Source organism: Streptomyces sp. NPDC019531, from assembly GCF_044903305.1.
Classification (GTDB): Bacteria; Actinomycetota; Actinomycetes; order Streptomycetales; family Streptomycetaceae; genus Streptomyces.
This window is the reverse complement of the sequence record NZ_JBJDQL010000030.1, coordinates 1-110,475: the sequence shown is the minus strand read 5'-3', so window position 1 is coordinate 110,475 and position 110,475 is coordinate 1. Positions and strand designations below refer to the sequence as shown.

Here is a 110,475-nt window from a genome sequence, read left to right as displayed (position 1 = left end):
AGCGCCCCAGACGCTCCGTTACTGGGACGGGGCGCAGTGGACCCAGCACGTCAACAGCCAGCAGGGGGCGGCCGCTCAGGCGACGCAGGCTCCCCAGGCACCCCAGATGCCGCAGCAGGCGGCCGGTCCCGACCAGCGTGTGCAGCGTCAGGTGCAGCAGCAGGCCGGGGTCACCGCGGGCGGTGCGGGTGGCGGCACCCTGTTCACCGAGCCGGTGCTCGTGGTGAACCAGAAGGCCAAGCTGATCGAGGTGACCAACGAGTACAAGGTCATGGATCAGAACGGCAACCAGCTCGGCTCCGTCACCCAGGTCGGGCAGAGCGCGTTGAAGAAGGTGCTGCGCTTCGTCTCCAGCCTCGACCAGTACATGACCCACAAGCTGGAGATCCGGGATGCCCACGGTCAGCCGGTGCTGCTGCTGACGCGGCCGGCGAAGTTCCTCAAGTCACGGGTGATCGTGGAGCGGCCGGACGGGTCGCAGGTCGGTGAGATCGTTCAGCAGAACATGATCGGGAAGATCAACTTCGCGATGAACGTGAACGGCCAGCAGGTCGGGGCGATCAAGGCGGAGAACTGGCGGGCCTGGAACTTCGCGATCGTCGACCACACGGACAACGAGGTCGCCCGGATCACGAAGACGTGGGAGGGGCTTGCCAAGACGATGTTCACCACCGCGGACAACTATGTGCTGCAGATCCACTATCAGCTGCCCGAACCGCTGTTGAGTCTTGTCGTCGCGACTGCGTTGACTGTGGACACGGCTTTGAAGCAGGACGCTCGCGGGTTTGGGTGATCATCGGTCGGTGCGGCGCCGTTGTGGTTGCTCGCGCGGTTCCCCGCGCCCCTAAAGGGGCGCTGTGAGGTGCCCTGGCTCAGTGGGCCGGGGCACTTTCACGTCTCGCAACGACGGTTCCAGGGCCAGTACCGCTGCCACCGGGTGGTCCCTCGACGGGACTCGGCTCAGCAGGACCACACCCCAGGCCGCAAGCCCCGCTCCCGCCAGTGCCAGCAGTACGCCCGCCGCTCCGCCCCGCAGGCCCTCGCCCAGCAGGGAGAGGCCGATCACCGCGGCGGCCACCGGGTTGGCCAGGGTCACCACGGCCAACGGAGCGCCGAGGCCGTCCCGGTATGCCGTCTGTGACAGGAGCAGGCCGCCCGCCGCGAAGGCCGCGACGAGGAGCGCCACTCCGATCACCTGGACGCTGAGGAGCGACTCGGAACGGTCCGTCGCGGCGACGGTCACGGTCTGGGTGAGGGCGGAGGCCACACCGGAGGCGATCCCGGACGCCGACGCATGCCGCAGCCCGGGCCGTGAACCGGGGCGCGCCAGCAGCCCGATCAGCGCCGCCGTCACCGCCGTCACCGTCACCGCCTCGGACGTGCTCAGCACCTGCTCGGGCGCCGACCCCGACGCCACGACGAGGATCGCGGCGAGGCCCGCCAGGGTGTAGGCGGTGCCGCGCCACTCCGTCGCGCTGACCCGGCGCCCCGCGATCCGCGCGCCCAGCGGTACCGCGGCGACCAGGGTGAGGGCGCCGAGAGGCTGGACCACGGTCAGCGGGCCGTACTTGAGGGCGACGACGTGCAGCAGCGCGGCCGACGCGTTGAGGCCGACGGATCCCCACCAGGCGCCCGAGCCCAGCATCCACAGTACGCCGGAGCCGGGGTTGCGGGAGGCGAGGCGCTCCTGGGCTACCGCGGCGGCCGCGTAGGCGACGGAGGAGAGCAGGGACAGGGCTATGGCGATCAGGGTGGCGTTCATCGGCCCGCTCCGACCAGGACGTTCTTCTTCTCGGGCTCGGCCGGTACGAGCTTTTCCTGCGCCCGGCCGGCTGTCGTGACCGTCCGGTGCGGCACGCGGATCACCGCGAGCGCGATGCCGAGCAGGGCCGCCGCCACGATCGCGTCCATCCAGTAGTGGTTCGCCGTGCCGACGATGACGACCAGGGTCACCAGCGGGTGCAGCAGCCACAGCCGGCGCCAGCGGGACCGGGTCGCGACGATCAGGCCGATCGCCACCATCAGGGCCCAGCCGAAGTGCAGCGAGGGCATCGCCGCGAACTGGTTGGAGAGGGTGTCGGTCTGCGGCGGGCCGTAGACCGAGGGGCCGTAGACCTTCGCGGTGTCGACCAGGCCGGCCGCCGCGAGCATCCGCGGCGGGGCCAGCGGGAAGACGAGGTGCAGCACCAGGGCGGCGCCGGTCAGGGAGGCGAGGACGCGGCGGGCCCAGACGTAGTGCGCGGGACGCTTCAGGTAGAGCCACACCAGGAAGGCGACCGTGGCCGGGAAGTGGACGGTCGCGTAGTAGGTGTTGGCGAGGTGCGCGAGGGTGTCGCCGTGCAGCAGCAGCGACTGCACCGATCCCTCGCCCGGCAGGTGCAGGGTCCGTTCCCGGTCCCACACGCGGTCGGCGTTGCGCAGGGCCTCCGCCGTGTGGCCCGTGACCAACTGTCGGCCGAACTTGTAGACGAGGAAGAGTCCTATGACGAGCAGGAGCTCACGGACGAGCGGCGGCCGCGCTGTTGCGACCGGCTCCGCTTCTGAAGGCTCGGTGCGGGCATTCATCCCCCGGCCCTTTCGCTGACGGTGGTGCAGGTGCTTGGAACTGGACATGCCTATGACTGACCCAGCCCCCACAACTCATCGATACGGGACCGTACCGATACGCCAGTGTACCGATACGGTCGGGTACCGGTACACTCGCGTATCGATAGACATAGGACACACTGGATTCCGGGAATGAATGAGAGGAAGGGCGGATGACGTCGTCGCAGGCCGCGGACGGACCGGAGACGGCCGTCGCCCCGCGCCGCTCCAAGATCACGCCCGAGCGTGAGCAGGAGTTCTTCGACGCCGTGCTCGAACAGGTCCGCGAGTGCGGATACGAAGCCGTGACCATGGAGGGCGTCGCCGCCAGCACCCGCTGCAGCAAGTCCACCCTCTACCGGCAGTGGAAGACCAAGCCCCAGTTCGTGGTGGCCGCCCTGCGCTCCCGCCGCAGGTCGAAGTTCGACGGGATCGACACCGGATCGCTCGCCGAGGATCTGCGCGAGGTCGCACGGGCCGCGGGCCGGTGGTCGATGCACGACACCAAGTTGCTCCAGGCGCTCGGCCACGCCGTCACCCAGGACGCGGAGCTCGCGCAGGCCCTGCGTGAGGCGCTGGTCGACCCGGAGATCGCCGCACTGAGGCACATTCTCCAGCGGGGGGTCGACCGGGGTGAGATCGCCACCGGACACCCGGCCCTTGAGTACATCCCGGCCCAGTTGTTCGGCGTCATCCGCGCCCGCCCCGTCGTGGACGGGGAGTACGCCGACCCGGACTACCTGGTCCGCTTCGTGGAGGCCGCCGTACTGCCGACACTCGGCCTGAGCTGAGACCCGGGCCGCCGTCCACGGGATGACTGGACGGTGACCCGATCGCGCCGCACCGTGGGGACGGGGGCGGCGCGCACCCCTCCGGCCGGGTGGAGTTCCTCTTGAGCGGAGAGGCGCCCCACCCGGCCGACCGGAGTCCGGGGGACCGGCGTCAGACGTCGGTGCCGCTGCCGCCGCCCGTCGACACCTTGATCCCCTTGGTGATGTCGTCGATCACGGACTGGCCCTCGTCGACGTCCACACCGAAGCGCACCACGACGATCTGCTGCGCGTTCGCCGGGGAGGGGAAGGCGAGCGACTCGACATAGCCGTCGGAGCCCTTGCTGGTCACCGCCTTCCAGCGGACCAGGTAGCCCTTCTGCCCGGCCACCGTCACCGCCTTGGACGCGAGCACGTCGTGCGAGGTGATCGAGCCGTAGGTCTTGCCGCCGTAGGACTGCTCCGCGTTCGCCGAGATGTCGGCCTTGGCGACCTGCTCGGCCGTGCTGCCCGAGGTGCCCAGCGCCAAAGCGGGCGCCGAGTAGGCACCGCCCTTCGTGCACTTCTCGGAGGTGTCGCCGGGGCAGCTGTAGGAGTCGTTCGAGGTGACCGAAGCGCCGACCGAGATCTCCTGGCCGTACCAGTCGTCCGGGATGGGCAGGCTGATCCCGGCGATCGAGTCGGTCACCGAACCGCTCTCGATCTTCGGCGCCTCGGAACCCTGGGGAGAGGGCGAGGCGCCGCCGGAACCGCCCGAGCCGCCGGAACCTCCGTTGCCGCCGAAGGGGCCGCCCTGGCCGTTCTGCCCGCCGGTGCCGCCCGGTCCTTCCTGGCCGCCGGGTCCGCCCTGGCCGCCCGGACCCTGTGAGCTCGTGTTGCCGTTTCCGTCGCCGCTGTCGGCCAGGGCGTACACGCCCACACCTATGCTCGCGAGGACCACGACCGCCACGGCCACGGCTATGCCCGTACGGCCGCGCCGCGAACCGGCCGGCGGCTGCGCGGGATACGCCGGGTAGGCCGGGAACTCCCCGGGGCTCGCGACCTGTTCCGGGGGACCCCATGCGGCGGCCGATCCGGCGGGCCGGGTCCGCTCCGTCCACGCCTTGCCGTCCCACCAGCGCTCGCTCGCGGGACCGTCACTTGTCTGCCCGGGATCGGCGTACCACCCGGGGGGAGTCTCCTGCGTCATGCCCCCACCGTATGAGTCCTCGGTGAAAGAGGGATGAGAGGGGCGTCGGCCGATTGCGGCGGCTTCGACACACAGGCCGCTGCGACGATCACTCCCATACGAACCGCACGGGCCGTTCCCGCGTCGGCGGCGGCAGCCGCAGCCCCTCCCGACCCGGTGTGATCGACCCCAGCACGCGTGCGTGCCGAGCGCACGTGCTCGTCGGCTCGGTGCCCGGCAGCCCGTGCGCGGTCAGGAAAATCCAGCGCCTCGGCCTCGTTCCCGCCCTCCGGCGTGAAGAACCGCGCCGCGATGATCGTCGCGAAGCAGCCGTAGACCCCCGCTGCCTCCCGGCTGCTCCGGCCCGACAACTGACTGTTCGTCAGATTTGTCGATGGCTGGTCACGGGCAAGGCGCGTCGCCTGCACGTACCCGAGGTCACCCGTCGAGGCAACAGCTACCCCGACCGGCCTCCGCTTCCGCACTCGGACGGCTACGCTCGAGATCTGTACGTCGTTCAGGCGACTTGGGGAGGTAGCGGGATGACGGAGGTACGGCCCACTGCGGCCGCCCCGACCTCGCTGTGGGAGCGCGAAGAGGAAGTCACGGCCGTCGAGAGGGCGGTCGACTCCCTGTGCGCGGACCGCGCGTCCTTGGGCAGCGTGCTGGTGATCCGGGGCGAGGCGGGCTTCGGCAAGACCGCCCTGCTGGCCGAGACCCGCCGTATCGCCGAGGCCCGCGGCTGCACGGTCTGGTCCGCGCGGGGCGGCGAGACCCTCAGGTCCGTCCCCTTCAACGTCGTACGACAACTGCTGCAGCCCGCCCTTCTGTCCCTGATGCCCGAGGAGGCCCGCGAATACCTCGGCGACTGGTACGACATCGCCGGCCCCGCCCTCGGTATCGCGGACCTGGGGGAGCGGCAGGCCGACCCGCAGGGCGTGTGCGACGGCCTGGTCGCCGCGGTGCGCCGGCTGGCCCGCCGGGACTGGCCGCTCGTGCTGCTGGTCGACGACGCCCACTGGGCTGACCAGGAGACCCTGCGCTGGCTCGCCGCGTTCGCGGAGCGGCTGGACGACCTGTCCGTCCTGGTCGTGGTCGCCCGCCGCCCCGGCGAAGCCTCCGGCGAGCGGGCCCGCCTCCTGGAGGCGGTGGCCTCCACCGCGGGCCACCCCCTCACCAACCTGAGCGCCCTCAGCCCCGAGGCCACGGCCGGCCTCACCCGCGCCACCCTCGGCGAGCACGCCGACGGCCCGTTCTGCCGCGAGGTGTGGGCCGTCACCGACGGCAACCCGTACGAGACCGTCGAACTCCTCGCCAAGGTCCAGGACAGCGAGATGGAGCCGAGCGAGGGCTCGGCGTGCGAACTGCGCGAACTGAACCGCTCGGCCCGCGGCGGCGGTCTCGTCGCCCGCCTGGAGGAACTCGGCGTCGACGCCACCAAGTTCGCCTGGGCCGCCGCGATCCTCGGCAAGGACATCACCGTCTCCCTGGTGGCCAAGCTCTCCACGCTGAAGTCCGAGGAAGCGGCTCGCTGTGCCGTCCTCCTCAGGGACGCCCGTATCCTCACCGAACGGAACCCCACCAACCACCGGGCCGAGGACGGCGAGCTGGAGTTCGTCCACCCGCTGATCGCCTCCGCCGTCTACAACTCCATCCCCGACGCCCTGCGGCGCGCCTGGCACGGCGTCGCCGCCCAGGTCGTCACCGACTCCGGGCTCGGTGCCGCGGCCGCCTCCCGGCATCTTCTCCAGGTCCACCCGGACGACGACGAGGAACTCGTCGAGCAGTTGCGCGAGGCCGCCCGTGAACACCTCCTCGTCGGCGCCCCCGACGCGGCCCGCCGCTGCCTGGAGCGCGCCTTGCTGGAACCCCCGGTCCCCGAGGTCCACGCGCGTGTGCTCTTCGAACTCGGCTGCGCCACCCTTCTGACCGCCCCCGCCACGACCATCGGCCACCTCCGGACCGCGCTCGCCATGCCCGGCCTCGAAGGCACCGAGCGGGTCGACGCCGTCTTCCGCCTGTCCCAGGCCCTCCTGCACAACAACCAGCTGGAGGAGGCCGTCCGCACCGTCGAGGCGGAGGCCGACCGGCACGAGGGCCCGGCCCGGCTCCGGCTGCAGGCCGTGCAGTACATGTGGGAGGGCCTCTACGCGAGCGAGGCCGGCGCGGCGGGCCGCTCCGAGCGCCTCGCCGAACTCGCCCGTATCTGCACCGGCCGGGACAACTCCGAGCGGGCCCTGCTCATGCTGCGCGGCTTCGACGCGATGGCCCGGGGCGAGAGCGCCGAGGAGGTCGTCGAACTGTGCGACCGCTCCCTGGTGAACGGCCGACTGGCCCCGGGTCTCGGCTGGACCGACACCGAGTGGGGCCTCGAACTGCCCCTGATGCTGGCCAGCGCGTACGCCTACACCGACCGGCTCGACCGCGCGGAGGCGCTGTACAACGAGGCACTGCGCACCTACGAGTCGGCCGGCTGGAGCGGTGGGCATCTCGCCCTGGCCCACGCCTACGTCGGCCTCGGCCACCGTCGCCGCGGGCGCCTTCGGGAGGCCGAGACCTCGCTGCGCGAATCGCTGCGGATCGCCGAGCGGGTGGGGCGGGGGCTGCCGCTGCACTGGTCGGCGACCTGCAACCTCGTCGACACGCTGCTCGCGCGAGGGCATGTCCAGGAGGCGTGGTCCATCGCCGAGCAGTACGGGTTCGCACCACCGTATCCGTCCACGATCGTGTTGCCGGATCCGCGGTCCGTGCGGGGGCGGTTGCTGCTGGCCGTGGGTCGGACGAAGGACGGCGTCAACGAACTGGACGCCGCGGAGAAGGCGGCGGCGGTTCGGGGGCACCACAATCCGGTGCTGGTGCCGTGGGCCGTCGATCTGGCGCGGGCTCTGGCTGGTGAGGATCCGGTGCGGGCCGCCCAGTTGGCCACGGATGTTCGTCGGCATGCCGAGCGGCTCGGTACGGACACGGCGATCGGTGAGGCGCTGCGGTGCGCTGCGGCGCTGGAGACGGGGCAGCGGGCGGTTCGTTTGGCTGAGCAGGCCGTCGCTCTTCTTGAGTCGTCGCCTTGCCAGTACGAGCATGCGGCGGCTCGGGTGGAGTACGGGATTCTGACGCGGTCGGTGGCTGAGCTCAACCGGGGCTTGGCGCTTGCGGAGTTCTGTGGGGCGGACGGGTTGGCGGCGCGGGCCAGGGGTGTGCTGGAGACGGGGTGAGCTGTCCCCGCCCCTTCAGGGTGCGATCAGCTGGTCGGTGATTGTCAGCAGGCGTTTCTGCACTTCCCTGTCGTACGTCTCCTCGTGCGCCCGTGCCGGATTCGTCCCGTCGAAGTACCGGCCCGTACCCAAGTCCTCCGTGGCCAAAGCAAGGACTCCCGGAGCTCCGTCGGCCACCGTCGACCACGGGGCCACCCCGCCCTCCCGGACCATCGCCGTGTCCATGAACGTCGCCGGGTGCAGGACGTTCACCGCGACCCCCGTGTCCGCCAACTCCTCGGCCAGGGTGAAGGTGTGGGCCGCCAGGGCGAATTTGGCTCGGCAGTACGCGGCGAAGCCCGCGTAGCCATGGGTGAACTCCGGGTCGTCGAAGTTCACCGGTTCCTGGCCGACCGAACCGACGTTGACGATCCGTGCGGGTGTGTTCGCGCGCAGCACAGGCAGCAAGGCCCGGCTCAGCGCCACCGGCGCCAAGTAGTTGACCGCCAGGCGGAGTTCGTGGCCGTCGGTGCTCACCTCGCGACCTGAGCCCGGTGAACCGGCGCCCACGCCCGCGTTGTTGATCAGGACGTCCAGGTCGGGGTGGGCCTCGGCGACCCTTGCGCCCAGCTCGCGCACCTGCGCCAGGGAGGCGAGGTCGGCGACGAAGCCCTCCGCCTCGCCCTGCGACCTCAGCTCCGCCACCAGACTCTCGGTGCGGCTCCGGTCGCGGCCATGGGCGAGGACGGTGTGCCCGGAGCGGACCAGTTCGAAGGCGACGTACCGGCCGAGTCCCGAGGTGGCCCCGGTGATCAGAATCGTGGACATGCCCCCACCGTAGGCACACCCCGCCGGCCCGTGCCTGTCCCTGCTGGGATCACCCTTCCGTCTCCTCCGCCAGCACCCGCTGAGCCGTCGCGAAGGCCGAGTTCGCCGCCGGCACCCCGCAGTACACGGCCGTCTGCAGCAGTACGGCCCCGATCTCCTCCGGCGTGAGCCCGTTGCGCCGCGCCGCCCGCACATGCATGGCCAGCTCGTCGTAGTGGCCGTGCGCGACCAGCGCGGTCAGTGTGATCATGCTGCGCTCGCGGCGGCTGAGCGTCGGGTCGGTCCAGATCTCGCCCCACGCGTAGCGCGAGATGAAGTCCTGGAATCGGGCGGTGAAGGGCGTCTGGCGGGCCTGCGCGCGGTCCACGTGCGGGTCGCCGAGCACCTCGCGTCGCACCTGCATGCCCCGCCTGGCGCCGCCGTCGAGGTGCGCCCGCAGGGTGGTGAGGATGGCCTCCGGGCACTGCGCGGGCGCCAGGTGCGAGGCCCCTGGGAGCTCGACGAGCGTGGCGCCCGGCACCGCGTCGGCGATCTCCCGCAGGTGCGGGGGCGGGGTCGCGGGGTCCTGGCGGCCGGCGACGAGCAGAGTGCGCGCGGAGATCTCGGTCAGCCGGTCGCGCAGGTCGAAGGCGGCCAGCGCGTCACAGCAGGCCGCGTATGCCTCCGGGTCGGCCTCGACATGGTCCCGTACGAGTTCCGGCACGGTGAAGTCGCCCGCGAACCAACGGGAGTTCGCGCTCTCCACCAGCCACCCCAGCCCCTCCCGCCGGACCCGCTCGGCCCGCTCCTCCCAGGGACCGCGACCGTTGAAGTGGGCCGAGGAGCAGATCACGGCCAGCGAGTCGACACGCTCCGGGTGATGCACGGCCAGATGCAGACCGACGGCACCGCCCAGCGACACCCCGGCATACGCGAACCGCTCGATGCCGAGCGAGTCGGCCAGTGCCAGCACCAGGTCGGCGAGGTCGGCGACGGTGGCGCCGGGGGCGATCAGTCCGGCCGCCGAACCACCGTGTCCGGGCAGGTCCCAGCGGACCACCCGGTGGGTGATGGACAGCTCGGGCGCCACCTTGTCCCACAGGGCGTGCGACGTCCCGAGCGAGGGCCCGAGCAGCAGCGGGGGTGCGGAAACGGGGCCCTCGGCACGGTGGTTGAGCAGTTTCTCGGTCAACGTCGCTCCAGAGCACGGTCGGTGAGGGTTCCTGCGGAGCCGGTGTATCGGGCCGGGTCGGTGAGCTCGTCGAGGTCGGCGTCCTTCAACTCGGGCTCCTGGGAGAGGAGTTCGGCAAGCGAGAGACCCTCGGTGTACGTCCTCTTGGCGAGGTCCGTGAGCAGGACCTTGGCGCGGGCCCGGCCCAGCACGGACGCCAGCTCGGCGGCGAGCCGTTCGGAGACGATCAACCCGTGGGTGAGGCCGAGGTGTTCGCGCATGACATCCGCGTGGACCCGTAGCCCCTCGGTCAGTTCGACGGCGTCCAGGGCCGCTCCGCCGACCAGCCGCAGCAGATCCCTCAGCGGCTCCCACTCGGCGTGCCAGGCTCCGGCGGGCCGTTCGTCCTCGGCGGTCATCGTCCCGTACAGGGTGGCCGCGAGGTGCGGTGCGCGCCGGGCGGCGGCGGCGATCAGCGTGGACCGTACGGGATTCGCCTTGTGCGGCATCGCCGACGAGCCGCCACCGCTGCCCTCCGCCACCTCGGCGATCTCGGTACGGCCGAGCACCAGTACGTCCGCGGCGATCTTGCCCAGGGCTCCGGCGGTGAAGGCCAGACATCCGGCGAGGTCGGCGATCGGGGTGCGCAGGGTGTGCCACGGGAGGAACGGTGCCTGGAGCCCGAGCTCGCGGGCGAAGGCTTCCGTGAGGGACCGGGTGTCCTCGGCGCCGTACACCGTGAAGGCCGCCAATGTCCCGGCGGCGCCGCCCAGTTGGGCGGGCAGGGAACCCCGTACGACGGCGACCCGGTCCCGCGCGTCCAGTACCAGCGAACGCCACCCGGCCGCCTTCAGCCCGAACGTCGTCGGTACGGCGTGCTGGGTCAGTGTCCGCCCCGGCATCGCGGTGTCGCGGTGGGCGGCGGCGAGCCGGGACAGGGTTCGCTGGACGCGGTCGAGGTCGGCCAGGAGGAGGCCAAGGGTGCGGGCCGCGACCAGCATCGTCGCCGTGTCCTGGATGTCCTGGCTGGTGGCGCCCCGGTGGACGTACGGGCCGTACTGCTCACCGACCGCCTTCGTGAGGTCGGCGACCAGGGGGATGACGGGGTTGCCGCCGCCGCGCGCACGGGCGGCGAGGGACCGTACGTCGAAACGGTCCGCGTCGGCCGCCTCGGTCACCGCGGTGGCCGCTTCCGCCGGGGCCAGGTCCAGCGCGGCCTGCGCCCGGGTCAGCGCCGCCTCCGCGTCCAGCAGTGCCTGGAGGTAGGCGCCGTCGGAGGTCGCGGAGGCGGCGGGGGAGCCTGCCCACCCGGGGGCGAGCAGGCCGGTGTCCGGATCGGGAGAAGTCACTGGAACTCCAGGAAGACCGTTTCGCCTTCGCCCTGAAGGCGGATGTCGAAACGGTATGTGCCGTCGGCCTGCTCCCGCGCGATCAGCGTGTCGCGTCGCTCGGCCGGCACCCGGGCCAGCAGCGGGTCGGAGGTGAGGGCCGCTTCGTCGCCCGGCAGGTAGATCCGGGTGTACAGATGTACCAGCAGACCGCGTGCGAAGACGCACACGCTGATGTACGGCGCGCTCTGCCCGCGTGCGCCCGGGCGCAGGGTCCGTGCGGTCCAGTGGCCGTTGGCGTCGGTCTGGATGCGGCCCCAGCCGGTGAACTCCACGCCGTTGCGGCCCAGAAAGCCGCCGCTCGCCGGGTCGCGCCGCATCGAGCCGTCGGCCTTCGGGACGTTGCCCTCCGGGTCGGCGCTCCACAGCTCCACGAAGGCGTCCGGCAGCGGGTTGCCCTCGCCGTCGGTGATGCGGCCCTGGAGGACGATCGTCTCGGGGTGGCCGATGGGCGCGATGTCGCCGCCGCCGGGGAACGGCAGGGCGTGGCCGTAGAAGGGCCCGACCGTGTGCGACGGGGTCGGCAGCACGGTCTCCGGGCGGCTTGTGTCGATCTTCGTCATGGCTGGTCAGCGCCCTTCTTCGAGCCAGGTTGCCTGCGGTCCGTCCAGCACGATGTCCCAGTGGTAGCCCATCGAGAACTCCGGTACGGACAGGCTGTGGTCGTAGGTGGCGACCAGCCGCTGACGGGCCGCGTCGTCGGTGACCGACTGGATGATCGGGTCGTAGGGGAACAGCGGGTCGCTCGGGAAGTACATCTGCGTCACGAGGCGCTGGGTGAACGCCGTGCCGAAGAGCGAGAAGTGGATGTGGGCGGGCCGCCAGGCGTTGACGTGCTGGCGCCAGGGGTACGGGCCCGGCTGGACGGTCGTGAAGCGGTAGCAGCCGCTGTCGTCGGTCAGTGTGCGGCCGACGCCGGTGAAGTTCGGGTCCAGCGGGGCGTCGTGCTGCTCACGCTGGTGGGCGTAACGCCCGGCTGAGTTCGCCTGCCAGATCTCGACCAGCTGCCCGCGGATCGGGCGGCCGTCGCGGTCGAGGAGCCTGCCCTCGACGGTGATCCGCTCCCCGATCGGCTCCCCGTTGTGCTGCCGGGTCAGGTCGTTGTCGATCTCGGTGATGTCCCGCTCCCCGAACGCGGGGGAGTGCAGCTCCACCAGCTCCGGGTCCTTGGACACGTCGATGCCGATCGGCGGCTGTTTCGGATACCGCAGCACCGAGGAACGGTAGGGCGCGTAGTCGCGGCGCGGCTGGTGCTCGACGGGAGCCCCGTCGGCGAGCCGCTTCTCGTAGGCGGCGTGCTCGGCGGCGATTTCCTGGTCGATGTCGTGCTGGGTGAGAGTCATGAGGATTCCTGCGTTTCGTCAGCGTTCGAGGACGAGGGCGAGCCCCTGGCCCACCCCGATGCACAGCGTGGCGACCCCGACGCCACTGCCCTTGCGCGCGAGTTGGTGGGCCACGGTTCCGGCGAGACGCGCCCCGGACGCACCCAGCGGATGCCCGAGCGCGATCGCACCGCCCTGCGGATTGAGGATCGCCGGGTCGAACTCGGGCCACTCGGCGACGCATCCGAGTACCTGGGCGGCGAACGCCTCGTTCAGCTCCAGCACTGACAGGTCGTCAAACCCCTTGCCCGCCTTGGCGAGCGCGCGGTTGACCGCCTCGACCGGGGCGAGCCCGAAGTAGTGCGGGTCGAGCGCGTTGACCCCGGTGGCGGAAATCCGGGCCAGCGGCTCGCGACCGGTCGCGGCGAGACCCTCGTCGTCGACCAACAGCAGTGCCGCGGCACCGTCGTTGAGAGGCGACGCGTTGCCCGCCGTGACGGTCCCCTCGGAGGGCCGGAACGACGGCTTGAGCCGCGCCATCGCCTCCAGCGATGCGTCCGGCCGTACGCATTCGTCAGCGCCGAAGACGATCGGCTCACCCTTGCGCTGCGGGATGCTCACGGGCGCCAACTCGGCGTCGAAGAGACCCGCTTCCTGCGCCGCCGCCGCCTTCCGATGGCTGCGCAGTGCGAACTCGTCCTGCTGCTCACGCGTGATCTTGTGCTTGTCCGCGATCAGCTCCGCCGACTCACCCAGCGGAATCGTCCACTGCGGCTCCATCCTCGGATTGACCATGCGCCAGCCCAGCGTGGTCGAGTACAGCTCGGTGTGGGCGGCCGGGAACGGCTTGTCGGACTTGGGCAGCACGTACGGCGCCCGGGTCATGGACTCCACACCACCCGCCACGGCGATGGAGGCGTCCCCGGCGGCGATCGCGCGGGCCGCCTGGATCACCGCCTCCAGACCCGACGCGCACAGCCGGTTGACGGTCACGCCCGGCACGGACGTCGGAAGCCCCGCGAGCAGCGCGGCCATCCGGCCCACGTTGCGGTTCTCCTCACCGGCGCCGTTGGCGTTGCCGAAGTAGACGTCCTCGATCCGTGCGGGATCCAAGTCGGGTGTACGACCCAGGAGTTCACGGATCGCATGTGCGCCCAGGTCGTCCGGGCGGACGCCCGCGAGGCCTCCGTTGTAGCGGCCGATCGGCGTGCGGACCGCGTCGACGATGTAGACGTTCTTCACTGCAGGCCCTCCGCGACGGTCAGCTTGGCATCGGTCTTGGCGGTGATCTCCTCGACGCCCACGCCTGGTGCCGTCTCCACCAGCACCAGGCCGTCCTCGGTGACGTCCAGGACGCCGAGGTCGGTGATGATCCGGTTCACGCACGCCTTGCCGGTCAGCGGCAGCGCGCACTCGGTGAGGATCTTCGGGGAGCCGTCCTTGGCGGTGTGGGTCATCACCACGATGACCGTGCGGGCGCCGTGGACCAGATCCATCGCCCCGCCGATCCCGGTGATCATCTTGCCGGGGATGGCCCAGTTGGCCAGGTCGCCGTTCTCGGACACCTGCATGGCGCCCAGCACGGCGACGTCTATGTGTCCGCCCCGGATCATCCCGAAGGACAGCGCCGAGTCGAAGAAGGACGCTCCCGGCAGCACGGTGACGGTCTCCTTGCCCGCGTTGATCAGATCGGGGTCGACCTGGTCCTCGGTGGGGTAGGGGCCGGTGCCCAGGATGCCGTTCTCGGACTCCAGGATCACCTCGACGCCCTCGGGGAGGTAGTTCGGGATCAGCGTCGGCAGACCGATGCCCAGGTTGACGTACTGACCGTCCTGGAGCTCGCGCGCGGCCCGCGCGGCCATCTCTTCCCGCGTCCATGCCATCAGCTGCTCACCGTGCCCCGTGCCGGAGCCGCGGAGATCGTCCGCTGCTCGATCCGCTTGTCCGTGGCCTGCTCCGGGGTCAGTGCGACGACCCGCTGCACGAAGATCCCCGGCAGATGCACCGCGTCCGGATCGATCTCGCCGGGCTCCACCAGCTCCTCCACCTCGGCGATGGTGACCTTGCCGGCCATCGCGGCGAGGGGGTTGAAGTTCCGTGTGGACCTGTTGAAGACCAGGTTGCCGTGCCGGTCGCCCTTCGCCGCCCGGACCAGCGCGAAGTCCGTGCGGATCCCGTGCTCCAGAACGTACTCCGTGCCGTCGAACTCCCGCACCTCCTTCGGCGGTGAGGCGAGGGCGACGCCGCCCTGGCCGTCGTAGCGCCAGGGCAGTCCGCCGTCGGCGACCTGGGTGCCCACCCCGGCCGGCGTGAAGAACGCGGGGATGCCGGCGCCGCCCGCCCGCAGCCGCTCGGCGAGCGTGCCCTGCGGGATCATCTCGACCTCCAGCTCACCGGCCAGGTACTGGCGGGCGAACTCCTTGTTGGCGCCGATGTAGGAGCCGGTCACCCGGGCGATCCGTCCGGCCGCGAGCAGGATCGCGAGCCCGGACTCCATCGCCCCGCAGTTGTTGGAGACCACCGACAGTCCGTCGGTGCCCTGCTCGAAGAGGGCCTGGATGAGCACGTTCGGCACACCGCTCAGCCCGAAACCGCCCACCGCCAGCGACGAGCCCCGGGTCACGTCGGCCACCGCCTCCCGGGCTGTGGCGACCACCTTGTCCATCCGTGTAGCCCCATTCCAATTGCTCAGTACACTGAGTACTTCAGCGAGGTTCCTCTTAAGCTGCCACTGTGGCAGCCTGTCGTCAAGACTCACTACTCTTCAGTGCACCAACCAATACGACTCGGGAGCGCACATGGCCGCGGTGGACCTCACGACCCACCCCGGGCACCTCGCCCGGCGGCTCCAGCAGGCGCACTACCTGCTGTGGAACACGATGGTCTCCGAGGAGATCACCTCGCCGCAGTTCGCGGTCCTGAACGCGCTCGTCGCCGAGCCGGGGCTCGACCAGCGCACGGTGGGGGAGCGGGTGGGGCTCGACCGTTCCACCATCGCCGAGGTCATCAGCCGGCTCGGCCGGCGCGGGCTGCTCGACAAGGTGCGCGACCCGCAGGACGGCCGGCGCTTCCTGCTGCGCCTGACCGCCGACGGGGTGCGCACCCACCGCAAGCTGAGCGTGCGCACGGCCCGGATGAACCAGGTCTTCCTGGCCCCGCTCTCCGCCGACGAACAGAACCTGTTCTTCGAGCTGATCCGCAGGGTCTCGGACGCGGCCGAGGGGCTCCGCAATCCCGCGGAACCCCTCGTCACCCAGCGCTGATCAGGACGCCTTCGCGAACACGACCCACACCTGGCCCTTCGCGAAGTTCACCGGCTTGCCGTCCTTCGTGGTGAACTCCGTCCCGTCGGCGGCCTTCTCCCTCTTCCAGTTCACGTCGTAGGCGCGTCCGTCGCGCAGCACCTTCGCCCGGCCCGAGCCGACCGTCACCGTGTACGGCGTGTTGTTGCCGAGGAAGTCGTGGTAGGCGGACGGGCGCACCTTCACGTACTGCACGACGACCGTGGCCGGTGCCAGCCGCTTCCCGTTGCTCGTCGTGTCCGGTCTGCCGTCCATCGAGACCAGCCAGCGCCCCCGGCTCGCGGACCAGGTGAAGGTGAAGCGGGCGGCCGGGAACCGGACCGTCTCCGAGGTGTCCTCGGTACCGCCTGCGGGCGCGGGGCCGTAGCGGAAGCCGGTGGTCAGCGCGGCCGCGCCCGGCTCGGTGGGCATCAGGCGCTTCGGGCGCAGATAGAGGTTGTGCGGGGAGACCTTGTCGGGACCGCGGAAGTAGGCGCCGGCCGCCGTCTCGGGGGTCTTGGCGTCCAGCGGTGCCCGGTTGATCAGGGGCATCAGCTTGCCCTGGGCGCCGGAGAAGGCGAGCGTCGGGTCGTCGAACTGCCGCAGCAGCTCCAGGTCGGACTCGCGGGCGCTGCGGACCGGGCCGACGGCCTTCGGCAGTTTTGTCGCGAAGACCGCCATGAGGCGGCTGAGGCCGCCCTCGACCTGCTCGGCGTAGACGATGTCCGCGGAGTCGATTCCGGTCTGCGGCCGCGCCGCACGCACGTTGTCGATCTTCACGGCGAGCACGGAGGGCCGGTCGGACTCCTGGCTCGGTTCCGATGTGCCCGGTTCCGAGGTGCGCACCTCGCCGCGCCCGTCGTCGGCCGGGACACGGGGCGTGCCCTGCCCCGTGCAGCCCGCGGCGAAGATACCCGTGACGGCCAGCACCGCCGCCGCCGTACGGGCGCGTCGTGTGCGCGCCCCGCGTCCCATGCCCACCATGACCACCCGTCTCGTGCCATCGATTGTGCGCTTATAAGTTCATTGGTGGCCATACCCGTCCGATTCTGATTGGTCGCGTCCGGTAGGCCGATCGGCCCAGGAACGCGATTCGGCGGACACCTCCACGGGTACCCGGGGCGACCCCAGGACCGACACGCGGACGTGACGGAGGGAGTGCCGGGAGATGAAGGCTGTGACCTGGCAGGGCAAGCGGGACGTACGGGTGGAGGAGGTGCCCGATCCCCGGATCGAGGAACCCACGGACGCCGTCATCCGGATCACTTCAACCGGGCTGTGCGGCTCCGACCTGCACCTCTACGAGGTGCTCACCCCGTTCATGACACCGGGAGACATCCTCGGCCATGAACCCATGGGCATCGTCGAGGAGGTCGGCGCCGGTGTCCCGGACCTCGCGGCGGGCGACCGGGTCGTGGTGCCCTTCCAGATCGCCTGCGGCAACTGCTGGATGTGCATGACCGGACTGCCCACCCAGTGCGAGACCACCCAGGTCACCAGCGAGGGCATGGGAGCCGCTCTGTTCGGCTACACCCGCCTCTACGGTGCCGTACCGGGCGCGCAGGCCGAGTACCTGCGCGTCCCGCAGGCCCAGTACGGGCCCATCAAGGTGCCCGAGGGCGCGCCGGACGACCGTTTCGTCTACCTCTCCGACGTGCTGCCCACCGCCTGGCAGGCCGTCTCCTACGCGGACGTCCCCGAGGGCGGCAGCGTCGCCGTGCTCGGCCTCGGGCCCATCGGCGACATGGCCTGCCGGATCGCCCAGGTGCGCGGCGCCGGGCGCGTCTTCGGCGTGGACCTGGTGGCCGAGAGGCTGCGCCGGGCACGCGCGCGTGGCGTGGAGACGTACGACCTCAGGAGCTTCGACAGCGAGAAGAAACTGGTCCAGGCGATCCGCGACGAGACCGACGGCCGTGGCCCGGACGCCGTGATCGACGCGGTGGGCACCGAGGCACACGGCAGCGGGGCCGCCCGGCTGGCCCAGAACGCCTCGGCGCGACTGCCGCGCAGGCTGAGCGGGCCGTTCGCCGAGCGCTTCAGCGTCGACCGGCTCGCCGCCCTGCACACCGCCATCGAACTGGTGCGCCGCGGTGGCACGCTCTCCCTCACCGGCGTCTACGGCGGCATGGCCGACCCGCTGCCCATGCTCACCATGTTCGACAAGCAGATCCAGATCCGGATGGGCCAGGCCAACGTGCGCCGCTGGGCCGACGAGATCATGCCGTACCTGACGGACGAGGACCCGCTTGGCGTCGACGACTTCGCGACTCATCGTGTGCCGCTGTCGGACGCCCCGCACGCGTACGAGATGTTCCAGAAGAAGCAGGACGGCACGGTGAAGGTGCTGATGCGGCCGTAGGGCTCCGATTCAGCTCAGGATCTCGTCGAGGTCGTAGCGCACCGGCTCCTCCAGCTGTGCGTACGTACAGCTCTCGGGGGTGCGGTCGGGGCGCCAGCGGCGGAAGCGGGCGGTGTGGCGGAACCGTACGCCGTTCTCCATGTGGTCGTAGGCCACCTCCGCCACCCGCTCCGGCCTGAGCGGCACCCAGGACAGGTCCTTCTTGCCCGACCAGCGGCTCGGCGCTCCGGGCAGCCGGGCGCTCACGTGGGCGGCCTCCTCGGCCCAGGCCGCCCAGGGATGCCCGGACGCGTCCTCCATCCGCAGTGGTTCCAGCTCCTGGATCAGCTCGGCCCGCCGCTTCATCGGGAAGGCCGCTGACACGCCCACGTGCTGGAGCGCGCCCTTGTCGTCGTGGAGGCCGAGCAGTAGCGAGCCGACGACAGGGCCGCTCTTGTGGAAGCGGTAGCCGGCGACCACCACGTCGGCCGTGCGCTCGTGCTTGATCTTGAACATGGCGCGCTCGTCCTGGAGATAGCGCCCGGTGAGCGGCTTGGCGATGACACCGTCCAGACCCGCGCCCTCGTACTGCTCGAACCACTGCAGGGCCACGTCGATGTCGGTCGTCGCCGGCGCGAGGTGCACGGGTGCCGTGACCTCGGCCAGAGCCGTCGTCAGCAGCTTCCTGCGGCCGGTCAGCGGGACGTCCAGCAGCGACTCGTCCTGGAGCGCCAGCAGGTCGAAGGCGACGAAGGAGGCGGGTGTCCGCTCGGCCAGCGTCCTTACCCGGGAGGCCGCCGGATGGATCCGCTCGGTCAGCGCGTCGAAGTCCAACCGCCCGTCCCGCGCGATCACGATCTCCCCGTCCATCACGCACCGCTCGGGAAGACGCAGCGCGAGTGCCTCGACCAGCTCGGGAAAGTACCTGGTCAGCGGCTTGCCGGTACGACTGCCCAGCTCGACCTCGGCCTTGTCCCGGAAGACGATCGCCCGGAACCCGTCCCACTTCGCCTCGTAGTGCATGCCCGGCGGGATCTTCGCCACGGACTTGGCGAGCATCGGCTTCACGGGGGGCATCACCGGCAGATCCATGGTCCGATTCTGCCCTTGGGATTCCCGGAACGCCTGATATGCGAGGTATGGCCTGCGGGCCTACCGTGGCCGCATGGGTGACGCGGTGGAACTGGAGGCGGGCGGCCGGACCGTACGGCTGTCCAGCCCGGACAAGATCTTCTTCCCGGAGCGCGGCTTCACCAAGCTGGACCTCGCGCAGTACTACCGGGCCGTCGCCCCGGGCATCCTGCGCGCCCTGCGCGACCGTCCCACGACCCTGGAGCGCTACCCGGACGGCGTGACCGGCGAGAACTTCTTCCAGAAGCGGGCGCCCAAGAACATGCCCGACTGGATCCCGACCGCCCACATCACCTTCCCCAGCGGCCGCAGCGCCGACGAGATGTGCCCCACCGAGGAGGCCGCCGTCCTGTGGGCCGCCCAGTACGGCACCCTCACCTTCCACCCCTGGCCGGTCCGCCGCGACGACGTCGACCGCCCCGACGAACTCCGCATCGACCTCGACCCGCAACCGGGGACGGACTATGACGACGCCGTGCGCGCGGCTCATGAACTGCGGGCGGTCCTGGAGGAGTTCGGCGGTCTGCGCGGCTGGCCCAAGACCTCCGGCGGACGCGGCCTGCATGTCTTCGTGCCCATCGAACCGCGCTGGACCTTCACCCAGGTGCGCCGGGCCGCGATCGCGGTCGGGCGCGAGATGGAACGCCGGATGCCGGACCACGTGACCATCAAGTGGTGGAAGGAGGAGCGGGGCGAGCGCATCTTCGTCGACTACAACCAGACGGCCCGCGACCGCACGATCGCCTCCGCCTATTCCGTACGGCCCCGCCCGCACGCCCCCGTCTCCGCGCCCCTGCGCTGGGAGGAGGTCGGCGAGGCGCACCCCCAGGACTTCGACATCGCGTCCATGCCCGCGCGCTTCGCCCAACTCGGCGATGTACACGCGGACATGGACGATCACGCGTTCTCGCTGGAGGCCCTGCTGGAGCTGGCCCGCCGGGACGAGCACGACCACGGGCTCGGCGATCTGCCGTACCCGCCCGAGTATCCGAAGATGCCGGGGGAGCCCAAGCGGGTACAGCCGAGCCGGGACGCTTCCAGGAAGACGCCTCCTACAGCTCCTTGATCCGGATGTCCCGGTACGAGACCACGTCCGTCGTGCCGTGCACCTGGAGTCCGACATAACCGGAGGCGAACCGCCGCCCGTCCGTGCCCGGGTCGTCCGAGCGGGGCGGGTAGAAGTCCTGGCCGCCGATGTTGTCGAACTCGTTGATCAGCACGCCGTTGCGGTAGACCGAGTAGTGCTGGTCGACCACACGGATCTCGTAGTCGTTCCAGGTGCCCTTCTGGGTGACGCCGGCACCGGCGAGCCCCACCCGGTCGAAGCCGTAGACCGACCCGGTCTTGTACATGTCGCCGTCCGGCCGGTCGAGCACCTGCACCTCGTGGCCGTACTTGATGGCGACCCACTCGGGCCGGGACTCCTCCGGGTGGTCGTGGACCCACGGGAACCGCACGAACACACCGGAGTTGGCGTTCCCGGTGCCCGGGGCGTCGTCCCGCCACTGGAGCTTGAGCGAGAAGTCGCCGTACTTGCGCTCGGGGAACCAGAGCATGCCGAGCCCGTCCTTCGTGGTACCGGACGTGATCGACCCGTCGCCGTTCGGCGCGAACGAACCGCCGCCCACCTGCTGCCACTTGGCGAAGGACTCGGGGCTGCCGTCGAGGATCGTGCGGTAGCCCTCGGTCTGCCCCGGCCTGCCGATCCCGGACGCACGGGCCGCCGCGTCGATGGCGTCGTACTCGCGCGCGTCGATCACCCCGTCCCGGTAGAGCTTGTCCAGGACGGTCTTCACATGCTTGAGGAACAGCGCGTGGGACGTCCACTCCTTCTCGTCCTCGATCAACTCGTTGATCCGGCACCGGCTGTTGGTGATCCGGTTCGGCACGCCCGAGTCGACCGTGCCGACGATCACCGTCAACCGCTCGTCGAACTCCGGGCAGTTGGGCGCCGGAACCTGACTGGAGACCACCGTGAAGGTCAGCGTGCGGGCGGCCGAGGTGTTGCCCGCCTTGTCGGTCGCGCGGTACGCCAGGGTGTGCGTGCCCGCCCGGTCCACGACCACCGGGGCGGTGTACGCCAGATAGGGCCCGCCGTCGATCGAGTACTCGGCACCCGCGACCCCCGAACCGCCCTCGTCCGTGGCGCTCACGGTCACCTTTGCGTTGCCGACGTACGCCCCGTCGGAGTTGCGCGTGCCGTCCACGGTCACACCGGTCACCGGCGGAGTGGTGTCCTGCGGAGTCGCCGCCACGACCGTGAACCGGACGCTCTTCTCGGCGGCCACGTTGCCCGCCCTGTCGGTCGCCCGGTAGCGCACGGTGTGGGTGCCGAGCTGATGCACCATCACGGGCATGGTGTACGGCTGCCAACTCCCGTCGTTCACCGCGTACTCGATGGTGTTGACTCCGGACCCGGTGTCGGAGGCCGACACGGTCACCGTCGCCATGTCGATGTACGTGCCGTCCGGGTTCTGCTCGCCGCTCACCGTCGCCGAGGTGTCCGGCGGGGCGGTGTCGTCGGAGGGCGGCGGGACGACCGTGAAGTCGGCGCTCTTCTCGGCGGAGACGTTGCCCGCTTTGTCGACGGCCCGGTAGCGCACCTTGTGGTCGCCGACCTGGTCGACGACGACCGGGGCGGTGTACGGCTGCCACGCGCCCGTGTCCCCGATCGCGTACTCGATCCGGTCAACGCCGGAGCCGCCGGCCTCGTCGGTCGCCGTGACCGCCACGCTCGCCGAACCGACGTACTGGCCCTGCGCGTTCTGCGTGCCGGTCACCTGGGCCGCGGTTGAGGGCGCGGTGGTGTCCTCCCCGGTGCCCTCGGTCACCACGAGGATGCCCTGCATCTGGCCGTGGCCGGGGATCGTGCAGTGGTAGAAGTAGCGGCCCGGCGAGAGCGTGACCTCTGCGGTGTGGCGGCCGCCCATGTCGTCGTTCGGGTTGGCGAGGATGTTGAGTTCGACGTCGTTGTTGAACTCGGGGTCGCTGGTCACGAAGGTCAACGTGTGCGGCATGCCGGTGGTGTTGCCGGTGGCCGTGCTGTTCTCGAAGACGATCGTGGCGGTGCCAGCGACGGCAGTCGTCGGCGCGGAGTTGTATTTGGTGATGTCGTCGCCGGCGGTCCAGGTGAGGAGCTGTTCCGCTGCGCTTGTCTGCTCGGGTTGTGCCGGGGATGTCGACTTGAGGCCGAGCATCATCAGCAGGGCGGCCAATAGGACGGTCAGAGCTCTTCGGTGGTGCATCACTGCCCTCCCCTCACCAGCTGTCCGGCGGCCGGAGTGGGCCCGCCGCCCGTGTAAGTGACTCTCCACAGCGCCGACTTGGTGTCCGAGGTGAAGAAGCCGCGCCCGTAGTCGAGGACGTAGAGCGCGCCGTCCGGACCGAACTTCCAGTCCATGAGGTTCTTGATGCCGTCGTTGCCGATCGGCACGATCTTCTTCAACGACTCGGAGTGGACCGGGAGTCCGCCGTCGCCGTGGGTCTTCGGGTCGGTGATCACCGCGTTGCGTGGCTGGTCGGCGTCGTAGAAGTCGCCGACGAACCACTTGCCGTCCCAGTAGGAGGGCCACTTGACGGTGCTGGTGGCCGAGGCGGTGTCGTAGCGGTAGACGGGCCCGTTCATCGCGGCCTGGCCGCCGCCCTTGAGCCAGGGCAGCAGGTACTTGGCCTCCTCCTGCTTGTAGGACGGGATGCCGTTGGCGTCACGCGGGTAGTCCGGGGCACCGCCCTGCGGCGAGTACCAGATGTTGTTGCCGGTGACCGGCGGGAGGTTGACCAGACCGTCGTTGTTGGGTGACTCGTTCTTCGGGTGGTCGCAGTCGTACCAGCCGAGCGGCTGGTCGGGGTCCGGCAGGTTGCGGTCGCGGTAGGGCTGCTTGTTGCCCATGCAGTACGGCCAACCCCGGTTGCTCGCCTTGGTGATGACGGCGAACGTGTCGTACTTGGCCGGGCCCCAGGTGGTCGAGGGCGCGCTCGCGTCCGGTCCGACCCACCCCGCGTAGAGGATGTCGGTCTTCTTGTCGACGAAGATCCGGGCCGGGTTTCTGACCCCCATCACATAGATCTCGCCGCGCGTCTTGCCGCCGCCCTCGTCGGTCTCCTGGCCGGTGAAGAGGTTGCCCTCGGGGAGTGTGTACGTCCCGTCGGCCTCCGGATGGATGCGCAGGATCTTGCCGTTGAGGTTGTTGGTGTTGCCTGCGGTGCGGCGCGCGTCCGCGAAGGAGACGCCCTTGAAGTTCGGCTGCGGGTTGTTGCCGGAGTAACCGCCGCTGAAACCGCTGGAGTTGTTGTCACCGGTCGCGATGTACAGGTTGCCCTTGGAGTCCCAGGACATCCCGCCGCCCGCGTGACAGCAACTGTGCACCTGGACCGGCCACTTGAGCAGCACCTTCTCGCTGTTCAGATCCAGCTTGTTCGTCGCGCGGTCGAGCGTGAAGCGGGACACGCGTCGCTCCGCCATGCGGGTGTCGCGGTTGAGGCCCGAGTGCGGGGTGTAGTGCAGATACACCCACCCGTTCTCCTCGAACCGCGGATCGAGCTCGATCCCGAGCAGGCCCTCCTCGACCTTGACCAGCTCGTCGCCACCGCCCTTGTTGCCGAAGACGGTCAACTCGCCTGCCAGGGTGACTTTCTTGGTCGCCGGGTCGTAGACGTGGATCTGGCCCTTGCCCTTGCCGATGCCCGGGTTGTTCCAGTCGGTGACGACCGGCTGGGAGGAGTCGGCCCCGCCCCTGCCGATGTACAGGACCCGCCCGTCGGGCGCGGTGACCAGGCCGTGCGGTTCGCCGATCTGGTCGTTCTGCCCCGGCTGGTTGGGCTGGGTGAGGCGCTCCGCCTTGTAGTTGGCGTTGATCGTCGCCTTGCAGTCGGCCTGCACGAGCCGTGAGGTCCACAGCAGTGCGCCGCGCAGATGGGTACGGAAGTCGGTCTCGTCGTACGAGGAGACCGTGCCGCCCATGCCGGTGTAGAAGGACCGGCCGCCGTCGTAGTCCCGGCACCAACTCACCGGATGGTCCCATCCGTTGGCGCTCGCGCCCGGCTGGTAGGTCGACTCGCGTACCCGGGCCACGGTGTGTACGTCGCCGGACGGGTTCTTGGTCCAGTTGAACCACTGGTCGGGACGCTTCCACTGCACCGGCAGATCCCTGGTCGCCGGATGCTGCCGGTCGCCGACCTCAACGGTGGCGCGCTGTACGGCCGTTGGACTGGAGGCGTCGGGGCGGGCGCCGAGGAGGCCCGTGAACCAGTCGGAGTACGGCTCGGCGCGGGCCGCGTCATGGATGCCGACGAAACCGCCGCCCGCCTCCATGTACGCCTCCAGGCCGGCCTCCTGGTCCGGGTCGAGGACGTCCCCGCCGCCGGTCAGGAACACGATCGCGTTGTAACCGCCCAGCGCCTGCTCGTCGGTGAAGACCCTGGCGTCGTCCGTGGCCTCGGTCTCGAACCGCTGGTTCGCCGGTCCGGACAGCCCGATCCCCTCGATGGCGGCGATACCGGCGTTGACGACCGGCGACTCGTCCCCGGCGGCCGCCGACCCGTGGAAGACCAGCACCCGGACATCCCCGCCGCCCGGTGGCGACTTGACGGACATCGTTGTCGGAACGGGTTCGGAAACGGCCCCGGCGGTGGGACCGGACATCAGCCCGGCACCGACGGCCCCGGCGGCAACGCAGGCCGCCCAGGCCCGTCTTCTCCTCGCTCGTGTGCTTCTCGCGCTCAACCCTCGTAAGTGCATGGGCACCTCCTCGGTCACGGCAACAGCGCCATGGAAGCTAGACGGCTTTGCGTCACTCGCCAATACCTATGACCGGGATCGCACAAACTTTGTCCTGAGTGTGGATAAACGGCCTGGGGGCCGGTACCGTCTCACAGGTTCATCACAGGTACGTCTCCGCAATATCCGTATCGGGGTGGGGAGTTCCGCATGGGCGCACTGGACAGACGCGGGTTCAACCGACGCATCCTGCTCGGTGGCGTCGCCGTCGCGACATCGTTGTCGGTGGCTCCGGAGGCCATGAGCATCGACCGGTCGGCGACGGTGGCCCCACCCGGCGGCGAGGTCCGGCACATCAAGATGTACGCCGAGAAGCTCGCGGACGGGCAAATGGGCTACGGCTTCGAGAAGGGCAAGGCGACGATCCCCGGTCCGCTCATCGAGCTCAACGAGGGCGACACCCTGCACATCGAGTTCGAGAACACCATGGACGTCAGGGCGAGCCTGCACGTCCACGGGCTGGACTACGAAACCTCCAGCGACGGAACGCGGTTGAACCAGAGCGATGTCGAGCCGGGCGGCACCCGCACCTACACCTGGCGCACCCATGTGCCGAGCCGACGCAGCGACGGCACCTGGCGGGCGGGCAGCGCGGGCTACTGGCACTACCACGACCATGTCGTCGGCACGGAGCACGGGACAGGCGGCATTCGCAAGGGCCTCTACGGTCCGGTGATCGTCCGCCGCCAGGGCGACGTCCTCCCGGACGCGACCCACACGATCGTCTTCAACGACATGCTCATCAACAACAAGCCGGCACACTCCGGGCCCGACTTCGAGGCCACGGTGGGCGACCGGGTCGAGTTCGTGATGATCACGCACGGCGAGTACTACCACACCTTCCACCTGCACGGTCATCGCTGGGCCGACAACCGCACGGGCATGCTCACCGGCCCCGACGACCCGAGCCAGGTCATCGACAACAAGATCGTGGGCCCCGCGGACTCCTTCGGTTTCCAGGTGATCGCGGGGGAGGGCGTCGGAGCGGGCGCCTGGATGTACCACTGCCATGTGCAGAGCCACTCCGACATGGGGATGGTGGGACTGTTCCTGGTGAAGCGGACGGACGGGACGATCCCCGGGTACGAACCGCACGAGCACGCAAACCAGTTGGCCGAGCACGAGCACTGACCGATCATGGGCGCGTGACTCTTCTCCTCACTCGCGGTGATCTGGAAGCACTGCTGGAGCCGGAGGCCTGCGTCGACGCGCTGCGGGAGGGCTTCCGGGACGCGGAGGCCGTTCCGGTTGCGGGACAGCGGGTACGGACGGACCTCCCGTTCCCCGGCACGGCGACCGCGTTGCTCCCCGGCCTGCTGCCCGGTGTCCCGGCCTACACGGTGAAGGTCAACGCGAAGTTCCCGTCCGCACGGCCCGCGCTGCGCGGAGTGATCTGCCTGCACAGCGGCGCCGACGGAGAGTTGCTCGCCCTGCTGGACTCGGCGACCGTCACGGCGTGGCGGACGGGGTTTGCGGCGGCGTTGGGTACGCACCTGCTCGCCGGACCCGGGGAGGCGGTGGGCGTGATCGGGGCGGGCGCGCAGGCCGAGGTGATGGTGCGAGGACTGGTGGCGCTACGGCCACGCAGTGCCCTCTTCGTCCACGACACCTCTGCCGACCGCGCCGCGGAGTTCGCCGCGCGGCACGGCGGCGAGGTGCTGTCCTCCGTGGAGGAGGTGGCCGCGGCCGCCGACATCGTCCTGACGGCGACCTGGTCCCGGGAGCCGCTGTTGAGCCTGGCGGACACGAGGGCGGGACAGCACTTCACCAGTCTCGGCGTGGACGAGCCGGGGAAGGCGGAGCTGGCGGCCGACCTGCTGGACGCGGCGCTCCTCGTGGTCGACGATCGTGAACTCACGGCGAGTGTGGGCGTGTTGAGGGCACCTGACGCGACCCTCGGCGAGCTGGTGCGGTCCGAGCACCCCGGCCGCACGAGTGACTCGGACCGTACGGTCTACGCCCCCGTCGGTCTGCCCTGGCAGGACCTCGCGCTGGCCTGGACGGCGTACGGGCGGGCCGAGCGGGAGGGGATCGCGCGGCGGATGGATCTGCTGGCGTGAACCCGCTCACGATGTCCAGCACCCACCAGTCCAGGGCCGTTTCATCCTGGACGTAGAGGCACGGCCCTCGTGAGGCGATACGGCGGCGGCCGAGCGCCCTTTCGTCGACGGCGAGAGCGCTCTCACCGCCCCGTCCGCCGGAGCTATCCTGATCGGCACCCCGCCGACGAGGAGCTCCGAAGTGACCGACACAGCGCCGCGCCCCACTCTGGAGGCCGTGGCCGCGCGGGCCGGTGTGTCCCGGGCCACCGTGTCCCGGGTGGTGAACGGCGGGGACGGGGTCAGGGAGCCGCTCGTCGAGCGGGTGCGCAGGGCTGTCGAGGAACTCGGCTATGTGCCCAACCAGGCCGCCCGCAGTCTTGTCACCCGGCGCCACGACGCCATCGCCGTGGTCGTCGCCGAGCCGGAGACCCGGGTCTTCGCCGACCCGTTCTTCGCGCTGCAACTGCGCGGAATCAGCCAGGAGTTGACGGCCCACGACAACCAACTCGTGCTGCTGCTCACCGAGGGCCGCGACGACCACGCCCGCGTCGGGCGCTACCTCGCCGGAGGGCATGTCGACGGCGCGCTCGTCTTCTCCTTGCATCTCGACGACCCGCTGCCCGGACTGATCCAACGGGCCGGTGTTCCCACGGTGTTCGGCGGCAGGCCGGGTTGGAGCGACGGCGGCAGGGACGTCGTGTACGTCGACAGCGACAACCGGGGCGGCGCCCGCGAGGCCGTGAGCTATCTCGTCGGGCTCGGGCGCACCCGCGTCGCCCACATCACCGGCGCCCTCGACCAGACCTCCGCGGTGGACCGCCTGGAGGGCTACCGGGACGTCATGGGCGTCGCCGACCCGGAGCTCGTCGTACGGGGCGACTTCACCCCCGCCGGCGGAGAGCGGGCGATGCGGGAGCTCCTCGACCACCACCCCGACGTGGACGCGGTGTTCGCCGCCAACGACCTCACCGCGGCCGGCGCCCTGCGTGTGCTGCGCGAGAGCGGGCGCCGGGTGCCCGAGGACGTGGCGGTGATCGGCTTCGACGACATGCTGCCCGTCGCCGAGCAGACCGAGCCACCGCTCACGACGGTCCGTCAGGACATAGAGGAGATGGGCCGGTTGATGGCCCGCCTGCTGCTGCGCGACCTCGACCCCACGGGTGGAGGAACCGCACCGGCCGGTGTCGTACTGCCCACCACGCTGGTGCGGCGTGCCTCCGCGTGACCGCTGTCGCCCCTAAGGCGTCTGCTGCGGCACGCTCTTGATCACCGCGAAGCGGGCGCCGTAGGGATCGGCCAGCTTGGCGACCCGGCCGACACCCGGCACGTCGGTGGCGGGCAGCCGGACGCTGCCGCCGAGCTCCCGCGCCTTCGAGACCGCCTCGTCCGTGTCGGCGACCTCGAAGTAGGGCAGCCAGTACGCTCCGGCCTCCGCCTCCATCGGGTCGTCGGCCAGCGGGACGATGCCGCCGAACATGGCGTCCTCGCTCTGCCCGTCCGGCAGGACCGTCGTATAGGTGCCGCCGGGGAAGTCGACGCCGTACGTCTCCAGACCGAGAGCCGCCCGGTAGAAGTACGCGGCCATCGGCAGGTCGGCCGTGTACAGCTCGACCCAGCAGAGCGAGCCCGGCTCCTGGGTGACGTCGAGCCCCTTGTTCCGCCCGGGCTGCCAGATGCCGAAGGGCACGCCCGCCTTGTCGGCGAGGATCGCCATGCGGCCCTGGTCCATCACGTCCATGGGCTGCATCAGCACCGCGCCGTGCGCCTGCTCGGCCGCCTTCGCGGTGGCGTCCGCGTCCGGGGTCTGGAAGTACACGGTCCAGGAGGGCGGGCCCTGCTCCGGTGTGGTCTGCATGCCGCCCGCGGCGGTCCGGCCGCCGAGCTGGAAGAAGCCGTAACCGCCGGCCTCTGGCGGGCCCGGCTGAAACTCCCAGCCGAACACACCGCCGTAGAAGGAAGTGGCGCCGTCGATGTCCGGGGTGCCGAGGTCGAGCCAGTTCGGAGCGCCGGTGACATAACGGGTGGTGAGCATCTCTGCCCTCCTCTGAAGGGTCCCGTTGCCTGTACTGCCGAGTCTTGCACCGCCCACTGACATTCGCCGCCAGAACGCCGCGGCGGGTACGCGTGGTGACCGGGGGAGAGCGAGTGCTGTTCATCCGCGGAAGGGGCGAGCCGAGACGTCGGCGGCCCCCGCCGCGACGTGGACGCGAGCCGCACGAACCGTTTCCGCGCGCCGCCGTGCGCCCCGGCACCGGGAGGGGCACCATCAAGGCGGCCGGAGGCCGTGAACGGCCTCGTTGATCCCGCGTTGATCGAATGTTTTTCGCTGCCCGGCACGATCTCGGCCATGCACACCGACACCATCACCCCGGCCGACCGCGACTGGCAGGCACAGGCGCTGTGCGCGCAGACCGGGGCGGACTTCTTCTTTCCCGAGCCGGGCAGCTCGGTACGGGAGGCGAAGCGCATCTGCGGCATGTGCGAGATGCGCCCGGCCTGCCTCGACTACGCCCTGGCCCACGACGAACGCTTCGGCGTCTGGGGCGGCCTCTCCGAGAAGGAGCGGCTGGAGCTCCGGAGGACGGAGAACCGGTGAGCCGGGCGGTCGGGAGTGCGGTGAGAATCCGGGAGCGCACCCGGGCGTAGCGCAGAGGCCGGTGCACCGCCTTGCCCAGGCGAGGCGGAATCCAGTCGCCCGCCCCCTCGGCCGCTCCGCCCGCGCAGGGTCAGGCGATCGCGCCCGCCGTCATGATCAGCTCGGGCGCCGTGCCATGGAACGTGTCGAGGAGCTTCGCCGGGACCGCCCAGGCCTCCTCGCGGTCGTCCAAACGCTCGCGTGGACGTGTACGGGCCGGGACCGGCCAGGACACCGGCCTGCCGGATCCGGTGGGCGAACTTGGGGTGGCTTTGGGGTGGCTGCCGAACTGCGTCCGCAGCGCGGGCGGGCAGTCCGGACGTACGGACAGGGCCCCACGGGCGTAACCGGGCAGTGGCCGCTCGCCGTCGGCCGCGGCGACCGTCTGCCAGCCGCGGTGTCCCCAGCGCCATGGACGCCGCGCTCCCGGCAAGCCCCATGGCGGTGGCGGCCCGCAACCGGCCCGACGAGTCCCCGCGCCACGACGTGCTGCGGCATCGGCGGTTCGACGGCGTTCTTGGCGAGGAAGCGGTCCACGGGCAGCGGGCCCTTGCACCCGGACCGAACGGCACGCCCAGCGCGTTGAGTTCCTGGTCGTCCTCCTCCAGGATCCCCACCGGCATGGAGGACGGGACCGGGGTCAGCTTCAGGACGGCGTGGGCGCGGGCGAACCGGCGTCCGTGCGCGCCCGCCGACGGCACACCGATCCGCCGCCGTATCCGTGCGGCGGCATCGGCGTCGGTCACGTCGAGCAGGAAGCCGACGGCCCGCTGCCTGTGCAGCTGTCATGCATGGGCGCATGATGACACAGGCCGCGGGCGGCCGCCCCGGATGTTCGGCGGCTCGGTCAGGTCGGCGTCAGGCTCCCGCGCGGGCCGCCATCCGCGCCTTGCGCGCCGCCAGCTTCTCGTCGAACTTCGACGCCTCCGCGTCCAGGCCGCCCATGTACAGGCCGAGTTCGTCCTGCGCCTGCTGCCCCTCGGGGCCGAGGCCGTCGATCTCCATGACCTTGAGGAAGCGCAGGACGGGCTGGAGGACGTCGTCGTGGTGGATGCGCATGTTGTAGATCTCGCCGATTGCCATCTGCGCGGCGGCCCGCTCGAAGCCGGGCATGCCGTGGCCGGGCATCCGGAAGTTCACGATGACGTCGCGCACCGCCTGCATCGTCAGGTCGGGCGCGAGCTCGAAGGCGGCCTTGAGCAGATTCCGGTAGAAGACCATGTGCAGGTTCTCGTCGGTCGCGATACGCGCCAGCATGCGGTCGCAGACCGGGTCCCCGGACTGGTGGCCGGTGTTGCGGTGCGAGACGCGGGTCGCGAGCTCCTGGAAGGAGACGTAGGCCACCGAGTGCAGCATCGAGTGGCGGTTGTCCGACTCGAAGCCCTCGCTCATGTGGGCCATCCGGAACTGCTCCAGCTGGTCCGGGTCGACCGCGCGCGAGGCGAGCAGGTAGTCGCGCATCACGATGCCGTGCCGGCCCTCCTCGGCCGTCCAGCGGTGCACCCAGGTGCCCCAGGCGCCGTCGCGGCCGAAGAGGGAGGCGATCTCGTGGTGGTAGCTCGGGAGGTTGTCCTCGGTGAGCAGGTTCACGACCAGCGCGATCCGGCCGATCTCGGTGACCTTGGACTGCCCCTTCTCCCAGGCTTCGCCGTCCTCGAAGAGACCGGGGAAGTTGCGGCCGTCGCTCCACGGCACGTACTCGTGCGGCATCCAGTCCTTGGTGACCTTCAGATGCCGGTTGAGTTCGTTCTCGACCACTTCCTCCAACGCGTACAGCAGTCGTGCGTCGGTCCAGGAGGAGGACGGGCTGCCGAGGTGAGGGGAAGTGAGGGTCACAGGTACTCCAGGGGGACGCGGCAAACAGTTGAGAGGGTCGGCGGGCGGGCGCCGGTAACCTACGGAATCGTAGGCTACGAAACCGTAGGTTACGAGACCGTAGGTTAAGGGGGCTGTAAAGATCCCTGATCAGCAGTGTTCCGCGGTCATGACAAGCAGCCGGGAATCGCAGGTCCGGGGCCGTCGGGGTGATCGCTCATCCTGTCAGGCGTACAGCTCTCGCAGTCTTACTGAGAGGCAAGTCACACAGCCTTCGAGCTTCTCGAACTCGCTGATGTCCACCACGACCGGTTCGAAACCGAGGTCGGTGAACAGCTCCGCCGTCTTCGGCGCGCTCGCCGCCATGAGCAGCTTGGGTCCGCCGAGCAGGACGACGTGCGAACCCGCTTCCTCCGGCACGGACAGGAAACGCGGGAAGAGCGAGGGCCGGTCCACCTTCGGGATGTGCCCGATGACCGTCCCGTCGGGCAGCGCGGTGACCGCCGACTTCAGATGCAGCACCTTGCTCACCGGTACGGCGACCACCTGGGCCCCGAGCGGTTCGAAGGCGGCGCGCAACTGCTGGATGCCGGCCGCGTTGGTGCGTCCGCCCCGGCCGACGTAGATCGTGTCGCCGACCTTCAGCACGTCACCGCCGTCCAGGGTGCCCGGCTCCCAGATCCAGTTCACCGAGCATCCCAGGCGCGCGACGGCTTCCTCGACGCGGATGGTCTCCTCACGCCGGGACTCGGCGCCGGAGCGGGCGATCAGGGCGACGTTCTTGTACATGACCACGGTGTCCTCGACGAACACCGAGTCCGGGCAGTCGTCCTCCGGGTCCACCTCGACCGTCTCCCAGCCATGCGTGTGCAGGGCCTCGACGTACGCCTCCCACTGTTCGAGCGCGAGATCGACATCGACCTTCTCCCGCTCGATGTGCGTCACCAGACCTTCGGCGAGGCGCGGGCTGGGGCGGCGTACGAGGGCCTTCTTGCTGGGCACGAGGGAACTCCGTATCGGCGGGACAGGGGCGGCCCCGTGACGGGCGCCGGTCAGCATCATGCAGCGCCGGTCCGTGTCGACAAAACCCCCTCTGCCAGGCTGTGGCCCTCTTGAGACGCTCCACGGCTCACGAGCGCCGTCGTGCGGCACGCGCGCGTGCCGCCTCATGGGCCTCACGCAGCAGCCGTACGACCGTTTCCGCCGTCCTCTCGCCCGGATTCACGACGCAGATCCAGCCGAGGGCGCCGTACACCGGATGCGGCAGCACCACGTCGGCGGCCGCGAGGTCGTGCTCCCGCCCGACGAGGCCCGGCAACGCCGTACGGCCGACATGGACGTTGACCCGCCAGCGCCCCGGACGGTCGAGGTCCGAGGCCTGGTCGTCGGGGTAGTTCTTCGTGACGATCGTCCCGTAGGGCTGCGTGTTGCGGGGCATCGGGCCGTCGGGGGCGCAATAGAAGAACGCGTCGCCCCACGCGATCTCGGGGAAGTCTCCACCCGGCCCCGGGACGACCACCAGGGCCCCGTCGAAGCCGCGCACGGTCGCGATGATCTGCTCCATACTCATGGTTCAAGCGTGACCTTCAAGTGCTTCTGTGGGGTTTGCCGAACGATGCGTACCGCCGACGTCGCCAGGGAGTCCGGGTACTCGGTGCAACAGGTGCGCGACCTGGAGCGGTTGGGCGTCCTCCCGCCGGCCGCCCGCGCGGACAACGGCTACCGCCGCTACACGCACACGCATGTGCACGCCCTGCGCGCCTACCGGGGGCTCGTCGGCGCCGTCGGGCCGGTCGAGGCCCGGCTCCTGCTGGCGCGGCTGCGGACCGGGCCCGTCGCGGCGGCCGCCGCCGCGGTCGGCGAGGTCCACGTCCGGCTCGCACGGGAACGCGAGGAAGCCCTGCGTGCCCAGCGGGCGCTGTGGGCGATCCAGGCCGAAGAGGCCGCCCAGGACGACGACTTCATGACGATCACGCAGCTCGCGGAAGCGCTCGGCGTACGCTCCTCGACCCTGAGGTTCTGGGAGGAGGAAGGCCTGGTCCGCCCCGAGCGTGTGACCACACACCGAGCCCGTCGCTACGGCCCCCGGGCCGTCAGGGCGGCGCGCGTCGTCGTCGCCCTGCGCTCCAGCGGGTACGGCATCCCGGCCGTGCGCGAGGTCATGGACTCCCTGGACGGCCTCGACGAACCGGAGGACGCCCGGCGCATCCTTCGTGAGCGACTCGACCGGATTGCCGCCCGGAGCGTGGCGCTGCTCCGGGCGGGAACCGATCTGGCGGCCGTCGTGGACGCTACGCGGGAAACTCCAGGGCGTCCGGAGTGATCTCCCGCAGTTCCCCGTCCAGCATCAGCCAGCGCGTGATGCCGAGCGACTCCAGGAACGGCAGGTCGTGGCTGGCCACGACCAGCGCGCCCTCGTACGACTCCAGAGCCGACGTCAGCTGCCGCACACTCGCCATGTCCAGGTTGTTCGTCGGCTCGTCGAGCATCAGCAGCTGAGGCGCCGGCTCGGCCAGCATCAGCGCGGCAAGCGCCGCCCGGAAGCGCTCGCCGCCGGACAGGGTCGAGGCCTGCTGGTCGGCCCGGCCACCCCGGAACAGGAAGCGGGCGAGACGGGCCCGCACCCGGTTGTTGGTGGCGCCCGGCGCGAACCGGGCCACGTTCTCCGCGACCGACAGCTCACCGTCCAGCACGTCCAGTCGCTGGGGCAGGAAGCGGAGCGGGACATGGGCCGTCGCCTCGCCCGACACCGGCTCCAGTTCTCCGGCGATCGTCCGCAGCAGCGTCGTCTTGCCCGCGCCGTTGCGTCCGATCAGCGCGACCCGCTCGGGGCCCCGCAGGTCGAGACCGCCCGCCACCCGTGCGCCGTACGCGAGTTGCAGGTCCATGAGGGTGAGCACCGTACGACCCGGCGGTACGGCCGTGTACGGCAGGTCGACGCGGATCTCGTCGTCGTCCCGTACGGCCTCCACCGCCTCGTCGAGCCGTTCCCTCGCCTCGGAGAGCCTCTCCTCGTGCATGATCTGGTGCTTGCCCGCGGACTCCTGCGCCGACCGCTTGCGCGCCCCCATGACGATCTTCGGCTCGCGCTTCTGCTCGAACATCTTCTGGCCGTACCGCTTGCGGCGGGCCAACTTGACCTGGGCGTCGACCAGTTCGCGTTTCTGCTTACGGAAGTCGGACTCGGCGACGCGCACCATCCGCTCCGCCGCGTCCTGTTCGACGGCGAGAGCCTCCTCGTAGGCGGAGAAGTTGCCCCCGTACCAGGTGACCTCCCCGGAGCGCAGATCCGCGATCTGGTCGACCAGGTCCAGGAGTTCACGGTCGTGGCTGACCACGATCATGACTCCGGGCCAGGAGGCGACGGCCGTGTACAACCGCCTGCGGGCGTACAGGTCGAGGTTGTTGGTGGGCTCGTCGAGGAGCAGGACGTCCGGGCGGCGCAGCAGCAGTGCGGCAAGGCGCAGCAGCACCGACTCTCCGCCCGAGACCTCGCCGATCCCGCGGTCCAACCCGATGTGGCCGAGCCCGAGTTCACCGAGGGTGGCCAGGGCCCGCTCCTCCACGTCCCAGTCGTCCCCGACGATCTCGAAGTGCTCCTCGGCCACGTCGCCCGCCTCGATTGCGTGCAGGGCGGCCCGCTGTACGGCGATGCCGAGCGCGTCGTCGACCTTCAGGCCGGTGTCGAGCGTGACGTTCTGCGGGAGGTAGCCGACCTCGCCCGCGACGCGGACGGTGCCGTCGGCCGGGGTGAGTTCACCGGCGATGAGCTTCAACAGGGTTGACTTGCCTGACCCGTTGACGCCGACAAGGCCGGTCCGGCCGGGTCCGAAGGCGATGTCGAGGCCATCGAGGACGGAGGTGCCGTCGGGCCAGGAGAAGGCGAGGGAGGTGCAGGTGATGGATGCAGACATACGAGTCTCCGCGGTTGCTCGAAGCGAGAAGGGGCAAACGCGTATCGAGACACCTGCGACCGACGGGAGACGAGAGGAATCGGAGGGCGCGAAAAAGGCCCTGCTCGTCGGGAACGGCTCGTATGCCGAGGTCGCACGCGGTGCACACACCTCACGTGTGTGACACGGTGTCTCAGGACCTCAGACGAGCAACGTCCTTCTCCGATCGACGACAACAGAACCGTTCTACAACGTACGAGGCGGCCTGAGTGCTGTCAACGAGTTAACGCTCACGAGGAGGCCCCGTGCCCGACGGCCCGCTCTCCCTGCCGGCCCATCTCTACCTGCTGGCCTGGGACATCCCGAAGACCGAGGTCACGGGAGCCGACCAGGTTCCCCGCCTGGTCAGGGCCGGTGCCCTCATCGAACTGGCCCGGCGCGGTCTGCTCGTCGACGAGGACGGCATCGCCACGCCGACCGATCTGGACTCGGACACCGGGGACGCCGTCCTGGACGGCCTCCTCGAACTGGTCCGTGAGTCCCGGCCGCACCGGTGGCGGACCTGGGTGACGCTCCGGACCCGGATCACTCTGGACGCCGTACGGGAACAACTCGCCGCCGACGGATATCTGCGACCCCGGAAGAAGCGGGCCCTCGGGCTCTTTCCCACGGTGGACTACGACCTGGAGCACCCGGCCGCGGTGGAGGCGCTGCAGGAGGAGGTCCGGCGGATCCTGCGAGGGCCGACCGTGGACGTCTCCGAGCGGGACGCCACCCTTGTCGTGCTCGCGGCCGCCGCCGATCTGCGTGTGCTGCGAACCCGCGAGGACGCCGCCCGGTACGAGAAGCGTGTCGAGGAGCTCGTCGAGCGCGTCGCCGTGGCGGCTCCGGCGCCAGGGAAGGTCGTCGACGAGGTGCGCGGGGCGGTGGGGGCGACTTCTGTCGTGGCGGGGGGTTGAGGGGGTCGACGGGGCGGATGTCGGTGAGGGCTGCGCAGATGGCATCGACAGTTCGCTGAAACGACCGGCCCCGGTGTTCAGGCCGTCCCGGAATCGGCGGTACTCGACGTGGCACACGTCGGCTCGGAGCATGGCCGAGCCCGCGCACGCCCTGCCGGGCGCGCAGGACCGGCGCGGGACGCCTCAGAGGGCGTCGCGCATCAGCTCCGCCAGGTCGTGGTCCAGGTCGAGCTGGAGGTGTTCGAGACCGGTCGGCACGAGGTCGTTCGTGGCCTCCAGGAAGCGGTGCAGCTCGCCCGTGCGCACATGCACGACGGCGGTGCCCTCGGGGGCGTGGAACTCCAGAACCGTGCGGTCGTAGCCGTAGGGGCGGATCCGGACGTCGCCGTGGCCCTCGGGCTCGCGCAGGCCGGTGGTGAGAAGTTCGCGGCTGAAGGTCCAGCAGACCTCGACGCCCTCCAGGGTGGCCGGGGCGGGGAAGGTCATGCGCACGGCGAACGGATCGCAGCGGTCGTAGCGCAGCGTGGCGGGAATGCTCGGCATCCGCGGTGCCGCGGCGACGAGACGGGCCTGGACTGGCTGCTCGATGACGGTGGACAACGCCTTGCTCCCTTGTGACGGCTGGTTGGACTTCCGGGACGGGACGGGCACTGGAAGAGACGTCGGAATGGGCCAATCCGTGTACACGAAAGTCGAGTGACCTCTGTCACCGTCTTCATGCACGGGTGTGATCCAGCCCTCCTCCTGTGCCCTCAGGGGCACTTGTGGCGGTCTGCGCACCACCCGGTGGACGGCCGAGGGCATCTGGACGGCACCGGGAGCGTGCACTACCTTCGCCCGCCATGAGGCGCTTGGGGAACACACGGAGCACCCGGAACACCCCGAACAGGCTGAACACGCGAGGCAGGAGACGGGCGGTCCTGATGAGCCGGAGCATCGCCGCGGGGGCGGCCTGTGCGGCAGCGCTGACCGCCGTACCGGCCGAGGCGCACGGCCCGGACGGCCGTACGCCGCACTGGGAGCTCAAGGACAGCGGCGCCCCCGAGGTGCGGTTCCGGGGGCTTTCGGCCGTCAGTCGGGACACCGCCTGGCTGGCCGGCACCCAGGGCACGGTGCTGCGCACCACCGACGGCGGAGCGAGCTGGCGAAACGTCTCGCCGCCCGGTGCCGCCGAACTCCAGTTCCGGGATGTCGAGGCTTTCGACGCGCGCCGGGCCGTCGTGCTGGCCATCGGAGCGGGCGAGGCGTCCCGGGTCTACCGCACCGAGGACGGCGGTGTCACCTGGACCGAGTCCTTCCGCAACACCGACGCGAACGCCTTCTACGACTGCCTCACCTTCTTCGACCGCCGCCACGGCCTCGCCATGAGCGACCCGGTCGACGGAAGGTTCCGCATCCTGTCGACCGCCGACGGCGGCCGCTCCTGGAAGGTGCTGCCCCACACCGGGATGCCGGCCGCGCTCGACGGTGAGGCGGGGTTCGCGGCGAGCGGCCAGTGCCTGGTCAGCTCCGGGCCTCGGGACGTCTGGCTGGCCACCGGCGGCGCCGCACGCGCGCGTGTACTGCACTCCGCCGACCGTGGCCTGACCTGGACGGCCTCCGACCCCCCGATCCCGGCGGGCAACCCGGCCAAGGGCGTCTTCGCGCTCGCCTTCCGCGACCGCGCGCACGGAACCGCGGTCGGCGGCGACTACAACCCGGACCAGGCCTCGCCGCGGGCCGGCGCCCGCACCACCGACGCCGGCCGCACCTGGCAGCCCGCCGCCATCGCACCGCCCGCCTACCGCTCCGGCGCGGCCTGGCTCCCGCACAGCCGCGGCGCCGCCCTCGCGGTCGGTCCCACCGGCACGGACCTCACCACGGACGGCGGCCGGACCTGGCGGACCGTCGACACCGGCTCGTACGACACCGTGGACTGCACGGTCGACGGCGGCTGCTGGGCCTCCGGTGAGAAGGGACGGGTGGCTCGGCTGGAGAACTGAGTGGCGAAATGTGGGTACCCGGACGCCGACGGCGAAAGGAGTGATCCCCCATGCCAGCCGGTTCGAACTCGAAGCGCGAACGCCAGTACGAGCACATCAAGAAGAGCGCCCAGGACCGGGGCGAGAGCACCGGACGGGCCAAGGAGATCGCGGCGCGCACGGTCAACAAGGAACGCGCCCGGTCCGGCGAGTCCAAGACCGCCAGCCGTACGTCCACCCAGGACATGTCGTCCGGCAAGCGGGGCGGTCAGCGGTCCGGCAAGGGCTCCCAGGGCCCGACCTACGACCAGCTCTACGAGGAGGCCAAGCGGAAGGGCGTCAAGGGCCGTTCGGACATGAACAAGAGCCAGCTCCAGCGGGCGCTGGGCAACAAGAGCTGACCCCTCAGCCGAGCGTCTCCCGGTATGGCTCCAGCGCCGGGGCCGTCTTCGTCGCGGCGAACTCGGTGACGCGGTACGCGCATACCCCGGCCGCGACGAACGGGTCGCCCGCGGCGATCTCCTCGATCCGCGCACGATCCCCCGCGACGGCGATGATCACCCCGCCGTCGCGGGGGTTCTTGCGTCCCGACGCCAGGAAGACACCCCGCTCGTACTGCTCGTCCAGCCAGGCCACATGCGCCGGCAGCACGGCATCCACGGCATCGAGGGGCGCGGTGTAGATCAGCTCCAGTACGAACATGATCGCGAGCCTACGCCGCTCCGTCGTACGCTCGTCCCCACCATGGCGACAGTGGACATCCCCGCGGGCTGGCCCGCGACCGAGGAACAAGCACGAGCCGTCCAGGACGAGTTGAGAGCGAGGACGGTCCTCGACGAGCCCGGTCCCCCGCCGGGCACCGGCCGGGTCACCGGGGTCGACGTGGCCTACGACGACGAACGGGACGTGGTCGCGGCGGCGGCCGTGGTGCTGGACGCGGCGACCCTGGAGGTCGCGGCCGAGGCGACCGCCGTGGGCCGGATCTCCTTCCCTTACGTCCCCGGCCTGCTCGCCTTCCGCGAGATCCCCACGGTCCTCGCCGCCCTGGACGCCCTGCCGTGCGCCCCGGGCCTGGTCGTGTGCGACGGCTACGGCCTCGCCCACCCCCGCCGCTTCGGCCTCGCGAGCCACCTCGGCGTCCTCACCGGCCTGCCGACGATCGGCGTCGCCAAGAACCCGTTCACCTTCTCCTACGACGATCCCGGCGCCCGGCGCGGCGCGTGGACGCCGCTGCTGGCGGGCTCCGAGGAGGTGGGCCGCGCCCTGCGCACACGCGAGGCCGTGAAGCCGGTGTTCGTCTCCGTCGGCCACCGCGTGAGCCTCGACAACGCCTGCGCGCTCACGCTCGCGCTCACGCCCGCTTTCCGGCTCCCGGAGACGACCCGCAGGGCGGACGCGCTGTGCCGCAGGGCGCTGCGGGAGGCGACGGCCCGTCAGGGGAGCCGAGGGGAGTACTGAGTACGTCGTCTGAGTATCTGTACGGATGTGCGCGCACCGGTGTGGTCGGCAGGCTGTCCCGCATGACGACGCACCGCATGACCCACCGTTCCCCCAAGCCCCTCGCCGACCCCGACCGGCCCGTCGAGCGCGCGGTGACCGCCGCACTGGTCCTCGGCGTGCTCGCGGGGCTCGGCTGGATCGCGGGGATGATCTACACGGTGGCCGGCTGGTCCTTCTGACGCGGGCTCACTTGCTCGCCGCCACCCGGAAGGTGATCCCCGCCTCTCGCAGCCGCTCGATCAGCGCGTCCCCCATCGCCACCGCCGTCGTGACCTGACCGGCGGTCCCGGGGAGGTCGTCGAAGGCCAGCGACAGTGCGGACTCGGCGAACATCTTCGCTGTCTCGTCGTATCCGGGGTCACCGCCCGCGACCTCGGTGAACACCCGCCGTCCGCCGCCCTCGCCGATGAAACGCACGGAGAACCAGCTCTTTGCCCGCTTCTCCGGGCTCGGCCCGTCACCCGGCCTGAGCCGGTCGGACAGCCAGCGCCGCGCGGGCGGCAACTGGGCCGCCGCGAACAGCGCGCCCACGGCCGCGACCCCGCCCACCGCCACCGGCAGCCGCCGTACGGCCGCGTACTGGCGGTAGCGGAAGTCGGGTCCGTAGCGCTCCAGGGCCTTCGCGGAGCGGTGGACGATCTGCGCGTCGATGGTCGGCAGCGGAAGGGCCCAGGCGCCGATTTCCTGGGCGTACCGCGGGGTGCCGGTCGGCGCGGAGGCTCGCCGGCCCACCAGCCGCGGCTCGTGCCGACCGCGGTCCCGCGCGGCGGCGACCATCTGCCGGCCCCGCGCGAACTGGTTGAGCGCCGAGGCGAACGTACCGCCCGAGAAGGTGGCGTCCACGCTCACGAATCCGTCGACGGTCAGCGGCACGCCTTCCGGGAGTTGCCGGACGGTGAAGTACGCCCCCAGGTCGTACGGGATCGAGTCGAACCCGGCCGCGTGCACCAGCCGTGCGCCCGTCTCACGCGCGCGTGCGTCGTGCCGGACGTACATCAGGTCCACGAACTCCGGCTCTCCGGAGAGGTCGAGGTAGTCCGTACCGGCGTCCGCGCAGGCGGCGACCAGCTCCTCGCCGTACGCCAGATAGGGGCCGACCGTGGTGGCCACCACGCGCGCGTGCCCGGCGAGGGCGTGCAGTGAGTCCGGGTCGGACACGTCGGCCGTGAGCACCTCGACGTCCGTGCCCTTGGGCAGCCGTTCGCGCAGTGCCCGGAGCTTGTCCTCGCTGCGGCCGGCGATCGCCCAGCGCAGATCGTCCGGGCCGTGGGCGGCGAGGTACTCCGCGGTCAGCGCCCCCGCGAAACTCGTGGCTCCGAAGAGCACGATGTCGTAGGGACGGTCCGACCTTTTCAGCCTGCTCATGACACTCCTGGATCCCGCCGCACGCGCCGTTGTCGGTGGCCGAGGCTAGCGTGAGGAGTGCGGAGCCCGACGACGAGCCCGGAGGTGGGACGGTGGCCGTGCCCAGGAATGCCCTGAAGAAGTGGGAGAAGGTACGCGAGTTCGCGCTCGCGCTGCCGGGTGCCGCTGAGGAGTTCCCCTGGGGCGAGACCGTCGCCAAGGTCAACAAGAAGGTGTTCGTCTTCCTCGGCGTGAGCGACGGCAGCTACCCGATGGGCGTCACCGTGAAGCTCAAGGGCGCCGAGGTCCACGCCCACGCCCTCGCCTTCCCGGGTGCCGAACCCGCCGGTTACGGCCTCGGCAAGGCCGGCTGGGTGCGCGTCCCGCTCGCGGAGCAGGGCGCCCCCGCAGCGGACCTGCTGTGCGACTGGGTCGAGGAGAGCTACCGCGCGATCGCACCCAAACGGCTCATAGCCGAGATCGACGAGCGGTGACCGGCCGATAATTGGCTAAGCGCTTGCTCGTTCAGGTCTTGTGTCCACTGGTACGCGTTCATAGCATCACTGGTGTTACATCAGTTGTGTCACGCCAATGGGGGCTGGATGACAACGGCAACGAAGCCCGGGCACGGCCCGCTCACCGGCGTGCGCGTGGTCGAGCTGGCCGGTATCGGGCCCGGCCCGTTCGCCGCCATGCTCCTCGCCGACCTGGGGGCCGACGTGGTCCATGTCTCCCGCCCCGGCGGCGTCGCCCTCTCGATCAACCCCGACTACGACATCACCAACCGCAACAAGCGCTCGGTGGTCGTCGACCTCAAGGCCCCGGAGGGCCCCGCGCGGGTGCTCGACCTCGCGGCCCGCGCCGACATCCTGATCGAGGGCAACCGCCCCGGTGTCGCCGAGCGCCTCGGCGTCGGCCCCGAGGACTGCCACGCCCGCAACCCCGCCCTCGTCTACGGCCGGATGACCGGCTGGGGCCAGGACGGGCCGTTGGCCCAGCGCGCCGGGCACGACATCGCGTACATCGCCCTCACCGGAACTCTCGGCATGATCGGCGAGCCGGGTCGCCCGCCGGCCGTCCCCGCCAACCTCCTCGGCGACTACGCGGGCGGCGCCCTCTACCTCGTCGTCGGCGTCCTCGCCGCCCTGCACCACGCGCGCGCGACCGGTATCGGCCAGGTCGTCGACGCCGCCATCGTCGACGGCACCTCCCACCTCGCCGCGATGCTCCACGGCATGACCGCCGCCGGCGGCTGGCAGGACCGGCGCGGCGCCAACCTCCTCGACGGCGGCTGCCCGTACTACGGCACCTACGAGACCGCCGACGGGAGGTACATGGCGGTCGGCGCGCTGGAGCCGCAGTTCTACGACCGGTTCCTGGACCTGCTCGGCCTGCCCGACTTCGCCGACGCCCGCAAGGACTGGACCCGCTGGGGCGAACTGCGCGAGGCGGTCACGGCCCGCTTCCGGAGCCGTACCCGAGACGAGTGGACGGCTGTCTTCGAGGGCACCGACGCGTGCGTGGCACCCGTGCTGTCGCTGCGCGAGGCCCCGCACCACCCGCACCTCGCCGCCCGCGGCACCTTCACCGACCACGGCGGCATCACCCAGCCCGCGCCCGCGCCCCGCTTCTCCGCCACCCCCACGGCCGTACGCACCGGGCCCGCGAGGGCGGGCGCCGACACCGCTGACGTGGCACGCGACTGGGACGTACCGGATCTTTTGAAAGGCCCCGAATGAAAGGCCCCGAATGAAGCGGCAGCTCTTCGCCCCCGAGCACGACGCGTTCCGCGAGACCGTGCGCGCCTTCCTGGCCAGGGAGGTCCTGCCGTACTACGAGCAGTGGGAGAAGGACGGCATCGTCTCCCGCGAGGCCTGGCGGGCGGCCGGCAAGCAGGGCCTGCTCGGGCTCGCCGTGCCCGAGGAGTTCGGGGGCGGCGGCACCACCGACTTCCGCTACGCCACCGTCCTGGCCGAGGAGTTCACGCGCGCGGGCGCGCCCGGCCTCGCTCTCGGACTGCACAACGACGTCATCGGCCCGTACCTCACCGGCCTCGCCACCGAGGAGCAGAAGCGCCGCTGGCTGCCCGGCTTCTGCGACGGCTCGCTCGTCACCGCCATTGCGATGACCGAGCCCGGGGCGGGCTCCGACCTCCAGGGCATCCGCACGCACGCAAAGGACCGGGGCGACCACTGGCTGCTGAACGGCTCCAAGACGTTCATCTCCAACGGGATCATCGCCGACCTGGTGATCGTCGTTGCCAGGACCGCACCCGAGGGCGGGGCCCGCGGACTGTCGCTGCTGGTCGTCGAGCGGGGCACGGAGGGCTTCGAGCGCGGCCGCAACCTCGACAAGATCGGCCAGAAGGCCCAGGACACGGCCGAGTTGTTCTTCCACGACGTGCGCGTGCCCAAGGAGAACCTCCTCGGCGAGCGCGACGGCGCCTTCGGGCACCTGATGACCAACCTCGCCCAGGAGCGCCTGAGCATCGCCGTCTCCGCAATCGCCGCGGCCGAGCACCTCCTGGAGATCACCACCGAGTACGTCAAGGAGCGCGAGGCCTTCGGGAGACCGCTCGCCACCAAGCAGCACATCCGCTTCGAGATAGCCGAGATGGCCACCGAGTGCGCCGTCACGCGCGCGTTCCTCGACCGCTGCGTCGAGGACCACTCGGACGGGGGACTGGACGCTGTCCACGCCTCCATGGCCAAGTGGTGGGCGACCGAGCTCCAGAAGCGGGTCGCCGACCGCTGTCTCCAACTGCACGGCGGCTACGGCTACATGAGCGAGTACCCGGTCGCCAAGGCCTTCACCGACGGCCGTATCCAGACCATCTACGGCGGCACGACCGAGATCATGAAGGAGATCATCGGCCGTTCCTTGCTCGGCTAACCCTTCTTGAAAGGCTTGATTGTGAGCACCGAAGCGTATGTGTACGACGCGATCCGCACCCCGCGCGGCCGCGGCAAGGCGAACGGCGCCCTGCACGGCACCAAGCCCATCGACCTGGTCGTCGGACTGATCCACGAGATCCGTGCCCGCTTCCCGGACCTGGACCCGGCGGCGGTCGACGACATCGTGCTCGGTGTCGTCGGCCCGGTCGGCGACCAGGGCTCCGACATCGCCCGGATCGCCGCCGTCGCCGCCGGACTTCCGGACACGGTCGCCGGCGTACAGGAGAACCGCTTCTGTGCGTCCGGCCTGGAGGCCGTCAACATGGCCGCCGCCAAGGTCCGTTCGGGCTGGGAGGACCTCGTCCTCGCGGGCGGCGTCGAGTCCATGTCCCGGGTGCCGATGGCCTCGGACGGCGGCGCCTGGTTCAACGACCCGATGACCAACCTGGCCGTCAACTTCGTGCCCCAGGGCATCAGCGCCGACCTGATCGCCACGATCGAGGGATTCTCGCGGCGTGACGTCGACGAATACGCGGCTCTGAGCCAGGAGCGTGCCGCGACGGCCTGGAAGGAGGGCCGCTTCGACCGCTCCGTCGTCCCGGTGAAGGACCGCGCCGGCCTGACGGTCCTCGACCACGACGAGCACCTGCGCCCCGGCACCACCGCCGACTCCCTCGGGGGGCTCAAGCCGTCCTTCGCGGACATCGGCGACCTCGGCGGCTTCGACGCCGTGGCCCTGCAGAAGTACCACTGGGTCGAGAAGATCGACCACGTCCACCACGCGGGCAACTCCTCCGGCATCGTGGACGGCGCCTCCCTGGTCGCGATCGGCTCCAAGGAGGTGGGGGAGCGCTACGGACTGCGCCCGCGCGCGCGGATCGTCTCCGCGGCCGTCTCCGGCTCCGAGCCGACGATCATGCTCACCGGCCCCGCGCCCGCCACCGGCAAGGCGCTCGCCAAGGCCGGCCTGACCATCGACGACATCGACCTCGTCGAGATCAACGAGGCCTTCGCGGCCGTCGTCCTGCGCTTTGTGAAGGACATGGGCCTCTCGCTGGACAAGGTCAACGTCAACGGCGGCGCGATCGCGCTCGGCCACCCGCTCGGCGCCACCGGTGCCATGATCCTGGGCAGCCTGATCGACGAACTGGAGCGCCAGGACAAGCGCTACGGCCTCGCGACGCTCTGCGTGGGCGGCGGCATGGGCATCGCCACCGTCCTCGAGCGCATCTGACCCCCTCCCACGGATACGACGGATCACACGGAGCACTTCCTCATGAGCACTCAGTCCACGACCATCCGCTGGGAACAGGACCGCAGCGGCGTCGTCACCCTCGTCATCGACGACCCCAACCAGTCCGCCAACACCATGAACCAGGCGTTCCGCGACTCCCTCGCGGTGATCACCGACCGCCTGGAGGCCGAGAAGGACACCATCCGCGGTGTCGTCATCACCTCCGCCAAGAAGACCTTCTTCGCCGGCGGCGACCTGCGCGACCTCATCCGGGTCACGCCCGAGACCGCGCAGGACCTCTTCGACGGCGGTCTCGCGATCAAGCGCAACCTGCGCCGCATCGAGACCCTGGGCAAACCGGTCGTCGCCGCGATCAACGGCGCGGCCCTGGGCGGCGGTTACGAGATCGCCCTGGCCTGCCACCACCGCGTCGCCCTCGACGCGCCCGGTTCCAAGATCGGCTGCCCCGAGGTCACGCTGGGCCTGCTGCCGGGCGGCGGCGGCGTGGTCCGCACCGTCCGTCTCCTGGGCATCGCGGACGCCCTCCTGAAGGTGCTGTTGCAGGGCACGCAGTACGCCCCGCAGCGCGCCCTCCAGAACGGCCTGATCGACGACGTGGCCACGACGCAGGACGAACTCCTCGCCAAGGCACGCGCGTTCATCGACGCCAACCCCGAGTCCCAGCAGCCCTGGGACAAGCCGGGCTACCGCATCCCCGGCGGCACACCCGCCAACCCGAAGTTCGCCGCGAACCTGCCCGCCTTCCCGGCCACCCTCCGCAAGCAGACCAACGGCGCCCCCTACCCGGCCCCGCGCAACATTCTCGCGGCCGCGGTGGAGGGCTCCCAGGTCGACTTCGAGACGGCTCAGATCATCGAGGCGCGCTACTTCGTCGAACTGGCGGCGGGCCAGACGTCCAAGAACATGATCCAGGCGTTCTTCTTCGACCTCCAGGCGGTGAACTCCGGCGCCAACCGCCCCAAGGGGGTGCAGCCCCGCCAGGTCCACAAGGTGGCCGTACTCGGCGCCGGAATGATGGGCGCGGGCATCGCGTACTCCTGCGCCCGGGCCGGCATCGAGGTCGTCCTGAAGGACGTGTCACCGGAGGCGGCGGCCAAGGGCAGGGCCTACTCGGAGAAGCTCTGCGCGAAGGCGGTCTCCCGCGGCCGTACGACCCAGGAGAAGGCGGACGCGCTCCTGGCCCGCATCACCCCGACGGCGGACCCCCAGGACCTGGCCGGCTGCGACGCGGTCATCGAGGCGGTCTTCGAGGACTCGGCGCTCAAGCACAAGGTCTTCCAGGAGATCCAGCACATCGTCGACCCGGACGCGCTGCTGTGCTCCAACACCTCGACGCTGCCGATCACGGCGCTGGCCGAGGGGGTGGAGCGCCAGACGGACTTCATCGGCCTGCACTTCTTCTCGCCGGTCGACAAGATGCCGCTGGTCGAGATCATCAAGGGCGAGCGCACGGGCGAGGAGGCGCTGGCCCGCGCCTTCGACCTGGTCCGCCAGATCAAGAAGACGCCGATCGTCGTGAACGACTCCCGCGGCTTCTTCACCTCCCGTGTCATCGGCCACTTCCTGAACGAGGGCGTCGCGATGGTCGGAGAGGGCATCGAGCCGGCGTCGATCGAACAGGCGGCGGCGCAGGCGGGCTACCCGGCGAAGGTGCTCTCGCTGATGGACGAGCTCACGCTCACCCTGCCCCGCAAGATCCGCAAGGAGACCAAGCAGGCGGTGGAGGACTCTGGCGGCACCTGGACGCCCCACCCCGCGGAGGCGGTCATCGACCGCATGGTCGACGAGTTCGGCCGCACGGGCCGCACCGGGGGCGGCGGCTTCTACGACTACGGCGAAGACGGCAAGCGCACCGCCCTCTGGCCGGGCCTGCGCGAACACTTCACCCGCCCGGACTCGGAGATCCCCTCCGAGACCGTGTCTTTCAAGGACATGCAGGAACGCATGCTCTTCTCCGAGGCCCTGGACACGGTCAGGCTCCTGGAGGAGGGCGTCCTGACGTCGGTGGCCGACGCCAACATCGGCTCGATCTTCGGCATCGGCTTCCCGGGCTGGACGGGCGGCGTCCTCCAGTACATCAACGGCTACGAGGGTGGTCTGCCGGGCTTCGTGACCCGCGCGCGCGAACTGGCGGACCGGTACGGGGAGAGGTTCACGCCGCCGGCGCTGCTGGTGGAGAAGGCTGAGAAGGGGGAGCGGTTCGGGGACGTCTGAGGTGCGTGGGTGAGTGCGGGGGCGTGGGGGCTGGTCGCGCAGTTCCCCGCGCCCCTTACTTGGTGACCTGGACGCATCTTTCAAGTAACACGCCCCCTTGCCCCGCACCCCCGACTCCCCGACGCTGCCCCACAAGCCGGTCACCGGCCCGCCCTCGCCGTCCTGGAAATCCTCCGCGACGAGGGCGTGGACCGCGTCTTCGGCAACCCCGACACCACCGAACTCCCCTTCCTCGCAGCCCGGTCACAGTCGAAGGACGCCCCCGAGTACGTCCTCGGCGTCCACGCGGGCTCGGTCGCAGCCATGGCGGACGGCTACGCCAGGGCCACCCACCGCCCCGCCTTCGTCAGCCGATGCTCTCCGGCGACCTCATCGGCCTGGCAACCCCGGCCGTGAAGGCGACGTACGACATCCAACACGCGCAGGACCTCCCGCCGGCCCTGCGCAGGGCCTTCGCCCTGGCCCAACGCCCGCCCGCAGGCCCGGTGTTCGTCTCCCGCCCCGTGGACCTCCTCCAGGAGGAGACGGAGCTGGAGATCCCCCGAGCCGCCTACTCCCCGGCCCCCCTCGCCCTCTGGGCCGGACGCGCTCGGTGTCGGCCACGCCGCCGGGCGGCAACAGCGGCGGTCCAGCGAGTGGAACGAACCCTTGCGGAGCGTCTGACGGGTCATCGCACTCGGCGGCGCTCGCCGGGCGCGGCAAGCGGGTCGCCGGGCTCGATCCGGAGCCGCAGCGGGAGACCGTCGAACGGATCCTGGACCACGTGGAGTTGATCAGGGGCGTCCCTCCGCGACCCGTGTGCCGTCGAGGAGGGACAGGAGCGGCTCATCGACCGGTTCGCCACGCTGCACGTGGTGGTGAACAGCACCGGCGTGCACCCGGCAAAGCCCTTCGAGGAGACGGCAGCGGCTTCCTGCCCGGGCAGACCCTCAACGTGTCAGGGGGTGCGGCCCACCTCTGAGGTCCACTCGCGCAGTTCCTCCTTGAGGGAGCGCTGAAAGGTCGTCAACAGGGCCTGGACGACCAGGGGTTCCATGTGCGCGGACAGTGACTTCACGTCCTGTACGTCACGCCTGGCCACCTCGCCCCGGAACAACAGCGAGAGCTCGTGCGCGGCGGCCCGGGAGTGCTCGATCAGCACCTTCCGCGAGGCCAGGATCGCCTCCTGCGAAAGTGGGACGTCGAGCAGCCCGACACCGAGCCGGAGCAGCCCCAGGTCGACGCGATAGCCGTCGTCTCCGTCCCGCCGTACGACGTCCATCGCGGCGAGCCGCTCCAGGTCGTCGTCACCGAGCGCCCGCCCCGCTCGTCGCTGCAGCTCCTCGCGCGTCACCCGCTCCACGAGGTCAGGGGCCCAGGAGGCCACCACGGCCCGGTGGATCGCGAGGTCGTGGGCGCTGAGATCCGCGGGCAGCTGCTGCACGTACCGCTCGATCGCCGCGAGCGTCATCCCCTGGTGCTGGAGTTCTTCGATCAGCGCGAGGCGCGCGAGATGCTCACGGCCGTAGTGCCCGACCCGGCGCGGACCGATCACCGGCGGTGGCAGCAGCCCCCGGGTGCCGTAGAAACGCACCGTGCGGACCGTGACCCCCGCCCGCGCGGCCAGCTCGTCGACGGTGAGCGTCGGCTCCTCGGCATAGTCGTCGGCAGCGGGGGAGGTGTCGGTCGTCATGTGCAGCAGTATCGCTGTCTCACCATTGTTGTGACACCGGGTCGGGAGACCCTCGGCCACGAGACGCTGCTTCTGAACCCTGTGATCGGACAACGGACCACGAGCTGACCGACCTCACGGACCGACGAGGGGCCACTGTCAGTGGCGACCTTTACGGTGGCGTCATGGGGGAGATCAAGTACATCCGAGGCGACGCCACCGTCCCGTCCGTGAAGGGCGTCAAAGTGATCGCGCACGTCTGCAACGACATCGGGGGCTGGGGCAAGGGCTTCGTCGTGGCGGTGTCGCGCCGCTGGCCCGAACCGGAGACCGCGTACCGCGCCTGGCACCGGGGGCGCGCGTCGAACGACTTCGGGCTGGGCGCCGCGCAGTTCGTTCAGGTCGAACCATATGTGTGGGTGGCCAACATGGTCGGGCAGCGGGGGATACGGAGGGGCAGCAAGGGCGTCCCGGTCCGATACGAGGCGATCGACGAGGCCCTGGGGCGGCTGGCCGACAAGGCTGTGGAACTCGGCGCGTCGGTGCACATGCCACGCATAGGGTGCGGGCTGGCCGGCGGCAAGTGGTCCCGTGTCGAGCCGCTGATCATCGAGCGGCTGGTGAAGCGGGGCCTCGCCGTCACCGTCTACGACCACGGGGAGGACTGACATGAGCCGGGACATCGACGTACTCGTGCTCGGCGGCGCAGGTGTCGACACCATCGTGTACGTCCCCGAGGTGCCCCTTCCGTACGCCGACAGCTACATGATCGACTCCGGCATCCGTACCCGCGCCGGACAGACCGGAGACTTCGTCGCCGTGGGTCTCGCCGCCCTCGGCATGAACACCCACCACCTCGACTTCCTCGGCGACGACCCCGAAGGCGACCTCGTCCGCGCCCTGCACCGCGACCGCGGCATCGCCCTCACCGCCGTCTCCCAACCCGCCGGCACCAAGCGCGCGGTCAACCTCGTCGGCCCCGACGGGAGACGCCTGTCCCTGTACGACACCAGCCGCGCACACGCCGACGACCGGTTCCCTGAGGACACCCTGAGGCCCCTCGCCGAGGCCAGCCGCCATGTCCACGTGTCGATCACCCACCCCTGTGCCCACGCCCTGCCGCTCCTCCGCGAGACCGGCGCCACCCTCTCCACCGACCTCCACGACTGGGACGGCGAGAACCCGTACCACGAGCCGTTCGCCCTAGCAGCCGACGTGGTCTTCCTGTCCGCGGCCTCCCTCACCCACCCCGAGCGCACCCTGCGCGACATCGCCGCGCGCGGCCGTGCTGAGACGGTCGTGGCCACCGCCGGTGCCGAGGGCGCGTACCTCCTCACCGACGGCGAACTGACCCACGTCCCGCCGGTCACCCCACCCACCCCCGTGATCGACTCCAACGGCGCGGGCGACGCCTTCGCCGCAGGCTTCCTCTTCGGCCGCCTGAGCGGCGAGCGCCCGGACCGGTGCGCCCTCTACGGCGCGGTGGCCGGCGCCCACGCCTGCACCGTGCCGTCCACGGAGACGGACGCGATAACCACGGACGCACTCCTCGCCCGAGTGACCCGTTTCTTGAATCCGGAGAGATCGGGTACCCGGGCGGGGTGAGAAAGGCGCTCCGGATCGGCACGCTGATATTCCTGGCCCTGTTCGGACTGGCCCTGGTGGGCTGCGGCAGTACCGGAGAACGCCGCTCGGACGTCGAATCCACCGCGGCCGGATTCGAACGACTTCTCCGCGCAGACGATCCCGACGGCCTCTGCACCGCGCTCGCCCCGGAAACCCGCAGCGACCTGGAGGAGTCGGAGAAGGCGAGCTGCGCGAAGGCGATCGCCGCCCAGGAGATCCCCCTCGGAGGAGCCACCCAGCGCGTGGACGTCTACGGCAGACAGGCCCGCGTTGTCCTGGACGCGGACACCCTCTTTCTCTCCTTGTTCCACGACGGCTGGAAAGTTGTCGCCGCCGGTTGCACCCCCCACCCGGGTCGGCCGTACCAGTGCGCGGTCAAGGGAGGCTGACGGAGTATGCGGACCATGTTCACGCTCTGCCTGGTCGTCGTCCTCAGCGGCCTCGTCTATTTCACCGTCCTGGGGCTGATGCACCGATGACCACACACACCCGCGGCTTCCTGCGCGACAACGGCCTCGGTCTGGCCTTCGGCATCGGATTTCTGCTGGCCCTCCTCGGCCAGGCGATAGCGGGCCAGGCGGACTTCAACAACCAGCTCGCCTCCGAAGGTCTCACCCATGTCGGATTCGGCGAATACCTCATGTCGTCCGACTTCGCCGTGGACGTGTCGGAGAACTGGCAGTCGGAGTATCTCCAGTTCTTCCTCTACATCACCGCGACCGTCTGGCTGCTGCAGCGGGGCTCGCCCGAATCGAAGCAGATGCACAAAGCCGGAACGGAGTCAGAAAAAGACCAACAGGTCGGAAAGTACGCCCACCGCGACTCCCCACGATGGGCCGGTGCAGGCGGACTGCGCCAGGGGCTCTATTCCCACTCCCTCGGACTGGTCATGGGCAGCATCTTCGCCCTCTCCTGGCTGGCGCAGTCGATCAGCGGGGTCGCCGCGTACAACGAGGAGCAGCTACGCCAACTCCAGCCGCCCATGAGCTGGGGAGGCTACATCGGATCCGCGGACTTCTGGAGCCGTACTCTCCAGAACTGGCAGTCCGAACTCCTCGCGGTGGCCTCCATGGCCATCCTCTCCGTCTACCTCAGACAGCGTGGCTCGCCGGAATCCAAGCCGGTGGGGGCGGCCCACACCTCGACGGGCGTCGAAGGATAGGACCGCCCCAAGCCCTGGTCGGCGTGCGGGCCGTTCGTCGCCGCGATCCCCTTCCAGGACTTCGGCGGTACGGCGGTCACCCCGGCCGCAGCGATCGAGGCACCCCACGCCGTCGGCGCCCCGGCTTCGACGGCTGGAACAGCCAGGTGTCGGACAGCGCGGCCAGCGGCTGCCCGGTTGCCGGGTTGGTACGTCGCGCAGGAGCTGCCGAGGGGTCGGGGTGGCTCGCGGGGGGTGTCTGGGCGGGGGCCTGCGGGGCGGCCCGGCTGCCTGGGGCGGGGGAGGCGGAGGTGGCTCGGTCGAGGGCGGCGGGGTGGCTCGCGGGGGTGGTTGGGCAGAGGCCCGTGGGCCGACCTGGCTGAGTGGAGTGGGGAAGTCGGAGTCGGCTCGGTCGAGGGTGGCACGGCGGCTCGCGGGGGCGGGTGGGGCAGGGCCCCATTGACGGCTCTTGAGGGCGTCCGCAGGTCACGACGACTGCCTCCTCGGCGATGCAAGCGGCGCTCCATGGCGTGGCTGGCGCCGAGGCGATGGTTCGCCAGGTGGCGGACCACGAGCCGTGCCGAGCGCCGACGAGTTCGGCGGGAGTCAGCCCGTCGCGAGGAGCAGGGTGCCCAGCAGTGCCAGGCCCGCGCCCGTTGCCTGGAGGGTGCGGAGGCGTTCGCTGAGGAAGCCGCGGGCGGCCAGGGCCGTGACCACCGGGTAGAGCGAGGCGAGTACGGCAGCCACCGTCACTGGGCCGTGCTGAGCGGCGATCGAGTATGTGCCGTTCGCCGCTACGTCAGCGAGGCCGACGAAGGCGAGAGCGGGGAGGGACGACCAGGGGAAGCCGGTGTCCGGGAGGGCGGGGGCACCCCGCCGCACCGAGACGAACAGCGCCGCTCCGCCGACCGCCACGTTGACCACGCGCTGCACGAAAAGGGCCAGGAAGAGACCGGTGACGGTGGTCGACGCCTCCGCGATCAGGGCGAACACGGTGCCGAAGCCGAGGGCCGCGATCAGGGTGAGGACGATCGCCTCGCGTTGTACGGGGGCGCCGCGCAACTGGGGGCCGCCTGCGAGGATCACTCCGATGACGGCCATCGCGATGCCCGCGGCCTGCACCAGCCCCGGGCGCTCACCGAGGAAGAGACCCACGCCGACCGGGACCGCCACGCCCAGCGTGCCCAACGGGGAGACGACACCCATCGGACCGAGCGCCAGCGCCCTGTAGAAGCAGATCAGGGCGACGGGCCCGGCCAGACCGGCGGCGAACGCGAACCACAGCCGCGGTCCGGCCTCGCTCCAGCCACCGGTCGCGACCACGATCGCGCCGAGCACCGCCGCCGCGATCGCCTGCGAGACCACGACCACCGTGAGCGCCGGGAGCCGTCGGGTCAGTACTCCGCCGCCGAAGTCGGCCAGGCCCCACAGCAGGCTGGTGGACAGGGCGAAGAATGCGGTCACGGGCTCGCCTCGCAGTACAGTTCGGTGAACGATCGGGTGCATCACACCGTAGTTCATTATATTGCACGGTGTCATACAGAATATTGGACGTGACGTGTCGGACCTCGAGTTGTTGACCCAATCCCTGGCGCGCAACGTCAAGCGCTGGCGGGCCGAGCGTGGCTTCACCCTGGATGCGCTGGCCGCCCGAGCCGGGGTCAGCCGCGGCATGCTGATCCAGATCGAACAGGCCCGCACCAACCCCAGCCTCGGCACGGTCGTGAAGATCGGCGACGCGCTCGGGGTCAGCATCACCACCCTCCTCGACTACGAGCAGGGGCCGAAGGTGCGGATCGTCCCCGCCGAACAGGCCGTACGGCTGTGGCACACCGACGCGGGCAGCTACAACCGGCTTCTCGCGGGCGCCGAGGCTCCGGGCCCGCTGGAGATGTGGGACTGGCGGCTGATGCCGGGCGAGAGCAGCCCCTCGGACCCGCATCCCACCGGCACGGTCGAACTCGTCCACGTCACGGCGGGTGAACTCACGCTCACCGTCGACGGCGTGGAGCACGTCGTCCCCGCCGGCGCGAGCGCCTCCTTCGAGGCCAACACCCCGCACACATACGGCAATCAGGGCGATGTTCCGATGGAGATGCTCATGGCCGTCTCGGTGCCCGCGGTGTCCTGAGCGGCTGTTAGCGTGCCGTCATGGACGCACCCATCGGACACTTCGACCACGCCACACGCGCCCCGGACGCCCTCGACGAACTGATCCGCCCGGTCGCCGACGCCGTACGCCACTGGAGCGGCAGCGTCCCCGCCGAGCAGATCGTGTACGTCGACACCGACCCGGAGTGGGCCGACACCGCGGTCTTCGTCGAGCACTACGGCCAGGAGCTGCTGGAGCGGTCGGCGAACTGTGTGGTGGTGGCCGGCAAGCGGGGCGGCGAGACCTCGCTCGCCGCGTGCCTGGTGCTCTCCACCACCCGGGTCGACGTCAACGGTGTCGTACGCCGCCAACTCGGCGCACGCAAGGCCTCGTTCGCCTCGATGGACATGGCGACGGGAGAGTCCGGCATGGAGTACGGCGGCATCACCCCGATCGGACTCCCCGGCGACTGGCCGGTGTTGGTCGACTCGGCCGTGGTCGAACTGTCGTACGTCCTGGTCGGCAGCGGGCGTCGGCGGGGGAAGCTGCTGGTGCCGGGGAAGGCCTTCGCGGAACTGCCGGGTGCGGTGGTGCTGGAGGGGCTTGGAGTGGCCTGACCTCCCGGCGCATACCCGGTGTCCCTTCAGGTGGACGCGTGATGGGCGAGGGCGTGATGCGGGTCCGTCTCGCCCGGCACTGGTGCCGGGTCGGCGTGCACCAGGGCGGCGGTGAGACGCGGTACGGCGTGCAGCAGAGCGTGCTCCGCCTCGACGGCGACGGCATGGGACTGACGTACCGTCATCTCCCCGTCCACCACGACTGCCACCTCCGCCCGCAGCCGGTGCCCGATCCAGCGCAGCCTCAACTCGCCGACCCCGCACACCCCTTCGACGTCGAGCAGGACACGCTCCGCCCGGTCCACGAGGTCCGGGTCGACGGCGTCAAGGACGCGCCGGAACACCTCGCGCGCCGCGTCCCGCAGTACCAGGGTGATCGCGGCCGTGATCGCCAACCCCACGATCGGGTCGGCGAGTTGCCAGCCCAGCGCCGAGCCTCCGGCGCCGAGGAGCACGGCCAGTGAGGTGAACCCGTCGGTGCGGGCGTGCAGTCCGTCCGCCACGAGTGCCGCCGAGCCGATGTCCCGACCCACGCGGATGCGGTGGCGGGCGACCCACTCGTTCCCCGCGAAGCCCACCAGCGCGGCCACGGCGACCACGGGGACGTGTGCGACGGGGCGCGGGTCCAGCAGTCGGTCGATCGCGGCCCAGCCCGCGAAGGCGGCGCTCGCGGCGATCGTCAACACGATCGCGATGCCCGCGAGGTCCTCGGCGCGGCCGTAGCCGTAGGTGAAGCGGCGGGTGGCCGCGCGTCTGCCCAGTACGAAGGCGATGCCCAGCGGTACGGCGGTCAGCGCGTCAGCCGTGTTGTGCACGGTGTCGCCGAGCAGTGCGACGGACCCGGACACGGCCACCACGACCGCCTGTGCGAGGGCCGTCGCGCCGAGCACCGCCAGGGAGACCCACAGGGCGCGCATGCCGCGGGCGGAGGACTCCAGGGCGGAGTCGAGCTTCTCGGCGGTCTCGTGGGAGTGGGGCGTGAGGAGGTGGGCGAGACGGTGGCGGAGGCCGTGGCGCCGTTCGTGCGCATGCGGATGGTCGCGTCCGTGCTCGTGCGCATGCGGATGGTCGCGCCCGTGCTCGTGCGCATGCTCATGTGCGTGGTGATGTCCGTGGTCGTGGTCGCTCACTTGGTTCCCCTTCCAGTGCGCGCGGGAGTGGACGTACCGCGCCCACGGAGCCATTATGTGCGTATGAGCGCACGCATGCACCTATCAACTGCGCACGATGCGCATCCGCGCACCCCGGGCGAGGAACAGCTCGCCCTCGCCGCCGAGATCCTGGCCCTGCTGGGCGACCGCACCCGCCTCACCCTGCTGCACGCCCTGACCGGGGGAGAAGCCGATGTCACCACGCTCACGGAGGCCTGCGGGGCGGCTCGGCCGGCCGTCAGCCAGCACCTGGCGCGGCTCCGGCTGGCCGGTCTCGTGAGCACGCGGAAGGAGGGGCGCCGGGTGGTTTACGCACTGCGCGACGGTCATCTGCGCCGGCTCGTCGACGAGGCCCTGAACGTGGCCGACCACCGGCTCAGCGATCGTCCGGTGCACGACTAATGGATCAATAAGTGGACGCCGTACCGAGATACTGCTCCGCGAAGGCCGCGGCCGCGGCGGGCGAGGTGAACAGGCGGCGGAGGCGGGCGAAGGTGGTGCCCGCCCGGTACTCGTCGCCCGACGAGGTGCCGTGGTAGACCTCGGAGAGCCACTGGGAGAACTCCTGGTAGTCCCACACGCGCCGCAGACAGGCCTGCGAGTAGCCGTCGAGTCCGCCGCTGTCGCCCTTGCCGAGATAGGCGACGAGCGCGTCGCCGAGCAGGAAGGCGTCGTGCAGGGCGAGGTTCATGCCCTTCGCCGCGATGGGCGCGGTGAGATGGGCGGCGTCCCCGGCGAGGAAGAGGCGGCCGAAGGTCATGGGTTCCACGACGTAGTTGTGCATGTCGAGGACGCGCTTCTCCATCAGGCGCCCTTCCGTGAGCGGCGGGGTGCCCTCCGCGCCGAGGCGCAACTGGAGTTCGGTCCAGACGCGTTCGTGGGACCAGTTCTCGGGGTCGTCGCCCGGCGGGCACTCCAGGTAATAGCGGGTGACCTCGGGGCTGCGGGCCATGTGCCCGGCGAAGCCGTTCGGATGGATGCCGAACAGGACGCAGTCGGAGGACGGCGGTGCCTCGGCGAGCAGCGCCAGCCAGCCGACGCCGTAGTCGTGCCGGGCGATGTCGGTGCTCTCCGGCAGGACGGTACGGGTCACCCCGCGCGCCCCGTCGCAGCCGGCCACGAACTCGCACTCGACCAGCTGCCGTTCACCCGTCTCCGCATCCGAGTACGACACCGACGGCCGGGGCGTCTCCAGGTCGTGCAGCCGGACGTCCCGGACGCCGAAGCGGATCTCGCCGCCCCGCACGTCGGCGTACTCGCGCACCAGGTCCGTCACCAACAGCGGCTGCGGATAGACGAAGTGGTGCTGTCCCGTGAGCTCGCCATAGGTGAACCGGAAGCGGTCGCCGGCGAAGCGGAACTCGCACTCGGTGTGCAACTGGGCGCGCTCCAGCAGGTTGTCGGCCAGACCGCGCTGTTCCAGACCGCGTACGGCCCACTCCTCGATGACGCCCGCGCGCGGCCGCTTCTCGATGAACTCGCGGGTCTCCACCTCCAGGACGAGGCAGTCCACGCCGGCGGCCCGCAGGATGTTGCCGATGGTCAGCCCGGCGGGCCCGGCGCCCACGACGACAACCGGAAAGCGCTGTGGCGCAACGGAGTTCGAGTCGGGAGTCACCCGGTCATTATGTCGGCGCCCCGGCCGGGCCGGGGAGTGGTGCCGGGTGCCTCCATAGGCGGAGGCACCCGGTCCGTCCGGTCCGTCTGCCTCAGTGCGCGGGCGCCTCGGTGACCACGACCTCGTCGATGCTGCGCTCGATGTCCTCGGCCCGGGAGGCGGACGCCTTCGCCCAGTAGTAGATCACCAGCGAGAAGGCCGCCACGACCAGCATGTCCCACCACAGCCCCAGGTGTCCCTCACCGCCGAATCCGCCCTGCCAGGAGATCAGCCCGAGGCCCAGCAGATACACCGGCAGCCACTGCGCGGCCTTCCAGTCCAGCCGCGGTGCGTCGGGCAGTTCGGCGGTCACCGCGTACCAGGCGTACACGCCGAGCAGCAGATAGCCGATGACGATGGCCACGCCGAGCCGCCACAGGGTGTCCCAACCGGCCCAGTAGATGATGAGGTTGGCGACCACGAACGACAGCGGGGCGAGCACCTTGCCGGCGGGCAGCCGGTACGGGCGTTCGAGCTGCGGCAGACGGTCGGCGAACACGCCGTACGCCAGCGGTGCGCCCGCGTACATCAGGACGCTCGCCGAGGTGATGAAGCCGACCAGCTCCTGCCAGCTGGGGAAGGGCAGGAAGCAGACCACACCGGTCACGAAGGACATGATCAGCCCGAACCACGGCACGCCGCGCCGGTCGGTGCGGGCGAACACCTTCGGCAGATAGCCGTTCCTGGCCAGACCGAAGGAGACGCGTGAGGTCGCGGTCGTGTAGATCAGGCCGGTACCGCCGGGGGAGATCACCGCGTCGAGGTACAGCACGACGCTGAGCCAGCCCAGCCCGACCAGGGTGGCCAGGCCCGCCCAGGGGCCGCTGATGCCCTCGTAGTCGAGCTTGGCCCAGCCGTGGGCGAAGGCCGTGTGCGGCAGGGCGGCGATGAACACGAGTTGGAGCAGGACGTAGATGACGGCGCCGATCGCGACCGAGCCGAGGGTCGCCCGGGGCAGATCCCGCCGGGGGTCACGGCTCTCGCCCGCGAGCTGGATCGCCTGCTCGAAACCCAGCAACGCGAAGATGATGCCGCTCGAACTGATCGCGCTCAGCACGCCCTTGGCACCGAACGGCGCGAACCCCTCCGAAGTGAAGTTGCCCGGATGGAAGTTGCCGGCCGCGATGACGAAGATGGCGAGCAGCGGCACCGCGATCTTCCACCAGGTGGCGGCGCTGTTGGTGTGCGCGAGCACCCGGACGCCGAAGAAGTTGACGGCGACGAACACGGCCATGAGGAATACGGCGACCGCGAAACCGTCGGCGGTGAGTGTGCCGTCGGCGTGCTGCAAGCCCTTCGCCCAGTGCCAGTGCCCGGCGTACCCGATCATGGCCTCGACCTCGATCGGTGCCACGGTCGCTGCCTGGAGCCAGGAGAACCAGCCGAAGGACATACCGGCCAGGCCGCCGAACGCGTAGTGCGGATAGCGCGCGGTACCGCCCGCGACCGGGAACATGCCGCCGAGCTCCGCGTGGACCAGGGCCAGCAGGACGATCGCCACCGCGCCGATGAGCCACGAGACGATCGCCGCGGGACCGGCCGTGACGACCGCCTTCTCGGCGCCGTACAGCCAGCCCGAGCCGATGATGGAGCCGACCGAGGCCCACATGAGCCCGATCAGCCCCACGTCCCGCCGTAGACCGCCGCCCGGCGTCCCCTTTATCTCAGGTGCTGAATCGACGCTTACCATAAATTAAGGGGCCTCTCACGAAATGCACACCTTCAATGTGTGAGCGGCTCCAGATTACGAATCAACCGCCTTTGACTTAAAGGCGGTTGTCGCATATTTGACTTCTGTGCGGGGAATTCGTTGCGAGCGTTTCAGGAATTCGGGAGGAATGTCAGCCCAGTCGGGGGATCTCGATCGCCGGGCACTTGTCCATCACCATGGCGAGGCCGGCCGCGCGGGTGCGGTCGTAGGCGGCCTCGTCGACGACGCCGAGCTGGTACCAGACGGCCTTGGCGCCGACGGCGACGGCCTCGTCGGCGACCGGGCCGGCGAGCTCGCTGTTCACGAACACGTCGACCACGTCCACGTCGAAGGGGATCTCCGCGAGGGAGGCGTACCCCTGCTCCCCGTGCACGGTCTCCGCCTTGGGGTGGACCGGCACGACACGCTTGCCGAACCGCTGGAGCACCTCGGCGACGCCGTAGGCCGCGCGCCGCTCGTTCGACGACAGCCCCACGATCGCCCAGGTGTCGCCGAGCTCGGTGAGGATCTTGCGGACCGTTGCTGAGTCGCCGTACACGTGCGGCCTCCTGGGGATTCGGGCAGGGACTCTCATGGCCGACAACAGTGGGCGGGGCCGGGTGATTCCGTCGGACACCCGCCCGTCCTGTCCAGGTGTCCGGAACACGCGTCAGTCGCCTGCGCGAGACCGTCAGCCCGCTTACGCTCACCTCGTGCTGCGCATCACCGACGCCCGAACCGGCGAGCCCGTCGACGCCGCCCCCGCCCGCAGAGGTCTGACCCGGGTCGAGGCCCATGTACCGGCCTACGACACCTCCGCCCTCCGTGTCCTGCTCGTCGCCGACCTCCTGGTCCGGGCCCTGGAACTCGGCGGCACACCCGTGTGGGCGCTGCTCACCGGGGGACGGGAGCAGGCCGAGCTCCACGCGGCCGCCGCCGCCCTGGGCGTCCGGCCCTTCGAGGACCGCCGGGACGTCGGCCCCGGGTGGGGCGAGTCCCAGGTTGTCCATGTGGTGGGGGAGCGCGGGGCGGTTCCGGACGGGGTACGGGTCGCGGTCGCGCCTGTCGAGACCGCGGGAGTCCCCGAGGGCGTCGATCCCGCCGTGGTCCGTCTCGCCCTGCTCACCCCGCGCCGGAGCACCCCCGCGCGACTCGACGCGGAGGCCCTGTCCGCGGCCCACGAGACCCTCGTACGCTGGCGCCGGGCCGTTGCCGCCTGGGCGCGGCATCCGTCGCGGCCCGTGCCCGAGAAGGTGCGCGGACGGCTCCGTACGGCATGGGAGGACGACTTGGACGTACCCGAGGTGCTGCGGGCGCTGCGGTGGGTCGAGGAGTCGGAACTGCCGGAGGGCGCCCGCTTCGAGACGTACGCCTACGCGGACCGGCTGCTCGGTCTCGACCTCACCCGCGACCTGGGAGCCCCGGCATGATCGCGCGCACCGGAGCGGGCCCGCTGCGTCGCCTGGTCGTCCTCCGGCACGCCAAGTCCGCCTGGCCCGAGGGCGTCGCCGACCATGAGCGCCCGCTCGGGGCACGCGGACGCCGGGACGCGCCGGAGGCGGGCCGGGTCCTCGCCGAGTCCGACCTGCTGCCCGATCTCGCCCTGTGCTCCACCGCCGTACGCGCCCGGCACACCTGGGAGCTGGCGTCCGCCCAGTGGGGCACCCCGCCGCCGGTGCGCCTCGACCCCGAGCTGTACGGGGCCGACGTACCGGAGCTGCTGGCGGCCGTGCGCGAGACACCGCCCGAGGTCGTGACACTGCTGCTGATCGGGCACAACCCCGGCCTGGAGGAGCTCGTCCTCACGCTGGCCGGGGACGGCCTCGACGACTCCCTGGACGAGGTGCGGGTCAAGTTCCCGACCTCCGCCATCGCGGTGCTGGCGTGGCACGGGACGTCCTGGCGGGGCCTGGAGCCCGGGACAGCGCTGCTCACGTCTTTGATGGTGCCGCGAGGCAGGACGTGAACGGGGCCGGCCCACGCGCACCTGTGGCCGCCGCTCCGGATCCGGTTCCGCGCGGGCCCAGGGCCTCTCGGGTGACCGGGGCGACCTCGCCCGGGCCGCGAGCGGGGACAGCGGCCCGGTCGCGAGGGCGGCGATGCCGGTGCTGTGACCGATGGGGCGGAACGTTCTTGACCACGGATTAGGCTGATCGGATGCAGGACGAGTACCGCACCGTTGCCCGCGCGGGCGTGCACGAGACCGAGGTCAACCGCTCCCGCTTCCTGTGCGCCCTCGCCCCGGCCGCCACCGAGCAGGAGGCCCAGGACTTCATCGCGTCCGTCCGCAAGGAGCACGCCGACGCCACCCACAACTGCTACGCGTACGTCATCGGCGCCGACGCCGCGATCCAGAAGGCGAGCGACGACGGCGAACCCGGAGGCACCGCCGGCGTCCCCATGCTCCAGATGCTGCTCCGCCGTGACATGCGGTACGTCGTGGCCGTCGTCACCCGCTACTACGGTGGCGTCAAGCTCGGCGCGGGCGGCCTCATCAGGGCGTACGGCGGAGCGGTCGGCGAAGCCCTGGACACGCTCGGCACCCTCACCCGCCGCCGCTTCCGCCTCGCCACGGTGACCGTCGACCACCAGCGCGCGGGCAAGGTGCAGAACGACCTGCGCTCGACCGGCCGCGAGGTACGCGACGTCCGCTACGGCGAAGCGGTCACGATCGAGATCGGGCTGCCGGACGCGGACGTGGAGGCGTTCCGGGGATGGCTGGCGGACGCGACCGCGGGGACGGCGGGGTTCGAGCTCGGGGGAGAGGCGTACGGGGACGCCTAGTTGTTCTTTTCGGGCATAACGGGCTTTCCTGTGTGGGGGCATGACGGGTCGATACGGGAGTAACCGCCCGTGATGTCAGACCCGGCCGTTAGGGTCGGGGATCATGAGGCTGCTGCACACTTCCGACTGGCATCTCGGCCGGGCGTTCCATCGGGTCAACATGCTCGGGGCCCAGGCCGAGTTCATCGGGCACCTCGTCACGACCGTGCGGGAGCGCGAGGTGGACGCGGTGGCCGTGTCGGGAGACGTGTACGACCGCGCGGTGCCGCCGCTCGCCGCGGTGGAGCTGTTCGACGACGCGCTGCACCGGCTCGCCGACCTCGGTGTGCCGACGGTGATGATCTCCGGCAACCACGACTCCGCCCGCCGTCTGGGCGTGGGCGCGGGGCTCATCGGGCGCGCCGGTATCCATCTACGGACCGAGCCGGCGGCTTCCGGGACGCCGGTGATGCTCGGCGACGCTCATGGCGACGTGGCCTTCTATGGTCTGCCCTATCTCGAACCCGCCCTGGTCAAGGACGAGTTCGGCGTGGAGAAGGCGGGCCACGAAGCCGTCCTCGCCGCCGCCATGGACCGGGTCCGCGCCGACCTCGCCACACGCGCGCGGGGGACGCGGTCCGTGGTGCTCGCCCACGCCTTCGTCACCGGCGGCGAGGCCAGCGACAGCGAACGCGACATCACCGTCGGCGGGGTGGCCGCCGTGCCCGCCGGAGTCTTCGACGGCGTCGACTACGCGGCCCTCGGCCACCTGCACGGCAGCCAGACCATCACCGAGCGCGTGCGTTACTCCGGCTCCCCGCTGCCGTACTCCTTCTCGGAGGCCGACCACCGCAAGAGCATGTGGCTGGTCGACCTGGACGCCGAGGGCGCAGTCACCGCCGAGCGGGTCGACTGCCCGGTGCCGCGCGCGCTGGCCCGGATCCGGGGGACGCTGGAGGAGCTCCTCGACGATCCGGGGCTCGCGCCCCACGAGGAGGCGTGGGTCGAGGCAACCCTCACCGACCGGGTCCGCCCGGCCGAACCCATGGCCCGGCTCTGCGCACGCTTCCCGCACACCCTCAGCCTCGTGTTCGACCCCGAGCGGGCGCCGGACGACCCCGACGTGTCGTACGCGCGGCGGTTGGCCGATCGCAGCGACCAGGAGATCGCCGAGGACTTCGTGGCGCATGTGCGTGGCGCGGGACCCGACGAGCGTGAACAGATCGTGCTGCGGGACGCGTTCGACGCGGTGCGCGCGGACGAGGTCGTCCGGGAGGTGGCGCGATGAGGCTGCACCGGCTGGACATCACCGCCTTCGGACCGTTCGGCGGCTCCCAGACCGTCGACTTCGACGCGTTGTCGGCCGCGGGGCTGTTCCTGCTGCACGGGCCGACGGGGGCCGGCAAGACGTCGGTGTTGGACGCCGTGTGCTACGCGCTGTACGGCTCGGTGCCGGGGGCCCGGCAGAGCGGCCAAGGGACGGCGCTGCGCAGTGACCATGCGACTGCGAGCACGCGCACGGAGATCTGCCTCGAACTGACCGTCGCGGGAAGGCGGTTGGAGATCACTCGGCAGCCGCCGTGGGAGCGCCTCAAGAAGCGCGGTTCCGGCACCACGCTCGACAAGGCCCAGAGCTGGCTGCGCGAGTACGACGGGGCCTCTGGGGCCTGGAAGGATCTCAGCCGGTCCCACCAGGAGATCGGCGAGGAGATCACCCAGCTGCTCGGCATGAGCCGCGAGCAGTTCTGCCAGGTGGTGCTGTTGCCCCAGGGGGACTTCGCGCGCTTCCTGCGGGCCGATGCCGAGGCGCGCGGCAAGCTGCTGGGCCGGCTCTTCGACACCCACCGGTTCGCCGAGGTCGAGAAGTGGCTGGCCGAGCGCCGACGCGCGGCCGAGGCGCAGGTGCGCGAAGGGGATGCCGCGCTGCTGGCCGACGCGCACCGCATGCAGCAGGCGGCCGGTGGCGCCATGGAGCTGCCCGAGCTGGCCCCCGGTGAGCCCGGCCTTGCCGAGGCCGTCCTGAGCGCGGCCGCCGTCGCCCGCAGCACCGCGCGTGAGCAGCTGACGATCGCCCACTGCGGACTCGGTGCCGCCGAGTCCGGCCAGGCCGCCGCCGAAAGCGCCCTGGCCGACGTACGCGAAGTCGACCGGCTGCAACGGCGGTTCGCCCAGGCGCGCGAGCGTGCCGCACTGCTGGAGCAGCGCGCCGACGGCTACCACCAGGCGCAGGCCCGGATGGAGCGGGCCCGCAAGGCGGAGGCGGTGGCGCCCGCGCTGGAGCTGCGGGAGGCGGCCGAGGCCGAGCACCGGCGGGCGGCCCTGGCCGAGGCACACGCGCGTGGGCTGCTGCCGGAGACCTTCGCGGGGGCGGGTGCCGCCGGACTCGCGGCCGCCGCACGCCGGGCGGCCGAGGAACTGGGCGGCCTGGACTCGGCCCGGCGTGCCGAGCAGCGGATGGCCCAACTCGTCGCGGAGCGCGCCGACCTGGACCGTCAGGAGCGGTCCGACGAGGACGTACTGCAGGAGGCCGAGGCGTGGCTGGCCGGGTGGGAGGAGTCCCGCGCGGGTCTTCAGCTCGGCGTCGAGTCCGCCCAGGAGGCGGCCACCCGCGCCGAACAGCTGGCCGTCCAGCGGGAACCCGCCCGCAAGCGGCTCTCAGCCGCCCGGCAGCGCGACCAGTTCGCCCGGGACACCGACGACGCCCAGCAGCAGGTGATCGAGGCGACGGACCGCGCGTTGAAGGCCCGCGCCGAGTGGCTGGACGTCAAGGAGCGGCGGCTGAACGGCATCGCCGCCGAGCTGGCCGCCCAGCTCACCGACGGCGATCCGTGCGCCGTCTGCGGCGCCACCGAGCACCCCGCCCCCGCCCGCAAGGACGCCGGGCACGTCGACCGGGAGACCGAGGAGCACGCGCTCACCGCCTCCCAGCACGCCGACGAACAGCGGGCCGAGGCCGAGCGACGCCTCGGATTCGTACAGCGGGCGCTGGCCGCCGCCCAGGGCGAGGCCGGCGACACATCCACAGAGGAACTCGTCGTCCAGGCGGAGGCGTTGGAGCGGGAGTACGCCCAGGCCCGTGGTCTCGCCTCGGCGCTGCACACCGCGACGGAACAGTTGCGGCAAGCCGAACGGGAACGCGAGCGGCGCCTCACCGCCCAGCAGGAGGCCGCCGTGAGCACCGCGTCCCGGGGCGCCCGCCGTGACTCCCTGGACCGGGAACGAACCACGCTGGAAGCAGAGTTGACCGAGGCCCGCGGTGCCGCCGACAGTGTTGCGGCCCGCGCCGCCCAGCTGGAGCGGCAGGTCGCGCTGCTCACCGAAGCCGCCGACACCGCGCGCGTCGCCGAGGACACCGCCCAGCGGCTCAAGGACGCCGACGCCCGCCTCGCCGACGCCGCGTTCCGGGCCGGCTTCGACACCCCGCAGGCCGCTGCCGCCGCCCTCCTCGACGAGGCGGCCCACCGTGATCTCCAGCACCGCCTGGACGCCTGGCAGGCCGAGGAGGCAGCCGTACGAGCCGTCCTCGCCGAGGCCGACACCGCCGAGGCGGCACAGCAGCCGCCCGCCGACGTGACGCGGGCCGAGCGAGCCGCCGCCGACGCGGGCCGCCGGGTCCGCGAGGCCGCCTCCGCGCGGGACGCGGCCGCCCGGCGCTGCGCCGAGCTCGACCGGCTCTCCACCCGCTCGGCCACCGGCCTACGACGGCTGGTGCCGCTGCGCGAGGAGTACGACCGGGTGGCCCGGCTGTCCGCGCTCGCGGCCGGCACCTCCGCGGACAACGAACGCAGGATGCGCCTGGAGTCCTATGTGCTCGCGGCGCGCCTGGAGCAGGTGGCGGCCGCCGCGAGCGTGCGGCTCCAGCGGATGTCGTCCGGGCGCTACACCCTCGTGCACTCCGACGACCGCGCCGGACGCGGCCGCAGTGGCCTCGGACTGCACGTCGTCGACGCCTGGACCGGACGCGAGCGGGACACGGCCACGCTGTCGGGCGGCGAGACGTTCTTCGCCTCGCTCGCGCTCGCTCTCGGTCTGGCGGACGTCGTGACGGACGAGGCAGGCGGAGTCCGCCTCGACACCCTCTTCATCGACGAGGGCTTCGGCAGCCTCGACGACCAGACACTGGACGAGGTCCTCGACGTCCTGGACTCACTGCGGGAACGCGACCGCAGCGTCGGCATCGTGAGCCATGTGGCCGATCTGCGGCGGCGGATCCACGCACAGCTGGAGGTCGTGAAGGGGCGGTCCGGGTCCGCGCTGAGACAGCGAGCCGGAGGCTGAGGTCAGCGGCCCAGTGGGCGCCGGGGCAGCGGGGAGGAGTAGACGACACTCGTGGTCACCGAGCCCAGCGCCCCGATCTTGCCCGACACCTCCTCCAGGTGCCGCATCGAGCGGGCGGCGACCTTGATGACGAAGCAGTCGTCGCCCGTGACGTGGTGGGCCTCAAGAATCTCCGGCGTCACGGCGACCAGGTCGTGGAAGGGCTTGTAGTTGCCGTTGGGGTACCTGAGGCGCACGAACGCCAGGATCGGCAGTCCCAGCCGGTCGGGGTCCACGACCGCGGCGTACCCCTGGATGACCCCCGCCTCCTCCAGGCGCCGTACCCGCTCGGTGACGGCGCTCGCGGACATCGAGACGGCCCGGGCGAGCTCGGCGAAAGTAGCCCGTCCCTCCCGCTGGAGGACATCGAGGATGCGCCAGTCGGTGGCGTCCGGGGAATACGCGGTCATGCCCGAGAAATAGCAGGGGAATCCCCTGCCGAGCAAGGTCAGCGCCGTGGAATCCCTCTTCATGTTCGTGATCGTCGACCGTAGATTTCTGGCCATGACGACAACCGACTCGCTCACCGTGAACGCCGCGAACCCCGTCCTGCGGGTCGCCCCCGCCGCCCCGGCCGAGGCCGCCGCCTACTTCCGCGCCAGCCTTGTCTTCCACGCCGACGTGTCCGACGTCGCCGCCGCGCTCGCGGCTGTCGAGGCCGACCCCGGCTTCGTCGTCCTCGACTCCCGCTCCACCGCCGCCTGGGACCAGGGACATGTCCCGGGCGCGGTCCACCTGCCCACCGCGCTCATCCCCGAGCAGGCCGAACGGCTCCTCGACAAGTCCGTGCCGGTGGTGACGTACTGCTGGGGCCCGGGCTGCAACGGCGCCACCCGTGCCGCGCTCGCCCTCGCCGAACTCGGCTACCGGGTCAAGGAGATGCTCGGCGGATTCGAGTACTGGGTGCGGGAGGGCTTCGAGTTCGAGACCTGGGAGGGCCGGGACCGGCGTACCCCCGACTCGTTGACCGCACCGACCGACTCCGACGACTGCGGCTGCTGAGGCCCGGCGATTTCGGTGGGGTTCCTGTGCAGGTGCAACCTTGGGTGCGTGTAGGTTCTGGCCCATGGTGCGATACGCGGAGCCGGGCGCGGTGGAGTGGGTGGAATCGGGCGGCGGGCCGCTCATAGCGGTGCCGGAGACGGTCCTGCCGTTCTGGGCGGGCGCCGACGGCGACGAGATGGCCTCCGACTACGACCGGGCCTGTGAAGTCGACAGCTGTGTGGGCCTGTTGCCGGTCGGTGATGCCACGGCCCTGGTCCTCGGCGACGAGCCCGCCTCGACCTCCTATCTCCCCGGCCACGGTACCTTCGTACGGTGGTGCGCCGGGGACTCCGAGGACGAACTCCTCGCCGAAGTCCCCACCGCACTCGCCACGGCCGTCTGGGAGAACGAGGTGAACTGGGCGGTGCCCGGACCGGTCGTCCTCTTCGACGCGGCCTGGCCCGGCAACGACTCCGTGAACACCGACCACTTGAAGGTCTCGCTGGCCCCGGGGCGGTACGCGGTGCGCGCGGCCAACGTGCGGCCCGGGCCGGAGACCTGGCTGGGGCTCGTCCAGTTGCGGCGGCTGTCGGACTGAGGGCCGTTCCCGGGCGCGACCGAACGGCTCGTGCGCGGGCGCTCGGGAAGTGCACGGCAGTCCGGGGCGCCGGGGGATGCCGTAGGACGACCCGGCCGGTCTCGCTCGTCGCCGGTCGGCCGGACCGCCGAGGAGAGCGGCATCCGGCACCGGCCGCATGGTGCGTGCCGGTGCCGGTGCCGGTGCAGTTGCCGGGATCGCGGATCAGATCCCCGGATCCCCAGATCCGCACCCGGCGCCCCAGGTCAGAGCCGGGCCAACTCGTCCACCAGATCGTCAAGCCCCAGCGAACCCTGCGACAGCGCCGCCATGTGCCAGGCCTTGAGGTCGAAAGCGTCGCCGTGCCGCTCGCGGGCCTTCTCACGGCCGAGCAGCCAGGCCCGCTCACCGAGCTTGTAGCCGATCGCCTGGCCGGGAATCGTGAGATAGCGGGTCAGCTCGCTCTCCACGAAGTCCGCCGGCCGGCTGCTGTGCGCGCCGAAGAACTCCTGCGCCAGCTCGGGCGTCCAGCGCTCGCCCGGGTGGAACGGGGAGCCCGCCGGGATCTCCAGCTCCAGATGCATGCCGATGTCGACGATGACCCGCGCGGCCCGCATCATCTGCGCGTCGAGGTAGCCGAGCCGCTGCTCCGCGTCCGTGAGGAAGCCGAGCTCGTCCATCAGCCGCTCCGCATACAGGGCCCAGCCCTCGGCGTTGGCGCTCACCCCGCCCACCGCGGCCTGGTAGCGGGAGAGGTTCCCCGCGACGTGCGTCCACTGCGCGAGCTGGAGGTGGTGGCCAGGTACGCCCTCGTGGTACCAGGTCGAGACGAGGTCGTAGACCGGGAAACGGGTCTGGCCCATCGTCGGCAGCCAGGTGCGGCCCGGACGCGAGAAGTCCTCCGACGGGGGCGTGTAGTAGGGGGCAGCCGCACCACCGGGCGGAGCGATGCACGACTCCACCTTCCGCACTCGCTCGGCGAGTTCGAAGTGGGTGCCGTCGAGCGAGTCGATCGCCTGGTCCATCAGGCCCTGCAGCCAGTCACGGACCTCGTCGACGCCCTCGATGTGCTTTCCGTGTTCGTCGAGGTGGGCGAGCGCCACCCAGGGCGTCTCGGCGCCGGGCAGGATCTTCTCGGCTTCCTGCTTCATCTCGCCGAGCAGTCGGTGGTACTCGGACCAGCCGTACGCGTACGCCTCGTCCAGGTCGAGGTCCGTGCCGTTGAAGTAGCGCGCCCAGCGGGCGTACCGCTCCCGGCCCACCGTGTTCGGGGCACCCTCGATCGTCGGCGTGTACACGTCCCGCATCCAGTCGCGCAGTTCCACGACCGAGGCGGTCGCGGCGCGGGCGGCCTCGTCCAGCTCCGCGCGCAGTGCCTCCGGGCCCGCCGAGGCGAAGTCCTCGAACCAGCCCCGGCCGTTGCCGTCGGTGTCCGCCCACTCGGTGAGCTGTTCGACGAAAGTGGCGGTCGGGCGCGGTGCCGCGTACAGCTTGCGCTCCAGACCGAGCGCGAGGGACTCGCGGTAGCCGGCGTACGCGGTCGGAACCGCCCGCAGCCGCTCCGCGATCGCCGCCCAGTCCTCCTCCGTCTCCGTCGGAGTGACGGTGAAGACCTCACGGATCGAGTGCGCGGCCGTGGCCATGTTGCCGACCGAGCGCAGGCCCTCGTCGGCCTCGTGCACGGCGAGTTCGGCCGTCAGACGTTCGCGCAGCAGCCGGCCGCACCGGCGCTCGATGTCACTGTCCGCGCCGGGCCGGCGCTCGGCCTCGTCGAGCTTGGCGAGCGTGGCCCGCTGAAGCTCCGCGAGCGCCTCCTGGCCCGCCGGTGAGGTATCGGGGAGCTTGCTCGAACTCTCCTTCACACCCAGGTAGGTTCCGGTGATCGGATCGAGGGCGATGAGCTCGTCGACGTAGGCGTCGGCGACCTGACGGGGCAGCGGGATCTGGGTCTCAGACATGCCGCCCATCCTCGTACGGGGACCTCGCGGGAGTCACCCCGATTCCGCTGTCGGCGTGGCAGGCGGAAGCAGCGGCCCGCACTCCCACTGCTGGAAGATCAACCGGGTCTCCACCCGGGCCACTTCGCGCCGGGACGTGAACTCGTCCAGCACCAGCCGCTGCAGATCCGCCATGTCCGCCACGGCCACATGGACGAGATAGTCGTCGGGACCGGTCAGATGGAACACGGTCCGGGACTCCGGCAGCGCCCTGATCCGCTCCACGAACGGTCCCACCAGCTCCCGCCGATGAGGTCTGACCTGCACCGACAGCAGCGCTTCCAGGCCCCGGCCGAGCTTCGCGGGATCCAGCCGCAGCTGATGACCGAGGATGACGCCACTGCGCCTCAGCCGGGTCACCCGGTCCAGACAGGTCGACGGGGCGACCCCGACCTGGGCGGCGAGGTCGCGGTAGGTGGTCCGGGCGTCGTTCTGCAGCATCCGCAGCAGATGCAGGTCCACCGGATCCAGTACGACAGTTTCGGCCATCGGCCGAACGTAGCACGGGCTTGTGCCCGGAAACACCGGTCGGTGTTCACCCTTGCCACATGGACTCAGCGCGCACCTCCACCGCGTCCCGTACGCCGCTCAGAGCACTGGCCACCGAGGCCGTCCACGCCGGCCGCGACGACCTCGCCCGCCAGGGACTGCACGCCCCGCCCATCGACCTGTCGACGACCTACCCGTCCTATGACAGCCGCGAAGAAGCCGCCCGCATCGACGCCTTCGCCACCACGGGCGCCCAGCCGGACGGGCCTCGCGTCTACGGCCGCCTCGGCAACCCGACCGTCGCCCGCTTCGAGACCGCCCTGGCCCGTCTGGAGGGCACCGAGGCGGCGGTGGCCTTCGCCAGCGGCATGGCCGCGCTCACGGCGGTCCTTCTCGTACGGTCCTCCCTCGGCCTGCGCCACGTCGTCGCCGTACGCCCCCTGTACGGCTGCAGCGACCATCTCCTCACCGCCGGACTCCTCGGCACGGAGGTCACCTGGACCGACCCGGCGGGGGTCACCGACGCGCTGCGCCCGGACACCGGACTGGTTCTGGTGGAATCCCCGGCCAACCCCACCCTCGCCGAAGTCGACCTGCGAGCCCTGGCCCACTCCTGCGGCAGCGTGCCCCTCCTCGCGGACAACACCTTCGCCACCCCCGTACTCCAACGCCCCGCCGAGCAAGGTGCCCGGCTGATCCTGCACAGCGCCACCAAGTACCTCGGCGGGCACGGGGACGTGATGGCGGGCGTGGTGGCCTGCGACGAGGAGTTCGCGGGACAGCTCAGGCAGATCCGCTTCGCCACGGGGGCAGTCCTGCATCCGCTGGCCGGCTACCTGCTGTTGCGAGGTCTCGCCACCCTTCCGGTACGGGTGCGGGCAGCGTCCGCGAACGCCGCCGAGCTCGCCCACCGCCTGGCGGCCGACCCCCGCGTCACCCGAGTTCACTACCCACGCATCGGCGGCGCCATGATCGCCTTCGAGGTCGAGGGGGACCCGCACGAGGTGATCAGCAGGGTTCGTCTGATCACCCCCGCGGTCAGCCTGGGCAGCGTGGACACCCTGATCCAGCACCCGGCGTCGATCAGCCACCGCATCGTGAACGCGGAGGACAGAAGAAGCGCAGGAGTGAGCGACCGCCTGCTGCGCCTCTCGGTGGGCCTTGAGGACGTGGAAGACCTGTGGACAGATCTGGACACAGCACTGAATGTGCCCTTCAGGGGCGCGGGGAACTGCGCGACAAGCCACAGCATCCCCGCACCCGCCGACGGGACCAGTACCCCTACGGCGCTCAGGCCCCGGTGACTCCCATGACGCTCTGCTGCGGAGCAAGCCGCGCGGTGATCACCAACGTGCCTTCCTCGATCTGGTAGTCGAGCGGCAGCTCAAGCCCCCGCATGGCCGCCACCATCCCCGTGTTGGACGACTGCGTCACCGCGTACACGCTCTCGCACCCGGCCTCGACTGCCATCCCCACGAGCCGCTCCAACAGCTCCGCACCGATCCCTCGCCGCTGCCACGCGTCCTCGACGAGCAGCGCCACCTCCGTCTCGTCACCGTCCCACAGCAGATGCCCGAGCCCCACGATCCGCCCCGACGCGGTCTGTACGGCGAGCGTGCGGCCGAAGCGCGGACTGAGCAGGTGGTTGAGATAGCGGTCGGCGTCACCGACAGGCCCGTGGTACCGCATGCTCAGCGTCCGCGACGAGCACCGCTCGTGCATCGCCCGCGCGGCCTCCAGGTCACCCGTGTCGGCCCGGCGCACGGTGATGTCGTTGCCCTCGGGCAGTGTCAGTACGTCCTGGCTGCGCGGCACCCGCGGACCGAGCCGCGCGTCCAACTCGACCAGGGCCCGGGCCCGGGCGAACTCGGTCGGCGTGAACGGCAGATACGGCCGCTCCACGGTGATCACTCCACCTTCCGGCGCCCGCAACCGCAGCACGGTCTCCTCCAGAGCTCCTTCCACGGGCACGCCCTCCGGCCCGCGACCGCCGCCCGCCGGAACGGCCGGCGAGGACCGGATCGTGCACCGGCCCAGCAACTGCCGCAACGCCAGCGGCAGTTCCGCCGCGTCCAGGGCGGTGCGGGTGGCGAGACCCAGCACCCGGGTCGGGGCGTCCACCAGGTCATGCGTGTCGGCCCGCTCGATCCAGGTGTCGGTACCGCCGGCCCCCGCGACCGCCCGGGTGAGCTCCGCCCCTTCCAGGGCTCCCGGAGCCCGCAGCAGGAACTCGTCGACCGTGCCCTCGGCCAGTGGGTGGGTCTGGAGGCTCAGGATGTCGACCCGCTGCCCGGCGAGGGCCGCGCAGAGGGCGGCCAGCGATCCCGGTTCGTCCTTCACCGTCGTCCGCATCCGCCACAGAGTGCTCTCCGCGGCCGGCCCGGCCTGCTCCCTCTCGGGCAGGAGCCGGGCGCCGGTATCACCCGAGGGTGGTGCTTGACCGTGGCGGCGTGACCACCATGTCCGGCACTTGGTCGTGGCTGCCAGGAGCCAGCTGTTCACGCTGGGCCCGTCCTTCACCTGCGTCACATCAGACATGTCTCGAGTCATGCAGCCACTGTGGAGGAACGGTGTTGCGTGATCACGAACGCCTTGTGACTGATCGGTAAAGCGTGGTTCTGCACTTTTATGCCCTTTTCAACTGTCCGGTCGGGTCCGACGCCTGACGTGCGCCGATACCCCGAACTACGTCATACGGCCACCTCCGTGTTCATCGTGACGCGCAGGCACTGGGGATTCACAGGCCGCGCACCGGAGGATGACGCCGGCGCGCGGCCCGCCTTCGACGGTGCGGGAGTTACTGACCCACCCGGCCCGGCTGGAGGACCTGCGTGAACAGCACGGTGCCGTCCGCCTCGCGCAGACGCACCGTCAGCTCTCCGCTGTGGCCGTCGATGTCGACCTCGCCGAAGAACTGGTAGCCGCCCGCGGGGGAGACGTTCGACGCGGTCGGCGCCTTCACGAACACCCGCTCCGGGCCGAAGGTGCCGTCGAGCGCGCTGGCCGGGAAGGCACCCGCGTTCAGCGGGCCCGAGACGAACTCCCAGAACGGCTCGAAGTCGGTGAACGCGGCTCGCGACGGCTGGTAGTGCTGGGCCGAGGTGTGGTGCACGTCGGCGGTCAGCCACACCGTGCCGGTGATCCTCCGGTGCTTGACGTACCGCAGCAGCTCGGCGATCTGCAGCTCACGCCCGAGCGGGGCGCCCGGGTCGCCCTGCGCCACCGCCTCGATGTTCGCCTTGCCCTCCGTGGCGTCGGGGACGACCAGGCCCAGCGGCATGTCGGAGGCGATCACCTTCCACACCGCCCGCGAGCGCGACAGCTCGCGCTTCAACCACTCCAACTGCTCGCGGCCGAGGATGCCCTGCGGGTCCACGGTCTGGTCGTCCGGCGAGTTGGCGTTGCGGTACGTCCGCATGTCCAGCACGAACACGTCGAGCAGCGGGCCTTGGTGCATGACCCGGTACACCCGGCCGTCCCGCGCCCCGGGCCGGAGCGTGGAGATCGGGAAGTACTCGCTGAACGCCCGCCGGGCCCGGCCCGCCAGCACGTCGACACGCTTCTCGGTGTAGCGGGTGTCGGAGTCCAGGATCGTCTGGCCCGGGTACCAGTTGTTGCGCACCTCGTGGTCGTCCCACTGGATGATGGACGGCACCTGGGCGTTGAAGGCCCTGAGGTTGTGGTCGAGCAGGTTGTAGCGGAAGTTGCCGCGGAACTCGGCCAGGGTCTCGGCGACCTTGGACTTCTCCTCGGTGGTGATGTTCCGCCAGGTGCTGCCGTCGGGCAGGGCGGCGGTCTCCGTGATCGGGCCGTCGGCGTAGACGTTGTCGCCGCTGCAGAGGAAGAAGTCGGGGTCGAGCTTGGCCATCGCCCGGTAGATCGTGTAGCCGCCGAAGTCGGGGTTGATGCCCCAGCCCTGTCCCGCGAGGTCACCGGACCACAGGAACCGCACCCCGTCCCGGCGTATGTGAGAGACCGTGCGGAAGGTGCCGGCGACCGGCTCGCCGGTGCGGCGCGGGTCGTCCGGGTCGGCCAGCAGCACGCGGTAGTGGATCTGCTCGCCCGACGGCAGACCGCGCAGCCGGGTCGTACCGGTGAAGTCGGTGTCCGCGCCGAGCAGAGGGCCGTGCCAGCGGCGCGGGTTGCGGAACGACTCGGTGGCGGACGTCTCGACGATCATCCGGGCCGGACGGTCCGAACGCACCCACACCAGGCCGGAGTCGGAGGTCACGTCTCCCGTCTGCACGCCCCAGCCCGCCCCGGGGCGCCCGGAGAGGGCGAAGGCCGGCGCGGCTCCGGCAGCCGCGGGCAGGGTGAGGGCCGCCGACGCGGCCAGGGAGCCGCGCAGAACGCTGCGGCGGCCGGGGAACGGACGGTGGGACATGGCTGCGCCTCCAGGGACGGGATCCGGCCAGTGTGCGTTGCCACAACTACTGGGGCGCCGCAGCGCGCACGCGAACCACAAGTGAACAACTGGCCGCGGGAACAAGGGAACCCGTGTGCGATAGCACGGTCAGTCGCGAGCGGCCTCGGCCATCAGCCGTACGCCGTCCCGGATGCGCGTGGGGGACAGGTGGGCGTATCCGAGGACCAGCCGCACTTCCTCCTCCTCGTCGGGCTCGGCACGCGCGTGTGCGTACTCCGTCAGCGGGCGGACGGTCACCCCCACCGCGGCCGTGCGTGCGAGGAACTTGTCCCGCGGGCCGTACCGACGCGGCAGCGCGGCGATGACGTGCAGTCCGGCCGCGATTCCGGAGACCTCCGTGCCGGGGAAGTGTTCGTCCAGCGCGGAGACCAGCGCGTCGCGCCGCTCCCGGTAGGCGCGTTGGCAGCGGCGCAGCTGACGGTCGTAGTCGCCGCGCTCCACGAATCTGGCGAACAGCGCCTGGTCGATCGTGGGGTGGCCGAGGTCCATCGTCCGCTTGCGTTCGACTACCTCGTCGGCCAGCGACTCCGGCACGAGCAGCCAGCCGAGCCGCAGCCCCGGGGCGAGGGACTTGCTGACCGACCCCGCGTAGGCGACACGGTCCGGGTCGAGCCCCTGGAGCGCGCCGACGGGCGCCCGGTCGTAGCGGAAGTCGCCGTCGTAGTCGTCCTCCAGGACGAGGCCGTCGACGGAGCGCGCCCAGCCGAGGAGTTCCGCGCGGCGCCGCGCGGAGTACGCGATGCCGGTGGGGAACTGATGCGAGGGCGTCGTGACCACGGCACGCACGCCGGATGCCCGCAGCGCGTCGATGTCGATGCCGTCCCCGTCCAGCGGTACGGGGACGGTGCTGACGCCCGCCGCCGCGTACAGGGCGTCGTGTTGCGGGCTGCCGGGATCCTCGACGCCGACGGTCGGCAACGCGCGCGCGTGGAGCGCGAATCCGAGCAGCGTCGTCGCCTGCGCCACTCCGGAGACGACCACGAGTCGCTCCGGATCCGCGACCACGCCCCGCCGTCGGGCCAGCAGTTCGGCGAGCGCGGCACGCAGCCGGGGCAGTCCGCGCGGGTCGGGATAGCCGAGGTCCTGGTGCGGCAGCTGCGCCAGGACGGCGCGGTGTGACGTGGCCCAGGCGCCACGGGGGAACATCGACAGGTCGGGCGTCCCTGCGACGAAGTCGACAAGGGTGTCCGGGGTGCGCGGCGCCAGGTCACGCGCGCGTGGGTGAGCGGCCCGTACGGCACCGCCGACCCAGGTGCCGGCGCCGCGGCCGCTGCGCAGATAGCCCTCCGCCGTCAGCTGCTCGTACGCCTCGGTCACCAGCCCGCGTGACACACCCAGGTCCGCCGCCAGATCCCGGCTCGACGGCAGCCGCGTGCCGGGCACGAGCCGCCCGGACCGGACCGCCTCCCGCAGCGCGGCCTGGAGGGAACGGCCACGCGTGCGTGCCGGTGCCGCGACGGCGGGGAGGAGCAGCTCCCAGGCCGCTGAGCCGACCGGATCGTCGTTCGGCTGTCGTTCCGGATTGGTCCCCGATGACGTCATGGCACTGGACCTTAAACCGGGCCGCCGCTGTTCCTAGCGTCGCTTCCATGAACGCCACCACCATGCGCGGTTCCCTCCTCGCCGCGCTCGCCTGCGTCCTCGTCGGAGGGTCCTTCACCGCCAACAGCCTGCTCGGCGACTACCCGTACGCGGGCGGCCAGTTCCTGCGCTACGGCCTCGCCGCGCTGTTGCTGGTTCCCCTGGCCGCAAGAGGAGCGGCCGCAAGGCTGCGTGCACTTGAGCTCCGTCAATGGATGCGTCTCGCGCTCCTCGCGGCCATCGGCATGGTCGGCTTCAACCTGGCCGTCATCGCCGCCGAGCGCAGCGCGGAGCCGGCCGTCCCCGGGGTCTTCGTCGGTTGCGCCCCCGTGCTGGTGGCCGTCCTCGTCCCGCTGCTGGACGGACGTCGGCCCCAACGCCGGGTTCTGCGGGGCGCGTTCCTCGTCGCCCTCGGTGCCTTCGCCGTCCAGGGCTGGGGTCGTACCGACGGCGCGGGCATCGCCTTCTCCGTGGGTGCGCTGGCAGGCGAGGTCGGCTTCGCGGTGCTCGCCGTACCCGTGCTGCGTCCGCTGGGCCCCCGGCTGCTGTCCGCGATCGTCTGCGCGGTCGCCGCCGCGGAGTCCGCGGCGGCCGGACTCCTCCTGGACGGCACCGCGTGGCTGCGTCGCCCCGACACCGCCGAGGCCGCCGCGCTGCTGTGGCAGGCGGCGGTCGTCACCGTCGTCGGCTTCGTGTGCTGGTACATGGGCATGCAGCGGATCGGCGCCGAACGCGCCACACTCTTCTCCGGTCTCATCCCGGTCGCGGCAGCCTTTACCGCACCCATCGTGGGGACGGGCTCCTACGGCGTCGCCCAGGCCCTGGGCAGCGCCCTGGTCGGCGCCGGAGTCGCCCTCGGATCCGGCGCGTTGACGGCGAGGCGGAAGGGCTCAGCGGCTGGCGTCGAGGATGACGCGGGCGACCAGGGCCGGGTCGTCGTTCATGGGGCAGTGGCCGCAGCCGGGGAGCCGCACGAGCCGGGCCCGGGGGATGATCCGCTTGGCCCGCACGCCCTGCCGGCGCACCAGCAGCATGTCCCTGGTTCCCCAGGCCACGGTGACCGGCAGCCCCGGGATGTCGTCGGTGAACTGGACGGCGCCACCGGCCCGGAGGGTCTCGTCGAACCCCGTGGCCCGCGCCAGGGCGAGCGTCTCGGCGACCACGGCCTCGGGTGACCGCAGACCCGGGCGGGCGTAGATCGTGCTCGTCAGCATCGTGCGGCCGGCCGCGCTGCGTGACAGCCGCTCGACCAGGGGCAGCGGCAGCCGCCGGGAGATGTGCCGCATGGCGAGCAGGACGCCGAACGCGTAGCGCCGCTCGGCCTGTGACCAGAACCCCGCGGGGGACAGGGCGGTGACGGACCGTACCAGCTTCTCGCGGCCGAGTTCCAGAGCCAGCAGGCCGCCGAGGGAGTTGCCCGCCACATGCGGGCGGTCCAGCTCCAGAGCCTCGCAGAACGCTCCGAACACGGCCGTCGTCGTGGCCAGGTCGTACGCCAGCCCCTCGGGCAGCCCCGGCGACGCGCCGAAGCCGGGCAGGTCCACGGCGATCACCTCGCGCTCGGTCGCGAGGATGTCGACCACCGGGTCCCAGGCCTGCCGGTGGTGACCTATGCCGTGCAGCAGGAGCAGCGGTTCACCGCTGCCCACGCGCGTGTAGGACACGGTCACGGGCTGCGGCCCCTGCGCGGAGGGGACTTTGAAGGAGACGGTGGCGGACATGAAGGCTCCTGAACGGCGACGCACGGGCTGGGACGAGAACTCACGGTCGGACGCTGTAGACACCTTGTCAGCAATTGCTACTGGCGGGTAGACCCCTGAGGTGGCCACATGTGTAATCGCCTGGACACGAACCCGTGTGTGGGTTGGGATGAATCCGTGGCCACCGAAACCGAGACCGATGTCTTCGAAGAACACCGTCCCGTCCTCATGGGCGTCGCCTACCGCATGCTCGGACGCGTCAGCGACGCCGAGGACGTGGTGCAGGAAGCCTGGCTGCGCTGGTCGGCGGCGGACCGGAGCGAGGTGCGCGAACCGCGCGCCTATCTGGTCCGCGTCACCACGCGCCTGGCGATCGACCGGCTCCGCCAGGTCAAGGCGCGCAGTGAGACGTATGTCGGCCCGTGGCTGCCCGAGCCCTATGTGACCGACTTCGGGGACACCGTGCCCGACACCGCCGAGCAGGCCGTCCTCGCCGACTCGGTGTCCCTCGCCGTCCTGGTGGTCATGGAGTCGCTGTCACCGCTGGAACGGGCGGTGTTCGTCCTCAGGGAGGCCTTCGGTTACCCCTACGCCGACATCGCCGCCATGCTCGATCGCGCCGAACCCGCCGTACGGCAACTCGCGGGGCGGGCCCGCAAGCATGTCGACGAACGACGGCCGCGCTACGAGGTCGACCAGGCCCGGCGCCGCGATCTGACGGAGCGTTTCCTCGCCGCCGCCGACGGAGGTGACCTGGAGGGGCTGATGTCGCTGCTCGCCCCGGACGTCCGTCTCGTGGGCGACAGCGGCGGCAAGACCAAGGCGCCGCTGCGGGTGCTGGAGTCGGCCGACCACGTGGGCCGCTTCATGGTCGCCGTCGCCGAAAAGGGCGTCCCGGACCTCACCTGGCGCTTCCTGGAGCTCAACGGTGGACCCGCGGTGCTCGCCCTGTCGGGCGGAAAGCCCGACTCCGTCTTCCAGATGGACATCCTGGACGGCCGGATCCAGTCCATCTACATCATCCGCAACCCGGACAAGCTGCGCTCCCTGATGGACGTCTGATTTCCCTGCCCGGCCGAAGCCCTCGTTCCGCGACGGGGGCTTCGGCGCCGTGCCACGAACCGGGCGCCGTGCGAATGCCTCATGAACGCTGCGCGGCCCCACGCGCACGTGCCGTCACGGGGATCGAGGATTGGTCTTGACCAAGGGTGGGGGCCGCCCTATGGTCGCAGAGAAGTGCAACAACCTTTAATAAACAAGGGCGCTAAAACGCCGCCGGACCACGGCGATTGCGGAGGCAAGGGTGGGGACCACGCAGCTCGAATCGGTGCCGGAACCGAAGTACTGGCATCTCAAGACCGTGCTCAGTGAGGCACTGGACTCCGAATTCTCCGTGGGCGAGATCCTGCCCAACGAACGCGACCTCGCCGCCCGCTTCGGCGTCGCCCGCGCCACGCTCCGCCAGGCACTGGAGCAGCTGGAGCTGGAGGGCAGGCTGCAGCGCCGCCGCGGTGTCGGCACGACCGTCGCCCCGCCGCGCGTGGGCGTGGCCGTCGGCACCGAGCAGCACGCCTGGCCCGGCGTCGCCGGCGACGACTGGCAGTCCGTGGACTGCGCCGCCGCGGTGCCGCCCCCGCCCGTCGCCGACGCCCTCGGGAGCAGCCGCGACCAGCCGGTGCTCACCGTGCGGCGCTCCCGGATGACCCACGGCCAGCCCGTCGCCGCCGAACTGCTCTACATCCCCGAGGAGTCGGTGCCCGAGCTCTCCGCCATAGACGCTCCGTCCGGGGCGGCACGCGCGCGTGCCGTCCTGCGCGAGCTGCACCGCCTTGAGCTGGAGAGCCGGGAGAACGCCGTCGAGCTCGGCTCGGCCCGCGCGGACGACGCCAAGGAACTCGACCGGCTGCCAGGGGCCCCGGTGCTCGTCGTCACCACCCGCTATCTGTCCGGGGGCCGCACCGCCGCGATCTCCGTGGCCACCTACCGCGCGGACACCTGCCGGCTGACCTTCGGTGACTCCGGCGCGGTCGAGATCCACGACGGGCCGGAACGCCAGGCATCCTGAGCAGGTCGCGCAGCAGTACGGCGGCGCCCCGGAGCGCATCTCCGGGGCGCCGCCGCTTGTCGTACGGGGCGCGCTCAGCGCCGCGCGGTCACCGTGCCCTCCACCGCGAACAGCTGCTCCTCCACATGGTCGAGGGCCAGCCGCAGCGCACCCGTCGCCACGGCGGCCTCGCCGAGGAGCGACAAGGTCACCTTCGGCGGGCGCAGACAGTAGCGGGCCAACTCGCGCCGCAGCGGCTCCAGTACACCGTCCAGGCCGGCCGCCCAGCCGCCGACCACGACGAGTTCCGGGTCCAGGGCCAGGGCGAGTGCAGCCACGTCGTGGACGAGCCGCTGGAGGAAGCGGTCCACGGCCGCACGGGCCCGCTGGTCGCCCTCACGGGCCTGCGCGAAGACCTCGGCGACCGCCTGCTCGTCGAGCGGGTGCAGCGGCTCGTCCGTGGTGGACAGCAGTGTTTCCGGGGTGACCTCACGGCCCAGCAGATGCAGCGCGCCGATCTCCCCGGCCGCTCCCCCGTACCCCCGGTGCAGCCGTCCGCCGATCAGCGAGCCGGCCCCCGGGCTGAGCCCGGCGAGGACGAACACGACGTCGTCGGACTCGGTGGCGGCGCCCTTCCAGTGCTCGGCGACCGCGGCCGCGTTGGCGTCGTTCTCGACCAGCACCGGGCACTTGAAGGAACGGCTGAGCCGTTCCCCGAGGCGCAGTCCTGTCCACTCCGGCAGCGCCGCGCACAGCCGTATCGTGCCGTCCGCCTCGACGATGCCCGGCGAGGCGACTCCCACCGCCCACAGGGAGTCGCGCGCGACCCCGGCCCGGCGCAGCAGTTCGGCCACCGCGGTGCGCAGCCGCTCCAGACGCTCGTCGGCGGAGGCCGTCTCGTCGACGTCCTTCGCCACGGCACCCAGCACCCGCCCGTCCAGGTCGGAGAGAAGCGCCGCGACCCGGTGCGGCCCGATGTCCAGGCCCAGCAGATGCCCGGCCTCGGCCCGGAACCTGAACCGCCGCGCGGGCCGCCCCTGGCGCCGGGCGACGCTGTCGTCCGCCGCCTTCTCGACGACCAGGCCGCCCTCGATGAGCCCCTCGACGACGCCCTCGACCGTCGGCCGGGACAGCCCCGTCACCCGGGTGATCTCGGTCAGCGTCGCGCAGTCCGTGGCGCGCAGCGCGTGCAGCACCACCGCGGAATTGATCCTTCGCAGCAGCGAGGGGTCCCCACCGGTCAGCCGCCCCAACGTCCGTCCTCCCAGCTCGTGCGCGTGTTGGGCGGATGCTACTCGGCGCGACGGGCCCCGGCGAGTGCCGGGCGCCGCGAGATCGTCCACGCCGCTCACCGATCGGATCCGGTCATCCCGGCGCCACGAACCCGGACTCGTACGCCGCGATCACCGCCTGCGTGCGATCGCGCGCCCCCAGCTTCGCCAGTACGGCGCTGACATGCGACTTGACGGTCTCCGTACCGACGATCAGCCGCCCGGCGATCTCCGCGTTGGACAGGCCGCGTGCCATGAGCCGGAGTACCTCGGCCTCCCGCTCGGTCAGCTGGGCCCGCTCCATCGCAGCCCGGGCCGCGCGGTTGCCCCCGTCGTCGCCGTACCGGGCGGCGAGCTGCCGTACCGAGGCGGGGAACAGCAGCGACTCGCCCTCGGCGACCAGTCGCACCGCGTGCACGATCTCGGCAGGCCGGGCCCGCTTCAGCAGAAACCCGTCGGCACCGGCCCGCAGGGCCTCGTACACGTACTCGTCGTTCTCGAACGTCGTCACGACGACGATCTTCGGTGGTGCATCGACCGTCCGCAGCACCGCGCGCGTGGCCTCGATGCCGTCCAGCAGAGGCATCCGTACGTCCATGGCGACCACGTCGGGCCGCAACTGCCGTACGAGTGGGATCACCGCCGCCCCGTCCGCCGCCTCGCCGACGACCTCGATGTCGGGCTGCGCCTCCAGCACGGCCCGCAGACCGGCGCGTACGAGGGGTTCGTCGTCGACGAGGAGAACGGTGACCGGCATCCGGCCAGCGTAGATCAGCGCAGCGGCAACTGGACATGCACCTGCCAGTCGCCCTGGTCCGGCCCGGTCTGCGCGCGGCCGCCGAGCAGGGCCGCGCGCTCGCGTATGCCCCGCAGACCGCTGCCCCGGCCCGGCCCCGGTATGTCGGCCGTCAGCGGATTGCGGACCTCCAGGGCGAGACTCTCGTCCCCGACCTCGATACGGACCCGGACCGGGACGGCCCCCGCATGCCGGAGCACGTTGGTCAGCGACTCCTGGAGGATGCGATAGCCCTCGCGCGAGACCGGGCCCGGCACGGTGTCCACCGGCCCCGTGAACTCGGCGTCCACCTTCGCTCCGGACGCACGGGCGGACTCCAGCAGCCGGTCGGCGTCCGTGAGTGTCGGGCGGCTGCTCACCGGCCGCTCGGACTCCCGCAGCACACCGAGAACGCGCTCCAGGTCCTCCAGCGCGGCCCGGCCGGTCTCCTCGATGGCGTCGAGGGCGCGGTCGGTGAAGGCGGGATCGCCGGCCGCGCGGGCGGCACCCGCCTGGACGACGGCGACGGTCAGGGCATGCCCTATCGAGTCGTGCAGCTCGCGCGCGATGCGCGTGCGTTCGAGGAGCTGCTCGGTGCGCTCCTCCATGGCGGCGAGGCGTTCGGCCGGGGAGGGACCGAGGAGGCGCAGGGCGAGCGCGGTGACGATCCGTCCGGAGACGACGACGGTCACCCCCAGCGCGGCCAGCGAGAGGGGCGCGAGCAGGATGTGCCACCACTGGTGGCCGTCGAGGAGGATCAGCACCCCTTCGTCGACGTCATGGCCGAACGCCGCCGACACCAGGTCCACCGAGCTGATGAGCAGCTGGACGACGAGCATCGAGGTCGCGTAGCCGAGCAGCAGCCGGGTCTCCAGCCACACGACGAGCCGCCCCCGGTCGGCCCAGGACGTGGACGGCGCCACGACGATGTCGATGCTCTCGCTGTCGTGCCGATGACCCGTCAGCAGCAGCCTGGCCTGCAGCCCCTCCACCGTGCGCATCGCAGGGACCAGTCCGGCCGGGACGAGCGCCGCGGCCGCCACCAGCCAGGTCCACCAGGCCTCCTCGATGAACAGCCACATGGCGGGCCACACGACGGCGATGAACAGATGCAGCAGTCGTGTGTACGTCACCGCCCGGCCGAACGGGCGCAGCAAACGGACCATTTGGTCATCGTGCCAGCCGCCACTGACAACGAACCTCCCCCGCACGGGGGAGACGATCTCCACGCACGGGGGAGGCACCGCCGCCACGGCGCGCGCCAGGCTGCTGCCATGACCAGCATCGAAGTCCAAGCCCTCACCAAGGAGTTCGGCAGCCGACGCGCCGTGGACGACGTCACCTTCCGTGTCCTGCCCGGCCGCGTCACCGGCTTCCTCGGCCCCAACGGCGCCGGAAAGTCCACCACGATGCGGCTCGTCCTCGGCCTTGACCGACCGACCTCGGGGACGGCCACGATCGGCGGCCGCGCCTACGTCACGCTCGTCGAACCCCTGCGCCAGGTGGGCGCCCTCCTCGACGCCCAGGCCGCGCACGGCTCCCGCACCGGCCGCGACCATCTGCGCACGCTGGCGGCGAGCAACCGCATCCCCGACCGCCGGGTCGACGAGGTGCTGGAGGAGACGGGCCTGGCCTCGGTCGCCCGGCGCCGGGTGAAGACGTACTCGCTGGGCATGCGGCAGCGGCTCGGCATCGCGGGCGCCCTGCTCGGCGACCCCCGGGTGGTCATGCTCGACGAGCCCTCGAACGGCCTCGACCCCGAAGGCATCATCTGGATCCGCAAGTTGCTGCGCCGGCTGGCCACGGAGGGCCGAACGGTCCTGGTCTCCAGCCACCTCATGAACGAGACCGCGTCCTTCGCCGACCACCTCGTCGTTCTCGGCAAGGGCCGCCTGCTCGCCGACACGCCCATGCGGGAGTTCATCCACGCACGCGTGCAGCCCAGCGTCCGCATCCGTACGACGGACCCCACCGCCCTCAGGAGCGCCCTCGCCCACCACGGTCACGAAGCCGTGGAGCACGAGGACGGGCGCTGGACCGTGCACCACGCGCGCGTGGACGAGATCGGCGTCCTCGCCTCCGCGGCGGGGGTACCGATCCTGGAACTGGCCGCAGAGGAAGGCACCTTGGAGCAGGCCTACCTCGATCTCACCGCCACCGAAACCGAGTTCACCCCACAGCCGCAGGAGGCCTGACATGCCCTTCGTCCCCGTCCTCCACGCCGAGTGGCTGAAGATCCGTACGCTGCGCTCGCTCCTCGGCGCACTCCTCGCCCTGTTCGCGGCGACCACCGCGTTCTCGGCGATCGCCGGGGTCTCCGAGACCTCCGACCCCGAGTTCGATCCGCTGTTCATGGCGCTGTCCGGGGTAGCACCGGGCCAGATCGCGGCCATCGCGTTCGGTGCCATGGCGGTGTCGTCGGAGTTCCACGGGGGTGGGCTCCGGCTGACACTGGCCGCGGTGCCGAGGCGCGGGCGGTGGTTCGCGGCGAAGCTGGTCGCGATCGCCGTACCGACTCTGGTCGTCGGGCTGGTCACCGCGTTCGCCGCGCTCGTCGTGGCCCGGGCCGGGCTCGGCGACGCGGCGAGCGGCCTCTCCACGGGAGAGCAGGCGCGCGGTGTCGTCGGCTGCGCCCTCTACCTCACACTGATGGCGCTGTTCGCGGCCGGGATCACGGCCCTGTTGCGCAGCGGTGTGGGCGCGCTCTCCCTCATCATCCCGTTCATCCTCGTCGTGTCGTTCGTGATCGGCGACGCGGCCGGGGGCGGTGTCGCCGACTTCCTGCCCGACAGGGCGGGCCAGACCGTCCTTTACGAGACGCCCGACCGAACTCTGGGGCCGTGGGCCGGACTCGGAGTCACCCTGCTGTGGGCGGCGGCGGCACTCGCCGCGGGAGCGTGGAGCGTGCGACGACGGGACGCCTGACCCCGAAAGTCGCCTGACGCCCCGCCAAATGTCAGTGGTGCCGGGTTTACTGGATCACATGGACAGTGCGAAGTACCTCGCCGCGATCGACTCGCTGTGCGTCCGCGACCTGGCCGCGACGGACGGCGAGTCGCGCGCCTACAGGTCGGGGCCCGGCTACCGCATCGAGTCGTTAGAGGCGAGCCACGGGATGCGGGACGGAGACGCGGCGCCGCGCATGGCGGCCGTGGGGGACTTCTACGCCCTCAGGAGCCGCATAGCCCAGGAGTTGGACGACCGCTGGGGCAGGCAGCAGCGGCCCTGGGGGATGGGCACGCTCAAGCTGCGCCTGGAACGAGGCGAGGAGATACCCGAGCCCTGGGCCACGACGAGCATCGTGGCGGACGACCTCGACCTGTGGCAGCCCCCTGGCTCGGACCGCTGGATCGCGCTCGGCGTGGGCTACCGGGACGAGACCGACGAGGTCCACGTCCTGGCCGTGGCCTCCGACATCGACCCGGTGTGACCTGCCAGGAGGCATCCGACCACGCCCCGGTGTGACCTACCGGGAGCCATCCCCTCACGACCCGCTGTGACCCACTAGCCGTCCGCCGCCACCCGCAGCCGGGCGAACTCCTCCGCCATCGTCGCCGCCGTCCAGTGCGCGTTGAGACCGCTCGGATTCGGCAGCACCCACACGCGTGTGCCCCCGATCGTCCGCTCCTGGGGCCCCACCTGCGCCTTGCGGTCGTCGAAGGCCGCCCGGTACGCGGTCACCCCCACCACGGCCAGCCAACGCGGCCTGAGCCGTGCCACCTTCTCCGCCAGCAGCCGCCCGCCTTCGCGGTACTCCTCCGCGCTGAGCTCGTCCGCCCGCGCGGACGCCCGGGCCACGACATTCGTGATGCCGAGCCCGTACGACAGCAACTCCTGCTGCTCCGACGGCTTCAAGAGCCTCGGCGTGAAGCCGGACAGATGCAGCACCGGCCAGAACCGGTTGCCGGGCCGGGCGAAGTGATGGCCCGTCGCGGCCGTCATCAGGCCGGGGTTGATCCCGCAGAACAGCACATGGAGACCGTCCGCGACGACGTCCGGCACGAGCCGGTCGCGGGCGGCCGCCAGCTCCTCGGGGGTGAAGCGCGTCATGGCGTGAGGAGTGTCAGAGGATCGCCCCGGGCGTGTAGCCCGCGGCCGCCGGGTGCTGCTTGACGATCTCCTCGATCCGGCCGACGACGAGGGCGACCTGGTCGGCCGCGGCGCCGGTGAAGGACAGCTTGTCGGCCATCAGCGCGTCGAGCTGGGCGCGGTCGAGCGGGATGCGCTCGTCGGCGGCCAGCTTGTCGAGGAGTTCGTTGCGCTCGGCACCCTGCTCGCGCATCGCGAGCGCGGAGGCCACGGCGTTCTCCTTGATCGCCTCGTGCGCGACCTCACGGCCGACGCCCGCGCGCACCGCGCCCATCAGCACCTTGGTGGTGGCGAGGAAGGGCAGGTAGCGGTCCAGCTCACGGGCCACGACGGCCGGGAAGGCGCCGAACTCGTCGAGGACCGTCAGGAAGGTCTCCAGAAGTCCGTCGAGCGCGAAGAACGCGTCCGGCAGCGCGACCCGGCGCACCACCGAGCAGGACACGTCGCCCTCGTTCCACTGGTCGCCCGCCAGCTCGCCGGTCATCGAGGCGTAGCCACGCAGGATGACCATCAGGCCGTTGACACGCTCGCAGGACCGTGTGTTCATCTTGTGCGGCATGGCGGAGGAGCCGACCTGGCCCGGCTTGAAGCCCTCGGTCACCAGCTCGTGCCCGGCCATCAGCCGGATCGTCTTCGCCAGCGAGGAGGGAGCCGCCGCCAGCTGCACCAGCGCGGTCACGACCTCGTAGTCGAGGGAGCGCGGGTAGACCTGACCGACGCTCGTGAACGCCTGCGCGAAGCCCAGGTGCCCGGCGATCCGGTCCTCCAGCTCCGCCAGCTTGGCGGCGTCCCCGCCCAACAGATCCAGCATGTCCTGCGCGGTGCCGACCGGGCCCTTGATGCCACGCAGCGGGTACCGGCCGAGGAGCTCCTCGACCCGGCCGTACGCGACGAGCAACTCGTCCGCCGCCGTCGCGAAGCGCTTGCCGAGGGTGGTGGCCTGCGCGGCCACGTTGTGCGAGCGGCCGGCCATGACCAGCTCGCCGTACTCGCCCGCGAGCTTGCCCAGACGTGCCAGCACCGCCACCGTGCGGTCGCGCATCAGCTCCAGGGAGAGCCGGATCTGGAGCTGCTCGACGTTCTCGGTGAGGTCCCGGGACGTCATGCCCTTGTGGACCTGCTCGTGTCCGGCGAGGTCGTTGAACTCCTCGATCCGGGCCTTCACGTCGTGCCGCGTGACCTTCTCGCGCTCGGCGATGGAAGCCAGGTCGACGGTGTCGAGAACCCGCTCGTAGTCGGCGAGCGCCTGCTCCGGCACCTCGATCCCGAGGTCTTTCTGGGCCCGCAGCACGGCGAGCCAGAGCTGACGCTCCAGCTTCACCTTCTGCTCGGGCGACCAGAGCGTGGCGAGCTCGGCGGAGGCGTAGCGTCCGGCGAGGACGTTCGGGATGCGGGGCTTGGCGGGAGTCACGTGTGCAGATTCTACTGGCGATTCGTGCAGGCCAGCGTCGCGGGGGTGTTCGTGGGAACCTACGAGGACTTTCGGATTGCCTGGCCGACGTCGAGAAGTGGCTCACCCCCCGCCTACTCCACCGGCCCCTCGTACGGCAGCAACTTCGACCGCTTCGGGGGCAGACCATCGCCCGACGACCGTCCCGTCAGGCGTCGGCCGATCCACGGCAGCAGGTACTGGCGGGTGAACCGGACGTCCGCGACCCGGCGGGCCACCCACCTCGGCGGCACGGTGGCCGGCAGCGGTGTCCGCCACTCCGTGTCCTCGGGGTCGTAGCCGAGGGTCTGCCACACGGCCTCGGCGACCCGGAGGTGGCCCTCGGAGGTCAGGTGCAGCCGGTCCACGTCCCACATCCGCGGGTCGGACAGCGAGGCCGCGCCGTACAGGTCGACGACCACGGCGCCGTGCCGGGACGCCAGGTCGTCGACGACCTCGAACAGCGCCTCCATGCGGGGCCGGTAGCGCTCCAGGACCGGGCCCTGGCGGCCGGGGCTGCGCATCAGCACCAGTTGCTTGCAGGACGGGGCGAGCCGCTCCACGGCCTCGGTCAGCAGCGCGCGGACCTGCCCCATGTCGCACTTGGGTCGCAGGGTGTCGTTCAGCCCACCCACCAGCGTGATCACGTCGGGTTGCATCGCCGCCGCGACGTCGACCTGCTCGTCGACTATCTGCTTGATCAGTTTGCCGCGCACCGCGAGGTTGGCGTACCGGAAACCGGGCGTGACCGCGGCCATCCGGCCGGCCAGGAGATCGGCCCAGCCGCGGTAGGAGCCGTCCGGCAACAGGTCCGACATGCCCTCGGTGAAGGAGTCGCCGACCGCGACCAGGCTGGTGTGTGTGGGATTCGTCTGCATGACGGAAGAAATGGTAACCGCTGCACATACCCGCCGGTCGGTCACCCTCGACGCCCTCGACCGCCCCTCACACCTGCCGCCCGAACAGCTCCCGCAGCACGTCCTCCATCGTCACCAGCCCCGCCAGCCGCCCGTCCTCGCCGAGCACCGCCGCCAGATGCGTCCGGCTGCGCCGCATCGCCGTGAGCACGTCGTCCAGGGGCGTGTTCTCCCGGATCCGGGCGATCGGCCGCATGTCCCGGACCGGGAACGGCACATCCCGCGGGGAGGCGTCCAGGGCGTCCTTGACGTGCAGATAGCCGACGATCCGGCGCCCCTCGTCCACCACCGGGAAACGCGAGAAGCCGGACTCGGCCGACAGCTCCTCCAACTGCTCCGGAGTGACGCCCACGCGCGCGTAGACGACCCGTTCGAGCGGCAGCACCACGTCCCGGACGGGCCGCCGGCCGAGCTCCAGAGCGTCGTGCAGCCGCTCCCGCGCCCGCTCGTCGATCAGGCCCGCCTCGCCGGAGTCCCGCACGATCCGGGCCAGCTCGGCGTCCGAGAAGGTGGCCGTGACCTCGTTCTTCGTCTCCACCCGCAGCAGCTTCAGCAGGGCGTTGGCGAACGCGTTGATCGTGAAGATCACCGGACGCAGTCCACGGGCCAGGGCCACCAGCGGCGGTCCCAGGAGCAGCGCGCTGCGCACCGGCTCCGCGAGCGCGATGTTCTTCGGGACCATCTCGCCGAGCAGCATGTGCAAATAGGTCGCAAGCGTCAGCGCGATGACGAAGGACACCGCGTGCCCCGCGCCCTCAGGTACGCCCACCGCGTGGAACACCGGCTCCAACAGATGCGCGATGGCCGGTTCCGCGACCACGCCCAGGACCAGAGTGCACAGCGTGATCCCGAGCTGCGCGGCCGCCATCAGCGCGGAGACGTGCTCAAGGCCCCACAGCACGCTCTTCGCACGCCGGTCGCCCTGATCGGCGTACGGCTCGATCTGGCTGCGGCGCACGGAGATCAGCGCGAACTCGGCGCCCACGAAGAAGGCGTTGACGACCAGGGTCGCGAGACCGATCAGCAACTGGACGGCGGTCATCGGTCGGCGCCCTCCTCCAGGAACCCGGCCCGCTGCTTCAGGAACCCGGCCCTGCCCTCCAGGAACGCGGCCGTCTCCACCCGCAGCCCGGCCCTGCCTTCCAGGAACGCGGCCGTCTCCACTCGGAACCCGGCGCTGTCCTCCCGCGACCGGACGGCGGTCATGCCCCGGCCTCCGGTTCCGGACCGTCCTCCAGGGGCGCGTGCAGCAGCACCCGCGCCGCCCGGCGGCCCTGTGCGTCCACCACGTCGAGCCGCCAGCCGGCGACGTCCACCGAGTCGCCGACGGCCGGAATCCGGCCGAGCTCCGTCGCGACCAGACCGGCCAGCGTCTCGTACGGCCCCTCGGGCGCCCGCAGCCCCACGCGCGCGAGCTGGTCCATCCGCGTCGAACCGTCGGCCCGGAAGAGCTCCCTGCCCTCGTCGTCGGTGCCCGCGGGGGCCAGGTCGGGCGTCTCGTGCGGATCGTGCTCGTCCCGCACCTCGCCGACGACCTCCTCGACGATGTCCTCCAGGGTCGCCACGCCCGCAGTACCGCCGTACTCGTCGATGACGACCGCCATGGTGCGTCTGCCGGACAGCCGGTCCAGGAGCCGGTCCACGGTGAGCGACTCGGGCACCAGGAGCGGGTCGCGCAGCAGCTCGGCGACCGAGGCCCGGGGGCGCCGCTCGGCCGGCACGGCCAGGACGTCCTTGATGTGCGCGATACCGACGACCGAGTCGAGGTTCCCGCGGTAGACCGGGAACCTCGACAGCCCCGTCGCGCGTGTCGCGTTCGCCACGTCCTCGCAGGTCGCCTGCACGTCCAGGGCGACCACCTGCACCCGTGGTGTCATCACGTTCTCCGCGGTCAGGTCGGCGAGGTTGAGCGTCCTCACGAACAGCTCCGCGGTGTCCGCCTCCAGGGCGCCCGCGCGCGCGGAATGCCGGGCCAGCGCGGCCAGCTCCTGCGGTCCGCGCGCGGAGGCCAGCTCCTCTGCGGGCTCCAGACCGAAACGGCGTACCACCCGGTTGGCGGTGTTGTTGAGATGCGTGATGAAGGGCCGGAAGGCCGCGCTGAACCAACTCTGCGCGGTCCCCACCCGCTTGGCCATCGCCAGCGGCGATGAGATCGCCCAGTTCTTGGGCACCAGCTCGCCGACCACCATCAGGAACACGGTCGACAGCCCCGTGCCGATCACCAGTGCCAGCGACCGGGAGGTGGACCGCGAGACCCCTAGCGCCTCCAGGGGCTCCGCGATCAGAGCCGCGATCGACGGCTCGGCGAGCATGCCGACGACCAGGTTGGTGACGGTGATCCCGAGCTGCGCCCCGGACAGCTGGAACGTCAGATTCCGTACGGCCTTCAGGGCGCCGGACGCACCCCGCTCACCGCGCTCCACCGCGTGCTCCAACTGCCCGCGCTCGACGGTGGTCAGCGAGAACTCCGCGGCCACGAAGGCACCGCAGGCCAGCGAGAGCAGGATCGCCACCAGCAGGAGGAGCACTTCGGTCATCGGGTCACCTCCGTCCCATGATCGGACAGGGCGGGAAGGACCGCCTGTCCTGAGCGTGCTCAGGCGGTGAAGGGTTTCACCCAGCGCCGCCAGTGTTCCTCGGGCGCATACCCAGCCGTACGCCACGTGTGCTGCGTGGTCTCGTTGCGCACCAGCACCATCGCGTACCCACGCAGTGATGAGTTTTCGCGTCCGCACTCGTCACACCTATGACGGGACACAACGAGGCGGAGGGTGACGTGATGAGTGCGGACACGCGGCTGGAGGAGCTGGGCGTGAACGGTCTGGGCGAGAAAGGGCTGGGCGAGGTCGACGAGCCGGCGTTCTCGGGGCTGGCGGAGCGGCACCGGCGGGAGCTGCACGTGCACTGCTACCGGATGCTCGGGTCGTTCGAGGACGCCGAGGACGCCGTGCAGGAAACGCTTCTCCGTGCCTGGCGGCGGCGGGAGACCTTCGAGGGGCGGTCGACGTTCCGGGCCTGGCTGTACCGGATCGCCACCAACGCCTGCCTGGACCTGCTCGCCAAGTGCCACCCGGAGCCTGCGACCGGCGGCGAGGCGCTGTGGCTGCAGCCCTACCCGGACCGGCTGCTCGACGAGCTGCCCGCGGGCGACGCGGACGAGCCGGAGAACGTCACCGTCGCGCGGGAGACGATCGAGCTGGCGTACCTGGTCGCAGTTCAGCACCTCGCGCCGCGCCCGCGGGCCGTGCTGATCCTGCGGGACGTGCTCGGCTGGCCGGCGAAGGACGTCGCAGAGGCCCTCGGGGACTCCGTCAACTCCGTGAACAGCGCGCTGCAGCGGGCCCGCGCCGGTATGCGGGAGCACCTGCCCGCCGAGCGGCAGGACTGGACCGGCGGTGAACAGGACCCAGGGACGCGCGCGCTGGTGCGCCGCTTCACCGACGCGAGCGTCGCCAAGGACGTCGACGGTCTCGCTGCCATGCTGCGGGACGACGTCCGCTGCTCGATGCCGCCCACCCCGGGCCTGTACGTCGGTCGCGACACGGTGGTGAACAACTGGGTCGAGGGCGGGTTCGAGGATCTGGGGCGCCTGCGCTGCGTCCTCACCTATGTGAACCGGCAGCCCGCCCTCGCCTTCTACCTCTGGCGGGAGCAGGAGAACGCCTACCTTCCGCTGACGGTCGACGTCCTGCGCATCACCGGCGGGGCGATCGCCGAGATCGTCATTTTCCACAACGACCAGTTCCCGCGGCTCGGGCTGCCGGAGCGCCTGCCGGCGGAGGGCACGGAGCAGTCCTCGTGAGGACACTCGCGCTGCGCGGTGGCGCGTGTCGTTGGGGTCGCGGCGGAGTGGTGCGACTCGTTCGAGGCACCGGCGTCCGCGCCCTGCGGAACCCCGGCCGTCGTACGCCGAGCGTGCGCATCGTCACCCCCAGGGCCAGGACCGTCACATGCCGGTGAACACCCCGTATGCCAGTTACCGAGTGATGGAGGAACGACATGACCAGCATGAATGACAGCGGGGGCGTCGCAGGCCCGGCAACGGACCGGACCAGCCACTCCCACCGACTCCGCGGACTCGCCGGCACCGGCCTCATGGCCACGCTCGCCGCGATGGTGGCCACCACCCTCGCCGCGGCGTTTGCCCAGGCCGTCGGCATCGACTTCGAGGTCCCCGATGGTGGCGAGGCGATCCCGTTGTCCGGGTTCGCCGTGGTGACCGGCTTCTTCTCGGTCGTCGGCATCGCCATTGCCGTCGCTCTTCTTCGGTGGAGCGCTCGGCCCGTCGAGCGATTCGTGTGGACGACGGTGTCACTGACCGCCATCTCGCTGGTCCCGCCCCTCCTCTCCGGGGCGAACACCGCCACCACCACCGCCCTCCTGGGGCTGCACCTCGTCTCAGCGACGGTGATGATCCCCACCCTGGCGCGAAGCCTGCGCACCCGGATCGATTGACGATCCCGCAACGCGCTCCAATCCGCCCGGCGACCGGGTCGAAGGTCGGCGCACCCTGCAGCCGCCAACTCCCCGGTCTGCTCGCCGTCCGGACTCGTATGGCGATTTGCCCTCATCTGGACGATCGTGACGGGGTGGTCGAATCTCGGCGGCTCACAAACATCCCCTGCGCGCCGCCGTGCTCACAGCGGCTTGACCCAGCGTCGCCAGTGGTCCTCGCGCTGGTAGCCCGTCGTGGCCCAGGTGCGGTGGGCCTGTTCGTTGGCTTCGAGGACCATGGCGTCGACGCGTCGTCCGCCCAGGGCGGTGAAGCGTTGTTCCGCGGCTGCGAGTAGGGCGGTGGCGATGCCTTGCCGTCGGTGGTCGGGGTGTACGGCGAGCCTGTAGGCGGAGCATCGCCATCCGTCGAAGCCGGCTATGACGGTTCCCGCGAGGATGCCGTCGCGCTCTGCGAGGAGCAGGGCTTCGGGGTCGCGTGTGATGAGTCGGCTCACGCCGTCGTGGTCGTCGCTGATGCTGGTTCCTTCGGCGGCGTCGCGCCAGAAGAGCAGCACGGTGTCGATGTCCGAGAGGGTGGCGTGGCGGATGTGGAGATCACTCATGGGGTGAGCCAAGCAGAGCACCGGCTCGTCCGGCGAGCGGTTTCTCCACCGGACGAGTCCCGACGGTCACCTTCCGCGCAACTCCGCCATCACCGGAGCGAACGCCTCCATGGACGCCTCCAGCACCGTCAGATACGTGAAGCCGTACCGCTCGCGCTGCGCCAGCACCTGCGCGACGATCTCATCGACCGTGCCGATCAGCATGATGGGCAGGTCAAGGGCTTGCTGGAGGGTCAGGTCCGGCACCCGGTGCAGGAAAGGCGTGGCCACGGCCTCGCGGTCGTCGGTGACGACCACCATCTGGATGAGCAGGTTCAGCTCGGCCGGCTCCTTGCGGCCCTCGGCGAGCTCCCGGTAGCGCGCGACGCGCTCGTCGAGTTGCTCGGCGGTGGTCGGAATCAGCTTGCCGGTCGTGTTGCCCGGCACCAGGGTCGCCCCGGTGAAGGCCGCGATGTCGGCGTGGTCGGCGGACAGCTTCAGCACCCGGTTGCCGATGCCGCCGATCAGCAGCGGTACCCGGGGCCGCTGGACCGGCTGCGGCACATGGTCAGGAGAGGACAGCAGCCGCTCCAACTCCTCGACCGTGTGCTGGAGATGGTCGACCCGTTCGCCCGCCGAGCCGAAGGGCAGCCCGGCCTGGTCGTGCTCGGACTGCACATAGCCGGTGCCCAGGCCGAGTTCGAGGCGGCCGCCGGTGAGGGTGTCCACCGTGGCCACCTCGCGGGCGAGCAGCGTCGGGTTCCAGAAGCCGGCGTTGAGGACGAACGTGCCCAGCCGCGGCCGCTCGGTGACCTGTGCCGCCGCGACCAGCGCGGGGAAGGGCGCGACCTTGCCGAGATGGTCGGGGACCAGGATCACGTCGTACCCGAGTTCCTCGGCCTGTCGGCACTTGCCGCGCCAGTCCTCGTCGGTGGCGGCGGCGGTCAGGTTGACGGCGAAGCGAAACGGGCGGGGCGGAACGGGGTGGGGCGAAACAGGGCCGGGCATGAACTCTCCTCAGCGGTAAGCGACTTGAGTTGTCTGCCCAGCGATTCCATCATTCGTGCGCGATCGCCGCCAGTACGTTCATGCGCGATGCACGCAACGCCGGCAGCAGTGCCGCCACGATGCCCACCACCGCCGAACCGACGACGACCGCGACGATCGTGCCCCAGGGGATCGCCAGCGCGTTCATGCCCTGCAGGGCGAGGACCTGCTGGGTGCACACGCCCCACACCAGTCCCAGCGCGAGCCCCAGGACCGCGCCGAACACCGCGATCACCACCGACTCCAGCCGGATCATCCGGCGCAGCTGACGCCGGGCGAGCCCGATGGCCCGCAGCAGCCCGATCTCCCGGGTGCGCTCCACGACCGACAGGGCAAGGGTGTTGACCACACCGAGCACCGCGATGACGATCGCGAGCCCGAGCAGTGCGTACACGAGATAGAGGAGAACCGCGATCTGGTCGTGGACCAGGTCCTTGTAGTCGGCCAGGTCGCGCACCTGGACCTGCGGATACGGGTCGAGGGTCTTCTCCAGGCCGGCCCGCAGCCGGTCGGCGCCGGTGCCGGAGGAGGCGTTGACGTACAGCGCGGAGTCCTGGCCGCCCGGCGCGAACCGCTCCAGGGTGTCGAGGCCGAAGTAGATGCCGCCCTGCGTCCCGAAGCCGTCCGCGGACTCCTGGTCGGTGAGGGCGCCCACTGTCAGTTCGGTCCGGCGCCCGCCCTGGAACTCGACGGGGAGCCTGCTGCCGGCCTTCACGTCGTGGTCGCGGGCGAAGTCCAGGTCCATGGCCAGGTGCCCGGACGCGAGCGCGGCCGCGGTGTCGCCCTGCGCGTAGGTGATGTGGGCGACCTCGTCGAGCTGTGGGTCGTACCCGGCGGCGGTCGTCTCGACCCGCTTGCCGTCCGGCAGCCGTACGGCGATGGGCGCGAACCTCGACCGTACGACGAGCCCGGCGCCCTCGGTCTTCCGGACCGCGTCCGTGACCTCCTGGGGGAAGGGCATGAAGTTGCCGTTCTGGACGACGAAGTCGGCGCCCAGCGTTTTGTCGATCTGCTCGTCGAAGGACTTGGACATGGAGGCGCTCGCCACGGACATCCCGCCGACCAGGGCGAGACCGACCATGAGGGCAGCCGCGGTGGCGCCGGTGCGGCGGGGATTGCGCAGGGCGTTGCGCTGGCTCATCCGCCCGACCGGACCGAACAGGGCCGGGAACGCCCCGCCCAGCACCCGGATCACCGGCCGCACCAGCAGCGGGCCCGCGATCACGGTGGCGAGGAGGGTGAGGACGACCCCCAGACCCAGGAGGGAGGCCGCCGAGGCCGTCTTCGAGGACGTCACGCACCCGATGAGGGCGGCGGCACCCGCCGCACCGACCAGGCCGCCGACGATCGCGCGCACCCTCAGCGGCTTGCCGATCCCGGCGATCTCCGCGTCCGCGAGGGCCGCCATGGGGGAGACACCCGCCGCCCGCCGCGCCGGGAGATAGGCCGCGACGAAGGTGACGCCCACGCCCACGACGTACGCCGCCACGGGTGTTCCCCAGCCGATGACCATCTCGCTGGTCCGGATGTTCATGCCGATGGCGTTCATCAGGGCGATGAGCCCGACGGCGAGCCCGATGCCCGTGGCCAGCCCCACCGTGGAGCCGACCAGGCCGAGGAGTGTGGCCTCGGTGAGCACCGAGCGGCGAACCTGACGCCGGTCGGCACCGAGAGCGCGCAACAGGCCCAGTTCACGGGTGCGTTGGGCGATCAGCATCGAGAAGGTGTTGACGATCAGGAAGACACCGACCAGGACGGCGATGCCCGCGAAGCCGAGCATGACGTACTTGATGACGTCGAGGAATCCGCCCAGTTGGTCCACGTCCGACTTCGCCTGCTCGTCGGCGGTCCGGTACTCGTAGGTGCCCGTGCCGAGCGCGGCGGCCACGCGCTGTTTGAGCTGGTCGTTGCTGACGCCCTCGGCGGCGTCGATCGAGATGCTGGTGGCCGCCTTCGAGGAACCGAGCAGCTTCGCCTGCGCGGTCGGCGGGTCCAGGAACAGCAGCGTGGCGCCGGGGTTGGTGGTGGTGAACGTGACGATGCCGACGATCCGGACCTCGAAGGAGCCCGGCGCCGCGATCACCTTGAGCGGGTCGCCGATGTGCAGGTCCTTGCGGTCGGCGGTCTCCGAGTCGAGCAGTGCCTCGGACGGGCCGTGCGGGGCGTGGCCCGAGGTGAGCTTCACGGGGCTGCGTGAGGTCGGGTTCCAGTCGGTGCCGATCGTGGGGGCGCCGGTGGTCGGGCCCACCGACTCGTTCTTCGAGTCGGCGACCGTGATCCCGTCGTCCTCGGCGTCGAAGCGCGCGGCGGCGACGCCGTCGACCCGGGCCACCCGGTCCGCGAGCGCGGCCGGCAGCGTGGCCGTCGTGCCGGACGGGACGGCCTCGCTCAGGTCCTCTTTGGGGCTGACGGTGAGGTCGGGCGCGGTCGAGGCGAAGAGCCGGTCGAAGGTATGGCTCACGGTGTCGGAGAAGATCAGGCTGCCCGCGACGAAGGCCACGGACAGGACCACGGCCAGGGCGGAGAGCAGCAGCCGTCCCTTGTGGGCGAGGAAACTCCGGAGCGTCGCCTTCAGCACGGGTTCAGTCCTTGTCGAGGGTCATGTCGCCGGAGCGGCCGCCGTCCGCGGAGTCCGGGGAGCCTTCGAACTGGCCGCGGATCCCGTCGAACCGCTTCATCCGCTCCAGCACCGCCTCCGCCGTGGGGCGCTCCATCTCGTCCACGATCCGCCCGTCCCCCAGGAAGAGCACCAGATCGGAGTGGGCGGCGGCGCCCGGATCGTGGGTGACCATGACCACGGTCTGTCCGAGCTGGTCCACGGCCTCCCGCAGGAACCCGAGGACCTCCAGGCCCGCGCGTGAGTCGAGGTTGCCGGTGGGCTCGTCCGCGAAGATCAGCTCGGGCCGGGAGGCCAGCGCCCGGGCGCACGCGACCCGCTGCTGCTGACCGCCGGAGAGCTGGGAGGGCCGGTGCTTGAGCCGGTCCCTGAGCCCCAGAGTGTCGATGACCTGGTCCAGCCACTTCTCGTCGGGCTTCTTGCCCGCGATGTCCATGGGCAGGGTGATGTTCTCGGCCGCGTTCAGCGTCGGGATCAGGTTGAACGACTGGAACATGAACCCGATCCGGTCCCGCCGCAGCCGGGTCAGCTCGCGCTCCTTCAGCCCCGTGATCTCGGTGTCGCCGAGCCACACCTGACCGGCCGACACGGTGTCGAGCCCCGCCAGGCAGTGCATCAGCGTGGACTTCCCGGAGCCCGAGGGCCCCATGACCGCGGTGAAACGGCCGCGCGCGATGTCCACGTCCACCGAGTCCAGGGCGAGCACGGCCGTCTCGCCCGAGCCGTACGCCTTGGTCAGACCGCGGGCGCGGGCCGCGATCCCATGGGCCGGCGCGATGTCCGGGGCGTCCTCCGCAGCAGTAGCCATGAGGCCGAGGGTAATGTGATCCGGCCCACACTCGATATCCCTCTTGGGAGCGAGGCGACCTCCACCCCAGGTCGGACCCTGATACCCGTGTAAGGGGCATGCGCTCCTCCTCGAAGCTCCCCTTGCCGACGCTAGCGTTACGGCGCTAGCTTCGAGGTATGGCGAAGACTCAGTTGAACGTGCGGGTGGACGAGGGCACCGCCCGCGCCGCCCGTGAACGTGCCCTCGCCCGAGGCGTGAGCGTGAACCGCTACATCGAGGAACTGGTCATGAAGGACACCGGCGAGGCGGGTCAGGCCTTTGTGGAGGCCGCGGCCGATTTCATGAAGCAGTACGAATCCGTCTTCGCGGAGGAGTTCGGCAAGGAAAGCAAGGAAGACGAGGGTCGTTGAGCGATCTGCACATCGATCTCGCCTGGCTCCTGATGCTCGCAGAGCAGAAGACCCCGGGCGACCCCCAGGTCACCGACTGGGGCGCCCTGGTCGCCGCTGTGGCACGGCACCAGGCCGAGATCTTCGACATCCCCGTCTACGACAGCCCGCACATGCGTGCCGCCGCGCTGCTGCAACTCCTCATCCACGTCCCGGCGTTGGAGCGCACCAACGCGCTCTTCGCCTGCGCCGTCGCGTACGCCTATCTCGTCGCGAGCGGCCTCAGAGTGGTCACCTCGCCGGAACTCGTCCGAGACCTCGCCAAGGTGGCCAAGAAGGGCGAGGCCTCGGTGCACGACATCGCGCGCGAGCTGCGGAAGTGGACGCTGTGATCAGCGCGCGGGAGTGGGTGTGTGATCAGAGCACGGAAGTGGCCCGTGATCAGAGCGCGGAAGTGGGCCCGTGATCAGCGCTCCTCCGTCGGCGGCCGCCAGGCGGTGCCCAGCACACAGAAGGACGGGGGCAGCGTCGGCCCCTTCTCCGGCATCAACACCCGCCGATAGGGGCCCAGCTCGAATCCGGCGTCCCGCAGCGCCCCGACCGGGTCCCGGGCCAGATGGCAGCCGCCGTTCAGTGGGGGCCACACCGTGCGGTCCAGGGCGCGCTGGGTGAAGCGCATCGCCGGGCCGCCGCCCCTGCCGTGCTCGAAGAACCGCACGACCCCGCCGGGCCGCAGCACCCGCCGCACCTCGCCGAGCGCGCGCGGCACATCGCGCACACTGCACAGCACCAGCGAGATCACCACCGCGTCGAAGGCCTCGCTCTTGACCGGCAGCGCCTCCGCCGCCCCGGGCGCCACGTCGACCGGCACCTCGCAGCGCAGGGCGGCCTCCACCGCCAACTGCCGCAGCCGGCGCTCCGGTTCGATCGCCACGACCTCGGAGACCGAGCCCGGATAGTGCGAGAAGTTCAGACCGTTGCCCGCGCCGATCTCGATCACCCGCCCGGACAGCCCGGCGAGCAGCCGCTCACGCACACCGGCCATGCCCATCCTGGTCTCGGCGGCGACACTGACCCGGGCGTAGTACCGGGCGAACAGCGGATGGTGGACGGGATCCCGGGACACCTTGCCGGTGTCGGCGGACCGTAGCGGCATGACAGCCTCCCTCACAGGACTGGTCCTACCGCCATTGTCCCCCGCGGGACCCCGTCCCACCCCGCTGACGCCTACTGCACGAAGTCGCGCACCTGTTCGTAGACGCCGTAGGTGTTGTTCATGTCGGTGTGCGAGACGCACCCGACCTCGACATTGGTCGCGCCGTTCAGGATCGCCGTGGTGTCCGGGGTGAGCGCGTCGTCGCAGTTGGACCAGTAGCTGGCGTACGCGACGCTGCCCGGGGTCTCGTCGCCGGAGTTGAGAGCGGTGAGGAAGGAACTGCCGGTGTACATCTCGGCGCACGAGGTGTACAGCCACGAGCACCAAGAGGCAGTCGTCGTACCGTGGTTGACGCCCGCGGCGGAGACGAAGTCGTCCACGTACGCCGTACCGCCGAGGTTCTTGAGGTAGTAGCGGGAGCTCAGCGCGCCCATCGAATGGACGACCAGGTCGACCTTCGAGGCGCCGGTCGCCTTGAGCACCCGCTGGACCTCGGTGGCCAGCTGCCGGGCGGTGGTCACGTTCGACTGCGACCAGCTGTACGTCCAGGCGTCGAGCTCGGACGCGGTGTAGCCGTCCGCCTTGAAGTCGGCGATCCAGTCGTCCCAGCTGCTCGCGTCACTGCTGAGGCCGTGCACGAACACGATCGGGTTGTGGGTCGCCGCGTGAGCGGGGACCGCGGCGAAGGAGAGTGACAGAAGGAGAGAAGTGACCACGGCCGTGGCGGCCGCGGCGATGCGACGCCCGAAGCGCTGCATGATGCCTCCTGAAACGGGTGGGGTTGTCAGGAGTGTCGAGCGGGGTCTACGCGCGCCGCATCGGCGAAGTCGCCGGTCTTTACGGGTCAATTAACTCGCCAGTAACGTAAGTGGCGTGGTGACTCCGGTGAACCCTCCGCCTCTTGACCGCACTTCGCCACCGCGGCGCGTGATCTCGGCGCTTCCCGAGGGCGTCAGGGTGCGGCTGCTGCATTCCGTTTACGGAGATCCGCGCGCCGCCGATGAGCTCGTGACCCTGTTGACCGGCCGTCAGTCGGCCGGCCTGGACCCGCTTCCGACCGAACCAGTCGACCTCGCCCCCGGACTGCTGCGCGCACTCCGTGCGGAGATCCGGGCCCTGCCCGACGACACCCGCCTCCTGCTGCTCCTCGCGGCGGCCGACCAGTACCCGGTGGCCACCCACGCCTTCCTCCGGGCCGTCACCGCCGCTCGCCTCGACACCCGCCCGCTGGAGACGGCCGAGTCGGTCGGGGTGGCCCACTCGGGGGCCGGCGGGGTCGTCTTCCGGGACGCCTGGACGAGGATCGCCGCCTACGAGTCCGGCTCCCCGGCCGACCGCCGTGACGTCCACCGACTGCTCGCCCGTGTGCTGCACGGCGACGGCGAGACGCCTCGCCGGTCCTGGCACCGGGGCGCGGGCGCCCTCGGCCCGAGCGGACGGCTCGCGGCGGAACTGCGCGACTCCGCGGACAAGGCCCGCAGCACCGGCCAACTCGCCCTGGCGCGAACCCTGCTGGAGCGCGCTGCCGCGCTCTGTCCGGATCCGCCGGAACGCTCCCGCCTGGTGACACGTGCCGCCGCGGACGCCTGGCAGGCCGGCGACGGTGACCGAGCCCGCCGTCTCGCGGCCGACGGCACGGCCGACGACGCCCTCTCGGGTCTGTTCGCGCTGCGCGCGGGCAACGCCACGGAGGCGTTCGACGCACTCCTGGGAGCGGCGGCGCAACGCGCGAGACCCAGGAGACGGAACGGTTCTCCAGACGCAGTCGGCACACCGGGTGACGGTGAGGTGTCCTTCGACCCCGCCACCCATCTCCTCGCCCGCGCCACCGAGGCCGCGATCTACACCGGCGACCTGCGCCGCTGCCGGGAAGCCGCCCGGGTCGCCGGGCGGACCGGCATCGACCCTCCCGGCACGCTCGGCGGACTCGCGGCCGCCTTCGAGGGGCGGTACGAGGACGCGCGCGACCTCCTCCGGGCCGAGGCCGGCCGCTGCGGCGCCGGCGGCGACCCCACTCTCCTCGTCCACTCCGGGATCGCCGCGCTGATGCTCGGCGACCACACCCGTGCGGCCACGGCGACCCTCCGCGCCGCCTCCTCGGCCCGCGCCCGGGGTGCGACGGCCGTCATGGCACAGGCGATGGAGTTCCGGGCCTACGCCGACTTCTGGACCGGCCGCCCGCAGGCCGGACAGGCCGCCGCGACCGAGGCCCTGCACCTGGCGTACGCCACCGGCCAGGACAACGGGGCCTGCCACCTCCAGGCCGCCCTCGCCATGTTCGCGGCGATCACCGGCGACGCCGACACCTGCCGCGAACGCGCCGCCGCCGCACGCTCGTACGCTCTGGCCCGGGGCCTCGGCCTGCCCGCCGCCCTCGCCCAATGGGCGCTCGCCTTCCTCGACCTCACCGACGGCCGCTTCGCGGGCGCCGCGGCCCGACTGCGCGCCCTCGCCGGATTCGGCCCGGGTCACGGCCACCGGGCCATCCGGCACCTGGCCACCCCGCACTACGTCGAGGCCGCCGTCCGCACCGACGACACCAGGATCGCCCGCGGCGCCCACGCCGACTACCACCGCTGGGCCACGGCCGTGCGCAGCCCCGACGACCTCGCCCTCAGCGCCCGCTGCAGTGCCCTGCTGGCACCCGGCGAGGAAGCCGTCGAGCACTACCGCGCCGCCCTCGACCTTCATGCCCGCGGCACCCGCGACTTCGAACGCGCGCGCACGGAACTGCTGTTCGGCAGTGCCCTGCGCCGACTGCGCCACCGCTCGGAGGCCCGCGACCGCCTCCACAGCGCGCTGGAGGCCTTCGACCAGTTCGGCGCCCCGCACTGCGCGGCCCAGGCCCGCGCCGAACTCCGTGCCCTGGGCGCCCCCGCCGCCCCGACGCACGCCCCGGACCCCGCCGCACGCCTCACCGCCCAGCAGTTGCTGGTGGCCCGCATGGTCGCCGAGGGCGCCACCAACCGGGAGATCGCCGCCCGCCTGGCCCTCAGCCCCCGCACCATCGACCACCATCTGCGGGGCGTCTTCACCCGCTTGGGCATCCGCTCCCGCATCGAACTGGTGCGGCTGATCGCGGACAGCGAGGTTCCCTAGCGGCTTCTCAGGGCGCCTCGCGCACCCCGAACCCCTCCGCGTCCCATGTTCCGTCCAGCCGCCGTGCCAGCCAACCCGGCGCCGCCGCACGGAAGTCGGCCGGGCGAAGCCCACCGGCGCCGGTCGGCAGGGCGCCGAGCAGCGGAGCGCCGGACACGTCCGGCAGATCCGCGAGGTTGCAACGCGAGGCGAGATCGGGGGAGTCGGGCCAGCTGCCGATCACCACGCCCGCCAAGTCCAGCTCGCGACGGCGCAGTTCACGGGCCGTCAGTTCCGTGGTGTTCAGCGTGCCGAGACCCGCCGACGCCACGACCAGGACCGGCGCCCGCAGCAGCTGTGCCGCGTCGGCCAGCGTCCCGCCCTCGTCGTCGAAGCGGACGAGCAGCCCGCCCGCCCCCTCCACCAGCACCAGATCGTGCTCGGTGGCCAGTTTGGCGGCGGCCTCGGCGATCTCGTGAGGACGCACCGGCTTGAGACCGGCCCGCCGCGCGGCCGTTGCCGGGGCCAACGGCTCGGGGAAGCGGGCGAGTTCGGCCTTCGTCACCGCGCCCGCGAGCCGCGCCACCTCGTCGGCGTCCCCGGGTTCGTCCGGTCGTACGCCGGTCTGCGCGGCCTTGAGGACGGCGACCGTCCGCCCGGCGGCGAGCGCCGCGGCGGCGACGGCGGCCGTGGTGACCGTCTTGCCGACCTCCGTGCCCGTCCCCGTGACTACCAGTACCGGCATGTCATCCCTCCCGCGCGGCGGCAGACACCGCACGCGTGATCCGCGCCAGATCCTCGTCGTCCGTGACGTATGGCGGCATCGTGTAGACGAGGTCGCGGAACGGCCGCAGCCACACGCCCTCGCGTACGGCGGCCTCCGTCGCGGCCTTCATGTCGACCTCGTGGTCCAGCTGTACGACCCCGATCGCGCCCAGCACCCGCACGTCCCGCACACCGGGCAGCTCCCGCGCCGGAGCCAGCCCCTCCCGCAGCCCCGCCTCGATCCGCTTGACCTCGGTGAGCCAGTCCTGCCCGAGGAGCAGCCCGATCGAGGCGCAGGCCACCGACGCGGCCAGCGGGTTGCCCATGAAGGTGGGGCCGTGGGCCAGCACCGGGACCTCGCCCCGCGAGATGCCGTCGGCCACCCGAGGCGTGCACAGTGTCGCCGCCATCGTCATATAGCCGCCGGTCAGAGCCTTGCCCACGCACATCACGTCCGGCGTCACCGCCGCGTGCTCCGCGGCGAACAGCGCACCCGTGCGGCCGAACCCGGTCGCGATCTCGTCGAACACCAGCAGCACGTCGTGCGCGTCGCACGCCTCGCGCAGCACCCGCAGATACGCGGGGGAGTGGAACCGCATGCCGCCCGCGCCCTGCACCACCGGCTCCACGATCAGCGCGGCCAGCTCGTCCGCGTGCCGCTCGATCGCCGTGCGCAGCCGATCGGCGTACGACTCCTCGTACTCGGCCGGAGGCGCGTCCACGAACACCTGGCGGGGCAGGACCCCGGTCCACAGCTCGTGCATCCCGCCCTCGGGATCGCACACCGACATCGGCTGCCAGGTGTCACCGTGGTATCCACCGCGCCAGGTCAGCAGGCGCTGTTTCGCGGGTCTGCCGAGCGAACGCCAGTACTGCAGGCACATCTTCACCGCGACCTCGACCGACACCGACCCCGAGTCGGCGAGGAACACATGCTCCAGGCCCTCGGGAGACATGTCGACAAGGAGCTTCGCGAGCCGGACGGCGGGCTCGTGGGTGAGCCCGCCGAACATCACATGGCTCATCCGCCCGAGCTGCTGGCGCGCGGCCTCGTCCAGCACCGGGTGGCGGTAGCCGTGGATGGCCGACCACCACGAGGACATGCCGTCGACCAGTTCCGAACCGTCGGCGAGCCGCAACCGCACCCCGCTCGCCGACTCCACCACAAGCGGCTCCACCCGGCCGGGCATCGGGCCGTACGGATGCCACACGTGCCGCCGGTCGAGCGCCAGCAGCTCCGTCACAGGCAGGACGGGCAGGTCAGGCATTGGGCGCGAGATCCGTTCCGGCACCTCGACGGCGTACGGCGACGAGATCGGTCCGCGCCTCGTTGGCCGGCGCGGACGGGGCCGTCGTACCGCAGACCCCGCCGCCCTCGTGCGATCCGCAGCCCGCGGATTCATGGGACCCGCATCCGGCCGTCGCCCGGTGCTCGGGCAGCGTCACCTGATCCGCGCCCTCCACCTCGAAGCCGGCGTCGGCGATCATCTCCAGGTCGGCCTGGCCGGCCTGGCCCTCGGTGGTGAGGTAGTCGCCGAGGAAGATCGAGTTGGCCAGGTTCAGGGCGAGAGGCTGCATGGTGCGCAGATGGACCTCGCGGCCGCCCGCGATGCGGACCTCGACGTCCGGGCAGACGAAGCGGACCATGGCCAGGATGCGCAGACAGCGCTGCGGGGTGAGATTCCACTCCTTGGCCAGCGGGGTGCCCTCGACCGGGATCAGGAAGTTGACCGGGACCGAGTCGGGGTCGAGCTCGCGCAGCGAGTAGACGACGTCGACCAGGTCCTCGTCGCTCTCGCCCATGCCGGCGATCAGGCCCGAGCAGGCGGACAGGCCGGCCGCGTGCGCCTTGGTCACGGTGTCGACCCGGTCGGCGTACGTGTGGGTGGTCGTGATGTCGCCGTAGGTCGACTCGGACGTGTTGAGGTTGTGGTTGTAGGCGTCCGCGCCCGCCTCGCGCAGCCGCTCGGCCTGGCCGTCGGAGAGCAGACCGAGACAGGCGCACACCTCGACGCCCTCGTTCTGGTCCTTGATCGCCTTGATGGTGCCGGCGACCCGGTCCACGTCACGGTCGGTCGGACCGCGACCGGACGCCACCAGACAGACCCGCTTGGCGCCTCCCGCGAGACCGGCCGCCGCGGCCTTGGAGGCCTCGTCCGGCTTCAGCCAGGTGTACTTCAGGATGCCGGTCGTGGAGCCGAGCCGCTGGGAGCAGTAGGAGCAGTCCTCGGGGCACAGCCCGGACTTCAGGTTGACGAGATAGTTGAGTTTCACCCGCCGCCCGAACCAGTGGCGGCGCACCTTCCCGGCCGCGGCCACCACATCGAGCAGGTCGTCGTCGGACGTGGCCAGCACGGCCAGCGCCTCCTCGCGGGTCGGCAGCTCGCGCCGAAGCCCCTTGTCCACCAGCGTGTTCAGCAGGTCCATGAGAGCCGATCCTGTCCTACGGACCCGCTTCGGGCCAAGGTAGGGATCACACAACAGACCCGGAACGACGTGTGGGTATTGCCACACCGTGGGTAGCGTTTGCTGCCGCTAGGGTCTGTCCGTTGTCTACAAAGGCCCCGGAGGACCCATGGCGTTCGGCTGGATCGACGAACAGGCGGAGGCACGCCGCCGGGCCGGACTCGTACGGACCCTGCGGCCCCGCCCGTCAGACTCGCCGTTGCTCGATCTCGCGAGCAACGACTACCTGGGTCTCGCCCGTCATCCCGAGGTCGTGGCGGGGGCCGAGGCGGCCGCGCGGACCTGGGGCGGTGGCGCCACCGGGTCCCGGCTCGTCACCGGCACCACCGAGCTGCACACCGAACTCGAACGCGAGCTGGCGGACTTCTGCGGCTTCGAGGCGGCGCTCGTCTTCTCGTCCGGGTACGCGGCCAACCTCGCCGCCGTGACCGCGCTCGCGCCGCACGGCTCGCTGATCGTCTCCGACGCGGGCAACCACGCCTCGCTCATCGACGGCTGCCGGCTGGCCCGCGGCACGACGCAGGTGGTCGCGCACGCCGACCCGGACGCGGTGCGCAAGGCGCTCGGCACCCACGAAGGGCGCGCGGTCGCCGTGTCCGACACGGTCTTCTCGGTCGACGGCGACGCGGCACCGCTCTCCGGCCTCGCCGAGGCATGCAGGGAGCACGGCGCGGGCCTGGTCGTCGACGACGCCCACGGCCTGGGTGTGCTCGGCGCCGGCGGACGCGGGGCCCCGCAGGCGGCGGGACTAGCGGGCGCCGACGACGTGGTCGTCACGGTCACGCTGTCCAAGTCGCTCGGCAGCCAGGGCGGTGCCGTGCTCGGCCCCGCACGGGTGATCGAGCACCTGGTCAACGCGGCACGGACGTTCATCTTCGACACCGGTCTGGCCCCGGCGTCGGCGGGAGCCGCCCTCGCGGCACTTCGGTTGCTCGGCCGTGAGCCCGAGCGAGCAGCACGCGCGCGTGAGGTGGCGACCGGACTGTACGCACGCCTGACCGCCGCGGGTCTGGAAGCCGTACGTCCGGACGCCGCGGTGGTCTCGGTGCGCGCACCCTCCCCGGAGGAGGCTGTGCGATGGGCGGCCGACTGCCGTGCCGCCGGGCTCTTCGTGGGCTGTTTCCGGCCCCCTTCCGTGCCCGACGGCATCTCCCGGCTCAGGCTGACCGCCCGCGCGGACCTCTCCGGGGAACAGATCGAGCGCGCTGTACGTGTGATCTGCGGAACACGACCATGAGTCGGCGTGACACGGCCGTACGCCGGACGGACTGAAGCGGTCAGAACGCGCGGGTGAAGCCCGCCCAGCTCTCGAGGGAGAAGAGCAGCGCGGGTCCGTCCGGGTCCTTGGAGTCGCGTACGGCGAGCAGCCCGGCCCATGGCCCGGCCGACGGCCTCGCCGTCTCGACGCAGTTGTTCGCTCCGGTGCTGTAACTGCTGCGCAGCCACCGCACTTCACACAGTTCGGTACTGGAAGGAAGGTTCCGAGGCAGTGCAGACATGGTGCCTCCTTACGCGCCGTCACCTATACCGGCGATGTAAGCCAACGAGTCCTCGGGCGAAAGGGCTCGCATCTGAAGGGTGTTGAAGGCCTCGGTGTAGGCCTCCAGGTCTTCTTTCCGTTCGAGGTAGAGGCTACTCGTCAAGTGGTCGAGAACAACCACGTCCAGATCAGAAGTGTGCGAAAATGAGAAGATTACGAAAGGGCCGGTGATGCCCACATGCGCCCCGGCCGTGAACGGCAGTACCTGTAGCCGCACTTGGGGCAACTGTGCCGCTTCCAGGAGTCTCCTCAGCTGCCGGGCCATCACCTCGGGGCCGCCCACCTCCCGCCGCAGCACCGCCTCGTCCAGGACGGCGCTCAGCCCCAGCGGCGGATCGGCGCGCAGAACGTCCTGCCGGGCCAGTCGCACCTCGACCAGCGCGTCCAACCGCTCGTCGTCGAGGCCGTCCACCGAGGCCCGGGTCACCGCGCGGGCGTACTCGGGCGTCTGGAGCAGCCCGGGCACGACCGAGGTCTCCAGTGTGCGCATCGCGCTCGCCTGGGACTCCAGACTGATGAAGTCCCGGTATGTCGGCGGCAGGACACCCCGGTACGCATGCCACCAGTGGTGCCGGCCGCTGCCGCCCCCGTCGGAGCCCGCCAGTACCAGCAGCAGCTCCCGCAGATCCGTGTCCGTCACACCGTAGGTGTCGAGGAGTAAGCGCACATCGGCCGGCTTCACCCCGCTGGCACCGGTCTCGATGCGGCTCACCTTCGACTGGTGCCAGCCCACGAGCCGGGCCGTCTCACCGCTGGTGAGCGCCGCACTCGCGCGCAGCGCACGCAGTTCGGCACCCAGTTTCCGGCGGCGCACCGCGGGACCGTGCTGCATGGCGCTACTCCTTACTCCCTACGAGCCGCCCAAATACGGTCTCGCGTCGCAGAGTTCACCGCTTTGAGCGACAGATATATGCACATCTTGGTGGATCGGCACCTGTCGCCGCCTTGGTAATGGCACTCTGGCGATGAACCACCAGTCCGGGACCGTACTCGAACCATCCGCACCGTGTCGGACTCCGGTCCCGTGGGAAAGGGACGACGTCGCCATGGCAGACCACCTGGAAGCATCCGTCACTCTGCCGAGCGAACCCGCCTCGGTCTCCGCGGCCCGCACCTATGTACTGAGCACACTCGCGGAGTGGGGACTGCCGCCCACCACGGACGCCGCCGAGACCGTCCGGCTCATCGTCTCCGAACTCACCACCAACGCCGTACAGCACACCTTCGGGCTGTCACCCACCTTCACGGTGGACATCGAGCTGGACCGTGACGAACAGCTGCGCATCGGGGTCACCGACAGCCACCCCCGCTTCCCCAAGCGTCTCCCGGCCGCGGTCCAGCAGGACAACGGACGGGGGATGGTGATCATCCGCTGGCTCGCCGCGGAGTGCGGCGGCAAGCTGAGAGTCAGGCCCACGAGGGAAGGCGGCAAGACCGTCTCCATCGAACTCCCGTGGGCGGTACCGGCGGAGCCGGTCACGGCGGCGGGACAGCAGGAGCCGTAACCGATGTCGGACACGGGACGGCAGGAACTTCGGGAGCCGACGTCATACCGGCCGCGCGCGGCCGAACGCCCCCCGCAGCAGCGCCCGGAAGGCGTCCGCGGCGGGTGCCGACTCGCCGGTCCGGTGAACGACCGAGATCGTACGGCGCAACGCGCCACCCTCCAGCAGCCGCGTCCCCACCGGAGTGGCCGCCGTCCGCGCCACCATCTCCGGCACCACCCCGACCCCGAGCCCCGCGCTGGCCAGCGCGCACACCAGGGCGTATCCCGGCGTCGCCACCAGCACCGACGGCGTGGCCCCGGCCCGGGCCAGTACCGCCTCCACCTCGCGCCGGGCCGGGTGGTCCGGCAGCATGCTGATCAACGGCTCACCTGCGAGCTCGGTCAGCGGCAGCCGCGTCGAACCATCGGCGAGGGCGTGGCCAGGGGCCGTCACCAGGACCAACTCCTCCGTCAACAACGGCTCCGCGCTCACGGTGGCCGGGAGGGGAGACGGCTCGGCCGGCTCATAGGTGTGCGTCAGCGAGAGGTCGATCTCGCCGGCCGCCACCGCGGCGACCCCGGCCGGGGGTTCGTAGAAGGCAACCGACAACTCCACGTCCGGGTGCGCCCGGCGGAACGCACTCAGCGCCGGGGGCAGCAGCTGGATGCCCGCCGTCGGGAAGGCGCCGAGTCTGAGCGTGCCGCCTGACAGGCCCGTCAACTGGGCGAGTTCATGCCGGGCCCGGTCCAGTTCGTCGAGCACCCGGCGGGCCCGCGCCACCAGCAACTCGCCCGCGCCGGTGAGCCGCGCGCCGCGGTGATGTCGTACGAGAAGAGCCGTGCCCGCCTCCCGTTCCAGCTTGGCCAGCTGCTGGGAGAGCGCGGGCGGGGTGTAGCCGAGACGTTCGGCGGCCCGGGTGATCGAGCCCGCCTCCGCGACGGCGACCAGGGCGGCGAGCCGGGTGGGGTCGTACATGCCGGGCCTGCCTAAAGAAGTGCTTAAGGGAAACCCAGGATATTCGACATACCTGCTGAAGGCTGACTGACGGCAGGCTGGACCGCATGGACGGACAGATCGTCGCCTTCACCGGGGTCGCCGCCGGCATGGTCGCCATGCCGGGCGCCGACTTCACCGTCGTCGTGCGCAACGCCCTGATCTCCCGCCGGGCCGGGATCGCCTGCGCCCTCGGCATCACGGGCGGGCTGCTGCTGCACACGGCGCTCGCGGTGGCCGGGATCGCCGCGGTACTCACGGCCGTGCCCGCGCTGTTCGGCGCGCTTCAACTGCTGGGCGGAGGTTATGTGTTGTTCCTCGGGTTGCGGACCTTGCTGGAGCTTCGGAGGGCGGGGACACAGACGCCCCACGACCCCGGGTTCGCACCAGGGTCCGCCGACCGTCCGCTGCGGCAGGGGTTCGTCACCAACGCGCTCAATCCCAAGGCCCCCATCACCTTCCTCAGCCTGCTGCCGCAGTTCGTGCCGGCCGGCGACTCCGCGATGCCCCGAACGGCGCTGCTCGCCCTGATCGTGGTGGTGCTCGCGCTGGTGTGGTTCCCGGCGGTCGCCGTGCTCGTGGACCGGCTGGGGCGGTGGCTGCGGCGGCCGCGGGCCGCGCGGGCCATCGTCGGGGTCACCGGAGGTGCGTTGACGGTTCTCGGGGTTCTGCTGCTGGTCGAGCCG

108 protein-coding genes and 3 pseudogenes (1 of these 111 only partly in view) are annotated in these 110,475 nt (G+C 71.2%); 51 read left to right on the top strand and 60 right to left on the bottom strand.

Annotation, left to right across the window (positions count from 1 at the left end; translation table 11 throughout):
• A protein-coding gene (locus tag ACI2L1_RS29755; protein ID WP_404742478.1) for a phospholipid scramblase-related protein crosses the window boundary here: on the top strand, window positions 1-793 show its 3' portion. 50 nt of this gene lie to the left of the window's left edge; the window shows 793 of its 843 coding nt (coding positions 51-843); its start codon lies off the left edge, out of view; its stop codon occupies window positions 791-793.
• A gap of 51 nt (window positions 794-844) precedes the next feature.
• On the opposite strand, the gene ACI2L1_RS29750 is transcribed toward ACI2L1_RS29755, so the two are convergent.
• Both ACI2L1_RS29750 and ACI2L1_RS29745 read right to left on the bottom strand, forming a co-directional pair.
• Entirely contained in the window at window positions 845-1,762 is a 918-nt protein-coding gene (locus ACI2L1_RS29750; protein WP_404742477.1) for a hypothetical protein, read from the bottom strand.
• Complete coding sequence (locus ACI2L1_RS29745) at window positions 1,759-2,565, bottom strand: phosphatase PAP2 family protein (RefSeq protein ID WP_404742476.1); 807 nt, start codon at window positions 2,563-2,565, stop codon at window positions 1,759-1,761. Before ACI2L1_RS29745 ends, ACI2L1_RS29750 begins: the two co-directional genes overlap by 4 nt.
• Window positions 2,566-2,759: 194 nt before the next feature.
• Between ACI2L1_RS29745 and ACI2L1_RS29740 the strand changes: the two genes are divergently transcribed.
• Window positions 2,760-3,377, top strand: coding sequence for a TetR/AcrR family transcriptional regulator C-terminal ligand-binding domain-containing protein (locus ACI2L1_RS29740; protein WP_404742475.1), 618 nt, complete (start codon window positions 2,760-2,762; stop codon window positions 3,375-3,377).
• 151 nt (window positions 3,378-3,528) lie between these two features.
• Here the strand turns inward: ACI2L1_RS29740 and ACI2L1_RS29735 are convergent, their stop codons facing one another.
• Together ACI2L1_RS29735 and ACI2L1_RS29730 are read right to left on the bottom strand one after the other, a co-directional pair.
• Window positions 3,529-4,545, bottom strand: a complete 1,017-nt coding sequence (locus ACI2L1_RS29735; protein WP_404742474.1) for a DUF2510 domain-containing protein — start codon at window positions 4,543-4,545, stop codon at window positions 3,529-3,531.
• A gap of 88 nt (window positions 4,546-4,633) precedes the next feature.
• Window positions 4,634-4,783 (bottom strand): annotated as a pseudogene (locus tag ACI2L1_RS29730) (anhydro-N-acetylmuramic acid kinase); the annotation flags it as partial.
• Between the two features lie 283 nt (window positions 4,784-5,066).
• Here ACI2L1_RS29730 and ACI2L1_RS29725 point away from each other — a divergent pair.
• On the top strand, window positions 5,067-7,736 hold the full coding sequence (locus ACI2L1_RS29725) for an ATP-binding protein (RefSeq protein ID WP_404742473.1): 2,670 nt from the start codon (window positions 5,067-5,069) through the stop codon (window positions 7,734-7,736).
• Window positions 7,737-7,751: 15 nt separating this feature from the next.
• Here the strand turns inward: ACI2L1_RS29725 and ACI2L1_RS29720 are convergent, their stop codons facing one another.
• The 8 genes from ACI2L1_RS29720 to ACI2L1_RS29685 are packed head-to-tail and all read right to left on the bottom strand — an operon-like array spanning window position 7,752 to window position 15,068.
• Entirely contained in the window at window positions 7,752-8,543 is a 792-nt protein-coding gene (locus ACI2L1_RS29720) for an SDR family NAD(P)-dependent oxidoreductase (RefSeq protein WP_404742472.1), read from the bottom strand.
• A 49-nt stretch (window positions 8,544-8,592) separates the two neighbouring features.
• Window positions 8,593-9,714: a 3-oxoadipate enol-lactonase gene (gene pcaD / locus ACI2L1_RS29715; RefSeq protein ID WP_404742471.1), complete on the bottom strand. Its 1,122-nt coding sequence runs from the start codon at window positions 9,712-9,714 to the stop codon at window positions 8,593-8,595.
• Complete coding sequence (gene pcaB, locus ACI2L1_RS29710) at window positions 9,711-11,042, bottom strand: 3-carboxy-cis,cis-muconate cycloisomerase (RefSeq protein WP_404742470.1); 1,332 nt, start codon at window positions 11,040-11,042, stop codon at window positions 9,711-9,713. Before pcaB ends, pcaD begins: the two co-directional genes overlap by 4 nt.
• Window positions 11,039-11,644, bottom strand: coding sequence for a protocatechuate 3,4-dioxygenase subunit alpha (gene pcaG / locus ACI2L1_RS29705; RefSeq protein WP_404742469.1), 606 nt, complete (start codon window positions 11,642-11,644; stop codon window positions 11,039-11,041). Before pcaG ends, pcaB begins: the two co-directional genes overlap by 4 nt.
• Window positions 11,645-11,650: 6 nt before the next feature.
• Window positions 11,651-12,424 carry a protocatechuate 3,4-dioxygenase subunit beta gene (pcaH, locus tag ACI2L1_RS29700; RefSeq protein ID WP_404742468.1) on the bottom strand — a complete coding sequence of 258 codons (774 nt, stop codon included), beginning with the start codon at window positions 12,422-12,424 and terminating at the stop codon, window positions 11,651-11,653.
• An 18-nt stretch (window positions 12,425-12,442) separates the two neighbouring features.
• Window positions 12,443-13,645, bottom strand: a complete 1,203-nt coding sequence (locus ACI2L1_RS29695; RefSeq protein ID WP_404742467.1) for a thiolase family protein — start codon at window positions 13,643-13,645, stop codon at window positions 12,443-12,445.
• On the bottom strand, window positions 13,642-14,286 hold the full coding sequence (locus tag ACI2L1_RS29690; protein ID WP_404742466.1) for a CoA transferase subunit B: 645 nt from the start codon (window positions 14,284-14,286) through the stop codon (window positions 13,642-13,644). Before ACI2L1_RS29690 ends, ACI2L1_RS29695 begins: the two co-directional genes overlap by 4 nt.
• Window positions 14,286-15,068, bottom strand: a complete 783-nt coding sequence (locus tag ACI2L1_RS29685) for a CoA transferase subunit A (protein WP_404742465.1) — start codon at window positions 15,066-15,068, stop codon at window positions 14,286-14,288. The genes ACI2L1_RS29690 and ACI2L1_RS29685 overlap by 1 nt, the downstream gene beginning before the upstream one ends.
• Window positions 15,069-15,201: 133 nt before the next feature.
• On the opposite strand from ACI2L1_RS29685, the gene ACI2L1_RS29680 reads away from it, so the two are divergent.
• On the top strand, window positions 15,202-15,666 hold the full coding sequence (locus ACI2L1_RS29680) for a MarR family winged helix-turn-helix transcriptional regulator (RefSeq protein ID WP_404742464.1): 465 nt from the start codon (window positions 15,202-15,204) through the stop codon (window positions 15,664-15,666).
• Here ACI2L1_RS29680 and ACI2L1_RS29675 read toward each other — a convergent pair whose 3' ends face one another.
• Entirely contained in the window at window positions 15,667-16,659 is a 993-nt protein-coding gene (locus ACI2L1_RS29675) for a DUF3048 domain-containing protein (RefSeq protein WP_404742463.1), read from the bottom strand. It lies immediately after the preceding gene.
• A 193-nt stretch (window positions 16,660-16,852) separates the two neighbouring features.
• Here ACI2L1_RS29675 and ACI2L1_RS29670 point away from each other — a divergent pair, with 193 nt between their 5' ends.
• On the top strand, window positions 16,853-18,043 hold the full coding sequence (locus ACI2L1_RS29670) for an alcohol dehydrogenase catalytic domain-containing protein (RefSeq protein WP_404742462.1): 1,191 nt from the start codon (window positions 16,853-16,855) through the stop codon (window positions 18,041-18,043).
• Between the two features lie 9 nt (window positions 18,044-18,052).
• On the opposite strand, the gene ACI2L1_RS29665 is transcribed toward ACI2L1_RS29670, so the two are convergent.
• A complete protein-coding gene (locus tag ACI2L1_RS29665) occupies window positions 18,053-19,114 on the bottom strand; it encodes an ATP-dependent DNA ligase (RefSeq protein WP_404742461.1) in 1,062 nt (353 codons plus the stop codon).
• A 73-nt stretch (window positions 19,115-19,187) separates the two neighbouring features.
• Here ACI2L1_RS29665 and ligD point away from each other — a divergent pair, with 73 nt between their 5' ends.
• Window positions 19,188-20,219, top strand: a complete 1,032-nt coding sequence (ligD, locus tag ACI2L1_RS29660) for a non-homologous end-joining DNA ligase (RefSeq protein ID WP_404742460.1) — start codon at window positions 19,188-19,190, stop codon at window positions 20,217-20,219.
• Here ligD and ACI2L1_RS29655 read toward each other — a convergent pair.
• Window positions 20,206-22,398, bottom strand: a complete 2,193-nt coding sequence (locus ACI2L1_RS29655; protein ID WP_404742459.1) for an OmpL47-type beta-barrel domain-containing protein — start codon at window positions 22,396-22,398, stop codon at window positions 20,206-20,208. The two genes, ligD and ACI2L1_RS29655, sit on opposite strands and share 14 nt — an antisense overlap.
• Window positions 22,398-24,890: a ThuA domain-containing protein gene (locus ACI2L1_RS29650; protein ID WP_404742458.1), complete on the bottom strand. Its 2,493-nt coding sequence runs from the start codon at window positions 24,888-24,890 to the stop codon at window positions 22,398-22,400. Before ACI2L1_RS29650 ends, ACI2L1_RS29655 begins: the two co-directional genes overlap by 1 nt.
• A gap of 189 nt (window positions 24,891-25,079) precedes the next feature.
• Between ACI2L1_RS29650 and ACI2L1_RS29645 the strand changes: the two genes are divergently transcribed.
• The 3 genes from ACI2L1_RS29645 to ACI2L1_RS29635 all read left to right on the top strand — a co-directional run bounded on the left by ACI2L1_RS29645 (window position 25,080) and on the right by ACI2L1_RS29635 (window position 28,196).
• Entirely contained in the window at window positions 25,080-26,060 is a 981-nt protein-coding gene (locus ACI2L1_RS29645; RefSeq protein WP_404742457.1) for a multicopper oxidase domain-containing protein, read from the top strand.
• Between the two features lie 14 nt (window positions 26,061-26,074).
• A complete protein-coding gene (locus ACI2L1_RS29640) occupies window positions 26,075-26,989 on the top strand; it encodes an ornithine cyclodeaminase family protein (protein WP_404742456.1) in 915 nt (304 codons plus the stop codon).
• A 181-nt stretch (window positions 26,990-27,170) separates the two neighbouring features.
• A complete protein-coding gene (locus ACI2L1_RS29635) occupies window positions 27,171-28,196 on the top strand; it encodes a LacI family DNA-binding transcriptional regulator (RefSeq protein ID WP_404742455.1) in 1,026 nt (341 codons plus the stop codon).
• Between the two features lie 12 nt (window positions 28,197-28,208).
• On the opposite strand, the gene ACI2L1_RS29630 is transcribed toward ACI2L1_RS29635, so the two are convergent.
• Window positions 28,209-29,003: a VOC family protein gene (locus tag ACI2L1_RS29630; protein WP_404742454.1), complete on the bottom strand. Its 795-nt coding sequence runs from the start codon at window positions 29,001-29,003 to the stop codon at window positions 28,209-28,211.
• A gap of 315 nt (window positions 29,004-29,318) precedes the next feature.
• Here ACI2L1_RS29630 and ACI2L1_RS29625 point away from each other — a divergent pair, with 315 nt between their 5' ends.
• On the top strand, window positions 29,319-29,567 hold the full coding sequence (locus tag ACI2L1_RS29625) for a WhiB family transcriptional regulator (protein ID WP_404742453.1): 249 nt from the start codon (window positions 29,319-29,321) through the stop codon (window positions 29,565-29,567).
• A 130-nt stretch (window positions 29,568-29,697) separates the two neighbouring features.
• Here the strand turns inward: ACI2L1_RS29625 and ACI2L1_RS29620 are convergent, their stop codons facing one another.
• The 4 genes from ACI2L1_RS29620 to ACI2L1_RS29605 form a co-directional block, all read right to left on the bottom strand.
• The gene (locus ACI2L1_RS29620; RefSeq protein WP_404742452.1) at window positions 29,698-30,039 is read right to left on the bottom strand and encodes a hypothetical protein; all 342 of its coding nucleotides are present in this window, start codon (window positions 30,037-30,039) and stop codon (window positions 29,698-29,700) included.
• A gap of 425 nt (window positions 30,040-30,464) precedes the next feature.
• On the bottom strand, window positions 30,465-31,442 hold the full coding sequence (locus ACI2L1_RS29615; protein WP_404742451.1) for an acyl-ACP desaturase: 978 nt from the start codon (window positions 31,440-31,442) through the stop codon (window positions 30,465-30,467).
• Between the two features lie 204 nt (window positions 31,443-31,646).
• Window positions 31,647-32,423: a dimethylargininase gene (gene ddaH / locus ACI2L1_RS29610; protein ID WP_404742450.1), complete on the bottom strand. Its 777-nt coding sequence runs from the start codon at window positions 32,421-32,423 to the stop codon at window positions 31,647-31,649.
• Window positions 32,424-32,550: 127 nt separating this feature from the next.
• Window positions 32,551-32,985, bottom strand: a complete 435-nt coding sequence (locus tag ACI2L1_RS29605) for a DUF6194 family protein (protein WP_404742488.1) — start codon at window positions 32,983-32,985, stop codon at window positions 32,551-32,553.
• A gap of 51 nt (window positions 32,986-33,036) precedes the next feature.
• Between ACI2L1_RS29605 and ACI2L1_RS29600 the strand changes: the two genes are divergently transcribed.
• Window positions 33,037-33,744: a MerR family transcriptional regulator gene (locus tag ACI2L1_RS29600; RefSeq protein WP_404742449.1), complete on the top strand. Its 708-nt coding sequence runs from the start codon at window positions 33,037-33,039 to the stop codon at window positions 33,742-33,744.
• Here ACI2L1_RS29600 and ACI2L1_RS29595 read toward each other — a convergent pair.
• Window positions 33,713-35,335, bottom strand: coding sequence for an ABC-F family ATP-binding cassette domain-containing protein (locus ACI2L1_RS29595; protein WP_404742448.1), 1,623 nt, complete (start codon window positions 35,333-35,335; stop codon window positions 33,713-33,715). The genes ACI2L1_RS29600 and ACI2L1_RS29595 overlap by 32 nt on opposite strands.
• A 284-nt stretch (window positions 35,336-35,619) precedes the next feature.
• Between ACI2L1_RS29595 and ACI2L1_RS29590 the strand changes: the two genes are divergently transcribed.
• Entirely contained in the window at window positions 35,620-36,273 is a 654-nt protein-coding gene (locus tag ACI2L1_RS29590; protein WP_404742447.1) for a GPP34 family phosphoprotein, read from the top strand.
• Window positions 36,274-36,456: 183 nt separating this feature from the next.
• Here the strand turns inward: ACI2L1_RS29590 and ACI2L1_RS29585 are convergent, their stop codons facing one another.
• Entirely contained in the window at window positions 36,457-36,873 is a 417-nt protein-coding gene (locus tag ACI2L1_RS29585; RefSeq protein ID WP_404742446.1) for an SsgA family sporulation/cell division regulator, read from the bottom strand.
• A gap of 323 nt (window positions 36,874-37,196) precedes the next feature.
• Here ACI2L1_RS29585 and ACI2L1_RS29580 point away from each other — a divergent pair, with 323 nt between their 5' ends.
• Both ACI2L1_RS29580 and ACI2L1_RS29575 read left to right on the top strand, forming a co-directional pair.
• Window positions 37,197-38,255 (top strand): WD40/YVTN/BNR-like repeat-containing protein, encoded by a 1,059-nt coding sequence (locus ACI2L1_RS29580; RefSeq protein ID WP_404742445.1) that lies wholly within the window; start codon window positions 37,197-37,199, stop codon window positions 38,253-38,255.
• Between the two features lie 50 nt (window positions 38,256-38,305).
• Window positions 38,306-38,635, top strand: a complete 330-nt coding sequence (locus ACI2L1_RS29575; RefSeq protein WP_404742444.1) for a plasmid stabilization protein — start codon at window positions 38,306-38,308, stop codon at window positions 38,633-38,635.
• 4 nt (window positions 38,636-38,639) lie between these two features.
• Here ACI2L1_RS29575 and ACI2L1_RS29570 read toward each other — a convergent pair whose 3' ends face one another.
• Window positions 38,640-38,936 carry a YciI family protein gene (locus tag ACI2L1_RS29570; RefSeq protein ID WP_404742443.1) on the bottom strand — a complete coding sequence of 99 codons (297 nt, stop codon included), beginning with the start codon at window positions 38,934-38,936 and terminating at the stop codon, window positions 38,640-38,642.
• 42 nt (window positions 38,937-38,978) lie between these two features.
• Between ACI2L1_RS29570 and ACI2L1_RS29565 the strand changes: the two genes are divergently transcribed.
• Both ACI2L1_RS29565 and mmpA read left to right on the top strand, forming a co-directional pair.
• The gene (locus ACI2L1_RS29565; RefSeq protein ID WP_404742442.1) at window positions 38,979-39,692 is read left to right on the top strand and encodes an endonuclease V; all 714 of its coding nucleotides are present in this window, start codon (window positions 38,979-38,981) and stop codon (window positions 39,690-39,692) included.
• A 62-nt stretch (window positions 39,693-39,754) separates the two neighbouring features.
• On the top strand, window positions 39,755-39,913 hold the full coding sequence (mmpA, locus tag ACI2L1_RS29560) for a morphogenic membrane protein MmpA (protein ID WP_306973809.1): 159 nt from the start codon (window positions 39,755-39,757) through the stop codon (window positions 39,911-39,913).
• A 7-nt stretch (window positions 39,914-39,920) separates the two neighbouring features.
• On the opposite strand, the gene ACI2L1_RS29555 is transcribed toward mmpA, so the two are convergent.
• Window positions 39,921-41,099 carry a saccharopine dehydrogenase family protein gene (locus ACI2L1_RS29555; RefSeq protein WP_404742441.1) on the bottom strand — a complete coding sequence of 393 codons (1,179 nt, stop codon included), beginning with the start codon at window positions 41,097-41,099 and terminating at the stop codon, window positions 39,921-39,923.
• Between the two features lie 92 nt (window positions 41,100-41,191).
• Here ACI2L1_RS29555 and ACI2L1_RS29550 point away from each other — a divergent pair, with 92 nt between their 5' ends.
• The 6 genes from ACI2L1_RS29550 to ACI2L1_RS29525 all read left to right on the top strand — a co-directional run bounded on the left by ACI2L1_RS29550 (window position 41,192) and on the right by ACI2L1_RS29525 (window position 47,837).
• Window positions 41,192-41,572, top strand: coding sequence for an MmcQ/YjbR family DNA-binding protein (locus ACI2L1_RS29550; RefSeq protein WP_404742440.1), 381 nt, complete (start codon window positions 41,192-41,194; stop codon window positions 41,570-41,572).
• Between the two features lie 108 nt (window positions 41,573-41,680).
• Complete coding sequence (locus ACI2L1_RS29545; protein ID WP_404742439.1) at window positions 41,681-42,817, top strand: CaiB/BaiF CoA transferase family protein; 1,137 nt, start codon at window positions 41,681-41,683, stop codon at window positions 42,815-42,817.
• Between the two features lie 10 nt (window positions 42,818-42,827).
• A complete protein-coding gene (locus ACI2L1_RS29540; RefSeq protein WP_404742438.1) occupies window positions 42,828-43,970 on the top strand; it encodes an acyl-CoA dehydrogenase family protein in 1,143 nt (380 codons plus the stop codon).
• Between the two features lie 21 nt (window positions 43,971-43,991).
• The gene (locus ACI2L1_RS29535) at window positions 43,992-45,206 is read left to right on the top strand and encodes an acetyl-CoA C-acetyltransferase (RefSeq protein ID WP_404742437.1); all 1,215 of its coding nucleotides are present in this window, start codon (window positions 43,992-43,994) and stop codon (window positions 45,204-45,206) included.
• A gap of 42 nt (window positions 45,207-45,248) precedes the next feature.
• Window positions 45,249-47,441: a 3-hydroxyacyl-CoA dehydrogenase NAD-binding domain-containing protein gene (locus tag ACI2L1_RS29530; protein ID WP_404742436.1), complete on the top strand. Its 2,193-nt coding sequence runs from the start codon at window positions 45,249-45,251 to the stop codon at window positions 47,439-47,441.
• 186 nt (window positions 47,442-47,627) lie between these two features.
• A complete protein-coding gene (locus ACI2L1_RS29525) occupies window positions 47,628-47,837 on the top strand; it encodes a thiamine pyrophosphate-binding protein (protein WP_404742435.1) in 210 nt (69 codons plus the stop codon).
• A gap of 541 nt (window positions 47,838-48,378) precedes the next feature.
• Here ACI2L1_RS29525 and ACI2L1_RS29520 read toward each other — a convergent pair.
• Window positions 48,379-49,113 carry a MerR family transcriptional regulator gene (locus ACI2L1_RS29520; protein ID WP_404742434.1) on the bottom strand — a complete coding sequence of 245 codons (735 nt, stop codon included), beginning with the start codon at window positions 49,111-49,113 and terminating at the stop codon, window positions 48,379-48,381.
• 164 nt (window positions 49,114-49,277) lie between these two features.
• Between ACI2L1_RS29520 and ACI2L1_RS29515 the strand changes: the two genes are divergently transcribed.
• From ACI2L1_RS29515 to ACI2L1_RS29500, 4 genes are all read left to right on the top strand, one after another.
• Window positions 49,278-49,760, top strand: coding sequence for a macro domain-containing protein (locus ACI2L1_RS29515; RefSeq protein ID WP_404742433.1), 483 nt, complete (start codon window positions 49,278-49,280; stop codon window positions 49,758-49,760).
• A 1-nt stretch (window position 49,761) separates the two neighbouring features.
• Window positions 49,762-50,697 carry an adenosine kinase gene (locus ACI2L1_RS29510; RefSeq protein ID WP_404742432.1) on the top strand — a complete coding sequence of 312 codons (936 nt, stop codon included), beginning with the start codon at window positions 49,762-49,764 and terminating at the stop codon, window positions 50,695-50,697.
• Complete coding sequence (locus ACI2L1_RS29505; protein WP_404742431.1) at window positions 50,694-51,107, top strand: hypothetical protein; 414 nt, start codon at window positions 50,694-50,696, stop codon at window positions 51,105-51,107. Before ACI2L1_RS29510 ends, ACI2L1_RS29505 begins: the two co-directional genes overlap by 4 nt.
• Before the next feature lie 86 nt (window positions 51,108-51,193).
• Entirely contained in the window at window positions 51,194-51,880 is a 687-nt protein-coding gene (locus ACI2L1_RS29500; RefSeq protein ID WP_404742430.1) for a DUF6766 family protein, read from the top strand.
• 585 nt (window positions 51,881-52,465) lie between these two features.
• On the opposite strand, the gene ACI2L1_RS29495 is transcribed toward ACI2L1_RS29500, so the two are convergent.
• Window positions 52,466-53,323, bottom strand: coding sequence for an EamA family transporter (locus ACI2L1_RS29495; RefSeq protein ID WP_404742429.1), 858 nt, complete (start codon window positions 53,321-53,323; stop codon window positions 52,466-52,468).
• A 94-nt stretch (window positions 53,324-53,417) separates the two neighbouring features.
• On the opposite strand from ACI2L1_RS29495, the gene ACI2L1_RS29490 reads away from it, so the two are divergent.
• Both ACI2L1_RS29490 and ACI2L1_RS29485 read left to right on the top strand, forming a co-directional pair.
• Entirely contained in the window at window positions 53,418-53,990 is a 573-nt protein-coding gene (locus ACI2L1_RS29490; protein WP_404742428.1) for a helix-turn-helix domain-containing protein, read from the top strand.
• Window positions 53,991-54,010: 20 nt separating this feature from the next.
• Entirely contained in the window at window positions 54,011-54,568 is a 558-nt protein-coding gene (locus ACI2L1_RS29485) for a YbaK/EbsC family protein (RefSeq protein ID WP_404742427.1), read from the top strand.
• 26 nt (window positions 54,569-54,594) lie between these two features.
• Here ACI2L1_RS29485 and ACI2L1_RS29480 read toward each other — a convergent pair whose 3' ends face one another.
• Window positions 54,595-55,698 carry a cation diffusion facilitator family transporter gene (locus ACI2L1_RS29480; RefSeq protein WP_404742426.1) on the bottom strand — a complete coding sequence of 368 codons (1,104 nt, stop codon included), beginning with the start codon at window positions 55,696-55,698 and terminating at the stop codon, window positions 54,595-54,597.
• A 63-nt stretch (window positions 55,699-55,761) separates the two neighbouring features.
• Here ACI2L1_RS29480 and ACI2L1_RS29475 point away from each other — a divergent pair, with 63 nt between their 5' ends.
• Window positions 55,762-56,121, top strand: coding sequence for an ArsR/SmtB family transcription factor (locus ACI2L1_RS29475; RefSeq protein WP_404742425.1), 360 nt, complete (start codon window positions 55,762-55,764; stop codon window positions 56,119-56,121).
• 4 nt (window positions 56,122-56,125) lie between these two features.
• Here the strand turns inward: ACI2L1_RS29475 and ACI2L1_RS29470 are convergent, their stop codons facing one another.
• The 3 genes from ACI2L1_RS29470 to ACI2L1_RS29460 form a co-directional block, all read right to left on the bottom strand.
• Complete coding sequence (locus ACI2L1_RS29470; RefSeq protein WP_404742424.1) at window positions 56,126-57,337, bottom strand: 4-hydroxybenzoate 3-monooxygenase; 1,212 nt, start codon at window positions 57,335-57,337, stop codon at window positions 56,126-56,128.
• Between the two features lie 91 nt (window positions 57,338-57,428).
• Window positions 57,429-59,066, bottom strand: a complete 1,638-nt coding sequence (locus ACI2L1_RS29465; RefSeq protein ID WP_404742423.1) for an APC family permease — start codon at window positions 59,064-59,066, stop codon at window positions 57,429-57,431.
• 151 nt (window positions 59,067-59,217) lie between these two features.
• Window positions 59,218-59,625: a CoA-binding protein gene (locus ACI2L1_RS29460; RefSeq protein ID WP_404742422.1), complete on the bottom strand. Its 408-nt coding sequence runs from the start codon at window positions 59,623-59,625 to the stop codon at window positions 59,218-59,220.
• Window positions 59,626-59,779: 154 nt separating this feature from the next.
• On the opposite strand from ACI2L1_RS29460, the gene ACI2L1_RS29455 reads away from it, so the two are divergent.
• The 5 genes from ACI2L1_RS29455 to ACI2L1_RS29435 all read left to right on the top strand — a co-directional run bounded on the left by ACI2L1_RS29455 (window position 59,780) and on the right by ACI2L1_RS29435 (window position 66,107).
• Window positions 59,780-60,496 carry a hypothetical protein gene (locus ACI2L1_RS29455; protein WP_404742421.1) on the top strand — a complete coding sequence of 239 codons (717 nt, stop codon included), beginning with the start codon at window positions 59,780-59,782 and terminating at the stop codon, window positions 60,494-60,496.
• Window positions 60,493-61,032 (top strand): SixA phosphatase family protein, encoded by a 540-nt coding sequence (locus ACI2L1_RS29450; protein WP_404742420.1) that lies wholly within the window; start codon window positions 60,493-60,495, stop codon window positions 61,030-61,032. The genes ACI2L1_RS29455 and ACI2L1_RS29450 overlap by 4 nt, the downstream gene beginning before the upstream one ends.
• A 191-nt stretch (window positions 61,033-61,223) precedes the next feature.
• The gene (locus ACI2L1_RS29445; RefSeq protein ID WP_404742419.1) at window positions 61,224-61,850 is read left to right on the top strand and encodes a YigZ family protein; all 627 of its coding nucleotides are present in this window, start codon (window positions 61,224-61,226) and stop codon (window positions 61,848-61,850) included.
• Between the two features lie 103 nt (window positions 61,851-61,953).
• Window positions 61,954-63,117, top strand: coding sequence for an exonuclease SbcCD subunit D (locus ACI2L1_RS29440; protein WP_404742418.1), 1,164 nt, complete (start codon window positions 61,954-61,956; stop codon window positions 63,115-63,117).
• Window positions 63,114-66,107: an AAA family ATPase gene (locus ACI2L1_RS29435; protein ID WP_404742417.1), complete on the top strand. Its 2,994-nt coding sequence runs from the start codon at window positions 63,114-63,116 to the stop codon at window positions 66,105-66,107. Before ACI2L1_RS29440 ends, ACI2L1_RS29435 begins: the two co-directional genes overlap by 4 nt.
• 2 nt (window positions 66,108-66,109) lie before the next feature.
• Here the strand turns inward: ACI2L1_RS29435 and ACI2L1_RS29430 are convergent, their stop codons facing one another.
• Window positions 66,110-66,556 carry an Lrp/AsnC family transcriptional regulator gene (locus ACI2L1_RS29430; protein ID WP_404742487.1) on the bottom strand — a complete coding sequence of 149 codons (447 nt, stop codon included), beginning with the start codon at window positions 66,554-66,556 and terminating at the stop codon, window positions 66,110-66,112.
• A 94-nt stretch (window positions 66,557-66,650) separates the two neighbouring features.
• On the opposite strand from ACI2L1_RS29430, the gene ACI2L1_RS29425 reads away from it, so the two are divergent.
• Together ACI2L1_RS29425 and ACI2L1_RS29420 are read left to right on the top strand one after the other, a co-directional pair.
• Window positions 66,651-67,148: a rhodanese-like domain-containing protein gene (locus ACI2L1_RS29425; RefSeq protein WP_404742416.1), complete on the top strand. Its 498-nt coding sequence runs from the start codon at window positions 66,651-66,653 to the stop codon at window positions 67,146-67,148.
• Window positions 67,149-67,212: 64 nt separating this feature from the next.
• Window positions 67,213-67,728, top strand: a complete 516-nt coding sequence (locus ACI2L1_RS29420) for an immunity 21 family protein (RefSeq protein ID WP_404742415.1) — start codon at window positions 67,213-67,215, stop codon at window positions 67,726-67,728.
• 245 nt (window positions 67,729-67,973) lie between these two features.
• Here ACI2L1_RS29420 and ACI2L1_RS29415 read toward each other — a convergent pair whose 3' ends face one another.
• Both ACI2L1_RS29415 and ACI2L1_RS29410 read right to left on the bottom strand, forming a co-directional pair.
• Complete coding sequence (locus tag ACI2L1_RS29415; protein WP_404742414.1) at window positions 67,974-69,665, bottom strand: DUF885 domain-containing protein; 1,692 nt, start codon at window positions 69,663-69,665, stop codon at window positions 67,974-67,976.
• A 33-nt stretch (window positions 69,666-69,698) separates the two neighbouring features.
• Window positions 69,699-70,193 (bottom strand): Lrp/AsnC family transcriptional regulator, encoded by a 495-nt coding sequence (locus tag ACI2L1_RS29410; protein ID WP_404742413.1) that lies wholly within the window; start codon window positions 70,191-70,193, stop codon window positions 69,699-69,701.
• Between the two features lie 59 nt (window positions 70,194-70,252).
• On the opposite strand from ACI2L1_RS29410, the gene ACI2L1_RS29405 reads away from it, so the two are divergent.
• Complete coding sequence (locus ACI2L1_RS29405; RefSeq protein ID WP_404742412.1) at window positions 70,253-71,497, top strand: trans-sulfuration enzyme family protein; 1,245 nt, start codon at window positions 70,253-70,255, stop codon at window positions 71,495-71,497.
• On the opposite strand, the gene ACI2L1_RS29400 is transcribed toward ACI2L1_RS29405, so the two are convergent.
• From ACI2L1_RS29400 to ACI2L1_RS29390, 3 genes are all read right to left on the bottom strand, one after another.
• Entirely contained in the window at window positions 71,484-72,743 is a 1,260-nt protein-coding gene (locus ACI2L1_RS29400) for a GNAT family N-acetyltransferase (RefSeq protein ID WP_404742411.1), read from the bottom strand. The two genes, ACI2L1_RS29405 and ACI2L1_RS29400, sit on opposite strands and share 14 nt — an antisense overlap.
• Before the next feature lie 247 nt (window positions 72,744-72,990).
• Entirely contained in the window at window positions 72,991-74,577 is a 1,587-nt protein-coding gene (locus ACI2L1_RS29395) for an alkaline phosphatase D family protein (RefSeq protein WP_404742410.1), read from the bottom strand.
• A 129-nt stretch (window positions 74,578-74,706) separates the two neighbouring features.
• A complete protein-coding gene (locus tag ACI2L1_RS29390; protein ID WP_404742409.1) occupies window positions 74,707-76,161 on the bottom strand; it encodes a PLP-dependent aminotransferase family protein in 1,455 nt (484 codons plus the stop codon).
• Here ACI2L1_RS29390 and ACI2L1_RS29385 point away from each other — a divergent pair.
• Window positions 76,152-76,997 (top strand): annotated as a pseudogene (locus ACI2L1_RS29385) (EamA family transporter); the annotation flags it as partial. The gene ACI2L1_RS29390 and the pseudogene ACI2L1_RS29385 overlap by 10 nt on opposite strands.
• Before the next feature lie 93 nt (window positions 76,998-77,090).
• Here ACI2L1_RS29385 and ACI2L1_RS29380 read toward each other — a convergent pair.
• Entirely contained in the window at window positions 77,091-77,921 is an 831-nt protein-coding gene (locus ACI2L1_RS29380; protein WP_404742408.1) for an alpha/beta fold hydrolase, read from the bottom strand.
• A 156-nt stretch (window positions 77,922-78,077) separates the two neighbouring features.
• Here ACI2L1_RS29380 and ACI2L1_RS29375 point away from each other — a divergent pair, with 156 nt between their 5' ends.
• Both ACI2L1_RS29375 and ACI2L1_RS29370 read left to right on the top strand, forming a co-directional pair.
• Window positions 78,078-78,962 carry an RNA polymerase sigma-70 factor gene (locus ACI2L1_RS29375; RefSeq protein WP_404742407.1) on the top strand — a complete coding sequence of 295 codons (885 nt, stop codon included), beginning with the start codon at window positions 78,078-78,080 and terminating at the stop codon, window positions 78,960-78,962.
• 241 nt (window positions 78,963-79,203) lie between these two features.
• The gene (locus ACI2L1_RS29370) at window positions 79,204-79,965 is read left to right on the top strand and encodes a GntR family transcriptional regulator (RefSeq protein WP_404742406.1); all 762 of its coding nucleotides are present in this window, start codon (window positions 79,204-79,206) and stop codon (window positions 79,963-79,965) included.
• Between the two features lie 74 nt (window positions 79,966-80,039).
• Here the strand turns inward: ACI2L1_RS29370 and ACI2L1_RS29365 are convergent, their stop codons facing one another.
• The 3 genes from ACI2L1_RS29365 to ACI2L1_RS29355 form a co-directional block, all read right to left on the bottom strand.
• Window positions 80,040-81,197, bottom strand: a complete 1,158-nt coding sequence (locus ACI2L1_RS29365) for an ROK family transcriptional regulator (RefSeq protein WP_404742405.1) — start codon at window positions 81,195-81,197, stop codon at window positions 80,040-80,042.
• A 112-nt stretch (window positions 81,198-81,309) separates the two neighbouring features.
• Window positions 81,310-81,972, bottom strand: a complete 663-nt coding sequence (locus tag ACI2L1_RS29360) for a response regulator (RefSeq protein WP_404742404.1) — start codon at window positions 81,970-81,972, stop codon at window positions 81,310-81,312.
• A gap of 14 nt (window positions 81,973-81,986) precedes the next feature.
• Window positions 81,987-83,156, bottom strand: a complete 1,170-nt coding sequence (locus ACI2L1_RS29355; RefSeq protein ID WP_404742403.1) for a sensor histidine kinase — start codon at window positions 83,154-83,156, stop codon at window positions 81,987-81,989.
• Window positions 83,157-83,264: 108 nt separating this feature from the next.
• Between ACI2L1_RS29355 and ACI2L1_RS29350 the strand changes: the two genes are divergently transcribed.
• From ACI2L1_RS29350 to ACI2L1_RS29340, 3 genes are read left to right on the top strand one after another with little or no spacing between them, the layout of a single operon-like run.
• Window positions 83,265-84,185 carry an ABC transporter ATP-binding protein gene (locus ACI2L1_RS29350; protein WP_404742402.1) on the top strand — a complete coding sequence of 307 codons (921 nt, stop codon included), beginning with the start codon at window positions 83,265-83,267 and terminating at the stop codon, window positions 84,183-84,185.
• A gap of 1 nt (window position 84,186) precedes the next feature.
• Entirely contained in the window at window positions 84,187-84,915 is a 729-nt protein-coding gene (locus ACI2L1_RS29345; RefSeq protein WP_404742401.1) for an ABC transporter permease, read from the top strand.
• A gap of 58 nt (window positions 84,916-84,973) precedes the next feature.
• Window positions 84,974-85,420: a hypothetical protein gene (locus tag ACI2L1_RS29340; RefSeq protein WP_404742400.1), complete on the top strand. Its 447-nt coding sequence runs from the start codon at window positions 84,974-84,976 to the stop codon at window positions 85,418-85,420.
• A 74-nt stretch (window positions 85,421-85,494) separates the two neighbouring features.
• Here the strand turns inward: ACI2L1_RS29340 and mug are convergent, their stop codons facing one another.
• From mug to ACI2L1_RS29305, 7 genes and pseudogenes are all read right to left on the bottom strand, one after another.
• Window positions 85,495-86,040 carry a G/U mismatch-specific DNA glycosylase gene (gene mug / locus ACI2L1_RS29335; protein WP_404742399.1) on the bottom strand — a complete coding sequence of 182 codons (546 nt, stop codon included), beginning with the start codon at window positions 86,038-86,040 and terminating at the stop codon, window positions 85,495-85,497.
• Between the two features lie 13 nt (window positions 86,041-86,053).
• Window positions 86,054-87,490, bottom strand: a complete 1,437-nt coding sequence (gene purB, locus ACI2L1_RS29330) for an adenylosuccinate lyase (RefSeq protein ID WP_404742398.1) — start codon at window positions 87,488-87,490, stop codon at window positions 86,054-86,056.
• A gap of 113 nt (window positions 87,491-87,603) precedes the next feature.
• On the bottom strand, window positions 87,604-88,386 hold the full coding sequence (locus ACI2L1_RS29325) for an SGNH/GDSL hydrolase family protein (RefSeq protein WP_404742397.1): 783 nt from the start codon (window positions 88,384-88,386) through the stop codon (window positions 87,604-87,606).
• Between the two features lie 67 nt (window positions 88,387-88,453).
• Window positions 88,454-89,467 (bottom strand): hemolysin family protein, encoded by a 1,014-nt coding sequence (locus ACI2L1_RS29320; RefSeq protein ID WP_404742396.1) that lies wholly within the window; start codon window positions 89,465-89,467, stop codon window positions 88,454-88,456.
• Window positions 89,464-89,631 carry a hypothetical protein gene (locus ACI2L1_RS29315; RefSeq protein WP_404742395.1) on the bottom strand — a complete coding sequence of 56 codons (168 nt, stop codon included), beginning with the start codon at window positions 89,629-89,631 and terminating at the stop codon, window positions 89,464-89,466. The genes ACI2L1_RS29320 and ACI2L1_RS29315 overlap by 4 nt, the downstream gene beginning before the upstream one ends.
• Complete coding sequence (locus tag ACI2L1_RS29310) at window positions 89,628-90,962, bottom strand: hemolysin family protein (RefSeq protein WP_404742394.1); 1,335 nt, start codon at window positions 90,960-90,962, stop codon at window positions 89,628-89,630. Before ACI2L1_RS29310 ends, ACI2L1_RS29315 begins: the two co-directional genes overlap by 4 nt.
• 59 nt (window positions 90,963-91,021) lie before the next feature.
• Window positions 91,022-91,135, bottom strand: a pseudogene (locus tag ACI2L1_RS29305) (GNAT family N-acetyltransferase); the annotation flags it as partial.
• 69 nt (window positions 91,136-91,204) lie between these two features.
• On the opposite strand from ACI2L1_RS29305, the gene ACI2L1_RS29300 reads away from it, so the two are divergent.
• Window positions 91,205-92,227, top strand: coding sequence for an RNA polymerase subunit sigma-70 (locus ACI2L1_RS29300; protein WP_404742393.1), 1,023 nt, complete (start codon window positions 91,205-91,207; stop codon window positions 92,225-92,227).
• Window positions 92,228-92,424: 197 nt separating this feature from the next.
• Window positions 92,425-92,880, top strand: coding sequence for a DUF6069 family protein (locus ACI2L1_RS29295; RefSeq protein ID WP_404742392.1), 456 nt, complete (start codon window positions 92,425-92,427; stop codon window positions 92,878-92,880).
• A 182-nt stretch (window positions 92,881-93,062) separates the two neighbouring features.
• On the opposite strand, the gene ACI2L1_RS29290 is transcribed toward ACI2L1_RS29295, so the two are convergent.
• The 4 genes from ACI2L1_RS29290 to ACI2L1_RS29275 all read right to left on the bottom strand — a co-directional run bounded on the left by ACI2L1_RS29290 (window position 93,063) and on the right by ACI2L1_RS29275 (window position 97,933).
• Window positions 93,063-93,482, bottom strand: coding sequence for a GNAT family N-acetyltransferase (locus ACI2L1_RS29290; protein WP_404742391.1), 420 nt, complete (start codon window positions 93,480-93,482; stop codon window positions 93,063-93,065).
• Window positions 93,483-93,548: 66 nt separating this feature from the next.
• Window positions 93,549-94,469: an LLM class F420-dependent oxidoreductase gene (locus tag ACI2L1_RS29285; protein ID WP_404742390.1), complete on the bottom strand. Its 921-nt coding sequence runs from the start codon at window positions 94,467-94,469 to the stop codon at window positions 93,549-93,551.
• Between the two features lie 49 nt (window positions 94,470-94,518).
• Window positions 94,519-97,086, bottom strand: a complete 2,568-nt coding sequence (locus tag ACI2L1_RS29280; protein ID WP_404742389.1) for an FtsX-like permease family protein — start codon at window positions 97,084-97,086, stop codon at window positions 94,519-94,521.
• A gap of 4 nt (window positions 97,087-97,090) precedes the next feature.
• Complete coding sequence (locus tag ACI2L1_RS29275) at window positions 97,091-97,933, bottom strand: ABC transporter ATP-binding protein (RefSeq protein WP_404742388.1); 843 nt, start codon at window positions 97,931-97,933, stop codon at window positions 97,091-97,093.
• Between the two features lie 158 nt (window positions 97,934-98,091).
• Between ACI2L1_RS29275 and ACI2L1_RS29270 the strand changes: the two genes are divergently transcribed.
• Together ACI2L1_RS29270 and ACI2L1_RS29265 are read left to right on the top strand one after the other, a co-directional pair.
• Window positions 98,092-98,325 (top strand): antitoxin, encoded by a 234-nt coding sequence (locus ACI2L1_RS29270; protein WP_404742387.1) that lies wholly within the window; start codon window positions 98,092-98,094, stop codon window positions 98,323-98,325.
• Window positions 98,322-98,696: a fic family toxin-antitoxin system, toxin component gene (locus ACI2L1_RS29265; protein ID WP_404742386.1), complete on the top strand. Its 375-nt coding sequence runs from the start codon at window positions 98,322-98,324 to the stop codon at window positions 98,694-98,696. The genes ACI2L1_RS29270 and ACI2L1_RS29265 overlap by 4 nt, the downstream gene beginning before the upstream one ends.
• Window positions 98,697-98,770: 74 nt before the next feature.
• Here ACI2L1_RS29265 and ACI2L1_RS29260 read toward each other — a convergent pair whose 3' ends face one another.
• Together ACI2L1_RS29260 and ACI2L1_RS29255 are read right to left on the bottom strand one after the other, a co-directional pair.
• Window positions 98,771-99,460: a class I SAM-dependent methyltransferase gene (locus ACI2L1_RS29260; RefSeq protein WP_404742385.1), complete on the bottom strand. Its 690-nt coding sequence runs from the start codon at window positions 99,458-99,460 to the stop codon at window positions 98,771-98,773.
• A 71-nt stretch (window positions 99,461-99,531) separates the two neighbouring features.
• Complete coding sequence (locus tag ACI2L1_RS29255; RefSeq protein WP_404742384.1) at window positions 99,532-100,218, bottom strand: esterase/lipase family protein; 687 nt, start codon at window positions 100,216-100,218, stop codon at window positions 99,532-99,534.
• A gap of 169 nt (window positions 100,219-100,387) precedes the next feature.
• Here ACI2L1_RS29255 and ACI2L1_RS29250 point away from each other — a divergent pair, with 169 nt between their 5' ends.
• Complete coding sequence (locus tag ACI2L1_RS29250; RefSeq protein WP_404742383.1) at window positions 100,388-102,559, top strand: LuxR C-terminal-related transcriptional regulator; 2,172 nt, start codon at window positions 100,388-100,390, stop codon at window positions 102,557-102,559.
• Window positions 102,560-102,566: 7 nt separating this feature from the next.
• Here the strand turns inward: ACI2L1_RS29250 and bioD are convergent, their stop codons facing one another.
• From bioD to bioB, 3 genes are read right to left on the bottom strand one after another with little or no spacing between them, the layout of a single operon-like run.
• The gene (gene bioD, locus ACI2L1_RS29245) at window positions 102,567-103,283 is read right to left on the bottom strand and encodes a dethiobiotin synthase (protein ID WP_404742382.1); all 717 of its coding nucleotides are present in this window, start codon (window positions 103,281-103,283) and stop codon (window positions 102,567-102,569) included.
• 1 nt (window position 103,284) lies between these two features.
• Window positions 103,285-104,571 (bottom strand): adenosylmethionine--8-amino-7-oxononanoate transaminase, encoded by a 1,287-nt coding sequence (locus tag ACI2L1_RS29240; protein WP_404742381.1) that lies wholly within the window; start codon window positions 104,569-104,571, stop codon window positions 103,285-103,287.
• Window positions 104,564-105,730, bottom strand: coding sequence for a biotin synthase BioB (bioB, locus tag ACI2L1_RS29235; protein WP_404742380.1), 1,167 nt, complete (start codon window positions 105,728-105,730; stop codon window positions 104,564-104,566). The genes ACI2L1_RS29240 and bioB overlap by 8 nt, the downstream gene beginning before the upstream one ends.
• A 148-nt stretch (window positions 105,731-105,878) precedes the next feature.
• Between bioB and ACI2L1_RS29230 the strand changes: the two genes are divergently transcribed.
• Window positions 105,879-107,006, top strand: coding sequence for an 8-amino-7-oxononanoate synthase (locus ACI2L1_RS29230; RefSeq protein WP_404742379.1), 1,128 nt, complete (start codon window positions 105,879-105,881; stop codon window positions 107,004-107,006).
• Between the two features lie 40 nt (window positions 107,007-107,046).
• Here ACI2L1_RS29230 and ACI2L1_RS29225 read toward each other — a convergent pair whose 3' ends face one another.
• Both ACI2L1_RS29225 and ACI2L1_RS29220 read right to left on the bottom strand, forming a co-directional pair.
• Window positions 107,047-107,268 carry a DUF397 domain-containing protein gene (locus ACI2L1_RS29225; protein WP_404742378.1) on the bottom strand — a complete coding sequence of 74 codons (222 nt, stop codon included), beginning with the start codon at window positions 107,266-107,268 and terminating at the stop codon, window positions 107,047-107,049.
• A 9-nt stretch (window positions 107,269-107,277) separates the two neighbouring features.
• Complete coding sequence (locus ACI2L1_RS29220) at window positions 107,278-108,141, bottom strand: helix-turn-helix domain-containing protein (RefSeq protein ID WP_404742377.1); 864 nt, start codon at window positions 108,139-108,141, stop codon at window positions 107,278-107,280.
• A 214-nt stretch (window positions 108,142-108,355) separates the two neighbouring features.
• Here ACI2L1_RS29220 and ACI2L1_RS29215 point away from each other — a divergent pair, with 214 nt between their 5' ends.
• Window positions 108,356-108,814, top strand: coding sequence for an ATP-binding protein (locus tag ACI2L1_RS29215; protein WP_404742376.1), 459 nt, complete (start codon window positions 108,356-108,358; stop codon window positions 108,812-108,814).
• 42 nt (window positions 108,815-108,856) lie between these two features.
• Here the strand turns inward: ACI2L1_RS29215 and ACI2L1_RS29210 are convergent, their stop codons facing one another.
• A complete protein-coding gene (locus ACI2L1_RS29210) occupies window positions 108,857-109,771 on the bottom strand; it encodes a LysR family transcriptional regulator (protein WP_404742375.1) in 915 nt (304 codons plus the stop codon).
• Between the two features lie 86 nt (window positions 109,772-109,857).
• Between ACI2L1_RS29210 and ACI2L1_RS29205 the strand changes: the two genes are divergently transcribed.
• Window positions 109,858-110,475: LysE family translocator (locus ACI2L1_RS29205; protein WP_404742374.1), on the top strand; the 618-nt coding region annotated here is incomplete at its 3' end.

Bases quoted from the DNA above. Each gene is read 5' to 3' on its own strand.
- ACI2L1_RS29750 (WP_404742477.1), bottom strand. From the start codon at position 1,762: ATGAACGCCACCCTGATCGCCATAGCCCTGTCCCTGCTCTCCTCCGTC.
- ACI2L1_RS29745 (WP_404742476.1), bottom strand. From the start codon at position 2,565: ATGAATGCCCGCACCGAGCCTTCAGAAGCGGAGCCGGTCGCAACAGCG.
- ACI2L1_RS29740 (WP_404742475.1), top strand. From the start codon at position 2,760: ATGACGTCGTCGCAGGCCGCGGACGGACCGGAGACGGCCGTCGCCCCG.
- ACI2L1_RS29735 (WP_404742474.1), bottom strand. From the start codon at position 4,545: ATGACGCAGGAGACTCCCCCCGGGTGGTACGCCGATCCCGGGCAGACA.
- ACI2L1_RS29725 (WP_404742473.1), top strand. From the start codon at position 5,067: ATGACGGAGGTACGGCCCACTGCGGCCGCCCCGACCTCGCTGTGGGAG.
- ACI2L1_RS29720 (WP_404742472.1), bottom strand. From the start codon at position 8,543: ATGTCCACGATTCTGATCACCGGGGCCACCTCGGGACTCGGCCGGTAC.
- pcaG (WP_404742469.1), bottom strand. From the start codon at position 11,644: ATGACGAAGATCGACACAAGCCGCCCGGAGACCGTGCTGCCGACCCCG.
- pcaH (WP_404742468.1), bottom strand. From the start codon at position 12,424: ATGACTCTCACCCAGCACGACATCGACCAGGAAATCGCCGCCGAGCAC.
- ACI2L1_RS29690 (WP_404742466.1), bottom strand. From the start codon at position 14,286: ATGGCATGGACGCGGGAAGAGATGGCCGCGCGGGCCGCGCGCGAGCTC.
- ACI2L1_RS29685 (WP_404742465.1), bottom strand. From the start codon at position 15,068: ATGGACAAGGTGGTCGCCACAGCCCGGGAGGCGGTGGCCGACGTGACC.
- ACI2L1_RS29680 (WP_404742464.1), top strand. From the start codon at position 15,202: ATGGCCGCGGTGGACCTCACGACCCACCCCGGGCACCTCGCCCGGCGG.
- ACI2L1_RS29675 (WP_404742463.1), bottom strand. From the start codon at position 16,659: ATGGGACGCGGGGCGCGCACACGACGCGCCCGTACGGCGGCGGCGGTG.
- ACI2L1_RS29670 (WP_404742462.1), top strand. From the start codon at position 16,853: ATGAAGGCTGTGACCTGGCAGGGCAAGCGGGACGTACGGGTGGAGGAG.
- ACI2L1_RS29665 (WP_404742461.1), bottom strand. From the start codon at position 19,114: ATGGATCTGCCGGTGATGCCCCCCGTGAAGCCGATGCTCGCCAAGTCC.
- ligD (WP_404742460.1), top strand. From the start codon at position 19,188: ATGGGTGACGCGGTGGAACTGGAGGCGGGCGGCCGGACCGTACGGCTG.
- ACI2L1_RS29655 (WP_404742459.1), bottom strand. From the start codon at position 22,398: ATGCACCACCGAAGAGCTCTGACCGTCCTATTGGCCGCCCTGCTGATG.
- ACI2L1_RS29650 (WP_404742458.1), bottom strand. From the start codon at position 24,890: ATGCACTTACGAGGGTTGAGCGCGAGAAGCACACGAGCGAGGAGAAGA.
- ACI2L1_RS29645 (WP_404742457.1), top strand. From the start codon at position 25,080: ATGGGCGCACTGGACAGACGCGGGTTCAACCGACGCATCCTGCTCGGT.
- ACI2L1_RS29630 (WP_404742454.1), bottom strand. From the start codon at position 29,003: ATGCTCACCACCCGTTATGTCACCGGCGCTCCGAACTGGCTCGACCTC.
- ACI2L1_RS29625 (WP_404742453.1), top strand. From the start codon at position 29,319: ATGCACACCGACACCATCACCCCGGCCGACCGCGACTGGCAGGCACAG.
- ACI2L1_RS29605 (WP_404742488.1), bottom strand. From the start codon at position 32,985: ATGGAGCAGATCATCGCGACCGTGCGCGGCTTCGACGGGGCCCTGGTG.
- ACI2L1_RS29600 (WP_404742449.1), top strand. From the start codon at position 33,037: ATGCGTACCGCCGACGTCGCCAGGGAGTCCGGGTACTCGGTGCAACAG.
- ACI2L1_RS29595 (WP_404742448.1), bottom strand. From the start codon at position 35,335: ATGTCTGCATCCATCACCTGCACCTCCCTCGCCTTCTCCTGGCCCGAC.
- ACI2L1_RS29580 (WP_404742445.1), top strand. From the start codon at position 37,197: ATGAGCCGGAGCATCGCCGCGGGGGCGGCCTGTGCGGCAGCGCTGACC.
- ACI2L1_RS29575 (WP_404742444.1), top strand. From the start codon at position 38,306: ATGCCAGCCGGTTCGAACTCGAAGCGCGAACGCCAGTACGAGCACATC.
- ACI2L1_RS29570 (WP_404742443.1), bottom strand. From the start codon at position 38,936: ATGTTCGTACTGGAGCTGATCTACACCGCGCCCCTCGATGCCGTGGAT.
- ACI2L1_RS29565 (WP_404742442.1), top strand. From the start codon at position 38,979: ATGGCGACAGTGGACATCCCCGCGGGCTGGCCCGCGACCGAGGAACAA.
- mmpA (WP_306973809.1), top strand. From the start codon at position 39,755: ATGACGACGCACCGCATGACCCACCGTTCCCCCAAGCCCCTCGCCGAC.
- ACI2L1_RS29555 (WP_404742441.1), bottom strand. From the start codon at position 41,099: ATGAGCAGGCTGAAAAGGTCGGACCGTCCCTACGACATCGTGCTCTTC.
- ACI2L1_RS29545 (WP_404742439.1), top strand. From the start codon at position 41,681: ATGACAACGGCAACGAAGCCCGGGCACGGCCCGCTCACCGGCGTGCGC.
- ACI2L1_RS29540 (WP_404742438.1), top strand. From the start codon at position 42,828: ATGAAGCGGCAGCTCTTCGCCCCCGAGCACGACGCGTTCCGCGAGACC.
- ACI2L1_RS29530 (WP_404742436.1), top strand. From the start codon at position 45,249: ATGAGCACTCAGTCCACGACCATCCGCTGGGAACAGGACCGCAGCGGC.
- ACI2L1_RS29520 (WP_404742434.1), bottom strand. From the start codon at position 49,113: ATGACGACCGACACCTCCCCCGCTGCCGACGACTATGCCGAGGAGCCG.
- ACI2L1_RS29515 (WP_404742433.1), top strand. From the start codon at position 49,278: ATGGGGGAGATCAAGTACATCCGAGGCGACGCCACCGTCCCGTCCGTG.
- ACI2L1_RS29510 (WP_404742432.1), top strand. From the start codon at position 49,762: ATGAGCCGGGACATCGACGTACTCGTGCTCGGCGGCGCAGGTGTCGAC.
- ACI2L1_RS29500 (WP_404742430.1), top strand. From the start codon at position 51,194: ATGACCACACACACCCGCGGCTTCCTGCGCGACAACGGCCTCGGTCTG.
- ACI2L1_RS29485 (WP_404742427.1), top strand. From the start codon at position 54,011: ATGGACGCACCCATCGGACACTTCGACCACGCCACACGCGCCCCGGAC.
- ACI2L1_RS29475 (WP_404742425.1), top strand. From the start codon at position 55,762: ATGAGCGCACGCATGCACCTATCAACTGCGCACGATGCGCATCCGCGC.
- ACI2L1_RS29465 (WP_404742423.1), bottom strand. From the start codon at position 59,066: ATGGTAAGCGTCGATTCAGCACCTGAGATAAAGGGGACGCCGGGCGGC.
- ACI2L1_RS29450 (WP_404742420.1), top strand. From the start codon at position 60,493: ATGATCGCGCGCACCGGAGCGGGCCCGCTGCGTCGCCTGGTCGTCCTC.
- ACI2L1_RS29445 (WP_404742419.1), top strand. From the start codon at position 61,224: ATGCAGGACGAGTACCGCACCGTTGCCCGCGCGGGCGTGCACGAGACC.
- ACI2L1_RS29440 (WP_404742418.1), top strand. From the start codon at position 61,954: ATGAGGCTGCTGCACACTTCCGACTGGCATCTCGGCCGGGCGTTCCAT.
- ACI2L1_RS29435 (WP_404742417.1), top strand. From the start codon at position 63,114: ATGAGGCTGCACCGGCTGGACATCACCGCCTTCGGACCGTTCGGCGGC.
- ACI2L1_RS29430 (WP_404742487.1), bottom strand. From the start codon at position 66,556: ATGACCGCGTATTCCCCGGACGCCACCGACTGGCGCATCCTCGATGTC.
- ACI2L1_RS29425 (WP_404742416.1), top strand. From the start codon at position 66,651: ATGACGACAACCGACTCGCTCACCGTGAACGCCGCGAACCCCGTCCTG.
- ACI2L1_RS29420 (WP_404742415.1), top strand. From the start codon at position 67,213: ATGGTGCGATACGCGGAGCCGGGCGCGGTGGAGTGGGTGGAATCGGGC.
- ACI2L1_RS29415 (WP_404742414.1), bottom strand. From the start codon at position 69,665: ATGTCTGAGACCCAGATCCCGCTGCCCCGTCAGGTCGCCGACGCCTAC.
- ACI2L1_RS29410 (WP_404742413.1), bottom strand. From the start codon at position 70,193: ATGGCCGAAACTGTCGTACTGGATCCGGTGGACCTGCATCTGCTGCGG.
- ACI2L1_RS29405 (WP_404742412.1), top strand. From the start codon at position 70,253: ATGGACTCAGCGCGCACCTCCACCGCGTCCCGTACGCCGCTCAGAGCA.
- ACI2L1_RS29400 (WP_404742411.1), bottom strand. From the start codon at position 72,743: ATGACTCGAGACATGTCTGATGTGACGCAGGTGAAGGACGGGCCCAGC.
- ACI2L1_RS29395 (WP_404742410.1), bottom strand. From the start codon at position 74,577: ATGTCCCACCGTCCGTTCCCCGGCCGCCGCAGCGTTCTGCGCGGCTCC.
- ACI2L1_RS29390 (WP_404742409.1), bottom strand. From the start codon at position 76,161: ATGACGTCATCGGGGACCAATCCGGAACGACAGCCGAACGACGATCCG.
- ACI2L1_RS29380 (WP_404742408.1), bottom strand. From the start codon at position 77,921: ATGTCCGCCACCGTCTCCTTCAAAGTCCCCTCCGCGCAGGGGCCGCAG.
- ACI2L1_RS29360 (WP_404742404.1), bottom strand. From the start codon at position 81,972: ATGCCGGTCACCGTTCTCCTCGTCGACGACGAACCCCTCGTACGCGCC.
- ACI2L1_RS29355 (WP_404742403.1), bottom strand. From the start codon at position 83,156: ATGGTCCGTTTGCTGCGCCCGTTCGGCCGGGCGGTGACGTACACACGA.
- ACI2L1_RS29350 (WP_404742402.1), top strand. From the start codon at position 83,265: ATGACCAGCATCGAAGTCCAAGCCCTCACCAAGGAGTTCGGCAGCCGA.
- ACI2L1_RS29345 (WP_404742401.1), top strand. From the start codon at position 84,187: ATGCCCTTCGTCCCCGTCCTCCACGCCGAGTGGCTGAAGATCCGTACG.
- ACI2L1_RS29340 (WP_404742400.1), top strand. From the start codon at position 84,974: ATGGACAGTGCGAAGTACCTCGCCGCGATCGACTCGCTGTGCGTCCGC.
- mug (WP_404742399.1), bottom strand. From the start codon at position 86,040: ATGACGCGCTTCACCCCCGAGGAGCTGGCGGCCGCCCGCGACCGGCTC.
- ACI2L1_RS29325 (WP_404742397.1), bottom strand. From the start codon at position 88,386: ATGCAGACGAATCCCACACACACCAGCCTGGTCGCGGTCGGCGACTCC.
- ACI2L1_RS29320 (WP_404742396.1), bottom strand. From the start codon at position 89,467: ATGACCGCCGTCCAGTTGCTGATCGGTCTCGCGACCCTGGTCGTCAAC.
- ACI2L1_RS29315 (WP_404742395.1), bottom strand. From the start codon at position 89,631: ATGACCGCCGTCCGGTCGCGGGAGGACAGCGCCGGGTTCCGAGTGGAG.
- ACI2L1_RS29310 (WP_404742394.1), bottom strand. From the start codon at position 90,962: ATGACCGAAGTGCTCCTCCTGCTGGTGGCGATCCTGCTCTCGCTGGCC.
- ACI2L1_RS29300 (WP_404742393.1), top strand. From the start codon at position 91,205: ATGAGTGCGGACACGCGGCTGGAGGAGCTGGGCGTGAACGGTCTGGGC.
- ACI2L1_RS29295 (WP_404742392.1), top strand. From the start codon at position 92,425: ATGACCAGCATGAATGACAGCGGGGGCGTCGCAGGCCCGGCAACGGAC.
- ACI2L1_RS29290 (WP_404742391.1), bottom strand. From the start codon at position 93,482: ATGAGTGATCTCCACATCCGCCACGCCACCCTCTCGGACATCGACACC.
- ACI2L1_RS29285 (WP_404742390.1), bottom strand. From the start codon at position 94,469: ATGCCCGGCCCTGTTTCGCCCCACCCCGTTCCGCCCCGCCCGTTTCGC.
- ACI2L1_RS29275 (WP_404742388.1), bottom strand. From the start codon at position 97,933: ATGGCTACTGCTGCGGAGGACGCCCCGGACATCGCGCCGGCCCATGGG.
- ACI2L1_RS29270 (WP_404742387.1), top strand. From the start codon at position 98,092: ATGGCGAAGACTCAGTTGAACGTGCGGGTGGACGAGGGCACCGCCCGC.
- ACI2L1_RS29260 (WP_404742385.1), bottom strand. From the start codon at position 99,460: ATGCCGCTACGGTCCGCCGACACCGGCAAGGTGTCCCGGGATCCCGTC.
- ACI2L1_RS29255 (WP_404742384.1), bottom strand. From the start codon at position 100,218: ATGCAGCGCTTCGGGCGTCGCATCGCCGCGGCCGCCACGGCCGTGGTC.
- bioD (WP_404742382.1), bottom strand. From the start codon at position 103,283: ATGCCGGTACTGGTAGTCACGGGGACGGGCACGGAGGTCGGCAAGACG.
- ACI2L1_RS29240 (WP_404742381.1), bottom strand. From the start codon at position 104,571: ATGCCTGACCTGCCCGTCCTGCCTGTGACGGAGCTGCTGGCGCTCGAC.
- bioB (WP_404742380.1), bottom strand. From the start codon at position 105,730: ATGGACCTGCTGAACACGCTGGTGGACAAGGGGCTTCGGCGCGAGCTG.
- ACI2L1_RS29230 (WP_404742379.1), top strand. From the start codon at position 105,879: ATGGCGTTCGGCTGGATCGACGAACAGGCGGAGGCACGCCGCCGGGCC.
- ACI2L1_RS29225 (WP_404742378.1), bottom strand. From the start codon at position 107,268: ATGTCTGCACTGCCTCGGAACCTTCCTTCCAGTACCGAACTGTGTGAA.
- ACI2L1_RS29220 (WP_404742377.1), bottom strand. From the start codon at position 108,141: ATGCAGCACGGTCCCGCGGTGCGCCGCCGGAAACTGGGTGCCGAACTG.
- ACI2L1_RS29215 (WP_404742376.1), top strand. From the start codon at position 108,356: ATGGCAGACCACCTGGAAGCATCCGTCACTCTGCCGAGCGAACCCGCC.
- ACI2L1_RS29210 (WP_404742375.1), bottom strand. From the start codon at position 109,771: ATGTACGACCCCACCCGGCTCGCCGCCCTGGTCGCCGTCGCGGAGGCG.